This is a genomic window from Tersicoccus phoenicis, from assembly GCF_001968835.1.
In the GTDB taxonomy this organism is placed as follows: domain Bacteria; phylum Actinomycetota; class Actinomycetes; order Actinomycetales; family Micrococcaceae; genus Tersicoccus; species Tersicoccus phoenicis.
The window spans coordinates 56,178-168,583 of sequence record NZ_MRDE01000016.1 but is presented as its reverse complement, the minus strand read 5'-3'; the positions used below and the strand labels follow the sequence as shown (position 1 = coordinate 168,583).

Annotated in this window: 107 protein-coding genes, 1 tRNA gene, 2 pseudogenes and 1 riboswitch (2 of these 111 cut by a window edge); of the genes and pseudogenes, 71 read left to right on the top strand and 39 right to left on the bottom strand. The window is 71.3% G+C overall.

Annotated elements, in window-relative coordinates:
• The 5 genes from BKD30_RS03375 to BKD30_RS03355 form a co-directional block, all read left to right on the top strand.
• Positions 1-76 carry the 3' end of a dihydrolipoamide acetyltransferase family protein gene (locus BKD30_RS03375; RefSeq protein ID WP_076701932.1) on the top strand. The gene continues 1,469 nt to the left of window position 1, outside the view, so 76 of the gene's 1,545 nt are visible here — the last part of the coding sequence; its start codon lies off the left edge, out of view; the stop codon is at positions 74-76.
• A gap of 4 nt (positions 77-80) precedes the next feature.
• On the top strand, positions 81-1,040 hold the full coding sequence (locus BKD30_RS03370; protein ID WP_076701930.1) for an oxygenase MpaB family protein: 960 nt from the start codon (positions 81-83) through the stop codon (positions 1,038-1,040).
• A gap of 77 nt (positions 1,041-1,117) precedes the next feature.
• Positions 1,118-3,262, top strand: coding sequence for a 4-alpha-glucanotransferase (gene malQ / locus BKD30_RS03365; RefSeq protein ID WP_076701927.1), 2,145 nt, complete (start codon positions 1,118-1,120; stop codon positions 3,260-3,262).
• Between the two features lie 307 nt (positions 3,263-3,569).
• Positions 3,570-4,148: a sigma-70 family RNA polymerase sigma factor gene (locus BKD30_RS03360; RefSeq protein WP_235861373.1), complete on the top strand. Its 579-nt coding sequence runs from the start codon at positions 3,570-3,572 to the stop codon at positions 4,146-4,148.
• Entirely contained in the window at positions 4,145-5,044 is a 900-nt protein-coding gene (locus BKD30_RS03355; RefSeq protein ID WP_076701921.1) for an anti-sigma factor, read from the top strand. Before BKD30_RS03360 ends, BKD30_RS03355 begins: the two co-directional genes overlap by 4 nt.
• Before the next feature lie 167 nt (positions 5,045-5,211).
• Here the strand turns inward: BKD30_RS03355 and BKD30_RS03350 are convergent, their stop codons facing one another.
• Complete coding sequence (locus BKD30_RS03350) at positions 5,212-6,456, bottom strand: aminotransferase-like domain-containing protein (RefSeq protein WP_076701918.1); 1,245 nt, start codon at positions 6,454-6,456, stop codon at positions 5,212-5,214.
• Positions 6,457-6,552: 96 nt separating this feature from the next.
• Between BKD30_RS03350 and BKD30_RS03345 the strand changes: the two genes are divergently transcribed.
• On the top strand, positions 6,553-7,293 hold the full coding sequence (locus BKD30_RS03345) for a maleate cis-trans isomerase family protein (RefSeq protein ID WP_076701915.1): 741 nt from the start codon (positions 6,553-6,555) through the stop codon (positions 7,291-7,293).
• A gap of 27 nt (positions 7,294-7,320) precedes the next feature.
• On the opposite strand, the gene BKD30_RS03340 is transcribed toward BKD30_RS03345, so the two are convergent.
• Positions 7,321-8,034, bottom strand: coding sequence for a maleate cis-trans isomerase family protein (locus BKD30_RS03340; RefSeq protein WP_076701912.1), 714 nt, complete (start codon positions 8,032-8,034; stop codon positions 7,321-7,323).
• Between the two features lie 112 nt (positions 8,035-8,146).
• Here BKD30_RS03340 and BKD30_RS03335 point away from each other — a divergent pair, with 112 nt between their 5' ends.
• Positions 8,147-8,650 (top strand): DUF3830 family protein, encoded by a 504-nt coding sequence (locus tag BKD30_RS03335; protein ID WP_076701909.1) that lies wholly within the window; start codon positions 8,147-8,149, stop codon positions 8,648-8,650.
• A gap of 44 nt (positions 8,651-8,694) precedes the next feature.
• Here the strand turns inward: BKD30_RS03335 and BKD30_RS03330 are convergent, their stop codons facing one another.
• Positions 8,695-9,711 (bottom strand): D-2-hydroxyacid dehydrogenase, encoded by a 1,017-nt coding sequence (locus tag BKD30_RS03330; protein WP_076701907.1) that lies wholly within the window; start codon positions 9,709-9,711, stop codon positions 8,695-8,697.
• A gap of 57 nt (positions 9,712-9,768) precedes the next feature.
• On the opposite strand from BKD30_RS03330, the gene BKD30_RS03325 reads away from it, so the two are divergent.
• From BKD30_RS03325 to BKD30_RS03315, 3 genes are read left to right on the top strand one after another with little or no spacing between them, the layout of a single operon-like run.
• Positions 9,769-11,049: an aspartate aminotransferase family protein gene (locus BKD30_RS03325; RefSeq protein ID WP_076701904.1), complete on the top strand. Its 1,281-nt coding sequence runs from the start codon at positions 9,769-9,771 to the stop codon at positions 11,047-11,049.
• A gap of 8 nt (positions 11,050-11,057) precedes the next feature.
• On the top strand, positions 11,058-14,084 hold the full coding sequence (locus tag BKD30_RS03320; protein WP_076701901.1) for an FAD-binding and (Fe-S)-binding domain-containing protein: 3,027 nt from the start codon (positions 11,058-11,060) through the stop codon (positions 14,082-14,084).
• The gene (locus tag BKD30_RS03315; RefSeq protein ID WP_076701898.1) at positions 14,081-15,571 is read left to right on the top strand and encodes an NAD-dependent succinate-semialdehyde dehydrogenase; all 1,491 of its coding nucleotides are present in this window, start codon (positions 14,081-14,083) and stop codon (positions 15,569-15,571) included. Before BKD30_RS03320 ends, BKD30_RS03315 begins: the two co-directional genes overlap by 4 nt.
• A gap of 64 nt (positions 15,572-15,635) precedes the next feature.
• Here BKD30_RS03315 and BKD30_RS03310 read toward each other — a convergent pair whose 3' ends face one another.
• Positions 15,636-16,316, bottom strand: coding sequence for a GntR family transcriptional regulator (locus BKD30_RS03310; RefSeq protein ID WP_235861371.1), 681 nt, complete (start codon positions 16,314-16,316; stop codon positions 15,636-15,638).
• Between the two features lie 205 nt (positions 16,317-16,521).
• Between BKD30_RS03310 and BKD30_RS03305 the strand changes: the two genes are divergently transcribed.
• Positions 16,522-17,979 carry an amidase gene (locus tag BKD30_RS03305; RefSeq protein WP_076701894.1) on the top strand — a complete coding sequence of 486 codons (1,458 nt, stop codon included), beginning with the start codon at positions 16,522-16,524 and terminating at the stop codon, positions 17,977-17,979.
• An 81-nt stretch (positions 17,980-18,060) separates the two neighbouring features.
• A complete protein-coding gene (locus tag BKD30_RS03300; protein ID WP_083955970.1) occupies positions 18,061-19,449 on the top strand; it encodes an MFS transporter in 1,389 nt (462 codons plus the stop codon).
• Positions 19,450-19,544: 95 nt separating this feature from the next.
• Here BKD30_RS03300 and BKD30_RS03295 read toward each other — a convergent pair whose 3' ends face one another.
• From BKD30_RS03295 to BKD30_RS03285, 3 genes are read right to left on the bottom strand one after another with little or no spacing between them, the layout of a single operon-like run.
• Positions 19,545-20,717 (bottom strand): M20 family metallopeptidase, encoded by a 1,173-nt coding sequence (locus BKD30_RS03295; RefSeq protein ID WP_235861358.1) that lies wholly within the window; start codon positions 20,715-20,717, stop codon positions 19,545-19,547.
• A 38-nt stretch (positions 20,718-20,755) separates the two neighbouring features.
• Complete coding sequence (locus BKD30_RS03290) at positions 20,756-22,048, bottom strand: aminotransferase-like domain-containing protein (RefSeq protein ID WP_083955969.1); 1,293 nt, start codon at positions 22,046-22,048, stop codon at positions 20,756-20,758.
• Between the two features lie 7 nt (positions 22,049-22,055).
• Positions 22,056-23,315 (bottom strand): M24 family metallopeptidase, encoded by a 1,260-nt coding sequence (locus BKD30_RS03285; RefSeq protein WP_076701887.1) that lies wholly within the window; start codon positions 23,313-23,315, stop codon positions 22,056-22,058.
• A 146-nt stretch (positions 23,316-23,461) separates the two neighbouring features.
• On the opposite strand from BKD30_RS03285, the gene ald reads away from it, so the two are divergent.
• The 5 genes from ald (at position 23,462) to BKD30_RS03260 (ending at position 28,286) form a co-directional block, all read left to right on the top strand.
• Positions 23,462-24,598 (top strand): alanine dehydrogenase, encoded by a 1,137-nt coding sequence (ald, locus tag BKD30_RS03280; protein WP_076701884.1) that lies wholly within the window; start codon positions 23,462-23,464, stop codon positions 24,596-24,598.
• A 4-nt stretch (positions 24,599-24,602) separates the two neighbouring features.
• A complete protein-coding gene (locus BKD30_RS03275) occupies positions 24,603-25,661 on the top strand; it encodes a glutathione S-transferase family protein (protein ID WP_076701881.1) in 1,059 nt (352 codons plus the stop codon).
• Positions 25,662-25,729: 68 nt separating this feature from the next.
• Positions 25,730-26,212 carry a MarR family winged helix-turn-helix transcriptional regulator gene (locus BKD30_RS03270; protein ID WP_076701879.1) on the top strand — a complete coding sequence of 161 codons (483 nt, stop codon included), beginning with the start codon at positions 25,730-25,732 and terminating at the stop codon, positions 26,210-26,212.
• 155 nt (positions 26,213-26,367) lie between these two features.
• Positions 26,368-27,276, top strand: coding sequence for an SDR family oxidoreductase (locus BKD30_RS03265; RefSeq protein WP_218189242.1), 909 nt, complete (start codon positions 26,368-26,370; stop codon positions 27,274-27,276).
• 185 nt (positions 27,277-27,461) lie between these two features.
• Entirely contained in the window at positions 27,462-28,286 is an 825-nt protein-coding gene (locus BKD30_RS03260; RefSeq protein ID WP_076701873.1) for an SGNH/GDSL hydrolase family protein, read from the top strand.
• On the opposite strand, the gene BKD30_RS03255 is transcribed toward BKD30_RS03260, so the two are convergent.
• The gene (locus BKD30_RS03255; protein WP_143588029.1) at positions 28,267-28,866 is read right to left on the bottom strand and encodes a hypothetical protein; all 600 of its coding nucleotides are present in this window, start codon (positions 28,864-28,866) and stop codon (positions 28,267-28,269) included. The two genes, BKD30_RS03260 and BKD30_RS03255, sit on opposite strands and share 20 nt — an antisense overlap.
• A 333-nt stretch (positions 28,867-29,199) precedes the next feature.
• Between BKD30_RS03255 and bcp the strand changes: the two genes are divergently transcribed.
• Positions 29,200-29,673 (top strand): thioredoxin-dependent thiol peroxidase, encoded by a 474-nt coding sequence (gene bcp / locus BKD30_RS03250; RefSeq protein ID WP_076701868.1) that lies wholly within the window; start codon positions 29,200-29,202, stop codon positions 29,671-29,673.
• 65 nt (positions 29,674-29,738) lie between these two features.
• Here the strand turns inward: bcp and BKD30_RS03245 are convergent, their stop codons facing one another.
• The 5 genes from BKD30_RS03245 to BKD30_RS03225 form a co-directional block, all read right to left on the bottom strand.
• A complete protein-coding gene (locus BKD30_RS03245) occupies positions 29,739-30,149 on the bottom strand; it encodes an MmcQ/YjbR family DNA-binding protein (RefSeq protein WP_076701865.1) in 411 nt (136 codons plus the stop codon).
• Positions 30,150-30,207: 58 nt separating this feature from the next.
• A complete protein-coding gene (locus BKD30_RS03240; RefSeq protein ID WP_076701863.1) occupies positions 30,208-31,029 on the bottom strand; it encodes a bifunctional allantoicase/(S)-ureidoglycine aminohydrolase in 822 nt (273 codons plus the stop codon).
• Positions 31,030-31,111: 82 nt separating this feature from the next.
• Positions 31,112-32,413, bottom strand: a complete 1,302-nt coding sequence (locus tag BKD30_RS03235) for a DUF6986 family protein (RefSeq protein WP_076701860.1) — start codon at positions 32,411-32,413, stop codon at positions 31,112-31,114.
• Positions 32,403-34,013 carry a malate synthase A gene (gene aceB / locus BKD30_RS03230; RefSeq protein ID WP_076701857.1) on the bottom strand — a complete coding sequence of 537 codons (1,611 nt, stop codon included), beginning with the start codon at positions 34,011-34,013 and terminating at the stop codon, positions 32,403-32,405. The genes BKD30_RS03235 and aceB overlap by 11 nt, the downstream gene beginning before the upstream one ends.
• A 49-nt stretch (positions 34,014-34,062) precedes the next feature.
• Positions 34,063-35,499: an NAD-dependent malic enzyme gene (locus tag BKD30_RS03225; protein WP_076701855.1), complete on the bottom strand. Its 1,437-nt coding sequence runs from the start codon at positions 35,497-35,499 to the stop codon at positions 34,063-34,065.
• A 143-nt stretch (positions 35,500-35,642) separates the two neighbouring features.
• Between BKD30_RS03225 and BKD30_RS03220 the strand changes: the two genes are divergently transcribed.
• A complete protein-coding gene (locus BKD30_RS03220) occupies positions 35,643-36,386 on the top strand; it encodes an SDR family oxidoreductase (protein WP_076701852.1) in 744 nt (247 codons plus the stop codon).
• A gap of 24 nt (positions 36,387-36,410) precedes the next feature.
• Here BKD30_RS03220 and BKD30_RS03215 read toward each other — a convergent pair whose 3' ends face one another.
• Positions 36,411-37,532, bottom strand: a complete 1,122-nt coding sequence (locus BKD30_RS03215; RefSeq protein ID WP_083955968.1) for a TDT family transporter — start codon at positions 37,530-37,532, stop codon at positions 36,411-36,413.
• 91 nt (positions 37,533-37,623) lie between these two features.
• On the opposite strand from BKD30_RS03215, the gene BKD30_RS03210 reads away from it, so the two are divergent.
• From BKD30_RS03210 to BKD30_RS03190, 5 genes are all read left to right on the top strand, one after another.
• Complete coding sequence (locus BKD30_RS03210) at positions 37,624-38,526, top strand: LysR family transcriptional regulator (RefSeq protein WP_076701849.1); 903 nt, start codon at positions 37,624-37,626, stop codon at positions 38,524-38,526.
• Positions 38,527-38,785: 259 nt separating this feature from the next.
• Positions 38,786-39,280 (top strand): 2-oxo-4-hydroxy-4-carboxy-5-ureidoimidazoline decarboxylase, encoded by a 495-nt coding sequence (gene uraD / locus BKD30_RS03205; protein WP_076701847.1) that lies wholly within the window; start codon positions 38,786-38,788, stop codon positions 39,278-39,280.
• On the top strand, positions 39,277-39,618 hold the full coding sequence (gene uraH, locus BKD30_RS03200; protein ID WP_076701844.1) for a hydroxyisourate hydrolase: 342 nt from the start codon (positions 39,277-39,279) through the stop codon (positions 39,616-39,618). Before uraD ends, uraH begins: the two co-directional genes overlap by 4 nt.
• 3 nt (positions 39,619-39,621) lie before the next feature.
• Entirely contained in the window at positions 39,622-40,527 is a 906-nt protein-coding gene (gene pucL, locus BKD30_RS03195; protein ID WP_076701841.1) for a factor-independent urate hydroxylase, read from the top strand.
• 64 nt (positions 40,528-40,591) lie between these two features.
• Positions 40,592-42,130 (top strand): nucleobase:cation symporter-2 family protein, encoded by a 1,539-nt coding sequence (locus tag BKD30_RS03190; RefSeq protein WP_076701838.1) that lies wholly within the window; start codon positions 40,592-40,594, stop codon positions 42,128-42,130.
• A 140-nt stretch (positions 42,131-42,270) separates the two neighbouring features.
• Here BKD30_RS03190 and BKD30_RS03185 read toward each other — a convergent pair whose 3' ends face one another.
• Entirely contained in the window at positions 42,271-43,359 is a 1,089-nt protein-coding gene (locus BKD30_RS03185; RefSeq protein WP_083955966.1) for a DUF2332 domain-containing protein, read from the bottom strand.
• Positions 43,360-43,548: 189 nt separating this feature from the next.
• Here BKD30_RS03185 and BKD30_RS03180 point away from each other — a divergent pair, with 189 nt between their 5' ends.
• Entirely contained in the window at positions 43,549-45,318 is a 1,770-nt protein-coding gene (locus tag BKD30_RS03180; RefSeq protein ID WP_076701836.1) for an L-lactate permease, read from the top strand.
• Positions 45,319-45,370: 52 nt separating this feature from the next.
• Positions 45,371-46,762, top strand: a complete 1,392-nt coding sequence (locus tag BKD30_RS03175) for an FAD-binding oxidoreductase (RefSeq protein WP_076701833.1) — start codon at positions 45,371-45,373, stop codon at positions 46,760-46,762.
• Positions 46,763-46,798: 36 nt separating this feature from the next.
• On the opposite strand, the gene BKD30_RS03170 is transcribed toward BKD30_RS03175, so the two are convergent.
• On the bottom strand, positions 46,799-47,566 hold the full coding sequence (locus BKD30_RS03170) for an IclR family transcriptional regulator (RefSeq protein WP_076701830.1): 768 nt from the start codon (positions 47,564-47,566) through the stop codon (positions 46,799-46,801).
• Between the two features lie 249 nt (positions 47,567-47,815).
• On the opposite strand from BKD30_RS03170, the gene BKD30_RS03165 reads away from it, so the two are divergent.
• The 9 genes and pseudogenes from BKD30_RS03165 (at position 47,816) to BKD30_RS03125 (ending at position 58,354) form a co-directional block, all read left to right on the top strand.
• Positions 47,816-48,619, top strand: coding sequence for a hydroxypyruvate isomerase family protein (locus BKD30_RS03165; protein ID WP_076701828.1), 804 nt, complete (start codon positions 47,816-47,818; stop codon positions 48,617-48,619).
• An 89-nt stretch (positions 48,620-48,708) separates the two neighbouring features.
• Positions 48,709-49,614, top strand: a complete 906-nt coding sequence (locus BKD30_RS03160) for a 2-hydroxy-3-oxopropionate reductase (RefSeq protein WP_076701825.1) — start codon at positions 48,709-48,711, stop codon at positions 49,612-49,614.
• Positions 49,615-49,625: 11 nt separating this feature from the next.
• Complete coding sequence (gcl, locus tag BKD30_RS03155) at positions 49,626-51,401, top strand: glyoxylate carboligase (RefSeq protein ID WP_076701823.1); 1,776 nt, start codon at positions 49,626-49,628, stop codon at positions 51,399-51,401.
• Between the two features lie 41 nt (positions 51,402-51,442).
• Positions 51,443-52,585: pseudogene (locus tag BKD30_RS16440) on the top strand (glycerate kinase); the annotation flags it as partial.
• Positions 52,586-52,945: 360 nt separating this feature from the next.
• Positions 52,946-54,268 (top strand): allantoinase AllB, encoded by a 1,323-nt coding sequence (gene allB / locus BKD30_RS16435; RefSeq protein ID WP_076702167.1) that lies wholly within the window; start codon positions 52,946-52,948, stop codon positions 54,266-54,268.
• Between the two features lie 108 nt (positions 54,269-54,376).
• Positions 54,377-55,966 carry an NCS1 family nucleobase:cation symporter-1 gene (locus tag BKD30_RS03140; protein ID WP_076701821.1) on the top strand — a complete coding sequence of 530 codons (1,590 nt, stop codon included), beginning with the start codon at positions 54,377-54,379 and terminating at the stop codon, positions 55,964-55,966.
• 51 nt (positions 55,967-56,017) lie between these two features.
• Positions 56,018-56,752, top strand: coding sequence for an aspartate/glutamate racemase family protein (locus tag BKD30_RS03135; RefSeq protein WP_076701818.1), 735 nt, complete (start codon positions 56,018-56,020; stop codon positions 56,750-56,752).
• Between the two features lie 121 nt (positions 56,753-56,873).
• The gene (locus BKD30_RS03130; RefSeq protein ID WP_076701815.1) at positions 56,874-57,233 is read left to right on the top strand and encodes a hypothetical protein; all 360 of its coding nucleotides are present in this window, start codon (positions 56,874-56,876) and stop codon (positions 57,231-57,233) included.
• Between the two features lie 110 nt (positions 57,234-57,343).
• A complete protein-coding gene (locus tag BKD30_RS03125) occupies positions 57,344-58,354 on the top strand; it encodes an LLM class flavin-dependent oxidoreductase (protein ID WP_076701813.1) in 1,011 nt (336 codons plus the stop codon).
• A 272-nt stretch (positions 58,355-58,626) separates the two neighbouring features.
• On the opposite strand, the gene BKD30_RS03120 is transcribed toward BKD30_RS03125, so the two are convergent.
• The gene (locus tag BKD30_RS03120; protein ID WP_159440533.1) at positions 58,627-59,394 is read right to left on the bottom strand and encodes a DUF2785 domain-containing protein; all 768 of its coding nucleotides are present in this window, start codon (positions 59,392-59,394) and stop codon (positions 58,627-58,629) included.
• Positions 59,395-59,449: 55 nt separating this feature from the next.
• Complete coding sequence (locus BKD30_RS03115) at positions 59,450-60,121, bottom strand: response regulator transcription factor (RefSeq protein WP_076701810.1); 672 nt, start codon at positions 60,119-60,121, stop codon at positions 59,450-59,452.
• Positions 60,122-60,243: 122 nt separating this feature from the next.
• On the opposite strand from BKD30_RS03115, the gene BKD30_RS03110 reads away from it, so the two are divergent.
• On the top strand, positions 60,244-60,993 hold the full coding sequence (locus BKD30_RS03110; RefSeq protein ID WP_076701807.1) for a phosphatase PAP2 family protein: 750 nt from the start codon (positions 60,244-60,246) through the stop codon (positions 60,991-60,993).
• Positions 60,994-61,021: 28 nt separating this feature from the next.
• Complete coding sequence (locus BKD30_RS03105) at positions 61,022-61,636, top strand: DedA family protein (RefSeq protein WP_076701805.1); 615 nt, start codon at positions 61,022-61,024, stop codon at positions 61,634-61,636.
• Between the two features lie 126 nt (positions 61,637-61,762).
• On the opposite strand, the gene BKD30_RS03100 is transcribed toward BKD30_RS03105, so the two are convergent.
• Positions 61,763-63,202, bottom strand: coding sequence for a sensor histidine kinase (locus tag BKD30_RS03100; protein ID WP_159440532.1), 1,440 nt, complete (start codon positions 63,200-63,202; stop codon positions 61,763-61,765).
• 146 nt (positions 63,203-63,348) lie between these two features.
• On the opposite strand from BKD30_RS03100, the gene BKD30_RS03095 reads away from it, so the two are divergent.
• Entirely contained in the window at positions 63,349-63,672 is a 324-nt protein-coding gene (locus BKD30_RS03095) for a hypothetical protein (RefSeq protein ID WP_076701800.1), read from the top strand.
• Positions 63,673-63,834: 162 nt separating this feature from the next.
• Here BKD30_RS03095 and BKD30_RS03090 read toward each other — a convergent pair whose 3' ends face one another.
• The 5 genes from BKD30_RS03090 to BKD30_RS03075 all read right to left on the bottom strand — a co-directional run bounded on the left by BKD30_RS03090 (position 63,835) and on the right by BKD30_RS03075 (position 66,249).
• Positions 63,835-64,482: an Asp23/Gls24 family envelope stress response protein gene (locus BKD30_RS03090; RefSeq protein ID WP_076701797.1), complete on the bottom strand. Its 648-nt coding sequence runs from the start codon at positions 64,480-64,482 to the stop codon at positions 63,835-63,837.
• Positions 64,479-65,042, bottom strand: coding sequence for a DUF6286 domain-containing protein (locus tag BKD30_RS03085; RefSeq protein WP_076701794.1), 564 nt, complete (start codon positions 65,040-65,042; stop codon positions 64,479-64,481). The genes BKD30_RS03090 and BKD30_RS03085 overlap by 4 nt, the downstream gene beginning before the upstream one ends.
• A complete protein-coding gene (locus BKD30_RS03080; protein WP_076701790.1) occupies positions 65,039-65,413 on the bottom strand; it encodes an Asp23/Gls24 family envelope stress response protein in 375 nt (124 codons plus the stop codon). The genes BKD30_RS03085 and BKD30_RS03080 overlap by 4 nt, the downstream gene beginning before the upstream one ends.
• A gap of 7 nt (positions 65,414-65,420) precedes the next feature.
• On the bottom strand, positions 65,421-65,597 hold the full coding sequence (locus BKD30_RS16230) for a hypothetical protein (protein WP_162841964.1): 177 nt from the start codon (positions 65,595-65,597) through the stop codon (positions 65,421-65,423).
• Positions 65,598-65,718: 121 nt separating this feature from the next.
• On the bottom strand, positions 65,719-66,249 hold the full coding sequence (locus BKD30_RS03075; RefSeq protein ID WP_076701787.1) for an Asp23/Gls24 family envelope stress response protein: 531 nt from the start codon (positions 66,247-66,249) through the stop codon (positions 65,719-65,721).
• Positions 66,250-66,380: 131 nt separating this feature from the next.
• On the opposite strand from BKD30_RS03075, the gene BKD30_RS03070 reads away from it, so the two are divergent.
• The 18 genes and pseudogenes from BKD30_RS03070 (at position 66,381) to BKD30_RS02985 (ending at position 83,523) form a co-directional block, all read left to right on the top strand.
• Positions 66,381-67,004, top strand: coding sequence for an RNA polymerase sigma factor (locus BKD30_RS03070; protein ID WP_159440531.1), 624 nt, complete (start codon positions 66,381-66,383; stop codon positions 67,002-67,004).
• Entirely contained in the window at positions 66,995-67,564 is a 570-nt protein-coding gene (locus tag BKD30_RS03065; protein WP_076701780.1) for a hypothetical protein, read from the top strand. Before BKD30_RS03070 ends, BKD30_RS03065 begins: the two co-directional genes overlap by 10 nt.
• On the top strand, positions 67,554-67,955 hold the full coding sequence (locus BKD30_RS03060; protein WP_076701778.1) for a hypothetical protein: 402 nt from the start codon (positions 67,554-67,556) through the stop codon (positions 67,953-67,955). Before BKD30_RS03065 ends, BKD30_RS03060 begins: the two co-directional genes overlap by 11 nt.
• A 76-nt stretch (positions 67,956-68,031) precedes the next feature.
• Positions 68,032-69,321 (top strand): MFS transporter, encoded by a 1,290-nt coding sequence (locus tag BKD30_RS03055; protein ID WP_076701775.1) that lies wholly within the window; start codon positions 68,032-68,034, stop codon positions 69,319-69,321.
• Between the two features lie 83 nt (positions 69,322-69,404).
• On the top strand, positions 69,405-70,250 hold the full coding sequence (locus BKD30_RS03050; RefSeq protein ID WP_076701772.1) for an HpcH/HpaI aldolase/citrate lyase family protein: 846 nt from the start codon (positions 69,405-69,407) through the stop codon (positions 70,248-70,250).
• A gap of 111 nt (positions 70,251-70,361) precedes the next feature.
• Positions 70,362-71,396 (top strand): iron-siderophore ABC transporter substrate-binding protein, encoded by a 1,035-nt coding sequence (locus BKD30_RS03045; RefSeq protein WP_076701770.1) that lies wholly within the window; start codon positions 70,362-70,364, stop codon positions 71,394-71,396.
• A 44-nt stretch (positions 71,397-71,440) separates the two neighbouring features.
• Positions 71,441-72,523 (top strand): FecCD family ABC transporter permease, encoded by a 1,083-nt coding sequence (locus BKD30_RS03040; protein WP_076702160.1) that lies wholly within the window; start codon positions 71,441-71,443, stop codon positions 72,521-72,523.
• On the top strand, positions 72,520-73,593 hold the full coding sequence (locus BKD30_RS03035) for a FecCD family ABC transporter permease (RefSeq protein WP_235861353.1): 1,074 nt from the start codon (positions 72,520-72,522) through the stop codon (positions 73,591-73,593). Before BKD30_RS03040 ends, BKD30_RS03035 begins: the two co-directional genes overlap by 4 nt.
• 45 nt (positions 73,594-73,638) lie before the next feature.
• Positions 73,639-74,466, top strand: a pseudogene (locus tag BKD30_RS03030) (ABC transporter ATP-binding protein); the annotation flags it as partial.
• Positions 74,467-74,690: 224 nt separating this feature from the next.
• Positions 74,691-75,770 carry a siderophore-interacting protein gene (locus BKD30_RS03025; protein WP_076701767.1) on the top strand — a complete coding sequence of 360 codons (1,080 nt, stop codon included), beginning with the start codon at positions 74,691-74,693 and terminating at the stop codon, positions 75,768-75,770.
• A gap of 32 nt (positions 75,771-75,802) precedes the next feature.
• Complete coding sequence (locus BKD30_RS03020; RefSeq protein WP_083955959.1) at positions 75,803-76,459, top strand: nucleoside/nucleotide kinase family protein; 657 nt, start codon at positions 75,803-75,805, stop codon at positions 76,457-76,459.
• Between the two features lie 64 nt (positions 76,460-76,523).
• Positions 76,524-77,354: an SGNH/GDSL hydrolase family protein gene (locus BKD30_RS03015; protein ID WP_076701764.1), complete on the top strand. Its 831-nt coding sequence runs from the start codon at positions 76,524-76,526 to the stop codon at positions 77,352-77,354.
• Positions 77,355-77,875: 521 nt separating this feature from the next.
• On the top strand, positions 77,876-78,112 hold the full coding sequence (gene rpmB / locus BKD30_RS03010) for a 50S ribosomal protein L28 (RefSeq protein ID WP_076701762.1): 237 nt from the start codon (positions 77,876-77,878) through the stop codon (positions 78,110-78,112).
• A gap of 2 nt (positions 78,113-78,114) precedes the next feature.
• Positions 78,115-78,282 (top strand): 50S ribosomal protein L33, encoded by a 168-nt coding sequence (rpmG, locus tag BKD30_RS03005; RefSeq protein ID WP_076694457.1) that lies wholly within the window; start codon positions 78,115-78,117, stop codon positions 78,280-78,282.
• Positions 78,283-78,285: 3 nt separating this feature from the next.
• Complete coding sequence (rpsN, locus tag BKD30_RS03000) at positions 78,286-78,591, top strand: 30S ribosomal protein S14 (RefSeq protein ID WP_076701746.1); 306 nt, start codon at positions 78,286-78,288, stop codon at positions 78,589-78,591.
• A 285-nt stretch (positions 78,592-78,876) separates the two neighbouring features.
• Positions 78,877-79,158 carry an HU family DNA-binding protein gene (locus BKD30_RS02995; RefSeq protein WP_076701743.1) on the top strand — a complete coding sequence of 94 codons (282 nt, stop codon included), beginning with the start codon at positions 78,877-78,879 and terminating at the stop codon, positions 79,156-79,158.
• 163 nt (positions 79,159-79,321) lie between these two features.
• The gene (locus BKD30_RS02990; RefSeq protein WP_083955982.1) at positions 79,322-81,568 is read left to right on the top strand and encodes a cytochrome c oxidase assembly protein; all 2,247 of its coding nucleotides are present in this window, start codon (positions 79,322-79,324) and stop codon (positions 81,566-81,568) included.
• Positions 81,565-83,523: an NHL domain-containing thioredoxin family protein gene (locus tag BKD30_RS02985; RefSeq protein ID WP_235861351.1), complete on the top strand. Its 1,959-nt coding sequence runs from the start codon at positions 81,565-81,567 to the stop codon at positions 83,521-83,523. Before BKD30_RS02990 ends, BKD30_RS02985 begins: the two co-directional genes overlap by 4 nt.
• 85 nt (positions 83,524-83,608) lie before the next feature.
• Here BKD30_RS02985 and BKD30_RS02980 read toward each other — a convergent pair whose 3' ends face one another.
• The 6 genes from BKD30_RS02980 to BKD30_RS02955 all read right to left on the bottom strand — a co-directional run bounded on the left by BKD30_RS02980 (position 83,609) and on the right by BKD30_RS02955 (position 88,899).
• Positions 83,609-84,604 (bottom strand): hypothetical protein, encoded by a 996-nt coding sequence (locus BKD30_RS02980; protein ID WP_076701738.1) that lies wholly within the window; start codon positions 84,602-84,604, stop codon positions 83,609-83,611.
• 163 nt (positions 84,605-84,767) lie between these two features.
• A complete protein-coding gene (locus BKD30_RS02975; protein ID WP_076701735.1) occupies positions 84,768-85,691 on the bottom strand; it encodes an AEC family transporter in 924 nt (307 codons plus the stop codon).
• The gene (locus BKD30_RS02970) at positions 85,688-85,966 is read right to left on the bottom strand and encodes a protealysin inhibitor emfourin (protein ID WP_076701733.1); all 279 of its coding nucleotides are present in this window, start codon (positions 85,964-85,966) and stop codon (positions 85,688-85,690) included. The genes BKD30_RS02975 and BKD30_RS02970 overlap by 4 nt, the downstream gene beginning before the upstream one ends.
• Positions 85,967-86,024: 58 nt before the next feature.
• The gene (locus BKD30_RS02965) at positions 86,025-87,143 is read right to left on the bottom strand and encodes a M4 family metallopeptidase (RefSeq protein ID WP_076701730.1); all 1,119 of its coding nucleotides are present in this window, start codon (positions 87,141-87,143) and stop codon (positions 86,025-86,027) included.
• Positions 87,144-87,311: 168 nt separating this feature from the next.
• Positions 87,312-87,382: transfer RNA gene (locus tag BKD30_RS02960), tRNA-Gly, on the bottom strand.
• Positions 87,383-87,507: 125 nt separating this feature from the next.
• A complete protein-coding gene (locus tag BKD30_RS02955) occupies positions 87,508-88,899 on the bottom strand; it encodes a CAP domain-containing protein (protein ID WP_076701728.1) in 1,392 nt (463 codons plus the stop codon).
• Positions 88,900-89,096: 197 nt separating this feature from the next.
• On the opposite strand from BKD30_RS02955, the gene dcd reads away from it, so the two are divergent.
• Positions 89,097-89,678, top strand: a complete 582-nt coding sequence (gene dcd / locus BKD30_RS02950) for a dCTP deaminase (RefSeq protein WP_076701725.1) — start codon at positions 89,097-89,099, stop codon at positions 89,676-89,678.
• Positions 89,679-89,708: 30 nt separating this feature from the next.
• Here dcd and BKD30_RS02945 read toward each other — a convergent pair whose 3' ends face one another.
• Positions 89,709-91,019 carry an MFS transporter gene (locus tag BKD30_RS02945; RefSeq protein WP_076702147.1) on the bottom strand — a complete coding sequence of 437 codons (1,311 nt, stop codon included), beginning with the start codon at positions 91,017-91,019 and terminating at the stop codon, positions 89,709-89,711.
• 159 nt (positions 91,020-91,178) lie between these two features.
• Here BKD30_RS02945 and BKD30_RS02940 point away from each other — a divergent pair, with 159 nt between their 5' ends.
• The 6 genes from BKD30_RS02940 to mnhG are packed head-to-tail and all read left to right on the top strand — an operon-like array spanning position 91,179 to position 97,556.
• A complete protein-coding gene (locus BKD30_RS02940; RefSeq protein ID WP_076701723.1) occupies positions 91,179-94,112 on the top strand; it encodes a Na+/H+ antiporter subunit A in 2,934 nt (977 codons plus the stop codon).
• Positions 94,109-94,636 (top strand): Na(+)/H(+) antiporter subunit C, encoded by a 528-nt coding sequence (locus BKD30_RS02935; RefSeq protein ID WP_076701720.1) that lies wholly within the window; start codon positions 94,109-94,111, stop codon positions 94,634-94,636. The genes BKD30_RS02940 and BKD30_RS02935 overlap by 4 nt, the downstream gene beginning before the upstream one ends.
• Positions 94,633-96,255, top strand: coding sequence for a Na+/H+ antiporter subunit D (locus BKD30_RS02930; RefSeq protein ID WP_076701718.1), 1,623 nt, complete (start codon positions 94,633-94,635; stop codon positions 96,253-96,255). Before BKD30_RS02935 ends, BKD30_RS02930 begins: the two co-directional genes overlap by 4 nt.
• Positions 96,252-96,815, top strand: coding sequence for a Na+/H+ antiporter subunit E (locus BKD30_RS02925; protein ID WP_076701716.1), 564 nt, complete (start codon positions 96,252-96,254; stop codon positions 96,813-96,815). The genes BKD30_RS02930 and BKD30_RS02925 overlap by 4 nt, the downstream gene beginning before the upstream one ends.
• Positions 96,812-97,072: a monovalent cation/H+ antiporter complex subunit F gene (locus BKD30_RS02920; RefSeq protein ID WP_076701713.1), complete on the top strand. Its 261-nt coding sequence runs from the start codon at positions 96,812-96,814 to the stop codon at positions 97,070-97,072. The genes BKD30_RS02925 and BKD30_RS02920 overlap by 4 nt, the downstream gene beginning before the upstream one ends.
• A gap of 49 nt (positions 97,073-97,121) precedes the next feature.
• Positions 97,122-97,556, top strand: coding sequence for a monovalent cation/H(+) antiporter subunit G (gene mnhG, locus BKD30_RS02915; protein ID WP_083955956.1), 435 nt, complete (start codon positions 97,122-97,124; stop codon positions 97,554-97,556).
• Between the two features lie 73 nt (positions 97,557-97,629).
• Here mnhG and BKD30_RS02910 read toward each other — a convergent pair whose 3' ends face one another.
• The gene (locus BKD30_RS02910) at positions 97,630-97,890 is read right to left on the bottom strand and encodes a DUF4235 domain-containing protein (protein ID WP_076701711.1); all 261 of its coding nucleotides are present in this window, start codon (positions 97,888-97,890) and stop codon (positions 97,630-97,632) included.
• Positions 97,891-97,987: 97 nt separating this feature from the next.
• Positions 97,988-98,120: riboswitch (TPP riboswitch) on the top strand.
• 37 nt (positions 98,121-98,157) lie between these two features.
• Between BKD30_RS02910 and BKD30_RS02905 the strand changes: the two genes are divergently transcribed.
• From BKD30_RS02905 to BKD30_RS02895, 3 genes are read left to right on the top strand one after another with little or no spacing between them, the layout of a single operon-like run.
• Positions 98,158-98,778 carry an ECF transporter S component gene (locus BKD30_RS02905; protein WP_076702141.1) on the top strand — a complete coding sequence of 207 codons (621 nt, stop codon included), beginning with the start codon at positions 98,158-98,160 and terminating at the stop codon, positions 98,776-98,778.
• A 5-nt stretch (positions 98,779-98,783) separates the two neighbouring features.
• Positions 98,784-100,415, top strand: coding sequence for an ABC transporter ATP-binding protein (locus BKD30_RS02900; RefSeq protein ID WP_083955955.1), 1,632 nt, complete (start codon positions 98,784-98,786; stop codon positions 100,413-100,415).
• Positions 100,412-101,236 (top strand): energy-coupling factor transporter transmembrane component T family protein, encoded by an 825-nt coding sequence (locus tag BKD30_RS02895; RefSeq protein ID WP_076701708.1) that lies wholly within the window; start codon positions 100,412-100,414, stop codon positions 101,234-101,236. The genes BKD30_RS02900 and BKD30_RS02895 overlap by 4 nt, the downstream gene beginning before the upstream one ends.
• A 15-nt stretch (positions 101,237-101,251) precedes the next feature.
• Here the strand turns inward: BKD30_RS02895 and BKD30_RS02890 are convergent, their stop codons facing one another.
• The 5 genes from BKD30_RS02890 to BKD30_RS02870 form a co-directional block, all read right to left on the bottom strand.
• Positions 101,252-102,460, bottom strand: a complete 1,209-nt coding sequence (locus BKD30_RS02890; RefSeq protein ID WP_076701705.1) for a cobalamin-independent methionine synthase II family protein — start codon at positions 102,458-102,460, stop codon at positions 101,252-101,254.
• An 84-nt stretch (positions 102,461-102,544) separates the two neighbouring features.
• Positions 102,545-103,426, bottom strand: a complete 882-nt coding sequence (locus BKD30_RS02885; RefSeq protein WP_076701704.1) for an aminodeoxychorismate lyase — start codon at positions 103,424-103,426, stop codon at positions 102,545-102,547.
• A 121-nt stretch (positions 103,427-103,547) separates the two neighbouring features.
• Positions 103,548-104,219 (bottom strand): nucleoside/nucleotide kinase family protein, encoded by a 672-nt coding sequence (locus tag BKD30_RS02880; protein WP_076701701.1) that lies wholly within the window; start codon positions 104,217-104,219, stop codon positions 103,548-103,550.
• Positions 104,216-104,725 carry a low molecular weight protein-tyrosine-phosphatase gene (locus BKD30_RS02875; RefSeq protein WP_076701698.1) on the bottom strand — a complete coding sequence of 170 codons (510 nt, stop codon included), beginning with the start codon at positions 104,723-104,725 and terminating at the stop codon, positions 104,216-104,218. The genes BKD30_RS02880 and BKD30_RS02875 overlap by 4 nt, the downstream gene beginning before the upstream one ends.
• A gap of 214 nt (positions 104,726-104,939) precedes the next feature.
• Positions 104,940-106,190 carry a helix-turn-helix domain-containing protein gene (locus tag BKD30_RS02870; RefSeq protein WP_076701696.1) on the bottom strand — a complete coding sequence of 417 codons (1,251 nt, stop codon included), beginning with the start codon at positions 106,188-106,190 and terminating at the stop codon, positions 104,940-104,942.
• Positions 106,191-106,382: 192 nt separating this feature from the next.
• Here BKD30_RS02870 and BKD30_RS02865 point away from each other — a divergent pair, with 192 nt between their 5' ends.
• On the top strand, positions 106,383-106,736 hold the full coding sequence (locus BKD30_RS02865) for a hypothetical protein (protein WP_076701693.1): 354 nt from the start codon (positions 106,383-106,385) through the stop codon (positions 106,734-106,736).
• Between the two features lie 369 nt (positions 106,737-107,105).
• Here the strand turns inward: BKD30_RS02865 and BKD30_RS02860 are convergent, their stop codons facing one another.
• Both BKD30_RS02860 and BKD30_RS02855 read right to left on the bottom strand, forming a co-directional pair.
• Positions 107,106-107,555, bottom strand: a complete 450-nt coding sequence (locus tag BKD30_RS02860) for a DUF1810 domain-containing protein (RefSeq protein WP_328586888.1) — start codon at positions 107,553-107,555, stop codon at positions 107,106-107,108.
• Positions 107,552-108,187, bottom strand: a complete 636-nt coding sequence (locus BKD30_RS02855) for a DinB family protein (RefSeq protein ID WP_235861349.1) — start codon at positions 108,185-108,187, stop codon at positions 107,552-107,554. The genes BKD30_RS02860 and BKD30_RS02855 overlap by 4 nt, the downstream gene beginning before the upstream one ends.
• Before the next feature lie 164 nt (positions 108,188-108,351).
• Here BKD30_RS02855 and dnaK point away from each other — a divergent pair, with 164 nt between their 5' ends.
• From dnaK to BKD30_RS02835, 4 genes are all read left to right on the top strand, one after another.
• Positions 108,352-110,217, top strand: a complete 1,866-nt coding sequence (gene dnaK / locus BKD30_RS02850; RefSeq protein WP_076701690.1) for a molecular chaperone DnaK — start codon at positions 108,352-108,354, stop codon at positions 110,215-110,217.
• 2 nt (positions 110,218-110,219) lie between these two features.
• Positions 110,220-110,915 carry a nucleotide exchange factor GrpE gene (locus tag BKD30_RS02845; RefSeq protein WP_076701688.1) on the top strand — a complete coding sequence of 232 codons (696 nt, stop codon included), beginning with the start codon at positions 110,220-110,222 and terminating at the stop codon, positions 110,913-110,915.
• 181 nt (positions 110,916-111,096) lie between these two features.
• Complete coding sequence (locus BKD30_RS02840; RefSeq protein ID WP_076701685.1) at positions 111,097-112,107, top strand: DnaJ C-terminal domain-containing protein; 1,011 nt, start codon at positions 111,097-111,099, stop codon at positions 112,105-112,107.
• Between the two features lie 23 nt (positions 112,108-112,130).
• Positions 112,131-112,406 carry the 5' portion of a heat shock protein transcriptional repressor HspR gene (locus tag BKD30_RS02835; protein ID WP_076701682.1) on the top strand. It continues 153 nt past the right edge of the window, so 276 of the gene's 429 nt are visible here — the first part of the coding sequence; its start codon is at positions 112,131-112,133; its stop codon lies off the right edge, out of view.

Below are 112,406 nucleotides of genomic sequence, written 5' to 3'. Positions count from 1 at the left end.
CGACGGCGACCTCTCCGCCCGGTTCATGGCCGACGTCGCCGCCATCATGGAAGAACCGGCCCTGCTGCTGGAGTGAACCGATGGCCCACGACCCGCTCGGCGTGATCCGCCGCGAGCTGCAACTGACGTTCACCGGTAGCCCCGGGCGGGAGCCGGACTGGTCGGCCGCGCTCGCCGACGGCGACGACGCCGGCTTCCTCGGCCCCGGCTCCGCCGCCTGGGCGGTGCACGGGTCGATGGCGCCCATCGTCGCCGGCGTGCGCGCCCTGATGATGCAGGCGCTGCACCCCGGTGCCCTGGCCGGCGTCTACGAGCACTCCCGGTTCCGGGAGGACCCGCTCGGCAGGCTCGCCGGCACCATCCGGTGGATCTTCACCGTCACCTACGGGGACACCCGCACCGCCCGCGCCGCGTCGTCGTATGTGCTCGGCCTGCACCGGGCCGTCACCGGCACCTATCTCGACGCGACCGGGAGGCAGCGGCCCTACGCCGCCAACGATCCGGACCTGCTGCGCTGGGTGCACCTGGCCTTCACGGACTCGTTCCTGACCGCGCACCAGATCTGGGGTTCCACCTGGGGTGGCCCGGGCGCGATCCCGGGCGGCGCGGACGCCTACGTCGCCGAGTGGGCCGTCGCCGGGGAGCTGATGGGCGTGGTCGACCCGCCGCGCACGGCCGCCGAGTTGCGCCGCCAGCTCGATACGTACCTGACCGACGGCAAGCTGGCACACAGCGACCGGCTCGACGAGGTGATGCGGTTCCTCCGCTCGCCGGGACTGAGCCCGGCGCTCCGGCCCGGGTACCGGGTGCTGTACGCCGGCGCGATCGCAAGCCTGCGGGAGCCGTACCGCCGGCTGCTCGGCCTACCGGTCCCGCGCCTCGGCCCGGTCCGGCTGCCCACGGTCGCCGCCACCCGCCTCGTCCTGGCCGGCGTCCGGCTGGTGCTCGGCCGCCGGGGGCCCACCGAGACGAGCGCCCGCCGGCGGCTGGCCCGGCTGACGGCCGGGACGGCCGGAGGCCCCGGCCCGGACCGGCCCTGACATAGGGTGAGTCGGGGCCACCGGGCCGTCCGATGCCGACAGCCGCCGGCGTCGTCACACGTCGACAGGGCAGGATCATGAGCGCTACTCCCGAGCATCCCGCGACCACCGACCTCTCCCTCGACCGGCTCCAGGCCCTCGCCCGGGCTTGGCGGGTGGACACCACGGTCACCGGGTTCGACGGCGTCACCCGGGACATCCCCGCCACCACCCTGGTCGCGGTGCTCGCCGCGCTCGGGGTGACCGTGGACACGGACGCCGAGGTGGACGCGGCCCTGATCGACCGCGAACTCGCCCCCTGGCGGCGGCTGCTGCCGCCCGTCCTCGTCGTCACCGAGGGCGAGGAGCGGACCTTCCCGGTGCACCTGCCACACGGTGAGGACGTCGCCGTGTGGGTGGAGACGGAGGACGGCCGCAACGTCCCGGTCCCCCAGCGCGACGAGTGGGCCGATCCCCGGGAGGTCGACGGTCAGCTCACCGGCCGGGCGACCTTCGCTGTCCCCGCGGGCCTGCCGCTCGGCTGGCACACCGTGGGCGCGAAGTCCGGCGCCCGGTTGGCCAGCTGCCGGTTGATCGTCACGCCCCGGCGCCTCGCGACGGCCGACGTCGTCGGCGCCACCCGGCAGTGGGGGCTGATGACCCAGCTGTACTCCGTGCGCTCCCGCCGGTCCTGGGGCGTCGGCGACCTGGCCGACCTGGCCGACCTGACCGCGATCAGCGGGCAGGAGGGCGCCGGTTGGCTGCTGATCAACCCGCTGCACGCCGCCGAGCCGGCTCCGCCGGTGGAGCCCTCGCCCTACCTGCCCACCAGCCGCCGGTTCTTCCACCCCCTGTACATCCGGGTCGAGAACGTGCCCGAGTTCGCCTACCTGCCGGCGGAGGACCGGACGCGCGTCGCCGAACTCGCCGCTCGGTGCTCCGCACAGAACACCAGCGTCGAGGCGATCGACCGGGACCCCGTGTACGCGGCCAAGCTCGAGGCGCTCCGGCTGGTCCACGCCGTCGAGCCCAGCCCGTGGCGGCAGGCGGCGTTCACCGCGTTCGTCCGTCGGGAGGGTGCCGGCCTGCGGGACTTCGCCCTGTGGTGCGCCCTGCGCGAGCGGCACGACCCGGACGCCGGGGAGTGGGTCAACCCCGACCTGACCGACGACGAGATCAGCCGGTACCGCGGCGAGCTGGCCGATGAGATCGACTTCTTCTGCTGGCTGCAGTTCGTCTGCGACGAGCAGCTCGCCGCCGCCCAGCGCGTCGCCGCGGACGCGGGGATGGGTGTCGGCATCCTGCACGACCTCGCCGTCGGGGTGCACCGGCAGGGGTCCGACGCGTGGACCCTGCGCGACGTGCTGGCCCCGGGGGTGACCGTGGGCGCTCCCGCCGACATGTACAGCGCCCTGGGGCAGAACTGGAACCAGCCGCCGTGGCATCCGGAGCGCCTGGCCGAGGCCGGGTACGTCCCGTTCCGCGACATGCTCCGCACGATCCTGCGGCACGCCGGTGGCATCCGGGTCGATCACATCCTCGGACTGTTCCGGCTGTGGTGGGTGCCGGACGGCACCGTGGCGGCCGACGGCACTTATGTCGGCTACGACCATGAGGCGCTGATCGGGGTGCTCGCGCTGGAGGCGCAGCGTGCCGGCGCCGTCGTCATCGGCGAGGACCTGGGCCTGTTCGAACCGTGGGTGCGTGAATACCTGGCCGACCGCGGCATCCTCGGCACGTCGATCCTCTGGTTCGAGTTCGACGAGCAGCACGACCCGCTGCCGGTCGAGCAGTACCGGCGGCTGTGCCTGGCCAGCGTCAACACCCACGACCTGCCGCCCACGGCCGGCTACCTCAGCGGCGAGCACATCCGGCTCCGGGAGCGGCTCGGCATGCTCGACGCGCCGCTGGAGGAGGAGCTGGCCGCGGACCGGCGGGAACAACGCGCGTTCCTGGCCCTGGCGGCCGAGCGCGGCCTGCTGCCCGAGCGCGCCGACGAGGAGCGCACCATCGCCGCCCTGTACGAGCTGCTCGCCGCCTCACCGGCCTGCCTGCTCGGCGTCTCCCTCGTCGACGCGGTGGGGGAGAAGCGCGTCCAGAACCAACCGGGCACCACCGACGAGTACCCCAACTGGCGGGTTCCGCTCGCCGACGCCGACGGCAACGCCGTGCTGGTGGAGGACCTGGCCGCCAGCCGTCGTGCCCGGGCCCTGTTCGCCGCCGTCGCCCACGCCCTGCGCTGACCCGTCCTCTCCTGAGGCGCGGTGTCGCCCCAATCCGCCCGGTGGCGCTGTTCCGAACACATCATGACGCCGACGTGCGCAGTGCAGTGCGCAGTCGGCGCGGAGCGTGAACCGGTGCCGAGACGTGGAGGTGGGGACATGGGCGCCCAGCGGATCCGAGGACGTCCCGCGGGGGTCGAGCGGGACTGCGCGGGGGGCGCGCGTTGCGTCGGGCGGAGTGTGGGGCCGCTCGGCGCATCGTGCCGACCCCGCAGGCGGAGGTGTGGTGGTGTTCGGTCGGCGCGCCGCCAGGTGACATGCTGGGATGATGACGACGTCGCCGGAACCTGCCCGCGGTTCCGACGCGCACCTCGAGACGCTGATGGACCGGGTCGCGAGCGGCGACCAGGACGCGTTCAGCGCCTTGTACGACGCCACCTCCGGCCACATGTTCGCCGTGATCGAGCGGGTGCTCCGGAATCGGGCCCTCAGCGAAGAGGTGCTCCAGGATGCGTACGTGCAGATCTGGCAGAATGCCGGTGCGTACGAGGCCGGCCGGGGGCGAGTCATCACGTGGTGCCTGACCCTGGCGCACCGGCGTGCCGTGGATCGGGTGCGGTCCGTCCGGGCCAGCCGGGAGCGTGAGCTCGCCCAGGGTGCGAAGGAGTACCAGGAGTCGTACGACGACGTCGAGGACACGGTGACCACCCGGCTGGAGTCCGAACGGGTCGACCGCGCGATGGAGGACCTGAACACCGGACAGGTGACCGTCATCAAGCTCGCCTACTACGGCGGGTACACGCAGCAGGAGATCGCCCGGATCACCGATCTGCCTCTGGGCACGGTCAAGACCAGGATCCGGGACGGCATGAAGAGACTACGAACGAGATTGGGGGTGAGGACATGAGCGACCACCACGACGACGAACGCGAACCGGACTTCTCCGACGTCGAGACCGAACTCGGCCTCGCCCTGCCTCCGGTTCAGCCGCGCTCGGAAGTCAAGGCGCGGGTCATGGCCGCGATCGCGGAACTGCCGCAGCGGCCCGCCGGCCCGGTTGCTGCGTCGGATGACGTCCCGGTCGCCGCGGCCGATGACGTCCCGGTCGCCGCGGCCGATGACGGCCAGGTGCCCGCGTCCGGCCGGACGGTGGTCGGCCAACGGGGCGCTTCCGCTCGGCACCGCGACGACCGCGAGCACCGCGACGACCGGCACCGCGACGACCGGCACCGCGACGACCGGCACCGCGACGACCGTGACGACCGCGAGCATCGCGACAATCCCGACGACCGCGACACCGTCGTCCAGCTCAGGCGCTGGCGGCGGACCGCGGCGTGGCTCGGCGCCGCCGCCGCCGTCCTGCTCGTCGCCGGCGTCGTGCTCGGCGGTTGGGCGGCCAACCTGAACCAGCAACGGATCGCGGCCGAGCAGCAGCTCACCACCCAGAACGCGCAGCGCGACGCGGCCCTGAGCGTGTTCACCGCGCCGGACGCCGTGATCCGCGCCGGGAAGGCCGGCAACGGGGGTTCGGTGAGCGTCGCGTCGTCGAAGTCACTGAACCGGTCTGCCGTGATCAGCCGCGACCTGCCCGCGCTGGCTCCGGACAAGACATACGAACTCTGGTACATCGCAGGTCAGCAGGCGCGGCCGGCCGGCACGTTCACGGCCTCCACCGGCGTGACCTACACCGCGCTGGAGGGCCGACTCGACGGCGCCACGCACATCGGCCTGACCGTCGAGCCGGCCGGAGGCTCGCCAGCGCCGACCACGAAGCCGATCGTGGTCCAGCCGACGACGGCCTGAACCGACTCAGGCCGGTCACACTCACACCCGGCACCGCCGACAGTCGCACCTCCTCAGTGGGACAGTTACTCCCGTTGGGGCGGTTTCCTTCCCGCCCAGATCGGTAGTTTCTGTCCCTTCTGCCGAAGCGCCCGGCATCGGAGTTCCCGGCCGAAGCCTGGTTCCGCCTACAGCGCGGCGCGGATCACTGCCGCTAAGCGCCGCACCCCCTCGGCGATCTCGTCCTCCTCGACAGCGCTGAAGGAGAGCCGCAGGTTCGGGCTGGGGCCGTCCGCTGCCGTGAAGGCGCTGCCGGGCACGAAGACGACGCCGGCTTCGATGGCCGGGCCGAGCAGGGCCTCCGCGTCCAGCTGCTCCGGCAGGGTCAACCAGACGAAGAAGCCGCCGGTGGGGGTCGTCCAGTGCACGCCCGACGGCATGGTGTCCGCCAGTGCGGCGACCATCGCCTCCGCGCGCTTCCGGTAGACCTCTCGGTAGGAATCGACCTGCGCCACCCAGTCGAACCGGTGCAGGTACTCGACGGCGAGCATCTGGTTGAACGCCGGCGGGCACAGCACCACGCACTCGTTCGCCAAGTACAGGCGTTGCTTCAGGTGTGCCGGTGCGAGCAACCAGCCCAGCCGGAGGCCCGGGGCAAAGATCTTCGAGAATGTGCCGAGGTAGACGACGTCGTCCGGGTTGTCCGCCCGCAGCGGACGGGCCGGGTCGCCGTCGAACGCGAGCATCCCGTAGGGGTTGTCCTCCACGACGAGCACGTTCGCCTCCCGGCACACGTCCACCACCCGCTGCCGCCGCTGCGGGGCCAGCACGGCGCCGGACGGGTTGGCGAACGACGGGATCGTGTAGAGGAACTTGACCCGCTTCCCCTCCGCTCGCACGGCGGTGATGGCCCGCTCCAGCTCGTCGGGCAGCAGACCCTGCTCATCGGACGGGACCGGGCGGACGTCCACCTCGTACGCCTCGAACGTGTTCAGGGCGCCGACGTAGGTCGGATCCTCGGTCAGCACGACGTCACCGGGGTCGCAGAAGATGCGCGTGCAGGCGTCGAGGGCGGACTGGGCGCCGGCGGTCACGATGACGTTCTCCGGCACGGCGTCCGTGATCGACTCCTCGGCCATCACGCCGCAGATCGCCCGGCGCAGCTCCTCGGTGCCCTGGCCGCTGCCGTACTGCAGGGCGACGGGTCCCTGGTGGGCGATCAGCTCACGGGCGATGTCCCCGAGCTCTGCCATGGGCAGGGTCTGCACGAACGGGTTGCCTCCGGCGAGCGAGATCAGTCCCGGCCGCATCGAGATGTCGAAGACGTTGCGCACCGCCGACTGCTTGATGTGCAGCGCACGCTCCGAGAGCAGTGCCTCGTGCCGGTGGGCATCGGCGAGTCGGGTGCGGGCGTCGGGAAGCGGGGAGTTCATGCCGCCCAGCCTAACGACGGGTTGCGTGGCATCGCGGACGCTGATGACCGCCGCCCTATCGATTGTCGACGATCAGACAGTATGCCAGAATGGACCATGCCCACGGTGCAGCGCTTCATCCCCGACGGCCCGAGCCCGGATCGGGTGATCGGGGTCGTCAACCCCTACGACATGGCGTTGGACCGGGAACTGTGGCGCTGGATGCCGGACGACGTGTCCCTCGTGGTCGCGCGGACGCCCCATCATCCGCTAGCGGTGGACGAGTTGATGGCCAGTGCTCTCGGTGACGATGCCGAGATTCGGGCCACCGCGCGTTCCTTGGCCGCCGTCGAACCCGAGGCCGTCGTCTTCGCCTGCACCTCGGGCAGTTTCGTCAACGGCGTCGCCGGGGCTCGGCGGATCGCGCAGGCCATCACCGAAGAGACGTCCGCCCCCGCGGTGACCACGTCGGAGGCTCTGCTCGAGGCGCTCGACGTGCTCGGCGTCCAACGCCTGGCCATCGCCACGCCGTACGTCGCCCGACTGACCGCCCTGCTCGAGGACTTCCTCCAGGTCGACGACCGTACCGTGGTCCGCACGGCCGGCCTCGGTCTCGACCGGTTGATCTGGCACGTGCCCTACTCGGTGACGGCCGATCTCGTGCGCGACGCCGACCATCCCGACGCCGAGGCCGTGTTCGTCTCCTGCACCAACCTGCCGACCTTCGCCATCATCACCGCGCTGGAGGACGAACTCGGCAAACCGGTGCTCACCGCCAACCAGGTGACCGCGTGGGCCGGGCTGCGCCGACTGGGACTGCGGCTGGCGGCACCGGACCAGCGCCTCGGCGCCGTCTGACCGACCCCGAGCCCGGTCGCCAGCACGTCAGGCGGCAGCGAAGAGGGCGCCGAGCCCGTCGGCCCGCGCCGGATGGCCGGCGAGCACGAGCCCCTGCCAGGCGGTGACCTGGTTCGCGGTCAGGACCGGCAGGCCGAGGGCGGCCTCGAGCTCGGGCAACACGGCGATGGTGTGCAGGGCGGTGTCGGGGATCAGCACGCACTGCGCGCCGGTGAGATCGGCGGTACGCGCCGTGTCCAACACCCACGCGGCATCGAGCCGTCCGGCGTCCTCCCCGCTGGGCACGTCGTAGGTGGACAGGGAGGTGACGGTGATCCCGTCCTGCTCGAGCAGCCCGGAGAAGTGGGCGGCAACCGCGGCGGGATACGTTGCGGCCACCGCGACGCGCTGAAGGCCGAGCCGGTGCACCGCCGCCACGAAGGCGAGGGACGTCGACGAGGACGGGACGCCCGCCGCCTGCTCGACCCAACTCGCCTGCTCCCGGGCGCCCTCGCTCCCGTACACGAAGCTCCCGGAGGTGCACGCCCACATCACCGCGTCGGGGGAGACGGCGCGGGCTTGCTCAGCGGCCGGCTCCAGCTGGTCCCGGGCGCCGAGATCGAGCAGGGCCTGAACGTCGTGGTCGGTGGCCCCCTCCCAGGTGTGGACGACGGGAAAGGCGCTGTCGGGGATGACGGATTCGAGGGCGGCGAACTCGTCCTCCGCGCTGTGGCCGGGGTAGAGGATGGCGATCGTGTGCATGGCGCGGGCACTCCTTCTCGACGGTTGCATCCCTCGATGGAAAGCTTACAGTTGGATTGTAGACAATCGTTCGAGAATGCTCGGAACGATCCGATGACGAGCGGAGACGCGCATGAGCCGATACATCACGATCACCCTTCAGCAGCGCGGCGTCTCGGCGCGGGCCCGACTGCTCGACGCGGAGGCGCCACGCACCGCCGAAGCGGTGTGGCAGGCCCTGCCGACCGCGGGCCAGGTGTTCCACGGCAAGTTCGCTCGGAACGAGATCTACACGTTGGTGCCGGCGTTCGCCGAGCAGGAACCGGGACCGGAGAACCAGACGGTGACGCCGATTCCCGGGGACCTCTGCTACTTCAGCTTCGAGGGCGTCCTCGACAATCCCGCCTACGGGTACGACGCCTCCGCGGGCACCGCGGAGAACCGGCTGCTCATCGATCTGGCCGTCTTCTACGGGCGGAACAACCTGCTCCTCAACGGCGATGTCGGCTGGGTGCCCGGCAACGTGTTCGCGACCATCGAGCAGGGGCTGGACGAGCTGGCCGCCGCCTGTCAGGACGTCTGGATGGGCGGCGCGCGAGGCGAGACGCTGGCCTTCGCCCGAGCGGCCGACGCCTGAGCATCGCCCCGGGGTCCCGCGCCGGGGTCCGGGGCCGGTGCGGATCAGCTGCTGCGTACGTAGCCGACCTGTTTGTCGACGACGTTGCGCAGGCCGGTGCCGGCGCACCACCGGAGGAGATTGTCCTCGAACTGCTGGGCGAGCGTGTCCCGCCACCCGACGACGTCCCCGCTCATGTGGGCCGAGACCTGCACGTTCTCGAGGCGCCAGAAGGGGTGGTCCGCCGGCAGCGGCTCCTCGGTGAAGACGTCCAGGGAGGCGGCGGCGATCGTACCGGTCCGCAGGGCCGTCACCAGGGCCGGTTCGTCCAGCAGGGCGCCACGCCCGACGTTGACCAGGTGGGCCGTCGGCTTCATCCGGGCCAACACCCGGGCGTCCACGAGCCCGCGGGTGGCCGCCGTCAGCGGCGCGATCAGCACCACGTGGTCGGCCCATCCGACGTGGTCGGCCAGTTCGGCGCTGGGCACCACGAGGCCGAGGTCGGGGTCGTCGTCGCGGCCGGTGCGGCCGGCGCCGCGGACCTCGATGCCGACCGCGCGCAGCAGTCGGGCGGTGGCTCGTCCGATTCCACCGGTCCCCACCACGAGGGCCCGTCGGCCCGCGCTGCGCTGCACCTCACGATGCCGCCAGACGGCTCGGTCCTGCAGCCGCCGGCTCTGGTGCAGCTGCTTGTCGTGAGCCAGGACCGAGGCCAGCACGAACTCGGCGATCGGCCCGTCGAACGCCCCCTGCGCGTTGGTCACCGTCACGCCCGAGTCCCGCAACCCGTCGAACAACAGCGAGTCGACGCCGGCCGCGGCCACGTGCACCCATTCCAGGGCGTCCGCGTGCACCCACGCGTCCCGCAGCGCGGTGGAGAAGAAGTCCCACACGAACAGGACGGAGGCGCCCGGCAGAGCGGCGGGAAGACCGGCGGCGTCGGTGAACACGAGCTCGGCGTGGCGTTCCAGCGCCGCGGTGTTGGTGGGCGGTGCCGTGCCCGGCGCGGTCAGGACGACCACCGTCGGCCGCCGGGCCGCGGAACCGTCGGGCGTGGTGGGGAACGGCGCGAACTCACTCACGTCATCACTGTACGCTTATTGTTGACAATCGGGCGATTCGACCGCAAGGATGACCGCATGACATCTCTGAGCCCCGTACTGAAGCAGGCGACCCCGGTGGTGGTGGACCACGCGCTCGGCAGCTGGATCCACGGCACCGACGGCCGGGCCTACCTCGACTTCACCACTGGCATCGGCGTCACCAGCACCGGCCACTGCCACCCCCGGGTCGTGGCGGCCGCTCGGGAGCAGATCGGAAAGGTCATCCACGCGCAGTTCACCACCGTCATGCACCCGCCCCTGCTGGAGTTGACGGAGAAACTCGGGGACGTGCTCCCCGCCGGACTCGACTCCGTCTTCTACGCCAACTCCGGCTCGGAGGCCGTCGAGGCCGCCATCCGCCTCGCCCGGATGGCCACGGCACGGCCCAACATCGTCGTCTTCCAGGGCGGTTTCCACGGCCGTACCGTGGCGGCCGCCTCCCTGACCACCGCCGGGACGAAGTTCTCCGCCGGCTTCGCACCGCTGATGGCCGGGGTGCACATGTCGGCGTTCCCCTACGCCTACCGGTACGGCTGGGACGAGGAGACGGCCGTCGCCTTCGCCCTGCAGGAACTCGACTACCTGCTCGAGACCCGCACGGCTCCCGCCGACACCGCGGCCTTCTTGATCGAGCCCGCGCTGGGCGACGGTGGCTACCTGCCCACGCCGCCGGCCTTCATGGAGGGGCTCCGCCAGCGGGCCGACCGGCACGGGATCGCGCTGATCTTCGACGAGGTGCAGGCCGGGGTGGGCCGCACCGGACGCTTCTGGGGCCACCAGCACTCCTCGGCCACGCCCGACATCCTCATCACCGCCAAGGGCATCGCCTCCGGGTTCCCGATCTCCGCGATCGCGGCGCCGACCGCAATGATGGCGAAGGCCTGGCCGGGGTCGCAGGGTGGCACCTATGGGGGCAACGCGGTCTCCGCCGCGGCCGCCGTCGCCACCCTCGACGTGATCGAGGAGGAGGACCTGGTGGAGAACTCCCGGGTCCGCGGCGATCAGCTCCAGGCGGGACTGAAAGAGATCCAGGCCCGCTTCCCGGCGATCGGCGACGTCCGCGGGCTCGGCCTGATGCAGGGCATCGAGTTCACCGCGGCCGACGGAACCCCGGACGCCGCGACTGCGACCGCCGTGCAGCAGGGCACGACCAGCCAGGGTCTGCTCACCCTGACCTGCGGTCCCGCGGGCAACGTGGTGCGGCTGATCCCCGCGCTCGTCGTCACCCAGGAGGAGATCGCCACGGGACTGGAGCGATTCGAGGCCGCGGTGGCCGCCGTCAGCGGTGCCGTCCCCGCGGGCACCACGGGCGCCTGAGCGCACCCGTGAGCCACGTCCAGACGCCACCCGGCAGGGCGGCCACCGAACGTGTCGACGGCGCACTGCTGGGCCGACTCCGCGAGTTGGGGGTCGACGCCGACGCGTCGTCCCGCCGGCTGGCCGAGTACGCCTATGACGCGTCCAACTATCGGGTGTCACCGGTGGCCGTCGTCTTCCCGCGCAACGTGGACGAGGTGGTGGCCACGGTGCGGGCGTGCCGGGAAACCGGCACGCCGCTGACCGCGCGCGGCGGGGGCACCTCCATGGCCGGCAACGCGATCGGCCCCGGCGTGGTACTGGACTTCTCCCGGCATCTGAACCGGATCCGCGGAGTCGACGAGGCCGCCGGCACGGTGGACGTCGACCCCGGCGTCGTGCTGGCGGACCTCACTCGGCGGGTGGAGGAGGTGACGGACGGCCGGGCGACGTTCGCCCCCGACCCCTCGTCGAAGACGCGCGCCACGGTGGGCGGGTCGATCGGCAACGACGCGTGCGGCAACCACTCTGTACGCTACGGGCGGACCTCGGACCACGTGCAGGAGATCGATGTCGTCACCGTGGACGGGGCGCGCCTCACCGCGCACCGCACCGGGCTGCGGGCGACCGACCCGGACGACCGTGTCTCCATCGCCCGCGCCGCGGAGCTGACCACATCGCTGCGCCGGCTCGCCCAGGACAATCTGGCCACCTTCCGCCTCGAGCTCGGTCGGATCCAGCGGCAGGTCTCCGGCTATCACCTGGAGCATCTGCTGCCGGAGCGGGAGTTCGACGTGGCACGCGCCCTGGTGGGTTCGGAGGGCACGTGCGCCGTCGTCGTGGGCGCGCGGATGACGCTCGTGCCCAAGCCGGCCACCGCCCTGCTGGTCTGCCTCGGCTACGACGACATCGTCGACGCCGCCCGGGATGTCACCACCATCCTCGAGTTCTCCCCGGCGGCCGTGGAGGGCACCGACGAGGCGATCGTCGAGACGATGCGGTTCCGGCGTGGGCCGGACTCGGTGCTGGGGCTGCCCGCCGGGCACGCGTGGCTGTTCGTCGACCTGGACGGGGACGACGCTGCCGCGGTCGCCGCGGAGGCGGACCGGCTGCTCGTCCGGCTGGCCACCGACGGTCGGCTGGTGGAGGGCCGCGCGGTGCCGGACCTCGGACACCGGGCCTCCCTGTGGCGCGTGCGGGAGGACGGCGCCGGGCTCTCCTCCCGGCTCGCGGGCGGTGGCGAGTCCTGGCCGGGCTGGGAGGACTCGGCGGTCAGCCCCAACCGACTTGCCGACTACCTCGGGGACCTGCGCCTGCTGCTGGCCGAGCACGGCCTGACCGGCGTGATGTACGGGCACTTCGGTGCCGGCTGCCTGCACATCCGGATCACCTACGACCTGCGTACCGAGCAGGGCCGCACCGTGTTCCGCGCGTTCACCCGGGCCGCGGCCCGCCTGGTGGTCCGCCACGGCGGCTCCCTGTCCGGCGAACACGGCGACGGGCGCGCCCGGTCCGAACTGCTCCCGCTGATGTACTCCGCCGATCTGCTCGCCGCCTTCCAGCACTACCGCCGGCTATGGGACCCGGTCGGCATCCTCAACCTGGGATCGATGACCGAGCCCGACGCGTTCGACGCGCACCTGGCGCTCGAGGGCGTCCCGGCGCGCGATTGGCGCACGAGCTTCGACCTGCGGGCGGTCGGTGCCGGAAGCGAGCCGACGGAAGCGACCGCCTCCGCGCCCGACCCGTGGGTGCACGCCGTCCAGGGGTGCATCGGTGTCGGCCGGTGCCGCGCCGACACCGGCGGCGTGATGTGCCCGAGCTACCGAGCGACCCGCGACGAGAAGGACTCCACCCGCGGCCGAGCCCGCGTGCTCCAGGACATGGTCCGCGGAGCTCGCACGACGGGTGACGGGTGGCGCTCCCCGGAGGTCCGCGAGGCGCTGGACCTGTGCCTGTCCTGCAAGGCATGCGCCACCGACTGTCCGGCCGGCGTCGACATGGCCACGTACAAGGCCGAGTTCTTCGACCACTACTACCGGCGCCGGCTCCGCCCGGCCTCGCACTTCTCCCTCGGCTGGTTGCCCCGTTGGCTGGTGCTCACCGGCCGGGTCGCCCCGCTCGTCAACGCGGTGCTGGCCACGCCGCTGGGGAAGCTGGCCGCCGTCGCCGGCGGGTTGACCACAAAACGCCGCCTGCCCCGGTTCGCCCCCGCGGACGCGTGGTGCCGGGAGGTGGCGGCGGCCGGGGTGTCGCCCGCGGGCGCGCACGGTGACCGGGACGCCGGCGCGGTCCTGTTCATCGACACCTTCACCCGCGGCTTCCGCCCGGAGGTGGCCGGTGCGGCCGCCCGCGTGCTCGCCGGAGCGGGCGAGCCCGTAACCTGCGCCGCCGACGCCTGCTGCGGGCTGACCTGGATCTCCACCGGGCAGCTGGACACCGCACGGAAGCGCCTGGCGAAGGCGGCCGCTGCTCTCGACGACGGCACGAACCGGCCGATCGTCGTCGTCGAGCCCAGTTGCGCGGCGGCCCTGCACACGGATCTGCCCGAGCTCGTGCCCACCGAACAGGCCCGTCGCGTTGCCGCCCGGGTCCGCAGCTTCGCCACCCACGTGGCCGAGCGCGCGGCGACCGGTTGGACCCCGGCACCGGGTCGACCCGTACCCGAGCGGGTGGTGCTGCAGACCCACTGCCACGAGTACTCGGCGTTCGGGGCCGGCCCGCAGCGCGCCGCCCTGACCGCCGCGGGCGTGCAGCAGATCCACGATGCCACTGGGTGCTGCGGAGTGGCCGGCAACTTCGGATTCGAGGCACAGCACCACGAGATCAGCATGCAGGTCGCGGAGAATGCTCTCGCTCCCGCCCTCCGGGAGTCCGGTCCCGGCGCGGTAGTGCTCACCGACGGCTTCTCCTGCGCCCGGCAGATCGAGCAGCTCGATTCCACGCGGTCCGGGCGGCACCTGGCGCAGATTCTCGATCCCGGTGCACCGGTGCACGCCGGTGCGGCCACCCCGATCAGCGATGACCCCACGAACGGAAACGAGGACACCCCATGACCGCTCCCACCGGCACCGCCCGCACGTCCGACCGCGCCCGCCAGGTGATCGATGGCGTCCACACCGGTGTCTTCATCGACGGCCAGTGGAGCGAGGCCGCCTCCGGCGCTCGCTTCGACGTGGTCAACCCCGCCACCGAAGAGGTCATCGCCACCGTCGCCGACGGCGGACCCGAGGACGCCAGGCGCGCCATCGAGACCGCCGGCCGCGTCCAGGCGCAGTGGGCCCGCACCGCGCCCCGGGAACGCAGCGAGATCCTGCGCCGCGCCTACGACGCGATCATGGAACGGCAGAACGACCTGGCCCTGATCATGACCACCGAGATGGGCAAGCCCCTCGCGGAGGCGAAGGGCGAGGTGGCCTACGCCGCGGAGTTCTTCCGGTGGTTCTCCGAGGAAGCCGTGCGGATCGGCGGCGACCAGACCAGCACCGGTGACGGGAAGACCCGCGTGCTTGTGTCCCGCGAACCGGTCGGGCCCTGCGTCCTGGTCACCCCGTGGAACTTCCCGCTGGCCATGGGCACCCGCAAGATCGGTCCCGCCCTCGCCGCCGGCTGCACCATCGTCTTCAAACCCTCCAACCTCACCCCGCTGTCCTCCCTCGCCCTGGTCGACATCCTGGTCGAGGCGGGGCTGCCGGACGGGGTGCTCAACGTCGTGACCACCACGGACCCCTCCGCCGTGGTCAGCCCCTGGATGTCCAGCGGCATCGCCCGCAAGATCAGCTTCACCGGCTCCACCGCCGTCGGCGTGCGTCTGCTCGAGCAGGCCGCCGAGCATGTGATGCGGTCCTCGATGGAGCTCGGCGGCAACGCTCCCTTCATCGTCTTCGAGGACGCCGACCTGGACCGGGCCGTCGACGGGGCGGTCGCGGCCAAGATGCGCAACATGGGGGAAGCCTGCACCGCCGCGAACCGGCTGTTCGTGCACCGGTCCATCGCCGACGACTTCGCCCAGCGGCTGGCGGCACGGCTGGGTGACCTGGCCGTGGGCGACGGGGCCGAGGACGGCACGGACGTGGGGCCGCTGGTCGAACCCAAGGCGCTGACCAAGGTTCAGGAACTCGTCGATGACGCCGTCTCCCGTGGTGCCACCGTCGTCTGCGGGGGATCGCGCCCGGACCGACCGGGGTACTTCTACAGGCCGACCGTGCTCTCCGGCGTCGACCCTGGGTCGGAGTTGATGGACCAGGAGATCTTCGGCCCCGTCGCCCCGGTGATCCCCTTCGACACGGAGGAGGACGTTCTCCGGATGGCCAACGACACGCCGTGGGGGCTGGTCGGCTACCTCTTCACGCAGGACGTGGACCGTAGCTTTCGCGTCGGGGAGCGCCTGGAAGTGGGGATGGTCGGCCTGAACACGGGCATCGTCTCCAACCCCGCCGCCCCGTTCGGCGGAGTCAAGGCGTCGGGCATCGGCCGGGAGGGCGGCCGCGTGGGCATCGACGAGTTCCTCGAGTACAAGTACCTGGCGGTGCCGCGGGTCTGACGCGCGGGTTCGTGCCCAGCTGCGGCAGCCGACGGTACGCCGTCGGCGCCCAGCCGCGGCCGGTCTACGCCTGGGCGGCCGAGCCGGCGAGGCGGTCGAGCGCGTCCTCCATGTGGGCCTTCAGCAGGCGGTCCGCGCGTTCGAGGTCCGCGTCGCTTATGGCCTCGGCGATGGCCCGGTGTTCCTCCGTGCGCACGGAATGGGAGCTGTAGCGGTCCTCCAGGGCCGTGATGCACATCCGCGTCTCCACCATCAGGGTGGCGTGCATACGCACGAGCCGGGGGCTGCCCGCGAGGGAGACCAGCAGGGCGTGGAAATCGATGTCCGCCTCGGTCAGGGCGTTCGCGTCGTCGCGGTCCGCCGCCGCGGCCATGCGCTGCACCACCGCGAGCAGCTGCGGCGCGGCTGCGGCCGGGTCCAGCTGGACCAGGCGGGTCGCGGCGGCCCGCTCCACAGCGGTCCGCGCGAGATACATGTCTCGCATGTCGTCGTCGGTGACCTCCGCGACGAAGACACCACGATTGCGGATGCTCACGAGCAGGGCTTCCTGCGTCAGCCGCTGCATCGCTTCCCGCAGCGGCCCTCGGCTCACGCCGAGGCTCCGGCTCAGCTCCGTCTCGTTCAGCTGTTGTCCCGGGGCCAGTTCCCCCCGGCCGATCGCCCGGCGCAACTGGCGGGCGATCAGTGCGGGCGTCGTCTCCTGGACGACGGGTTCCAGCAGCTTGGTCTGCGGATGGGATGGCACGGTTCCTCCAGCGGCGAGCCCATGACGGTGCGGTCATGCGATTGTTCACGATCATACCGGCGCGTCGGACCGGAGAATCGACCGCATCGCCGTACCCGCGAGCACCAGCGCCCGTTGTCTCGGGCGGGCATACGTCCTAGGCTGAATGTCGACAATCCTACAAGCGACGTCGCAGGGCGACCTCGCAGGCTGAGCGAGGAGAGCGATGTCGAGCGACCTGGTGGATCTGACGGCCGTGGAGCTGATCGAGGGTTATCGCCGGGGTGACTTCTCGCCGGTGGACGCTACCCGCGCCGCCCTGCAGGCGATCGAGGACCGGGACGGCCCGGTCAATGCCTTCGTCCGCGTCGAGGCCGATGCGGCGTTGACCGCCGCCCGGGCAGCCGAGACCCGGTGGTGCGCCGGGTCCCCCCTCGGGCCCGGCGACGGCATCCCCACCTCCGTCAAGGACATCTTCTACACCCGCGGCTGGCCGACCCTGCGCGGGACGCGCCTCATCGAGGAGAACCAGCCCTGGAACGAGGACGCGCCGTGCGTGGCCCGGCTTCGCGAGACCGGGGCCGTGCTCCTGGGCAAGACCACGACGCCGGAGTTCGCCTGGAAGGGCGTGACCGACTCACTGCGCCACGGCTCGACCGGCAACCCGTACGACCCCCGTCTGACCTCGGGCGGTTCCAGCGGCGGAAGCGCTACCGCCGTGGCGCTCGGCATGGGCCCGTGGTCGGTGGGCACTGACGGCGGCGGCTCGGTCCGGATCCCGGCCGCGTTCACCGGCACGGTGGCGATCAAACCGACCTTCGGGTTCGTCCCCATGTACCCGGCCAGCCCGTTCGGCACCCTGGCCCACGCCGGGCCGATGACCCGTACCGTGGCCGACGCGGCACTGCTGCTCGACGTCATCACGGGATTCGACTCCCGCGACTGGTCAGCTCTGCCCACGCCTCGCGAGTCCTTCCAGGACGGGCTCGACGACGGTGTCGCCGGCCTCCGGGTGGCCTATTCCCCGACCCTCGGCTTCGGCCACAACGACCCCGAGGTGGACGCGCTGGTCCGCGCCGCCGCAGCGACGCTCGAGGAGCTCGGCGCCGTCGTCGACGAGGTGGACCCAGGGTTCTCCGACCCGGTCGAGGCCTTCCACGTCCTGTGGTTCGCCGGCGCCGCCAAGGTCCTGGACAGCTACGCACCCGACGCCATCGAACGGGTGGACCCCGGTCTGCGCCGGTCGATCGAGAGTCTGGGCCCGATCAGCGCGTCCGACTTCCTCGATGCGACGGCGGTCCGGATGGACCTGGGCGTCACCATGGGTCGCTTCCATCAGACGTACGACGTGCTGGTCACCCCCACGCTGCCCATTCCTGCCTTCCAGCGTGGCGACGACGTCCCGGAGGGGTGGGGATCCCCCGACTGGACCAGCTGGACCCCCTACACCTACCCCTTCAACATGACGCAGCAGCCCGCGGTGAGCGTTCCGTGCGGCTTCACCGCTGCCGGACTACCGGCCGCTCTCCAGGTGGTCGGCCCCCGGCACGCGGACCGCACCGTGCTGCGGGCGGCCCGCGCGTACGAGCGGGCGGCGGCCTGGGGGACCGAGCGCCCGGCCCGGACCGACTCGGTTCCATCGCATGGCGGTTCCCTGGGACAAATCAAATCGTCAGATCGTTGACGATAGACGAACGACCCTCTACGTTGTAGTGCAGGTTGCGCGCCGCCGACCGGGCACCGCGCCCTTGTCCAGGGAGGACTCATGAATTCCGCGAACGACCCCGGCCCCCCGGCGGCCCACGCCCATCCCGACCAGGATCGAGCAACCACCCTCCCGGTGCCGGATGCGAGCACCGTGCGGCGTGCTGTGGCGGCCTCGGCCATCGGCAACGCGACGGAGTGGTTCGACTACGGCGTGTACGGCGTCTCCGTCGCCTACATCACGTACAACTTCTTTCCGGGAGAGGGCGGAACGCTGCTCGCCCTGAGCACCTTCGCGCTCTCCTTCCTGGTCCGGCCGCTCGGTGGACTGTTCTGGGGACCGCTCGGTGACCGTTTGGGGCGCAAACGGGTGCTTGCTCTGACGATCATTCTGATGGCGGCCGCGACATTCTGTCTCGGTCTCATTCCCAACGTCCAGACCATCGGGGTGGCGGCACCGATCCTGCTCGTGCTGCTACGTATGGTGCAGGGCTTCTCGACGGGCGGCGAGTACGGCGGTGCCGCGACGTTCATGGCCGAGTACGCGCCGGACAAGAAGCGCGGGTTCCTGGGCAGTTTCCTCGAGTTCGGCACACTCGCCGGGTTCGCCCTGGGCTCGCTGATCGTGCTGCTCGCCGGACTGGCGATCGGTGAAGCCGGCATGATGGAGTGGGGCTGGCGCATTCCATTCCTGTTGGCCGGGCCGCTCGGACTGATCGGACTGTACCTGCGGACCAGACTGGCGGATTCGCCGGTGTTCCGGGAGCTGGAGGAGATCGGTCACGCCGAGTCGTCGGCCGGCACGGCTTTGAAGGATCTGTTCCGGCTGTACTGGCGTCCCATGCTCACAATGGCCGGCTTGGTGATCGCCCTGAACGTGGTCAATTACACGTTGCTGAGCTACATGCCCACCTATCTCGAAGGCCAGACCGGCATGGACGCGCAGACCGTACTGACCATCATGTTCTTGGCGCAGTTCGCCATGATGCTCGTGATCCCCTTCGCGGGAGCACTCTCCGACCGGCTCGGCCGCAAGCCGATGTGGTATCTCTCGCTGATCGGTCTCATCGTCTTGGCCGTGCCGATGTACCTGCTGATGGCCAATGGCTTCTGGTGGGCGCTGCTCGGTTTCGCGGTGCTGGGTCTGCTGTACATCCCGCAGCTGGCCACCATCTCCGCGACCTTCCCCGCCATGTTCCCGACCCAGGTCCGCTTCGCCGGATTCGCCATCACCTATAACGTCGCGACGGCACTCTTCGGTGGCACCGCTCCCCTGGCCAACCAGGCGCTGATCGACGCCACCGCCAACCCGTTGATCCCGGCGTTCTACATGATGGGTGCCTGCGTGATCGGTCTGATCGCCGTGTCGACGATGCGTGAGACGGTCGGCGCGTCGCTGCGGGGCACCGCGATCCCGGAGACCGGCAAGATGCCGGTGATCAGCCGCTAGCTGAGTGGGAGCAGCGCGACGAAGGGCCGGCGAGAGCGAGTCACTTCTCGCCGGCCCTTCGCGCAGCCACGTCCCGAGAATTGGTGGTGTGGGCGTCAGACGGCGAGCAGACGCAAGGCGCTCAGGGCGTAGGCGCGCGCCGCAAGCATCAACTCGTCGATGCCGACGGACTCGTCGACCTGGTGTGCCTGGTCGTTGAGCCCACCCGGGCCCATCACGACCGTCGGGACGGCGTGATCGCGAGCGATGAAGCCGCCGTCGCATGCGGCGGTCCAGCCGCCGATGGAGGCGGGACCGTCGACGGCGTCGACGGCGTCGTGCACGGCGGCGGCGAGCGGGTGGGCCGGGTCCGTGCGGAAGCCGGGCATCGCCATGGTGACCTCGACCATCAGGTGAATGCCGTCTCCCGTGATGCCGGCCACCTCGGCGGCCTCGACCAGGTCGGCGGCGATCCGCTGCGGATCCTCGTCGGGCATCAGTCGCCGGTCGAGCCAGAGCCGACACGACGGGGCGACCACGGAGGTGCCGCGGCCGCCCTCGATCCGCCCGACATTCCACGTGCCGGCGCCGAGCAGGGGGTCCAGGTCGTGCTGCATCCGGTCGTGGTCGCCGCGGACCAGATCGAGCAGGCGCGCAGCCGCGTCGATCGCGTTGCGGCCGTCGGCCGGGCGGCCGGAATGGGCGGCCACCCCGCTGATCTCGACCTCGAGGTAGGCATCGCCGCGGCAGCCCACGACCGTCTGCAGGTCGGTGGGCTCGGCGACGATACAGCCCCGAAAGGGACGGCCGAGCCCGCGGGTGGTCAGGGCCCGGATGCCCAGGCCGAGGTCCTCCTCATCAACGGTGCAGGCGAGTCGGACGGGACCGGCCAGCGGCGCGTCGGCGCGCCGCAACGCCGCCATGGCCACCAGCACTGCGGCCAGGCCGCCCTTCATGTCGGTGGATCCCCGTCCGTACAGGCGGCCGTCCTCGACCGTCGATCGGAACGGTTCCCGGGTCCATCCGGGCCCGGCGGGTACGACGTCGGAGTGGCCGAGGAACAGCAGGCCGGGTCCGTGACCGATGGCGCCACCCGGCTCGAGGTCGACGTCCACGTTCGGACGGCCGGGCGCGACGTGCTCCAGACGTGCGGTCAGGCCCCGCTTCCGGGCGGCGGCGGCCAGCACCTCGGCGGTGTTCTGCTCGCTGCCGCCCGGGTTCTCACCGCCGGCGTCCACCAGGGCACGGGTCAGGGCCACGAGATCGTCCCGGTCCAGGAACTCGAGCACCGCCAGCTCGGCGGCTGTCGGAGGCGCGACCGCCCCGCTCAGCGGTCGACCTCCACGCGAGCGCGGTCCAGGGCGCGGGCCAGACGCTCGACGCCGACCTCCGTGCGCTCCGGGGACGTCGAGGCGAAACAGAGGCGGAAGGCGTCCTGGAACCGACCGGACGGGGAGAGGGCGGGCCCCGGGATGAAGGCCACACCCTCGGCGAGGGCGATCTCGAACAGTCGCGGCGTCGGGACCCGCGCGTCCTCACCCTGGAGGGTGACCCACAGGAAGAAGCCGCCGTCGGGGTCGGTCGTCGTCACGCGACCACCCAGGTGCCGGGCGATCGCGGCGTCCATCGCCTCCTTGCGCGTCCGGTACTCCTGCCGCAGGCCGGCCAGGTGCTGGTCGTAACCGCCCTGGCTGACGAAGCGCTCCACGAGATGCTGGTTCGGCACGTTGGTGCACGTGTCCATGGCCTGCTTCGCCGCGATCAGCAGCGGGCGCAGCCGGGCGTCCGCGTCGACCCAGCCGACGCGCAGTCCGGGGGCGAGCTCCTTGGAGAAGGTGCGCACCGAGAACACCAGCGGGTCGTCCGGACTGATCTCGCGGAAGCCGCGGACGTGCTCACCGGCGAAGCGCAACGCGCCGTACGGGTCGTCGTCGATGATCATGGCGCCCCAGCGGTGCGCCAGTTCCAGCAAGCGCGTACGGCGGCGCAGGCTCAGGGTGGTCCCCGAGGGGTTCTGGAAGTTCGGGATCGTGTAGATCACCTTCGGGGTCCGGCCGGTTTCCCCGACCAGCGTCTCGAGCGCGTCGACGTTCATGCCGTCCTCGTCGACCGGCACCTCGAGCAGGTCAGCGCCGTAGCTCAGCGCGGTGGCGGAGCCGTTCGTGTAGGTGGGGGACTCGACCACCACGAGATCACCCGGGTCGACGAAGAGCTTGAACGCCAGGTCCAGGCCCTGCATCCCGCCCGACGTGACGACCAGGCGCTCCGCCCGCGTGGGCTCGGGCGTGGTGGACCGGTGCGCGACGATCGCGTCGATCAGCGCCGGTTCGCCTTCGGTCGCTCCGTAGGTGAAGGAGGAGGCGTCGAGCACCTCGGCGGCGATGCGGCGAAGCTGAGCAGTCGGGATCGCCTCCGCCGCGGGGGCGCCCATCGCGAACCGGACGATGTCGTGCTGCTGCGCTGCGAGCAGGGACGTGGAGGAGTCGATGACGGATCCCACGAGCCCGTCGGCCCGGCCGGCGAGCGGTAGGCGCCCGTCGGCCGGATCGCCGGCGATTCCCCTGGTGGGTTTACGGGCGAGGCTCTCGAGGGTGGTCAGCGGACTGGTGGTCGTGGTCATGAATCGCTCACTTCCGGATGAGGGCGCGCGGGAACGACGTGAACGCCTCGGCCCCGTTCGCGCCGATGCGGATGGTCTCGGACAGCTCGTAGCCGTACCCCGTCATCCACATGCCGCAGATGACGTGGAAGGTCATGTTCTCCGCCAGCACGGTCTCGTCCTCGGATCGGATGCTGATGGTTCGCTCGCCCCAGTCCGGTGGGTAGCCGATGCCGACCGAGTAGCCGAGCCGGCTGTGCTTCTCCAGCCCGTACTCCGCGAGCCGCCAGTTCCAGGCGCGGGAGAGGTCGCGGACCAGCACGCCCGGCGCGGCGGTGTCGAGCACCGCCCGCAGACCCGCCGCCACCGCCTCCTCCAGCCGCAGCAGGTCATCGGACGGGGTGCCGAGCACGACGGTGCGGGCGAGTGGGACGTGATAGCGACGGTGCACGCCGGTCAGCTCGACGACGACGGCGTCACCCTCGCGCAGCACGCGGTCGGACCAGGTCAGGTGAGGGGTGTCGGCCGAAGCACCGGTCGGAAGCATGGGCACGATGGCGGGGAAGTCGCCCCACGCGCCGTCGACGCCTTCCACCTGGGCGGCGGCGATCCGTGCCGCCACCCGGTACTGCGGCACGCCGGGTTCGATGGCATCGATCGCCGCCTGCATGGCCGCGGTGGTGACGCGGGCGGCCGTGCGCAGGTACCGGATCTCGGCATCGGACTTGACCGCCCGGACCCAGTTGACCAGTTCGAAGCAGTCGACCAGCGTCCATTCCGGCAGGGCGTTGACCAGGGACCGGTAGCCCTTCGGCGAGAAGAAGTGCGCGTCCATCTCCAGGCCCACGCACGGCCCGGCGGAGGCGATCAGGCCGCGGCGGCGCAGGGCGAACGCGACCCAGTCGAACGGGTGCAGGTGCGGCCGGTGTACGTATCGTTCGGGATAGCCGATGATCTGTGCGGGCGGCAGCCAGGCGGTGCGAAAGGCCCCGTTCGCGTCCATCTCGCGCAGGAACAGCAGCAGGTCGCCCTCGGCGGGGACGAACAGCATCTGAGGCGTGTAGAAGGACCAGGCGTCGTAGCCGGTCAGGTAGAAGAGGTTGGCGGGGTCCGTCACGATCAGGGCACCGAGACCCTGGAACGCCATTCGCCGGCGAACCGCGGCCAGACGGCGGTCGTACTCGTCGCGGGAGAACAATGCCGGTCGGACGTCCTGATCCGGGGTGGACGAGCTGGGTCGGGCTGGGGCATCCGGGGCGGCCGAGGGTCCCAGGCGCGGGGTGGTCATGCTTCATCATCGAATCAGCCCTGCCTATTGTCAACAATAGACGCGTCGCGGTACGGTCGGCACGTCTCATCCCCGGGAGGCGCCGTCGTCGTCGCCTCCCGCAGCGAACCCGTGGTCACGTCCGCGGTGAGGAGGAATCGCAGGTCATGCGCGTTGGAGTGCCGGCAGAGATCAAATCGGCGGAGCGGCGGGTGGGCCTGACGCCGTCGGGTGCGGCCCGGCTCGTCCGGGAGGGACACCAGGTCGTCGTCGAATCGGGGGCCGGCCGGCATTCCGGGTTCGACGACGACGCCTACCGCACGGCGGGCGCCCGGCTCGCCGACCGCGACGCCGTCTGGGAACAGGCCGACCTCCTGGTGAAAGTGAAGGAGCCGGTTGCCGAGGAGTACAGATTCCTGCGCCGCGATCTCACGCTGTTCGCCTACCTCCACCTGGCCGCCGACCGGCCCCTCACGCAGGCCCTGCTGGACGCCGGTACGACGGCTATCGCCTTCGAGACCGTACGGGACGGTCGCACCCTGCCGTTGCTGCAGCCGATGTCCGAGATCGCAGGCCGGCTCGCGGCACAGGCCGGTGCCCATCACCTGCAGGCGAGCGCGGGCGGCCCAGGCATGCTGATCGGCGGGGTGCCCGGCGTCGCAGCAGCAAAGGTCGTCGTGATCGGCGGCGGGGCGGTCGGCACCCAGGCGGCTCTCGTCGCGTCCGGCATGATGGCCGACGTGACGGTGCTGGACGCCAGCGGCCCGCGAGTGCGCGAGCTGACCGACCTGCTCGGTCACCGCACACGGGTGCTGATGAGTGACGACGACGAAGTCGCGCGGCAGATCGCCGACGCGGACATCGTGATCGGCGCGGTCCTCGTCCCCGGTGCCGCAGCCCCGAAACTCGTGCGCCGCGAGCACCTGCGGACACTGCCGGCCCACGCACTGCTGGTCGACGTCGCCATCGACCAGGGCGGCTGCTTCGAGACGTCCCGCCCGACCACCTGGGACGACCCCACCTTCGACGTGGACGGGATCACTCACTACTGCGTGGCCAACATGCCCGGTACGGTGCCCCGAACGGCGACACGCGCCCTCGCCAACGCCACCACTGCCTACGTGGTTCGCTTGACGAACGGCGTGGACCGGGCGCTGGGCGACGATCCCGGGTTCGCTGCCGGCCTGAACGTGGCCGACGGTGCCATCGTCCATCCCGGCGTCGCCCGCGCCTTCCCCGATCTGCCGGCAGCGGGTGACGCGGCACCGGCGCGGATCGATCGGCCGGGCGTCCTCCTAGACTGACGGCATGAACACGCAGAGCGAGCAGCGGGCCCCCGAGTCGGCCGACGCGTACAGCACCGAGGGTTCCTACGTGCACGAGGGCGAGGAGTACACGCGGGACACCGCCTACATCGAGGACCGGATCACCCGGGACGGGCGGGACGGCTGGCCCGTCGAGGCCGGCCGGTACCGGTTGGTCGCCGCGCGGGCGTGCCCGTGGGCCAACCGGTCGATCATCGTCCGCCGGCTGCTGGGGCTGGAGGACGCCATCTCGCTCGGCCTGCCCGGTCCCACGCACGACGCGCGGTCGTGGACGTTCGACCTGGACCCGGGCGGGAAGGACCCCGTGCTGGGCATCGAGCGCCTGCAGCAGGCCTTCTTCGCGCGGTTCCCCGACTACCCGCGCGGCATCACCGTTCCCGCGATCGTCGACGTGCCCAGCGGCGGCGTCGTCACCAACGACTTCGCCCAGATCACCCTGGACTTCTCCACCGAATGGGTCGATCATCATCGCCCCGGCGCCCCCGCGCTGTACCCCGAGGATCTGCGGGAGGAGATCGACACCGTCAACCGGCGCGTGTACACCGAGGTGAACAACGGCGTCTACCGGTGCGGGTTCGCCGGCAGCCAGCAGGCCTACGAAGCGGCGTACGACCGGCTGTTCACCGCCGTGGACTGGCTCGAGGAGCGACTGCGGACGCAGCGCTACTTCGTCGGCGACACCATCACCGAGGCCGACGTGCGCCTGTTCACCACGTTGGTCCGCTTCGACGCCGTCTACCACGGCCACTTCAAGTGCAACCGGTCCAAACTCTCCGAGCTGCCCGTGCTCTCCGCCTACGCCCGCGACCTGTTCCAGACGCCCGGGTTCGGCGACACCGTCGACTTCGTCCAGATCAAGCGGCACTACTACATCGTGCACAAGGACCTGAACCCGACCCAGATCGTGCCCGTCGGTCCCGACACCGCCTTCTGGCGCACCGAGCACGGGCGCGAGCGGCTCGGCGGCTCCCCCTTCGGCGCGGGCACCGCCCCCGGTCCGGTGCGCCCGGGCGAGGAGGTCGCACCCGGGCACGGAGCCTGACGCGGCCGCAGCGGACCCGCCCGCTCACGTGGGCAGTTGAAGCTTGAACTTCGTGGCATCATCGGGGCATGTCCGTGACGTGGTTGACCCCCCGGGAACGGGACGCCTGGCTGTCCTACCTGTTCTCCTCGATGCTGGTGCCGGCCGCGCTGGACCAGCAGTTGCAGCGCGCGGCCCGGATCTCCTTCTTCGACTACTCCGTGCTGGCGCACCTCTCCGAGGCGCGGGACCGGACCCGCACGATGAGCGATCTGGCCGCCTGCACGTCCTCGTCCCTGTCCCGACTCTCCCACGTGGTGACCAAGCTGGAGAAGCGGGGCTGGGTGGAGCGCTCCGCCTCGTCCGACGACGGCCGGGTGACCGTGGCCAGGCTGACCGACGTCGGCTTCGACCTGCTCACCGGACTCGCCCCCCGGCACGTGGCGCGGGTGCGGGCGCTGGTGTTCGACGCGCTGGACGAGCAGGACGTGCGTGACCTCGACCGGGTCAGCCGGAAGATCCTGGCGAACATCGACGAGGACCACTGGTTCTTCCGCCGCGACGAGGACTGATCCGGCGCCCGCCGGACGGAGGCGGCTACCGGGACTGCACGCGCGGCCTTCTCCTCCGGTGGCGCCACGTCCGGGTCATCAGTAGGCTGATCACTTGTCCGCATGACCGTTCCGGGTGACCTTCTCCCCCACCCGGTGACCCCATGGGAGGTGCCATGTCCGAGAACACGAACCCCGACCAGACCACCGTGCAGAACCCGGTCGAGCAGCACGAGTCGATCAGCCCGCCGGAGCAGCATCAGGAGCCGCCGGGCCTCGACAGCGAGATGACGCCGCGGGCCGACCACGGGGAGTCGACCTACACCGGCGCAAATCGGCTCTCCGGCCGTCGGGCACTGATCACCGGCGCCGACTCGGGTATCGGTGCCGCCGTAGCGATCGCCTTCGCCCGGGAGGGTGCCGACGTCGCGCTCGCCTACCTGCCCGCCGAACAGAGCGACGCCGAGCGGATCGCCGGGCTCGTCGAGGACGCCGGTCGTAAGGCCGTCCTGCTGCCGGGTGACCTGCTGGACCGCTCCTACCGGGACGGCCTCGTCGACCAGGCCGCCGGAGAGCTGGGTGGCCTGGACATCCTGGTCAACAACGCCGGCAAGCAGGTGGCCGTCGCATCGCTCGAGGAACTGACCGACGAGCAGGTCGAGCAGACCTTCCACGTCAACATCATCGCCATGTACGCGCTCTCCCGGGCGGCGCTGAAGCACCTGCCCGCCGGTGGCTCGATCATCAACACCACGTCGATCCAGGCGTACGAGCCGTCCCCGACGCTGCTCGACTACGCCGCGACCAAGGCCGCGATCAACTCCTTCAGCAAGGGCCTCGGACAGCAGTTGGCCGAGCGCGGCATCCGCGTGAACGCCGTCGCACCCGGCCCGATCTGGACCCCGCTGCAGGTCTCCGGCGGCCAGCCGAAGGAGGCGCTGCCGCAGTTCGGCAAGAGCACGCCGCTCGGCCGTGCCGGTCAGCCCGCCGAACTCGCCCCCGCGTACGTGTTCCTCGCCTCCGCCGAGTCCAGCTACGTGATCGGGGAGACGCTGAACGTCAACGGCGGTATGCCCGCCCCGTGACCCGCGCCACGTTGACTATCGAATTTCGGGGCCTCGCACGGCGATTTGAGCCCCGAAATTCGATAGTCAACGTAGAGGCCGCCAGTCGTCGGGGTGCGTCCGCGAGTCTCGCGGACTCGCGCGACGGGCAGGGAGTTCACCCGGCGTTCGGGCGCCGGTCGCTCCGCGTCCCTAGGGTGCCCACCATGGCGAAGCGCTTCGTGGCCCTCGGTGACTCCTTCACCGAGGGCGTCGGGGACTGGAACCCGGCCCGACCCAACGGCGTCAAGGGCTGGGCGGACCGGGTGGCCCGGCAGTTGGCCCGGCAGGATCCGGCGTGGGAGTACGCGAACCTGGCGATCCGCAGCAAACGGCTGCGACAGATCGCCGCCGAGCAACTCGAGCCGGCGCTGGACCTGCGGCCGACCCTGGTCACGCTCTACGCCGGCGGCAACGACATCCTGGACCTGCGCACCGACGTCACGGCCCTGATGCAGCAGTACGAGCGGTTCGTCGCCGCCCTGGCCGCCACCGGCGCCCGCGTCGTCCTGTTCACGGGGTACGACCTGAAGATCAGCCCGCTGCTCGAGCCGTTCCGGCACCGGCATCGCGTCTACAACGACGAGGTCCGCCGGATCAGCGCGGCACACGGCGCGGACCTGCTCGACTTCTGGTCCTTCACCGCTTACCGGGACCCGCGGCTGTGGGAGCCGGACCGGATGCACATGTCCACCGCGGGCCACCGCTACATGACCGCCCGCGTGCTCGAGTTGCTCGACGTGACGTACGTGCCGGACCTGCCCGACGACGACCCGGCGCGTCGGGGTCTGCGGGAGGCCGTGCGCGCGGAGCGGCAGTGGCTGGCCGACTGGGTGCTGCCGATGGCCGGGCGGAAGCTGCGCGGCGTGACGCTCGGCGATCACCTCGAGCCGCGCTGGCCGGAGCCGGTGCGCCCGGCCGACGGGATGAAGCGGCTCGCACGAGCCCGCATGGCCCGGCCGGCCGGCGGCCTCAGCGGTGCGGACGGGTGATCCAGTCGGACCGGTAGCTCACCGGGCCGCGACCGCCGGCGTGGCCACGCTGCCGACCGCTGGCCGGCCCGCCGCCGGGCCCGTCGAATCCGTGTTCGTCGAACCCGTGACCCTCGAATTCATGCCCGTCCGGGTCGGGCTCGTCGTCCTGGCCCTCGGACAGGACGGCGATGGTCACCGCGATCGCCGCGGCGACGAACAGGGCGAGGGCGGACATCAGGCACGCCAGGACGAGAGAGGTCCCGTCCGGCTCCGCCGGGGAGCCCTCCACCAGGGGGACCACCACGATGCTGGCGCCGAGCAGGAGGAGCCCGACGACAGCGAGTCCGATCGCGATCCGGCCCGGTGTCGTGGCCGTCACCGTGCGGACCCGGGACGGCCCGCTCACCCCGGCGTGGCGGGGCAGCCGCCCGGAGTTGACCAGGACGTACCCGGTCACACCGGCCACCGCGAACCACCCGGCCAGCACGAGCAGCGCGATCCGCCCACCACCGGCCGCGGTCAGCCCGCCGGTGCCCAGCAGCAGGGCGAGCACCAGCGCGGAGAACGAGAGGCCCCGGGCCATCCGCCGGTACGCCATCAGCTCCCGGCCCACCAGTTCGCGCCCGGGTCCGGGCCGGTGCCGCGTCGACGCGTTGACCCCACCGCGGTGGTTCCTGCTCCGGCGACGTCGGCCGCGCGTGCTCGTCTCTCACGGCCCCCAGCCTATGCCGGTCCCGAGGCGCCACACCGGGCCACCGTCGATCCGGTGGACCGGACCGCGACCTTCCTCCACCAGTCGAGACGGGTTGGCCGCGCCGGCCGGATGCCTGCAAGGATGGGGGAGTCGTTCGCGCGGGCGCGACGACGGCGCCGAAAGGACGGCGCCGGACGCGCGGCCCGGCCGCGCGTCCGTGTCTACGGAAGGACCCCCATGACCGCTCAGCTCGCCCCCGGTGACGCCGCCCCCGATTTCTCCCTGCCCGATGCGACCGGGGCGACCGTCTCCCTGCAGGATCTGGCCGGGAAGCGGGTCGTCCTGTACTTCTACCCCGCCGCCTTCACCCCCGGTTGCACCGCGGAGGCCTGCGACTTCCGGGACAACCTGGCCTCCCTGTCCGGGGCGGGCTACACCGTGCTCGGCGTGTCCGGGGACCCGGTGGAGAAGCTGGCCGACTTCACCCGCGAGTACGCACTGAACTTCGGCCTGCTCTCCGACGAGGGCGGCGCCGTCGCCCAGCGGTACGGGGCGTGGGGCGAGAAGACGATCCAGGGGGAGACCCGGGTGGGCCCGCTCCGGTCGACGTTCGTGATCGGCGACGACGCCGCGATCGTGGTCGCCGACGTCAACGTGAACGCCGACGGGCACGTCGCCCAGCTGCGCCGGGACCTCGGCCTCGACACCTGAGCCGAACGGCGTCGTGCCGGCCCGGGCTCGAGGGTCCGGCGGGGCGCGTCAGCGCCGGCCCGACGTCAGCGGCGCCCGCGGGTGAGGATCGGTGGCGCCGTCACCCGCCAGGAGGCGTCGATCAGTTCGGCGACCTCGATCCAGTCGACCGCCTCGGCGCCGTCCCGGTGGGTCAGGTCGATGCCGACCCAGCCGGACGCGGCCAGGTACGCCGGCGCGTACGTCCGGGGTTGAGCCAGCAGGTAGGCCTGCTCGGACGGGTCCGGGTGCACGAGCACGGACTGCTGGTACCGGGTGATCACGCCGGTCTGCGGGTCCGCCCGCGTCGAACCCCCGTACATGGCGAACACCTTGACGGTGCGGAACACCGGCCGGCCGTGCGAGATCAGTTCGTTCGCGCCCGGCAGCGCCAGGGAGAGGCCGCGGACGCGCGCGAGGTACGGGTCGTGCTCGTCGAACATCCGCGGGTGGGCCATGCCAGCAGTCTTCACCCGCCCCGGCCGGGTGAACAAGGGCCGGGGCGAGCGGACCCGATCAGCGCGGCGGGGCCAGCGGGGCGTGCCGGTTGACGTCCTTGTACAGCAGGTACCGGAACGGTCCCGGACCGCCGGCATAACAGGCCTGGGGGCAGAAGGCGCGCAGCCACATGAAGTCCCCGGCCTCCACCTCGACCCAGTCCTGGTTGAGCCGGTACACGGCCTTGCCCTCGAGTACGTACAGGCCGTGCTCCATCACGTGCGTCTCCGCGAACGGGATCACCCCGCCCGGCTGGAACGTCACGATGGTCACGTGCATGTCGTGGGCCAGGTCGGCCGGGTCGACGAAGCGGGTGGTCGCCCAGGCGCCGTCGGTGTCCGGCATGGGCGTGGGCGCGATCTCGCGTTCGTTCGTGACGAGCGGCGCGGGTTCGGCCAGGCCGGGCGCCGGCTGGTAACGCTTGCGGACCCAGTGGAACGTGGCGGTCGCGTCGCTCGTGTTGTGCAGGGTCCACGCCGACGACGGCGGCAGGTACGCGTACCCGCCCTCGGTCAGGTGGTGGGGGGCGCCGTCGACGGTCAGGTCGACCTCCCCCTGGACGACGAACAGCACGGCCTCCGTGCCCGGCTCCGTCTCCGGGGCGTCACTGCCGCCACCGGGAGAGACCTCCACGATGTACTGGGAGAACGTCTCGGCGAAGCCGCTCAGCGGCCGGGCGATCACCCACAGCCGGGTGCCGTCCCAGCCCGGCAGGAAACTGGTGACGATGTCGCTGAAGACTCCGCGGGGGATGACCGCGTACGCCTCGGTGAACATCGACCGGTCGGTGGTCAGCTGGGTCTGGGGCGGCAGACCGCCCGCGGGAGTGTAGTAGGCCATGCGTCGTCTCCTCGTGTGTCGGATGCCGGGTACCGGCCTGGATGGGCGGCGGGGCCGGCGCGCGAGCACCGGCCCCTTCAGATCAGAGCGCCGGCCGGGTGTTCGAGTGCGGCCGCGAGATCGCCGCGACGGTGGCCGGATCGAGGCCGCAGGCCGCGCGGACCTCGTCCTCGGCCAGCGCGCCGCAGGCGTACCCCCGGTCGATGAACTTCGCCAGTGCCCTGGCTGTCGCCGGCTCGTCGAGGATCGCGCTCGCGGTGCCGGTGACGTAGTTGCGCAGCCGCGTCGCGGCCGCGTCGAAGCCGCGCCGGTAGAACGCGTAGGTGGCGATGTACCGGGTGGGCAGTTGCGCGGCGTGCAGGTCCCAGCCCTGGTAGTAGCCCCGTTGCAGGCTGCGGGTGACCAGTCGGGCGTGCAACTGCCAGGCGGCGTGCACCGCGTCGGGGGAGCCGACCGGCAGGACGTTGGTGGATCCGTCCGAGAGGGTCACCCCGGTGCCCGCGACGGCCACCTGCATCACCTCCTTGGCGTAGTCGGCCCCGGGGTGCTCCATCGACTGGTACTCGGCGGCGATCTGCAGGGACGCGCTGTAGTCGTACGTCCCGTAGTGCAGCGCGCTGATCCGCCGGCCGGCGCGATGCAGCATGGTGGCGACCGGGGCGGTGCCGTCGGCGGCCAGGATCAGCGGCGGCGTCTCGACCTGCACCTCGAACCGCAACCGGCCGGTGGGCAACCCGTGGGCGCGTTCCAGTTCTTCGCACACCGTCACCATGGCCTCGACCTGATCGACGGTGCTGACCTTCGGCAGGGTGATGACCAGGCGGCCCGCGTCGATCAGGCTCGAACCGCCCGCGTCGATCAGCCCACCGAGGAACAAGTCCAGCGTGCGCAGACCGCGACGCCGGGTGGACGCCTCCAGGCACTTGAACCGCAGGCCGGCGAAGGGCGGGGCGGTACCGTCGACGACCGTCCCGGCGAGCGTGCGTGCCGCCGCCACCGCGACCTCGTCCTCGACGTCGTCGGGGCGCGCACCGAGACCGTCCTCGAAGTCGATGCGCAGATCCTCGATCGGCTCGGCCCGCAGCTTGGTCTCCACCAGGGGTGCGATCCGGTCGGCGAGGTCGTCGTCGACGCCGACGAGCCGTGCCACCGCCGCGAGCCCGCCGTGCTCGGCCGCCAGCGCGAGCGCCTGCTCGCCCCAGGCGGCGGGCAGGCCGGCGTCGTACCGGTCGGCGGGGACGTACACGGTGTGCACCGGCTGACGCCGGCCGTCCTCGCCGGGGTAGTTCTCGGCCAGGGCGGTATCCGTGGCGGCCAGTGCCGCGTCCACCTCGTCGTACAGCGAGTCGGTGAGTGCGGCGCTGGTCGCCCCCTCAGCGGCCATCGGCGACGACCCACGCGTACGCCGGGACGGTGAGGAAGTCGGCGTAGTCCTCGGAGAGCACGAGGTCCGCCACGATGGACGCCGCCGGCTCGTAGTACCGGGTGAAGAGCTCGTCGCCCACCTCGCCGCGCAGCTTCTGCTTCTGGGTCTCGAGTGCCGCGGTGACCAGCTCGCGGGAGGCGGTGTTGCCGGTGTCCGTGTACACCACGCCGTTGGCGATCTGCTGCCACACCTGGGACCGGGAGATCTCGGCGGTCGCCGCGTCCTCCATCAGGTTGTGGATGGCGACGGCCCCGTTGCCGGAGAGCCAGACCGCCGTGTAGGCGACGGCCACGTACAGGTTGCCGTTCAGTTCCGCCTCGGTGCGCTCGGTGCCGGCCGAGGGGACGTCGAGCAGCTGCTCCGGTGTCACCTGCACCTCCTCGCGGAGGCGATCCACCTGGTTCGGCTTCTCGCCGAGGACGCCGTCGAACACGTCCTGGCAGACGGGGACGAGATCCGGATGCGCCACCCAGGACCCGTCGAAACCGTCCCGGGCCTCCCGGGTCTTGTCGTTGCGGACCTTCTCGAACGCGGCCCGGTTGATCTCCTCGTCCTTGCGGGACGGGATGAACGCGGCCATGCCGCCCATCGCGTGCGCGCCCCGCCGGTGGCAGGTCTTGACCAGCAGCTCCGTGTAGGCACGCATCAGGGGCGCGGTCATGGTGACCGCGGACCGGTCCGCGAGCACGAACCGGTCACCGGCGTCGCGGAAGTACTTGATGATGCTGAACAGGTAGTCCCAGCGCCCGGCGTTCAGGCCGGCGGCGTACTCGCGCAGTTCGTAGAGGAACTCCTCCATCTGGAACGCGGCCGGGATGGTCTCGATCAGCATGGTGGCGCGGATGGTGCCGTGCTCGATGCCCAGGGCCTCCTCGGCGGCGGAGAAGACCTCGGCCCACAACCGGGCTTCCAGGTAGCTCTCCATCTTCGGCAGGTAGTAGTACGGCCCCTCACCGTTGGCGATCAGCTGCTCGCCGAGGTGGAAGAGGTGCAGCCCGAAGTCGACCAGGGCGCCCACGGCGGGCCGGCCGTCGACGCGCACGTGCACCTCGTCGAGGTGCCAGCCGCGCGGCCGCATCACGACGGTGGCCAACGGGGCGTCGGTGCGCAGCGCGTAGGTCTTGCCCTCGGGGGAGGTGAAGGCCAGGGTGCCGCGTGCGGCGTCCCGCAGGTTCAGCACCGAGTCGATGACGTTGTGCCAGGTCGGGGCGCTCGCGTCCTCCATGTCGGCGAGCCAGACCTTCGCCCCGGAGTTCAGGGCGTTGATCGCCATCTTGGCCGGGGTGGCCGGGCCGGTCATCTCGACCCGGCGGTCGGCCAGCGCCGGCGGGACCGGGGCGACCGTCCAGTCGCCCTCCCGCACGTCGCGGGTCGCGGGGTCGAAGGCCAGGGTGCCGGCGGCGGCCACGGCCTGTTGCTGCTCGGCGCGCTTGCCGAGCAACTCGTCGCGGCGCGCGGCGAAGCGGGTGTGCAGCGCCTCGACGAAGGCGAGGGCCTCGTCGGTGAGGATCTCCTCGGCGCGCTCGACGGGGGTGCGGTCGGTGATCTCGATGGTCATGCGGCGCTCCTTGTGCAGTGACGATGGGGGTGACGATCGTGCCGGCGGGTCACGATGTGCTCGCGTGTTGCTCTCCTGATTCTGCCGAGACGACCACGGCGGCGGCAACGCGAGACGCCACCTCGGCGTTGAAGACGCTGGGCACGATGTAACTCGCGTTCAGTTCGTCGTCACCGACGGCGCCGGCGATCGCCTGCGCGGCCGCCACCAGCATCGACTCGGTGATGTCGCGGGCACCGGCGTCGAGCAGGCCCCGGAAGAGGCCCGGGAAGGCCAGGACGTTGTTGATCTGGTTCGGGAAGTCGCTGCGGCCGGTGGCCACGACCGCGGCGTGCCGGGCCGCGGCGGCGGGGGCGATCTCCGGGTCCGGATTCGCCATGGCGAAGACGATCGCGCCGTCGTTCATCGCCGCGATGTCGTCCTCGTCGAGCAGGTTCGGGGCGCTGACCCCGATGAACACGTCGGCGCCGCGTACCGCCTCCTTGAGGGTGCCGGAGAAACCGGCCGCGTTGGTGTTCCGGGCGATCCAGTCCCGGTGGGCGTCCCCGTACTGCTCGCCCCGGTGCAGTGCCCCGTTCCGGGCGCAGGCGATGATGTGGCGGGCGCCCTGCGCCTGCAGCAGCGTGATGATCGCGTGCCCGGCGGCGCCGACGCCGGAGACGACGATGCGGACCTGGTCGATGGACCGTCCGGTCAGCTTCAGGGCGTTGATCAGCGCGGCCAGGGCCACGATGGCGGTGCCGTGCTGGTCGTCGTGGAAGACGGGGATGTCCAGTTCCTCGCGCAGCCGGCGTTCGATCTCGAAGCAGCGCGGGGCGGCGATGTCCTCGAGGTTGACGCCGCCGTAGACCGGGGCGATGGCCTTGACGATGCGGATGATCTCCTCGGTGTCCTGGGTGTCCAGGCACACCGGCCAGGCGTCGACGTCGGCGAACTGCTTGAACAGGGCCGCCTTGCCCTCCATCACCGGCAGGGCGGCGGCCGGGCCGATGTTGCCGAGGCCGAGCACCGCGGACCCGTCGGTGACGACCGCGACGGTGTTCCGTTTGACCGTCAACCGGCGGGCCGCCTCGGGTTCCTGCGCGATCGCCAGGCACACGCGGGCGACGCCGGGGGTGTAGGCGCGGGACAGGTCGTCCCGGTTGCGCAACGGGACCTTGGGGGTGACGGAGAGCTTGCCGCCCAGGTGCATCAGGAAGGTGCGGTCACTGCTCTTGTGGACGTGCACGCCCTCGAGCGCGCCGATCTGCTCGGCGACCCGCTGCGCGTGAGCCTCGTCCGCGGTGTTGCAGCTGATGTCCACGACCATGGCGGAGTGGGTGGACTCGACGACGTCGAGCGCGGTCAGGTCGGCGCCGGCCGCACCGACGGCGGCGGCGAGTTCACGCGTGGAGCCGGCACTGGCCGGCGACTCGACGCGTACGGTGATCGCATAGCCGGGGCTGGTGGCCACCGGGCGGTCGGACGTCGGATTGCTCGTGGTCATGGCGTACCTCCAGAGTCGGGCGCGATGCTCGGAACGGCTGTCCGGGCCGATTGCTGCCGGACAGGTATTTCCACAATATGGACAATAGATTCTGAACAGCGAAACTTCAAGAGCTGCGGTGCAGGCCGCTGAACGGAGGAGTCATGGATCGTGTCGCCGTGGTCACCGGCGCCGGAAGCGGAATCGGCCGGGCGGTCGCCCGGGCGCTGCTGGGGGCGGGCTGGCAGGTCGCGCTCGCGGGCCGGCATGAGGACACGCTGGCGGAGAGCGCGGTCGGGGACCCGGCCGCGCTCGTGGTCCCCACCGACGTGACGGACGAGGCGGAGGTGGCGGCCCTGTTCGACGCCGTGGTCCAGCGGTGGGGTCGGGTGGACCTGCTCGTGAACAACGCCGGAGTCTTCGGTCCGGCCGTCCCTCCCGACCGTCTCGAGCTGGACGCGTGGCGCCAGGTGATCGACGTCAACCTGACCGGTGCCCTGCTGTGCGCTCGAGCCGCCTTCGCGCGCATGCGCGCCCAGACGCCCCGGGGGGGTCGCATCATCAACAACGGCTCGATCTCGGCGCATGCGCCGCGCCCGCTCAGCGCCGCCTACACCGCCACCAAGCACGCGATGACCGGGCTGACCAGGAGCCTGTCGCTGGACGGCCGGGACGCGGGCATCAGCGTCGGTCAGATCGACATCGGCAACACGGCCACGGGCCTGCTGGCCGGGATCGGCGCGGCGTCGGGGGCGCTGCAGGCGGACGGCAGCCGCCGTGCCGAACCGACGTTCCCGGTGGAGGAGGCGGCCCGGGCGGTGCTCTTCATGGCCTCACTCCCGCCCGAGTGCACCGTCGACTCCCTGGTGATTACGGCGACCGGGATGCCGTTCGTCGGCCGGGGCTGAACCGGGGCTCGCCCGACGCGGGCCTCAGGCCGCCGGCACCGCCCGTCGGTGCTCCCACACGGCACGCAGCGTCGCCGTCGCGCACAGCGTCCACGTGCAGGCCAGCCCGACGATGCTGACGGCGCCGACGATGCTGACGGCACCGATGCCGGTGGCCTGGCCGAGCATCCGGGTGCCCAGGGCGAGGGTGCCGAGGGGGAAGGTCAGGGCCCACCAGGCGGGGCTGAACGGCATCCGCGCCCGGAACCCGCGGATGGTCATGGCGAGCGCCCACGCCACCACGGGCACCGCGACCACCAGCATGACGAAGCCGTACACGTCCGCGAGGGTCTGCCCGGCGTCGGCCATGGCCGGGGTGAGCACGGACCGGGTCTGCGCGGCGATGGACTGGGCGGCCGCCATCGACTGGCCGACGACACCCAGCGGGATCCAGGCCGACGCCGACGCCGGGATCGGCAGCGTCCCGACGGTCCAGTGGTGGTGATACGCCAGCGCGAACACCAGCCCGCCGAGGAACAGCGAGAGCCAGAAGCACGCGATGGTCACGGCCAGCAGGGCCAGGTGCCCGAGCGGGGCGGCGACGTGCGGGACCAGCGCCGCGCCGGTGGTGGCGGAGACCATCGGCGGCACGATGGGCAGGCCCCAGGCGGGGATCGGGTGCCCGACGTCCCGTCTGATCAGCACGGCACCGAACCCGAAGGCGGTCACCACGCCGAGCGCGGTGCCCGCGGTCCACAGCACCACGTCCACCGGCACCGCCCAGTGCGTGGCCTCCGGGGTGCCCAGCTGCGGCACCACGGTCAGCACCGCCGAGCCGATGGAGAGCACCCCCATGGACACCGTGCCCCACGCCGTCACCACCGACGCGTCGGTGATGGTGGACGTGAGGGCGGACCGGTCGCGGGCGATCCGCACCATGAACGCGGACGTCAGGCCGACCAGCAGGCCGACGCCGACGACCAGCAGGGCGACCGCGGGCACGATCAGGAACGGGAGCCGGCCGGTCTCCCGCCCGAGGAGGGTGGCGAGGATGCCCGTGCCCATCACCGACGAGTACCAGCCCGGGCCGGCCGGGGGCACCGTCGGACGGGGCCGGGCGTGAGGGGCGGACGAGGGCCGGTGGACGGCGGCGGGCACGGTGGTCATGAGTCCAGCGTGGCGCGGCCGGGCGCCGTCCGGTAGGCGGGCCGTCGTTGTCCGCTCACAAACGGGCGTTGTGTCCGCCTATCATGCGGGGATGACCTCGCTGAGCCGCGTGCCGACCCTGGACCACTTGCAGGCCCTGACGACGACGGCGGCCTACGGCAGCATGGGGGAGGCCGCGCGTCGGCTGGGCATCAGCCAGCAGGCCGTCAGCGCCCGGGTCGGTGCCGCGGAGAAGGTGATGGGGGTGGCGGTCTTCGAGCGTTCGTCCACCGGGGTCCGACCGACCGGTGACGGTCAGCTGGTGCTGTCCTGGGCGCAGGAGGTGATGCAGGCGGCAGGGGCCCTGGCCGACGGCGTGGTCGGCGTCCGGTCCGCGCAGCACCGGATCACCGTCGCCGCCAGCAGCACCATCTCGGAGATGCTGCTTCCCACGTGGGCCGTCAGGCTCCGCAGTCAACACCCCGACGTGGCCCTGCAGGTGCTCCCGGGCAACTCGCAGGCGGCGATCGCGGCGGTCACCCAGGGACGCGCGCAACTCGGCTACGTAGAGGGCCCCTCGGTGCCTCGGACGGTCCGCTCCCACGTCGTCGCCCACGACGAGCTGGTCGTCGCCGTCTCGCCTGATCATCCCTGGGCGCGACGCCGGAACGGCATCAGCCGCGAGGAGCTCGCGAGCACCCCGCTCATCCTGCGCGAGATCGGCTCGGGCACACGCGGGCACCTGGACGACGTCCTGACGGATCACGTCGCGCCGGTGCAGACTCTGGACAGCAATGCGGCCGTCCGGGACACGGTGCGGGCGACCGGCGGCGCGACGGTGCTCTCGGTGCTGGCGGTCGCCCAGGACATGGACCTGGGCCGCCTCGTGCGCGTCCCGGTCGTCGGCTTGACCATGCCCCGCACCCTTCGGGCCATCTGGCATCCCAGCCAGCGCCCGTCCGGTGCCGTCGCGGACCTGCTGCGGCTCTCGGTGCCGCCGGCGCCCCCGAGCTGACGCCGGGACCCCGGACTGACGCCGGCGACGGTCGCGCCCGCCGTCGCAGCCGCGCCCGTCCGGTCCGGCCCGGTCCGGCCCGGTCTCATCCGGCCGCGCGACGGTCCACCCGGGTGCATTGCGCCCGTGCTCTTGACAACGAACGTGTGAGCTGCGCTACTATCTCAGCGGAAACATAATTCCACGATGTAGAAACGATGAGGGCGGGCGACCGCATCGATCGAGAGGCCGGCGGAGTCCGGCCGAGGAGGCTCTCCCCATGCAGCTCGCCGAGTTCAACGGACTCGACCACACCGCCGCCGTGGCCGCCGTGCGGCCGTGCATCGACATCGACCGCTGGGTCGACGCGGTGGTGGACCACCGGCCGTACGCCTCCGTCGAGGAGCTGCTGACGCAGGCGCGCCGGGCCGCCGACCCCTTCACCGACGCGGAGCTCGAGAGCGCGCTGGCGCACCACCCGCGCATCGGCCAGCGGGCGGAGGGCGGCAGCGCCGAGGCGAACCTGTCCCGGTCCGAGCAGGCCGGCCTGGTGGTCGACGCCGACGTGACCGAGCGCCTGCGGGCGGGCAACGTCGCCTACGAGGAGAAGTTCGGTCGGGTCTTCCTGATCCGGGCGGCCGGCCGCAGCGCCGAGGAGATCCTCGCCGTCCTGCAGGAGCGCCTGGACCACACCCCCGAAGAAGAACTGCCGGTGATCGCGGACCAGCTCCGCCAGATCGCCGTGCTGCGCCTGGAAGGAATCGTGACGCCATGACGGTCAGCCACGTCACCACCCATATTCTCGACACCGCCTCCGGCAAGCCGGCGGCCGGTGTGAGCGTCCAGCTCGAGGCCCGGCGGGCCGACGGCTGGACGGAAATCGGCAGAGGAATGACGGATGCGGACGGCCGGGTCAAGGACCTCGGCCCCGAAAAGCTCGATGCGGGGGACTACCGCATCGAATTCGCCACCGGCGAGTACTTCGAGCGGAACGGAACGGAGTCGTTCTTCCCGTTCGTCTCGCTCGCCTTTTCCCTGCGGAATCCTGAGCAGCACTATCACGTCCCGCTGCTCATCAGTCCGTTCGCATATTCCACCTACCGAGGGAGCTAGACCATGACCACGCAGAACACCAACGCGACCGGCAGGATCGTGCTGGGCCAGAACCAGTACGGCAAGGCCGAGGTGCGCGTCGTCCGTGTGACCCGCGACACCGAGCGCCACGCGATCGAGGACCTGAACGTCACCTCGCAGCTGCACGGTGACTTCCTCTCGGCGCACACCGAGGGCAACAACGAGCACGTCGTGCCCACCGACACGCAGAAGAACACCGTCTACGCGTTCGCGCGGGAAGGTGTCGGCTCTCCCGAGCAGTTGTTGCTGCGGCTGGCCGACCACTTCATCGGCGACTTCGACTGGGTCACCGGCGGTCGCTGGGCGGCCGAGCAGTACGCCTGGGACCGGATCAACGATCACGATCACGCGTTCGTGCGCAACAACCGCGAGGTACGCACCGCCGTCGTGCACGCCGACGGGCAGCAGCGCACCGTGATCGCGGGCGTCGAAGACCTGACCGTGCTCAAGTCCACGGGGTCCGGCTTCGCGGGGTACCCGAAGGACACGTACACCACGCTGGCCGAGACCGACGACCGGATCATGTCCACCGACGTGAAGGCCCGGTGGCGGTACACCACCACGGACGTGGACTTCAACGCGGTGTACACGGACGTGACGTCCATCCTGCTGGCGAAGTTCGGCGAGAAGTACTCGACCGCCCTGCAGCAGACGATGTTCGACATGGGCAGTGCGGTGCTCGAGGCGCACCCCGAGATCGCCGAGATCAAGCTCTCCCTGCCGAACAACCACCACTTCGTCGTCGACCTCTCCTTCGCCGGCCTGGACAACCCCAACGTGGTCTTCTACGCCGCCGACCGTCCGTACGGCGTCATCGAGGCCACCATCCGCCGGGAGGACGCCGACGACGCCAGCGCCGTCTGGGCGACCGTTCCCGGCTTCTGCTGATCCCGTTCACCGGTCGGTGGGTGGCCACGTCCACCCACCGACCACCGCCAGGAGGTTCACTCACATGAGTTCTGCCCGCACCACCCGCGCGTCGGCCCCGGCGCGCCCGGAGGACGAGCGGCTGCCGGTCGGCAAGTCGTTCGGCTACGGCCTGCAGCACGTCCTGACCATGTACGGCGGCATCATCGCCCCGCCGATCATCATCGGCAACGCGGCCGGCGTCACGCCGGATCAGATCGCGCTGCTGATCGCCAGCTGCCTCTTCGTCGGTGGTCTGGCCACCATCCTGCAGACCGTCGGCATCCCGTTCTTCGGCTCCCAGCTGCCGCTCGTCCAGGGCACCTCGTTCGCGTCGGTAGCCACCCTGACCGCCATCGTCACCGGCGGTGGCGGACTGCCGGCGGCCTTCGGCGCGGTGTTGATCGCCTCGCTGATCGGCCTGCTCATCACCCCGTTCTTCTCCATGGTCGTCCACCTCTTCCCGCCCGTGGTCAACGGCGTCGTGATCACCGCGATCGGCCTGTCCCTGCTGCCGGTCGCGGGCAACTGGATCATGGGCAACAACGCGAAGGCACCCGACTACGGCAGCGTGGCCAACCTCGGGATGGCCGGGCTGACGCTGCTGATCATCATGCTGCTCTCCAAGGTCGGCAGCGCCGCCATCTCCCGGCTCTCGATCCTGCTCGGCCTGATCATCGGCACGGTCATCGCCGCGGTCACCGGCATGGCCGACTTCTCCAAGGTCGGGACGGGCGCCGTCGTTGCCTTCCCGCAGCCCTTCGCGTTCGGGCTGCCGACCGTCCCGGTCGCCGGCACCATCTCGATGGTGATCGTGGTGCTGGTGATCATGACCGAGACGACGGCGGACATTCTGGCCGTGGGGGAGATCGCCGGCTCCCGGGTGGATGCCCGCCGGGTCGGCAACGGTCTGCGCGCCGACATGCTGGCCTCCACGGTCGCGCCGGTGTTCAACGGGTTCACGCAGAGCGCCTTCGCCCAGAACGTGGGCCTGGTGGCCATCACCGGGGTCAAGAGCCGTTTCGTCGTGACCGCCGGCGGCGTCATCCTGGTGGTGCTGGGGCTGGTGCCCGTGGTCGGCCGGATCGTCGCCGCCATCCCGTACCCGGTGCTCGGCGGTGCGGGCGTCGTCCTGTTCGGCACCGTCGCCGCCAGCGGGATCCGCACGCTGGCGAAGGTCGAGTACCGGAACAACCTCAACCTGGTGATCGTGGCGGTGTCCCTGGGCTTCGGCATGCTGCCGATCGTCAGGCCCACCATCTACGACAAGTTCCCGGACTGGTTCGCCACCATCTTCGACTCGGGCATCAGCTCGGCCGCGATCATGGCTATCCTGCTCAACATCCTGTTCAACGTGATCACTGCGGGGAACACGCCGGACGCCTCGGTGTTCGCCGCGGGACCGGTGCGGATGGTCCGTGACGACGAGCTCGAGGCGCTGGAGGAGGGCGACTACTTCCAGGGCGGGAAGCTGATGGACAAGGACGGCAACGTGGTCGAGGTGGTCACGCCGGCGGTGTTCGACGAGGCGGTGAAGACGGGAGCGATCCAGCGCGTGCCCCGCAACGGGAACACCGCGCACTGAGGAACACCGCGCGCTGAGGAACACCGCGCGCTGAGAAGACCCAGCCTCCTGACCGGCCGTCGCTCCCATCGCGGCGGCCGGTCAGTGCTGTGCCGGTAGGGCTGTGCTGATCAGTGCTGTGCTGATCAGTGCTGGACTGATCAGCGTTGTGCCGTTTCCCACCGGGTCGGGATGCCGTGCGCCGGCGCGGTGCCGAGGACCCGGACGGCGTCATCGTCGCCGGCGCCGTGCCACAGCCGGCCGGTCACCGGGAAGCCGTGCCGGAACCGGTCGCCCGGTTCCATCGCCAGGTGCAGGAACGGCGCCGCCGCGGTGGCCCGGGCACCGATCCGGTCGATCGCCGCCGCGCTGTTGGCGGCCTCCTGCGGTTCGATGTACTGCCACATCACGGAGTGCCAGAGCACGGTCAAGGACCCGGCCCGGGGTTCGATGCCCTCGATGAACGGCAGGGCGCTGACCCGCTCGAGCCGGGCCGGCACCCGGTGGGCGACGTCGATCGCCCCGCGCAGCCGCCCCATCCGGGCGCTCTGGTCCGGCCACACGAACGACATCAGCCGCAGTGCACCCTCGTCCGTGGCGGCATCGATCGGGTTCAGGTCGCCGCCGACGCGTTCGACGACGTGGACGCGGTCCGGCGCGCCCGCGGGGACCGACGTCCAGGCCCCGGAGAGACGGACGGGGGAGTCGACCGGGCCCCAACCGGCGCCGTCGTCATCCGTGTACCGGTAGTGATCGGCCCGCAGGTTCAGGCCCCCGGAGGTGCCCAGCTCGTACAGCCGGACCGGCGTGCGCGGGTCGACGTCGCCCCGTCCGAGCACGGTGAGCAGCCCGCCGAGCAGGGCGGCGGAACGGCCCACCTCGTTCGTCTGGGGAGCCAGGTCCAGGCCCTGGCGCAGGGCGTCCCGCTGGGTTTCCAGCAGTTCGCGCAGCGCGACCCAGGCGGCTTCGACGTCGTCGCCGCCGCCGCAGCTGGGCAGATGCGCCGCCAGGGCGGGGGCCCGCCCGGCCAGGGCCAGCCGATGCGCCGTGCCCAGGAGCCGGAGGGAGAGCGCATCGGACTCGGGTCGTGTCTCGTGACCGGCGATCACCGCCGCGGTCGGGCCGCCGTCGAGCAGATCATCGGCGAGCCGGGGCAGCAGCGTGGCGTAGAGCGGGGAGCCGAGCCGACCGCACGCCGTCCCCTGGTTCCGGAAGTGGGTGGCGACGTCGGTCAACAGCGTGCTCGTCATGGGTCGATTCTCCGCCTGCGGAGGCGAGTTGGCCGCGGCACGGGTAACAGCGCGTAGTCCGCCTTGTGGTCCGACCATTGACTATGATCTGCGTTACATCTAGCGTTCGACTGACTCGGAATGGTGACTCCACCATCCGAGAAGCCGCGCTCGCGGCCCGTCCCGGCGAACATCGGCAAAGGAGCCCGTGTGACCACCTTCCAGCAGCTCGTGGACCCGCTCGGGTCGCTGCCCCTGTCCGCCCTCGTTGCGGCCCTGCCCCTGCTCCTGCTGTTCGTGATGCTCGGGGTGTTCCGGACCAAGGCGTGGAAAGCGGCGGTGGCCAGCCTCGTCCTGTCCATCCTCCTCGCCGTGGTGCTGTGGCGGATGCCGGTCGGGCAGACGCTCTCGGCCACGGCGGAGGGCGCCTTCTACGGGATCTTCCCGATCCTGTGGATCCTGATCAATGCGCTCTGGGTCTACCAACTCACGGTCGCCTCGCGCTGGTTCGACGTGCTCGGCGCCACCATCCGGTCCATCTCGAGCGATCTGCGCATCCTGGCCGTCCTGATCGCCTTCTGCTTCGGCGCGCTGCTCGAGGCGCTCGCCGGATTCGGTGCGCCGGTGGCGATCACCGCGGCGATGCTGATGGCGGCCGGGATGAAGCCGCTCAAGTCGGCCATGGTCTCGCTGCTGGCCAACACCGCCCCGGTGGCCTTCGGGGCCATGGCGTCCCCGGTGATCGCGCTCAGCGGCGTCACCGGGATCCCGCTCGGCACGGTCTCCGCCATGGCCGGCCGGCAGACCCCGTTCCTCGCCCTCCTCGTCCCGCTCCTGCTGGTGCTGCTCGTCGACGGGCGCCGCGGTGTGCGGCAGACCTGGCCGGCCGCCGTCGTCGGTGGCGTGACCTTCGCCGTGGTCCAGTTCCTGACGTCCAACTTCTTCGTGGTCGAGCTGACCGACGTCCTCGCCAGCCTGGTCTCCATCGTGGCGGTCCTGCTGCTGCTGCGGGTGTGGACGCCCGCCACGGCCGGGGCGGACGCCGTCGAGTCGGGTGCGGATGCGCGGGCCGAGGTGGAGGCCGAGGTCGCCGGTTCGGCGCGTTCGGCCCGCTCGGCCGGCGGTGCTTCGACGGCGACCGTGTCCCGCTCGACCGGGGACGCGACCGGGGACGCGGACACCGGTCCGGTCCCCGGTGCCGCCGGTGCCGCCGGTTCGGCCGAGGGCCACTCCCGGCCCACGGGGCGGGAGATCTGGATGGCGGTCGCTCCGTACCTGGTCATCATCGTGGTCTTCTCCCTCTCCCAGCTGCCCGCGGTGAAGACCTGGCTCACCGCCGTCGGCGGCTTCTCCTTCCGCTGGCCCGGACTGGACGTCGTGGACCCGACCGGCAAGCAGGTCGCCTCCCAGGTGATCCGTTTCGACCACCTCAAAGCCACCGGCACGCTGCTGCTCATCTCCGGGTTGATCACGCTCGTGCTCTACCGGATCCCCTTCCTGCGGGGCGTGCGCATCTACGGGGAGACCCTCAAGATGCTGCGCTGGACCATCCTCACGGTCAGCTCGGTTCTCGCCCTCTCGTTCGTCATGAACCTCTCCGGGCAGACCGGCACCCTGGGCATGGCGCTGGCCTCCACCGGCGGATTCTTCGCGGTCCTGTCGCCGCTGCTCGGCTGGATCGGGGTGGCCCTGACGGGCTCGGACACGTCCGCCAACGCGCTCTTCGGGCAGCTCCAGGTCACCGCCGCCAACCAGACCGGCCTCTCGCCCGTGCTGATGGCCGCGACCAACTCCTCCGCGGGTGTGCTCGGCAAGATGCTCTCCCTGCAGAACCTTGCCGTCGCGGCCGCGGCCGTCGGCCTCGACGGTGCGGAGAGCACGCTGTTCCGGCGACTGATCGGCTGGAGCCTGGGCCTGCTCGTCCTGCTCACCGGCCTGGTGGTGCTGCAGACCGGCGTCCTCGCCTGGATGGTGCCGTGACCCCGACCCGTCCGATCCCCGCCACCCGCCCGTCCGATCGAAAGGGCTGATCATGACCGTCCATGCGGGGCCGAGTGCCCCTGCCGCAACCACCGAGACCGTCACCACCGCGTTCGCCGCCCATCCGCGCGCGACGACGGATCCGGCCGCCCGGGCCGCCGCCGCCACGGACCGGTCCGGGTACGAGCCGCCGACACCGCCGGACGCCGTCGTGCACGCCGAATCCGTCGACGACGTCGTCCAGGCCGTCCGCCTCGCGCACGAGCACGGCATCCCGCTCGTTCCGCGCGGCGCCGGCACCGGGCTCGCCGCGGGGTCCAGTGCCCACCGCGGCCAGGTGGTCGTCGACGTCTCCCGGATGAACCGCATCCTGCAGATCGATCCCGTCGAGATGATCGCCGTCGTCGAACCGGGGGTGCTCAACGCCGAGGTCAACGCGGCGGTCAGGGAGCACGGCCTGTTCTACGCCCCCGATCCGGCCAGCACGGCGATCTGTTCGATCGGCGGCAACATCGCCACCAACGCCGGGGGCATGTGGTGCGCGAAGTACGGGGTCACGCGCGAGTCCGTCCTCGGGCTGCGGGTGGTGCTCGCCGACGGCACCGTTCTGACGACCGGGCGCCGCACCATCAAGGGCGTGACGGGATACGACCTCAACGCGCTGTTCATCGGCAGCGAGGGCACGCTCGGCATCGTGGTCGAGGCGACCCTGCGGCTGCGTCCGCGGCCGGTGCGGACGGAGACCCTCGCGGCGTACTTCGACGACGTCGAGACGGCCGGCCGCGCGGCCAGCGCCATCACGGCGGCCCGGATCCAGCCCTCCATCCTCGAACTCATGGACGGGCCGACCCTGGAAGCCGTGGACCGGGCCGGCGGCACGCGCCACCGGGAACTCGGCGGCGCGTTCCTGCTGGCCCAGACCGACGGCTACGGCGCCCACCTCGAACTCGACGCGATCACGACGGCGATCACCCCGTTCGCCTCGCACGTGCACCGAGCCGCGGACGACGCCGAGGCCGCCGCCCTGGTCACCGCGCGCCGGGACGCCATCCCGGCCCTGGAGCAGCTCGGCCGGGTCTCGATCGGCGACATCGCGGTGCCACGGAACCGCCTCGCCGACGCGTTCGCTGGCCTGGAGGAGATCGCGGCGCGGACGGGTGTGCGGATCTTCAGCGTGGCGCACGCCGCGGACGGCAACCTGCACCCGATGATCGTCGTCGAACCGGACGAATCGATCACGGAGGGACCGGCGAAGGCCGCCCTGGGGGAGATGTTCCACCTCGCCCAGCGCCTCGGCGGGACCCTCACCGGCGAGCACGGCGTCGGGCTGCTCAAGCGGCAGTGGGTGGGCGAGGAGCTCGGCGAGACGTCACTGGCACTGCAGCGGGCGATCAAGTCGGCCTTCGACCCGGCCGACATCCTCAACCCCGGCAAGGCGATCTGACACCCGCCGCCCCCGCCGGTGGCGGCCCCGCAGCCGCTACCGGCGGTTGAGTTCTTCGCCGATCCGGGCCGCGGAGGCGCGCAGCAGCGGGACGGCGCGGGTCGCGAAGTCCTCACCGACCCGGGTGGTGGGGCCGGAGACCGAGATGGCGAGCGGGGTCGGCGCATCCGGCACGGTGACGGCGAAGCAGCGGACCCCGAGTTCCTGCTCGCCGTCGTCAACGGAGTAACCGCGCTGGCGGATCTGCTGCAGATCCGCCAGCAGGGAGGACACGGTGCCATGGGTGTACCGCGTCGGGGTGGGCATCCCGGCACTGGCGACGATCCGCTCGACCCGCTCGTCGGGCAACTGGGCCAGGATCGCCTTGCCGACGCCGGTGGCGTGCGTGTGCGCCCGCCGGCCGACCTCGGTGAACATCCGCATCGCGTGCGGGGAGGGCTTCTGGGCGACGTAGACGATCATGTCGCCGTCCAGCATGGCCATGTTGGCGGTCTCACCCAGGTTGTGCACCAGCGCCGACAGCTCCGGAGCAGCGAGCGACCCCAACTGCCGGCCGGCCTTCTCGCCCAGCTGGATCAGCCGGGCGCCCAGCCCGTACTCGCGGGACGGCAGTTGCCGGACATACCCCAGGGCCACCATGGTGCGCAGCAACCGGTGGATCGTCGGCAACGGGAGCTTGGACGCCACGGCCAGGCCACTGAGCGAGATCTCGCCGTCGGCGTCGGCGATGGCCTCGAGCAACTCGAAACCCCGCTCGACGGACTGCACGCCCGATGAGCGGGCCGGAGCTGGATTCTCTGTCATCGACGCACCTCGATCGGGAAAAGGCCAGGGCAGCTGTCGGTCCCGTGGACGAGCCGGAGCTGGACGAGCCGGAGCTGGACGAGCCGGAGCCGTGTGTTTCCACCATACAGAAACGGATGATCAGAAATGTACGGCCCGGCGGGTTGACCTGGCTCACATCCGGGACCTAATCTTTTCGCAAGACAGTATCGCGCTTCCACGATATGAAATCGTCGTGATAGCGCGACCGCCAAGGGTGAGGAGCCAGCCATGACCCGATACACCGTGAACAGCTCGATCCTGCTGACCGACCTGCCGCTGCTCGAACGGCCGGCGGCGGTCAGGAAGGCCGGCTTCGACGCGGTGGAGTTCTGGTGGCCGTTCCCCGTCGCTGTGCCCGGTGACGCCGACATCAGCGCCTTCGAGTCCGCCATCACGGACGCGGGCGTCAGCCTGACCGGGCTGAACTTCTTCGCCGGTGACATGCCCGCCGGCGAGCGGGGGCTGGTGTCCTCGGTCGCCCGGCGCCGGGAGTTCGCGGACAACATCGACGTCGCGATCGGCATCGGCGAGCGGCTCGGCACCACCGCGTTCAACGCGCTCTACGGCAACCGCTCCGACGACGCGTCCGCCGAGCAGCAGGACGAGGTGGCCCTGGAGAACCTGGCGGCCGCCGCGACCGCGGCCGCCCGGATCGGTGCGGTCGTCCTGCTCGAACCGGTCAGCGGCACCGAGACCTACCCGATCAAGACCGCGGCACACGCGCTGGCCGTCATCGCCGCGCTGCGGGAGCAGGGCGTCACCAACGTCAAGCTGCTGGCCGACTTCTACCACCTGTCCGTCAACGGGGACGACGTGGACGCGGTGATCGCCGCGTACGCCGCGGACTTCGGTCACGTCCAGATCGCGGACGCACCCGGTCGGGGCGAGCCCGGCAGCGGGGACCTGCCCCTGGCCCGGTGGATCGACACCGCCGCCGCCGGTGGCTACACCGGGCCGGTCGGCCTCGAGTACAAGGCCACCGGGGACGACCCGTTCGCGTGGCTGCCGGCCGAGCACCGCAGCGGCGCCTGAGCCAGCCGGCCGGCCCTTCCCTTCAGCTCTGCACCCACCCCTGATGTCCACATCAGGACCACGACGACGATCGAGGAAGTGACGAACCAATGAGCAGCATCGCAGTGATCGGGCTGGGCATCATGGGCCTGCCCATGGCCAGGAACCTGGTGACCGCCGGCCACCAGGTCGTCGGCTACAACCGCAGCCAGGACAAGATCGACGCCCTCGTCGAGGCGGGCGGCACCGGCGCCGGCAGCGTCGCCGAAGCGGTCGCCGACGTCGACATCGTCATCACCATGGTCCCGGACTCGCCCGACGTCGAGGACGTCGTCTCCGGCGATGACGGTGTCTTCGCCCACGCGAAGCAGGGCACCCTCTGGATCGACGCGAGCTCCATCCGCCCCGACGTCACCCGCCGGCTGGCCGACGCCGCCCGGGACGCCGGCGTGCGCCCCCTGGACGCCCCGGTCTCCGGCGGGGAGCAGGGCGCCATCGACGGCGTGCTCTCCATCATGGTCGGCGGCGACGCCGACGACTTCGCCGACGCCCAGGATGTGCTGAACGTGGTCGGCAGGACCGTGGTGCACGTGGGCCCCTCCGGCTCGGGCCAGACGGTCAAGGCCGCCAACCAGCTGATCGTGGCCGTCAACATCGAGGTCCTGGGCGAGGCGATCGCCTTCCTGGAGGCCTACGGGGTCGACACCGACGCCGCCCTGAAGGTGCTCGGCGGCGGCCTGGCCGGCTCGAAGGTGCTGGACCAGAAGGGGCAGAAGATGCTGGACCGCGAGTTCGCGCCCGGCTTCCGCCTCGCCCTGCACCACAAGGACATGGGCATCGTCACCTCGGCTGCCCGCGAGGCGAACGTCGCCATTCCGCTCGGCGCGCTCGTCGCCCAGCTGGTGGCCGCGACCGTCAACCAGGGCGACGGCGGGCTGGACCACTCCGGCCTGTTCAAGCAGGTGCTGCAGCTCTCCGGCCGGGATGCCGGGACCAGCGCCGAGACCACCGCGTAGGGAGACCGACCATGGCGAGAATGCGAACCGTCGACGCCGTCGTCGCGATCCTCCAGAAGGAGGGCGCCACCGAGGCCTTCGGCCTGCCCGGCGCCGCCATCAACCCGTTCTACTCCGCGATGCGCGCCCACGGCGGGATCCGGCACACCCTGGCCCGGCACGTCGAGGGCGCCGCCCACATGGCCGAGGGGTACACCCGCTCGGCTCCCGGGAACATCGGCATCTGCGTCGGCACCTCGGGCCCGGCCGGCACCGACATGATCACCGGGCTGTACTCGGCGTCCGCCGACTCCATCCCGATCCTGTGCATCACGGGCCAGGCGCCGGTGGCGAAATTGCACAAGGAGGACTTCCAGGCCGTCGACATCGCCGCGATCGCCGGCTCCGTCACCAAGATGGCGATGACGGTGCTCGAGCCCGGCCAGGTCCCCGGCGCCTTCCAGAAGGCGTTCCACCTGATGCGCTCGGGCCGGCCCGGTCCCGTGCTGCTGGACCTGCCCATGGACGTCCAGCTCGCCCAGATCGAGTTCGACATCGACGCGTACGAGCCGCTGGCCGTGCACCGCCCGGCGGCCACCCGGATCCAGGCGGAGAAGGCCCTGGACCTCATGGTCGCCGCGGAGCGACCCTTGATCGTCGCCGGCGGCGGCATCATCAACGCCGACGCGTCCGACCGGCTGGTAAAGCTCGCGGAACTGCTGAACGTGCCCGTGATCCCGACCCTGATGGGCTGGGGCGCCATCCCGGACGACCACCCGCTGATGGCCGGGATGGTGGGCCTGCAGACCTCCCACCGGTACGGGAACGCGACGTTCCTCGAGTCCGACTTCGTGCTCGGCATCGGCAACCGGTGGGCCAACCGGCACACCGGTGGCCTGGAGAAGTACACGGACGGGCGCACCTTCGTGCACGTGGACATCGAACCGACGCAGATCGGCCGGGTGTTCTCGCCGCACCTGGGCATCGTCTCCGACGCCGGTGCCGCCCTGGACGTGCTGCTCGAGGTGGCACGGGAGCGCAAGGAGCAGTTCGCCATCCCGGACTGGGACGTGTGGGCGAAGGACTGCGCCCTGCGCAAGAGCACCCTGCAGCGCAAGACGCACTTCGACGCGGTCCCGATCAAGCCGCAACGCGTGTACGAGGAGATGAACCGGGCGTTCGGCAAGGACGTCACCTACGTCTCCACCATCGGTCTGTCCCAGATCGCCGGCGGCCAGTTCCTGCACGTGTACGGCCCCCGGCAGTGGATCAACGCCGGGCAGGCCGGCCCGCTGGGGTGGACCGGGCCGGCGGCGCTCGGCGTCGTGCGGGGCAAGCCGGGCGAGACGGTGGTCGCCCTGTCCGGGGACTACGACTTCCAGTTCATGATCGAAGAACTCGCGGTCGGGGCGCAGTTCAACCTGCCCTACCTGCACGTCGTGGTCAACAACTCCTACCTCGGGCTGATCCGGCAGTCCCAGCGCGGTTTCGACATGGAGCAGAACGTCTCCCTCGCGTTCGAGAACATCAACGCGCCGCAGACCCAGGGCTACGGTGTGGACCATGTCACCGTCGTCGAGGGCCTGGGCTGCAAGGCGATCCGGGTCACCGACCCGTCCGCCCTGCAGGACGCCCTCACGCAGGCTAAGTCCCTGCTGGACCAACACCGGGTGCCGGTCGTGGTCGAGGTGATCCTGGAGAAGATCACGAACATCTCCATGGGCACGGAGCTGGACAACGTGACCGAGTTCGAGGCCCTGGCCGAACGCGGCGAGGACGCCCCCACCGCGGTCGCGCTGCTCGACTGAGCGCACCGGAAGCACCCGCCGAACGGATCGGAACGAGAGCCATGCACCACGCGGCCAGTGACCACCGGCGCATCGTCGTTGCCTCCGACAAGTTCAAGGGTTCGGTGACGGCGGCGCAGGTCGGAGCGGCCCTGACGGCCGGGATCGGCGCCGTGCGGGACGACGTCGTGGTCGACGTCGTCCCCGTGGCGGACGGCGGGGAGGGGACGCTGGAGGCGGCGATCGCGGCCGGCTTCGACCGCCGCGTCGCCGTCGTCCACGGGCCCACCCTGGAACCGGTCCAGGCGCCCTGGGCGCTGCGGGGCACCGAGGCCTTCGTCGAAATGGCCACGGCCTCCGGCCTGGACCTGCTGCCCGGCGGCGAGCCGGCGGCGCTGACGGCGACCAGCCACGGCACCGGGGAGCTGATCCGCGCGGCCCTCGATGCCGGTGCGCGGCGGATCGTCCTCGGCGTCGGTGGCAGCGCGAGCACCGACGGCGGCAGCGGGTTGCTGGTCGCCCTCGGGCTCCGGCTGCTCGACGCCGACGGCGCGGAGCTGCCGGCCGGCGGCGGGGCGCTGGAGTCGCTGGACCGGGTCGACGCGTCGGGGCTGGAGCCCCGGTTGGGGCAGGTCGAGGTCGTCCTCGCCAGTGACGTGGACAATCCGCTGCTCGGCGAACGCGGGGCCGCCGCCGTCTTCGGGCCCCAGAAGGGCGCCACCGCCGACGACGTCCGCCGCCTGGACGCCGGTCTCACCCGGTTCGCGCGGCTGCTCGGCGACGCCCTCGGCATCGAGGACGAGCGGTTCGAGGACCGGCCCGGCGCGGGCGCCGCCGGCGGCGTCGGCTACGCGGCGCTCGCCGCGCTGCACGCCCATCGCGAGGCCGGCATCGACGTCGTCCTCGACCTCGTCGGACTGGCCGACAAACTTGAGGGCGCCGAGCTGGTGATCACGGGCGAGGGCAGTCTGGACCAGCAGTCCCTGCACGGCAAGACCCCGATAGGCGTGCTGCAGGCCGCTCGGCGGGTGGGCCTGCCCGTGCTCGCGGTGTGCGGGCGCAGCCTGCTCACCGCCGAGCAGGTCGAGGCCGCCGGCTTCGCCGGCCTGTACCCGCTCAGCGAGCTGGAGCCGGATCCGGCCCGCAGCATGGCCCACGCGGCCGAGCTGCTCGAGCAGGTGGGCCGAAGGATCGCGGCCGAGCTCCCCACGGCAGACGGCACCTATGATGCACCTCACACTGAACGCACGGAACGACGACGAGGACATGTCATGACGGAGAAGGACGAACAAGCTGCCGGCCGTGAACGGGAGAACCCGGACACCGTCGCCCAGGAGGACTCGGCGCGTTCGGCGACGAAGCCGGCGCCGCTGGAGCAGGCCTACCAGGCGGAGCAGCACCGGAAGCTCTCGGTGAGCGAGAACGTCAACGACCCGGACCGGATCCGGGGCCTGATCGCCGACTTCAAACGGGAGCACGGTCTGCCCGACGACCCGGCCGAGGAGAACCCCCACCCGGGCGCCACCGACCGTGGCACCGACGCCCGCGACGACCAGCGGTTCGACCTGGTGATCCGGGGCGAGCGGATCCTGACGACCGCCGGCATCGTGGCCCGTGAGGTCGGGGTGCGCGACGGGCGGATCGTGGCGATCGAACCGCTCGGCGCCCGACTGTCCGGCGCCGAGGAACTCGACCTCGCCCCCGACGAGACCCTGATCCCGGGCCTGGTCGACACCCACGTGCACATCAACGAACCCGGCCGCACCGACTGGGAAGGGTTCGCCACCGCCACCCGGGCCGCGGCCGCCGGCGGCGTCACCACGGTGCTGGACATGCCCTTGAACTCGATCCCGGCGACGGTGAACGCGCCGGCCCTGGAGTACAAGCGGCTGTTCGCCCGGGACCAGTCGTTCGTCGACGTCGGCTTCTGGGGCGGGGCGATCCCCGGTAACAAGCCGCACCTGCGCGAACTGCACGACGACGGCGTGTTCGGGTTCAAGTGCTTCCTGCTGCACTCGGGGGTCGACGAGTTCCCGCACCTGGAAGCGGACGAGCTCGAGGAGGATCTGGCGGAGCTGAAGACGTTCGACTCCCTGATGATCGTGCACGCCGAGGACTCCCGGGCGATCGACCGGGCCCCGCACCCGGAGGGCGACGTCTACGACAACTTCCTCCGGTCCCGGCCCCGGGGCGCCGAGAACCTGGCCATCGCCGAGGTGATCGAACGCACCCGGTGGACCGGTGCCCGCGCCCACATCCTGCACCTCTCCTCCTCTGACGCGCTGCCGATGATCGCCACCGCCAAGGCGGACGGACTCGATCTGACGGTGGAGACCTGCCCGCACTACCTGACGCTGCTGTCCGAGGAGATCCCCAACGGCGCGACCGCGTTCAAGTGCTGCCCGCCGGTGCGTGAGGTCGGCAACCGGGAACTGCTGTGGGAGGGCCTGATCGACGGGACGATCGACTTCATCGTCTCGGACCACTCGCCGTCGACCCTGGACCTGAAGGACCTGGAGAACGGCGACTTCGGCGTCGCCTGGGGCGGTGTGTCCTCGCTGCAGCTGGGGCTCGCGCTGATCTGGACCGAGGCACGGCGCCGCGGCGTCGACCTGCCCCGGGTTATCGAGTGGATGGCCACCCGCCCCGCCCAGCGGGCCGGGCTGCGGTCCAAGGGCAAGCTGGCGCTGGGCTATGACGCCGACCTGGCCGTGTTCGCGCCCGACGAGGCGTTCGTCGTCGACGCCGGGAAGCTGCACCACAAGAACCCGATCACCCCCTACCAGGGCAAGGCCCTCTCCGGCCGGGTCCGCCGCACGTTCGTGCGCGGGCAGGCCGTCGACTTCCAGCAGCCGCACGGGCGACTGCTCCGCCGCGGCGAGGCCTGAGGCCCCGCCCGTCCGGGGTCCACGACCCCCCCCGACCACCGCGGTGGTCCCTCGATATGTCCGGCCGGACGGCGCCGACGTCGCCCGCCCCAGTGGAAGGTCCGACCCATGTCCGAGAAATCACCGGCCCAGCAATCACGCGATGCCGCCGACGCCCGCTACCGGGCGCCGCGCACCGACCCCGAACCGTGGGGCACGGGTGACCCCGGGGTGGACGCCATCACCCACGTGCCCGGCACCACCGCCCCGATCCCGCTCGGCGTCAGCCCCCGGCTCTACAACGGCGACCTGGCCCCGACCACCCGGAGGGGTCGCACCTGGCACGCCTACAGCATCTTCACGCTCTGGGCCAACGACGTGCACTCCCTGGGCAACTACGCCTTCGCGATCGGGCTGTTCGCCCTCGGGCTCGGGGGCTGGCAGATCATGCTGGTGTTCCTGCTCGGCTCCGCCCTGCTCTTCGCCCTGCTCAACCTCTCCGGCTTCATGGGGGAGCGGCTGGGCGTCCCGTTCCCGGTGTTGAGCCGGATCGCCTTCGGGGTCCACGGCTCTCAGATCCCCGCCGTGGTCCGCGGTGGCGTGGCCGTGATCTGGTTCGGCATCCAGACCTACCTCGCCTCCGTGGTGCTGCGGGTACTCATCGTCGCGCTCGCCCCCGGCCTGAAGTCCCTGGACACCGACTCCGTCCTCGGCCTGTCCACCCTGGGCTGGATCTCCTTCCTGATCCTGTGGGTGGTGCAGGTGATCATCGTCAGCTTCGGGATGGAGATGATCCGCAAGTACGAGGCGTTCGCCGGCCCGATCATCCTGGTCACCATGCTGGCCCTGGCCATCTGGGTGTTCACCCAGGCCGGAGGGATCGCCTGGTCCACGCCGGGCGCCCTGACCGGGGGCGAGATGTGGGTGCGGATCCTGCAGTCCGCCGCCCTGTGGGTCGTGGTCTACGGCACCTTCGTGCTCAACTTCTGCGATTTCACCCGGGGTGCGCCGTCCGAGAAGTCCGTCGTCCGCGGCAACTTCTTCGGCATCCCGATCAACATGTTGTTCTTCGCGGCGATCGTCGTCGTCCTCTCCGGTGGCTCCTACCGGCTGAACGGCAACGTCATCGAGTCCCCGACGGACGTCGTCAACGCGATCCCCAACACGTTCCTGCTCGTGCTGGCCTGCCTGGCGCTGATCGTGCTCACCATCGCGGTGAACCTGATGGCGAACTTCGTCGCCCCCGTCTACACGTTGGCCAACCTGTTCCCCCGCAAACTGAACTTCCGCCGCGCGGCGATAGTCTCCGCCGTCATCGGCCTGGTGATCCTGCCCTGGAACCTGTACAACACGCCGGCGATCATCGTCTACTTCCTGGGCGGGCTCGGCGCCCTGCTCGGGCCCCTGTTCGGCGTCATCATGGCCGACTACTGGCTGGTGCGGAAGGGCCGGGTGAACGTACCCGACCTGTACTCGGACGAGCCGGACGGCGACTACGCCTACACCCGGGGGGTCAACCGGAAGGCCGTCATCGCCGGCACCCCGGCCGCCCTGGTGGCGCTGGTCCTCGCCCTGGTGCCCGCCTTCACCTTCATCTCCGGCTTCTCCTGGTTCGTCGGTGCCATCCTGTCGGCCGTGATCTACCTGGCCATCGTCGACCGGCACGCGGACTTCCGTTCCGTCGACGGCGAGAGCATCGCGGTCCGGCCCCGGCACTGACCACCACATCCCGATCCATCGCCACTGACCACCCCCGCGAAAGGCAGTCCCGTGCGCATCCTCGTCGCCAACGTCAACACCACCGGGTCGATGACCGACGCCATCGCGGCCGCCGCCCGCGCGGTGGCCGGCCCGGACACCGAGATCGTGCCGATCACGCCCGCGTTCGGCGCCGAGTCCGTCGAGGGCAACCACGAGTCCTACCTGGCGGCGGTCGCGGTGCAGGAGGCGGTGCGCTCGTACGCCGCGACCGCCGAGGAGCCGTTCGACGCCGTCATCCAGGCCGGGTACGGCGAGCACGGCCGGGAGGGACTGCAGGAACTGCTGGACGTGCCGGTCGTGGACATCACCGAGGCCGCCGCCTCCACCGCGCAGTACCTCGGGCACCGCTACTCGGTGGTGACGACGCTGGACCGCACCGTACCGCTGATCGAGGACCGGTTGCTGCTGGCGGGGCTGTCCGCCCGCTGCGCGTCGGTCCGCGCGTCGGGCCTGTCCGTGCTCGAACTCGAGCAGGACCGCGACCGCACCGTCGCGGCCCTGGTGCGGGAATCCACCCTGGCGGTGGAGCACGACCGGGCTGAGGTGATCTGTCTGGGCTGCGGCGGGATGGCCGGGCTCGCCGAGGCCGTGCGCGAGGCCACCGGGGTGCCCGTCGTCGACGGCGTGACCGCGGCGGTCACGGTCGCGGAGTCCCTCGTCCGGCTCGGCCTGTCCACGTCCAAGATCCGCACCTACGCACCCCCGCGTCCCAAGCGGATCGTCCGGCCGGTCGCGGAGCGGTGAGACCTCGTCCGACGCGGGGCCGGGTCCGCTGCGCGGCCGACGTCGAACGCTTGTACCGCCGGTCGCCAGCCCGTAGCATGAACTGACCTGTACGCAGCCAAGTTTCCGTGGGGGGAACACTGTGAATGCATCGTACTCCGTCGTGCTGGACCGTGGTCTCAATGCACCGGACGCCCTGGAACGCGTCGTCGTGCCCGCCGCCTCCCTCGAGGAGGCTCGGCAACTGCTCGGCACCGTCATCTCCGGGGGCAGCCCACTGTTCGTCTCGCACGGGCGGCGCACCGACATCGTCGGGGTGAAGGAGGACCACTTCATCCTCGTCACCAAGGGCCGGTTCGGCACGATCAAGGACATGACGCGGGCGCAGATCGTGGTCTCCCTCAGCCCGGCGATCGACCGGGCCGCGAAGACGAACGTGCGGCCGGGGGCCGTGCTGTTCTCCGGCGTCGAGCAGAACGCGCCGGACCTGCTCGTCTCCTGACTCACCCGGAATAACTCCTCCTACCCGCGGTTGTACCCGGGGAGACGGCGTGTGCCCCGGATTTCCGTCGCGGGTCGCGCCATGCGGACGAGAAGGGGAAGGGGTGAACCGTGGTCGCGCTCTCCATCCTCGACCTGGTTCCACGCAGCGAGGGGCAGGACGCGACCGACGCCCTGCAGGCCAGCGCCGATCTGGCGGTGGTCGCCGACGCCACCGGGTACCGGCGGCTCTGGTACGCCGAGCACCACAACACCGGGGTGTTCCTCAGTTCCGCCACGGCGCTGCTGGTCGGCCGCGCCGCGCAGCTGACCGAGCGGATCCGGGTGGGCTCCGGCGGAGTGATGCTCCCCAACCACCCGCCCCTGACCGTCGCCGAGCAGTTCGGCACCCTGGCCGCCATCTACGGCGACCGGATCGACCTGGGACTCGGCCGCGCGCCCGGAACGGACCCGCGCACCGCCGCCCTGTTGCGCCGCGGGGACTCCTCGGAACCGGCCTTCGCTGCCGAGATCGCGCAGTTGCAGGCCTGGTTCGGCGATCAGCGGCAACTGCCGGTCAAGGCCGGTCCCGCCCTGAACCGGCACGTCCCGCTGTGGGTACTCGGCTCCTCGACGGCCGGCGCCATGGTGGCCGGCCAGCTGGGCCTGCCGTACGCGGCCGCCTCGCACTTCGCCCCGCAGAGCCTGATGGACGCCCTCGCGGTCTACCGGCAGTACTTCGACCCGCAGGCCCCCACCGCGCAGCTCGACCGGCCGTACGCGATGGCCGGCGTCAACGTCGTCGTCGCCGACACCGACGACGAGGCCGAGCGCCAGTTCACCACCCACCTGCAGATGGCCCGCGGCATCGTGCGCAACGACCGGCGCGCCCTGCTGCCCCCCGACCCGGCCGCCGTGGACAGCTGGGACCCGTACGAACTGGCGATGGTCCGCTCCCGGCTCACCGCCAGCGCCGTCGGCAGCCCGGCGACCGTGGGCGAGCAGCTCGACCGGTTCGTGGCGACGACCGGGGTCGACGAACTGATGACGGTGACCTACACGCACGACCCGGCGGTGCGGCTGCGGTCGGTCCAGTTGCTCGCGGAAGCCGTCCGACCGGAGGTCGACGCGGTCCACGGCTGACGCCGACGATTTGCTCATGCTCGAGGCCCTGCCACCCCGGGTGCGGACAAAAGTAGAGCAACTTGCACTGGAACGGCGAGAGCGAGCGACGTCTCGGGAGACGCACCACAGGCTCGCTCCGCCCCATGCAAAGCGAAAGGCCCAAGATCCAGTCGTCCGGCTGGGGTTCTCAGGCCTTCTTCCCGACCCGTCGTAACGGGAGGCAAGGATTACTCTACCGATCTGACCGTGAAGAGGCACCACGACCGATCGAGGATTTTCCCCGCGTCTGGTCAGTTGCGCGTGGCTCTCCACATCCAGGGTGTGACCACATGGAGGACATCCGCCAGTGCTTCCCGCACGGCCTCGGCGTTCGACACGCTCAGTTCGGTGTCGGCGTAGAGCAGACGCGTGGCGATCAGGAGGTGGACCATGCGCAGCGTACGCATGGTGTTGGTGGCGAACGGTGGAACCGGACCGGGCTCACCCGCGGCGAAGGCATGCCGCACCGGGTCCAGCCACGCAACAGCGTCCTCAGCACTCAGCTGGGAATTGGCCAGGGTCACCGCGATCGCGTAGCCGAGCCGGTCATCCTCCTGCTCGCGCCACACCGACGGTTCGGGGTTCAGCATTCGCTCCACCGCTGCATCGAGGACATGGCGGGGACGGCGAGCGGTGTGCCCGAAGGCAGCCAAGGCATCGGCTCCGTGTGCGACGACGTGAACCCACCCCCGCTGCGGATCGTAGCCGGTGACTTCTCGCTCGGTGACGTACCACCGGGCGAAGCGGGAGAACCACCCCGGTTCCTCGACCCCGGCGCGCACAACGTAGGCCAGCACGAGAGCGGCGAAGCTACGAGCCTCCACCCGGGGATGCTCCAGTCGTTTGACGAGTGACTCACCCAAGGTGCGGAGCCGTTGGTCGTCGAGAGTGCCACTGGTGACAAGGTCGATGAGCGGCCACGTCGAACCTTCGTCGCGCACTGCAGGATCCGGTGCTTCCAGGCCGTCGAGCAAGGTGAGAACTGTCGCATCGAGGTCCACCGCGGGGTCGTTGGTCACCCGGGTCATGCTAGGCGAGGCCGACCAGCCCGAGGTCAGCAGGACCCACACCCCGTCAGTCGGCGTTGATCCGGTATCCCATCCCGCGGACCGTGGACAGCGTGGACACCCCGAAGGGGGCGTCGATCTTCTTGCGCAGGTAGGCGATGTACACCTCGACCACGTTGTCGCCGCCCTCGAACATGGGGTCCCACACGTTGTCGAGGATCTCGGCCTTCGACAGCACGTCCCCGGGATGGCGCATCAGAAAGGTCAGCAGTCCGAACTCCCGGGGGGTCAGTTCGATCGTGGTTCCGTGCCGGCTGACCGCCCGGCGGGCCGGGTCGAGCACCAGGGAGCCGACGGTCAACTGCACCGGCCGCTCCGGGGCACCGCGTCGGATCAGGGCCCGCAACCGGGCGACCAGGACCAGGAAGCTGAACGGTTTGGTCAGGTAGTCATCGGCCCCGAGGTCGAACGCGTCGGTCTGGTCGTACTCCCCGTCCTTGGCGGTCAGCATCATCACCGGCGTCCAGATCTGCCGTTCGCGGATCTCCTTGAGCACCGCGTAACCGTGCTTGCCCGGCAGCATCAGGTCGAGCACGATGACGTCGTACGGATTCTCGGTCGCCGCCCAGAGGCCGCTGATGCCGTCGTGGACGACGTCGACGACGAAGCCCTCCCCGGTCAGCCCGCGGCGGACCGTCTCGGCGAGTGCCTTCTCGTCCTCGACCAGCAACACGCGCATCCCTGACACTCCTTCCGTGGACTCGCTCTCGGTAGCCAGTATCGACCGATGTTCCTGAGCGTATTCTGAGGAACCCTGCTTCTCTCAGCCTTTCCTCAACACGGTTCGCGGACGCTGGTCCCATGACGAACGATCGCCCCGTGCCCGAACCCCGACCCGTTCGGCCGGTCCCGGCCCGACCCGCCGAACCGCTCTACCGGCGGTGGCGGTCGTGGTGGCTGCCCGTCCCGGGCGTGGTCCTGCTCGTGCTGACCCTGATGGTGGGCCTGGCCATCCGCGCCTACAGCGTCACCAGCCCCGACATGACCGTCGACCTGGAGATCAGTGAGGGGCGCAATCCGCTGCTGAACGCGGTCGCTCTCGGCGTCCACTACGGCATCGGACCCCTGGGCGCGGTCATCCTGCTGGCCGCCATCTGCCTGTGGCTCGCCGTCGTGCGCAAGGATCTGCTGCAGGCGCTCACCTTCGGGTCCATCACCTCGATCGGCTGGCTCAGCTCCGAGATCGGCAAGGTCGTCGTCGCCCGGGTGCGGCCCCCGCACGAGACCCTGCACGCCCTGGTGCTGGAGACGGGGAGCGCCAGTTTCCCCAGCGGGCACACCGCCTTCGCCGCGGCCCTGTCCTGGGCGGTGGTCCTGGTGCTGACCCGGCCCGGCGTGCAGCGTCGGTGGCTGGTCGCCGCGGCCATCGTCTTCACCGTCGGTGTCGGCCTGTCCCGGCTCTATCTCGGGGTGCACTACCCCACCGACGTGACCGCTTCCGTGGTCATCGCCACGGCCGCGCTCCTGATCTGGTTGCCGATCTGGAACCGGCTCATCGAGCCGGCGCTGCGCGGTTCCCGGTTGCGGCCCCGGTTCATCACCGGCGCGTGACGCCGGCCGGATCGGAGGGCGGACCGCCATGGGATCGGTGATCGACGGCATCGTGGGGATGAACACGGTCCTGGCGGCCGTCATCATCGCCGGGCTCGTGCTGGCCGAGGACGCCCTGTTCATCGGCTTCGTGATCCCGGGCGAGACGGCGGCCATCATCGGGGGCGTGATCGCCAGCCGCGGGCACGTCGGCCTGCCGGTGATGATCGCCGTGGTGGTCTTCGCCGCCGTGCTCGGTGACACCATCGGCTACGAAGTGGGCCGCCTGCTCGGCGCCCGCGCCCTGGCCCACCGGTCCCTGCGCCGGCACCGGCCGAAGCTGGACCGGGCTCAGGACCTGCTGCGGCGCCGCGGCGGGGGCGCGGTCTTCCTCGGCCGGTTCACCGCGTTCTTCCGGGCCGTGATGCCCGCACTGGCCGGGACCGCGCGGATGCCCTACCGCCGGTTCCTGCTCTTCAACGCGGCCGGGGGAATCATCTGGGGCACGGCCGCCGTCACCCTCGGCTTCCTGGCCGGGAACTCCTACCGGGCGGTCGCTCACACGGCCGGGACGGCGACCGCCGTCGTCGTCGCCCTCGTCGTCGTGGTCGCGGTGATCATCTGGCGGGTCCGCGTCCGACATGTGCAGCGCGCCCGGCACTGAGATCGATCCCAGCAGCACCGATCACAGCAGCACCGATCACAGCAGCACCGATCCGAGCAGCACCGATCACAGCAGGATCGATCACAGCAGTGCCGATCAGAGCAGCGCCGATCAGAGCAGTGCCGATCAGAGCAGGGGGATCCGGATCTCGAAGCGGCAGAACCCGTCGGGTGCCTCGCCGGTCGTGATCGTCCCGTCATGGGCGCGCACGAGGCTACGGGCCACCGTCAGGCCGAGGCCGCTGCCGCCGGTGTCTCGATCCCGGCTCTCGTCGAGGCGGACGAACCGGTCGAACACGCGCTCGCGCTCGCCGGGCGGCACCGGGTCGCCGTCGTTGTCGATCTGCAGGACCGCCTCACCGCCCGTGGTGGCCAACTCGACCCGGATGGCGGAGCGCGCATGCCGGTCGGCGTTGTCCAGCACGTTGCGCAGCACCTGGGCCAGCCGGCCGGCATCGCCGCGCACGCGGGCAGGAACGATCCGGGCGGTGATCCGCTGCGCGCCTGCCGCCTGCAGCCGGGCCAGTTCGCCGGTGAGGACGTCGTCGAGGTCGAGTTCCTCCCGGTCGACGGCGAACCCGCTGTCATCGGTCTTGGACAGGGTCAGCAGGTCCTCGACCAGTCGGCCCATGCGCACCGTCTCGGCCTGCAGCAGCGGAGCCATGGATCGCCAGGACTGTCCGGTGTCGTCGCGGACGCTGACCTCCAGTCCGGTGCGCAGGGTCGACAGGGGGCTGCGCAGCTCATGGCTGGCGTGGCTGACGAACCGGCGCTGCGCGGTGTCGGCCGACTCGATCCGGGCGAGCATCGCGTTCATCGTCGTCGCCAGGGCGGCCAGTTCGTCCCGGGTCCCGGGTACGTCGACGCGGGTGCCGAGCCGGTGGGCGTCGATGCCCGCCACCTGCGACCGGATCCGCTCGACCTGCCGCAGCGACCGGCCGACCAGCACCCCCACGGCCACGCCGACGATCACCAGCAGCAGCGGGGTCGCCGCGACCAGGAACAGGGCCACCGTGCGCACGGTGCTGGACGTGACACCGGCGCTGCGGGCCGCCAGCACCGTGTAGTTCGCACCCGATCCGGCGGTCGCCCCGGTCGCGGCCACCTCGTAGTCCTCGTCGCCGTCGGTCCGCACACCGGGCGGTGAGGACACCCGCACCAGCGTGGTCTGACCGGGAGCGACCGTCGTGCTGGTCAACGGAGCCGACCGCAGGGACGGGTCGGAGGCCGCGACCACCCGCCCCGAGGAGTCCACGATCTGGACGAGCAGATCGGCCGCGCCGGCGGTGGCGATGCTCCGGCCCGCCTCCTCGACGTCCTGCGTATGGATCTGCGCGGCGACGTCGCTGACCTTCGTCCGCAGCACGGTCTCGGTCGATGCCGTCAGGGCGTTCTGCAGCAGCACCAGGAGCAGCACGCCCCCGGCGAGCAGGGCGCATGCCACCGCGACCACCGCCGCCGCCACGGACTGCCCGCGAATGCCCCGACCGCGTCGTGCCCAGTTCCACACCGCTCGTCCACGTCCCTTCTCGCCCGCGTTGCCCGTCCCGCCCGGCGGGACGGGCACGACCCGTCGCCGTCGATCCTGACACACGGAGGGGACGGCGGGGCTCAGCCTCCGCTCAACCGGTCTGGGGCCCCTCTCAGTGGCCCCCTGCCACCGTGGAATGAGCGGTCGCACCCGCGGCCGCACCGGAAGAAAGGATCAACCGCATGAAGCTGTCCGCCAAGATCGCCGCCGCCTCCCTCGGGCTCGTGGCGCTGACCGGTATCGGCGTGGGCGCGGCCAACGCGGCGACCACCACACCGGCCCCGGCCCCGTCCGTGTCCAGCTCCGCCTCGACCAACGGCGGAGCGGTCGACACCCCCGAGAAGGGCGACACCGCCGACACCCCGGAGAAGGGCCAGGCCGCCGAGGCCCCCGAGAAGGGCGACACCGCCGACACCCCGGAGACGGGCAACGCCGTCGACAGCGGCCCGAACGTCCAGCAGACCGGTGAGCACACCGATCCCGGGGACGCGCCCACCAGCAAGTGACGCTGCGGTGAGCCATCGCGGCCGCTGCTGAACGGGGCGCGAGAAGAGGGGCACCACCTGCTGGTGGTGCCCCTCTTCTGCGTCTGCTCGTTCCGTCGGCCGGTTCGTCCGAACGGTCCGGTCCGGAGGCCTATCCCGAGGTTCCGGTCGGCGTCCGGGAGGTCACGCCAGGCTGGTCTGCGCCGTCTCCTCGGACCGAGGGCTCTGGCCGCGCGTGGAGGACCGGTTCGAGGTGCCGGTCTGCCGGGCGGCGTCCAGCTGCAGGGCGACATGGGTCAGTGGTGTCTCCAGTGCGGTTCGCAGGTCCCGCAGGGCTTCGCCGTAGACGCGCTCGAGTGCCCAGTCGACCGGCACGGTCGGGCCGATGGTCACGTTCACGACCGCCTCCGGCTGCCGGGCGGAGCCGAGCAGGGACACGCTGGCCTTCTCGATACCCGGGACGGCGTCGAGCTGGTCCTGCACCGCCCGGGCCAGGACGCCCGGATCCACCTCGACGGACCCGTTCTCCGGGTCCCCGGCGAGCCGGTACGTGGTCGTCCGCGGCTTGCCCGGGATCTGGTGCAGCAGCCACCAGAGTCCGAACAGGACGGCCAGCACGGTCACGGCGACGCCGATCGCGAAGAGGTACTGCCCGGCCGGTCCGAGCAGCGAGCCCACGGTCGCCGTCGGCCCCGGCAACCCGGAGGCGCCACCGCCGAGTGCCGCGGCGGCCCCGGTGGCGAGCAGGGTCAGGCCGATGCCCTCGGCCAGCAGGAGCAGCCCCAGGATGAGCAGCAGGGTGCGGTTGCGTGCGGCGGACACGGTTCTCATCGACGGTTCCTTCCCGGCCGGACGGTGACGGCGGGTGTGCGGGTGAAGGGGATGGACTGCACCGCCGACTCGGCGGCGGTGCGAGCCTGGTCGGCGACCTCGCTGGTGTCCGTCAGCGGAGAATCGACGGTCAGGCGCACCCGCCGGTCGGTGGCGGCCGCGTTCGCGGAGTCCACGCCGTCGAGCCGCGAGGTGCGGGCGCTGACGATGTGGGCGAGGCCGCGGTGGGTCAGCACGGTCTCGTTCTCGCCGTCATAGACATCGATCGGCACCTGGAGCGCGCTGACGCGGTGACGGCCGGGAACGACCGCGCACAGCACCAGCACGATCCCGACGACGATCGACACGACCGCGACGGTCAGCACCGCCGGGTCGGACAACGGTGCCCCCAGCACGGCGGGGGCGCCGTCGGCGATCAGCGCCGGCCACCGGCCCTGACCGAGTCGGACCACGATGGCCCACACCAGGTACCCGGCCGGGGCCAGGATGGCCAGGCAGACCAGGACGGAGGGGATGACGCGAGCGGGGCGGCGCCGCAGGGCGGGGGTTCGGGAACTCACTGGAGCGCTCCTCGGGTGCTGGAGGTGGCGTGCAGCCAGGAGACCGTGACGTCGACCTGCCCGACGGTGAAGCCGGTGAGGTCCCGGACCCGGTCCCGGACATGGCTGCGGATGGCGTCGGCGGCGGCGCGCAGAGGCGTGGGATACGTGAGCCCCAGGTCCAGGGAGATCACCGCCGTGTTGCCGTAGAGCTCGGCGTGCGACGTCGGCCGGTCGTCGAAATCGCGGCGCGCCCCGATCCCCAGCACGCCGCCGGCGGCGGCCCCGGTCTGGGGCAGCTCGGACGCGGCCTGGGCGGCGATCTTCGCCACCACGGCGGCGGGAACGGTGAGAGTGCCCGGGCCGGACGGGCGTGATGCGGTGTCGGTCACGGCAGGCTCAGCCGCGCGGGCGGCCGAAGAGCTGACCGACGTCGAGTTTGCCCTCGAGGATGCGGCCGACGACCAGGCCGATCACGCCGAAGAGCACCACGAGGAGGAACTGGCCGATCGAGCCGAAGGCGGCGACCAGGCCCAGCAGCAGGCCCACGAACAGGGCGGTACGGGACAGGGACATCGGAGGGTCCTTTCACGATCGAGACGGTCTCGATCAGGAAGTGGGGGTCGGACGCGCCGAACGGCACGCCCGGGCGTGTGGATCGCGGCACATCGGCGCCGCGATCCGCACGCGGGGTGGATCAGGCCAGGTCGGTGTTCTCGCCGCTGCCGGAGGAACGGCGCTGGTTGTCGTCCTCCTCGGGCAGGTGCACGTCGGCGACCGTGATGTTGACCTCGACGACCTCCAGGCCGGTGGACTGCTCCACGGAGCGGATCACGTTGCGGCGGATGTCGTCGGCGACGTCGACCACGGAGGCGCCGTACTCGATGATGATGGTGACCTCGATCGCGGCCTGCCGCTCGCCCTTCTCGACGCTCACGCCGCCGGAGACGTTGGTCTGTCCGCCGGGGAAGCGCTCGGTCAGGGAGTTGAAGGCGCGGCGTGCGGCCGAGCCCATCGCGAAGACACCGGGCACCTCGCGGGTGGCGATGCCGGCGATCTTCGAGACGACGGTCTCCTCAATGGTGGTGTTGCCCTTGTCGGTCTGCAGGGGGCCCACCGGTGCCGCCTTGGTCTGCTCCCGGCTCTCCCGCTGGCGGCGCTCCTGCTCCCGCTCCTGGTCGCGCTGGCGCTCTTCACCGGTCTTGGGAAGGTTGGTGCTCTGGCTCATGGAACTGTGCTCCTTCGGGTCACATAGGGTGAATGTTTACGATGTAAGGACACGTCCACCGGACCGATCGTCACGCCCAGTCCGGTGTGATCTGCGTTACATTGCAGAAGAGCCCGCACGGAGGAGGTGGAGTGAGCGCGTCAGAAGTGGGTCACGGCACCGCGTCCACGGCGACGGCTACGTCGTCCCTGGATCAGGGCAGTCTCGTGGCCCGCGCCCAGGACGGGGACCTCGCCGCGTTCGACGAACTGGTGCAGCGCTACAGTTCGCGCCTGTACCGGTACGCGTACAGCATGCTCGGCAACCGGCAGGACGCCGAGGACGCCCTCCAGGACACCCTCGTCCGCGTCTGGCGTTTCCTGCCCGAGCTGACGTCGGTCGACGCCTTCGGCGCGTGGACCTACCGCGCGCTCACCCGCCAGTGCTTCACCCTGTTGGCGCGCCGCCGGGCGCAGCGGACCGAGGCGTACGCCGCCGACTCCCTGGCGGTGCTCGCGGACGGCCAGCGGCCCGGGCCCGGGCCCACCGAGGAGGACCCGGCCGATCACGTCGTCTCCCGGCAGCGGCTGGAGGAGTTGACCCGGCTGGTGCACCTGCTGCCTCCGGAGCAGCGCGCCTGCTGGTTGCTCCGCGAAGTGCAGGGGCACTCCTACGGGCAGATCGCCGCGGTCCTGGGCGTACCCGAGTCGACCGTCCGGGGCCGGCTGGCCCGGGCCCGCGAACGACTGGCGGAAGGGATGACGTCATGGCGCTGAACGACGACTCCGTTCTCGGCTGCGGGCGCACGGTGGATGACGTGTGGGCCGATCTGGAGCGACCCGCCGACGCCCACGAGCAGACCTGCCCGCACTGCACGGCGGCCCGGCACGCCCTGCGTGAGCTGCACCGGCTGACCGCGACCTACCGGGATACCGAACGGCAGGCCGACACCGACCCCGACGAGGCGATGCACCCCAGTTCCCGGGTCCGCGCCAACGTGATGGCGATCGCCCGCGCGGAGGTCCGCCGCTCCCGGCAGATCCCGGTCGCGGTCACCGAGCACGGGCCCATCCGGGTCGGCGAGCAGACCCTGCTCGCGCTGGTCCGGCACGCCATCGACTCCACCGAGGGGGTCCGGGCCCGCCGACTGCACGTGACGACCGGCTCCACCGGTGAGGTCGAACGGTTGGTCTGCCATCTCGCGGTCACCGCCGATGTCGTCATCCCCGACACCGCGGCCACCGTGCGTGACCACATCGTGACGGTCCTCGGGGAGCACCTGCGCGCCGACCCCGACGCCGTCGATCTCGTCGTGGAGGACCTCTATGACCGCTGACCAGCACCCGGTACTCCTCAGCCCGGCCCCGAGCCCGGCCGAGCTCAGCCAGGCGATCGCCGACGCGGTCCTGAGCGTGCCGGGGGTGGCCCACCTCGCCCCGACGCTGACCGATCACGCCCGCCGGCTCCGGACCGCCCTGTTCCACGGCGCAGCACCGACGTTCGCACCCGGCATTACCGTCGAACTCGGCGACGCCGGTGCCCTCGTGGGCGTCGACCTCGCCGTCGTCATCGACCACCCGTCGGTCGACACCGCCGAGCGCGTCCAGCTCGCCGTCGTCGACGCGCTGGCGCACAGAAAGCTCACGTGCGCCTCCATCACCGTGGCGATCCTCGGGATGTACGAGGAGCAGCCCGCCCCGGCGGCCGCGGAGGGCGGCACGGACTGACAGCGGCCCGGGCGAACAGCGAGAACGTAGGCTGGGCCATGTCCCGGGTGCCCGGGGTCGAGGAGGGTGGCCCGCCGTGTCCAGCAGCACCAGCAGCACCCCGCACCGGAGCCCCTCCGGCGCCGGCGAGTCCGGGACGCCCGCCGCCCTCGCCGAGCCGGTCGAGGGTGTGCGGCCGCGCTGGGTGCTCGCGGTCACGCTCGCCACGCTCGGGGTCAACGCGGTGCTGTTCGCGTGCATCAAGATCTACCTGGCCCTGCAGGCCGAGCGGTTCGACGCCGGCGACAAGGAGGCGGTGCTCGCGCTGGTCACCGGGGTCGGGGCCGCCGTCTCGTTGGTGGCCAACCCGGTGTTCGGGATGCTCTCGGACCGCACCGTCTCGCGCTTCGGGCGCCGGGTGCCCTGGGTCGTCATCGGTGCGGCCATCTCCGTCGTCGGCCTGCTCGTGCTGGCGATCAGCCCCGGCATCGGCGTCATGGTGCTCGGCTGGTCCCTCGTGCAGGCCGGCGCCAACGCGATGACGGCCGCCCTGACCGCCGCGGTGCCGGACCGGGTGCCCCGGCGGCAGCGCGGCCGGGTCGGCGGGTGGATCGCCCTGGGCACCACCACCGGCATCCTGGCCGGCATGGTGATCGCGAACGTCGCGCGGGAGCTGCTGCCCGGGTACCTGCTGTGCGCCGCCGTCCTCCTCGCTCTGGCGGTGCCCTATCTTCGCTCCGCCCGGGACGTGCCGCTGCAGCGGCACGAGCGCCCGGTGCTGCGCGCCCGGGACCTGCTCGCCGGCTTCTGGATCTCGCCCCGCCGATACCCCGACTTCGGCTGGGCGTGGCTCACCCGGTTCCTCGTCTTCCTCGGCAACTCCCTGTTCACCCTGTACCTGCTCTACTTCCTGCAGGACGCGGTGGGGTACCCCGACCCGACCTTCGGCGTGCTGGTGCTCACCGGGTGCTACGCCGCCGCGGTCCTGGTGACCGCGGTGATCGCCGGGCCCGTGTCGGATCGGGTCGGCCGGCGCAAGCCGTTCGTCATCGGATCCTCCCTGGTGATCGCGGTCGCCTCGCTCGTCGCCGCGTTCTCGCCGACGTTTCCCGGCGCGCTGATCGCCGCCGTCGTCCTCGGTATCGGCTTCGGCGCCTACCTGGCCGTGGACTTCGCCCTGCTCACCGAGGTGCTGCCCGCCGCCGCCGACCGCGGCAAGGACATGGGCGTGATCAACATCGCCGCGTCGCTGCCGCAGGTGCTCGCCCCGGTGATCGCCTGGCCGCTGGTCACCTCCGGAGGCGGATTCGTCGCCCTGTTCGGCTGCGCCGCCCTGGCCGGTCTGCTCGGCGGCATCTTCATCGTCCCCATTCGCAGTGTCCGCTGACCGGCGCAGCCCCGCGTGTCAGCACGAATCGGAACGAGAATTCCGTGTGCCGGAAAAATCCGCCGGTGTTCTAGGCTTGAACCATGCCCGTTCTCCGTAATCAGCGTGCCGCCGCGTTGCCCGCCACCCTGTCCCGTTCCTGGCTGCTCGCGTCCGCCGGTGAGGCGGCCGACTTCCCCGCCGCGCTGGCCTCCGAGGCCGACTCCGTGGTCTTCGACATCGAGGACGCCGTTCCCGCCGACGGCAAGGCCGCGGCCCGCGAACGGGTCGTCTCGGCACTGAACGACGGGCTGACCGGGTGGGTCCGGATCAACGACATCAACACGGAGTTCTGGCAGGACGACCTGGAGGCGCTCGCCAACGCGCCGGGGTTGCGCGGGGTGATGCTGGCCAAGACCGAGAAGCCCGAACACGTCACGCTCACGGCGATGCGGCTGCGTCCCGGCACGCCGGTGCTCGCCCTGGTCGAGTCCGCACTCGGCGTCGAGAACGCCACCGAGATCGCCAAGGCGCCCGGTACCTTCCGCCTCGCCTTCGGCATCGGCGACTTCCGCCGTGACACCGGTGCGGGCGACGACCCGATGGCGCTCGCCTACGCGCGTGGCCGACTCGTCATCGCCTCCCGCGTCGGTCAACTGCCCGGGCCGATCGACGGGCCGAGCGTCGGCGCGACCGGTGAAGACCTGATGGCCGCCTGCGGAGTCTCCGCGACGATGGGGATGACCGGCAAGCTCACCCTCAAGGTCGAGCAGACCGAGACGATCAATGCCGGCCTCAGCCCGAGTGCCAGTGAGATCCTCTGGGCCCATGAGCTGCTGGAAGCCCATGAGCACGGTGCCGCGGGCGGCGACGGCAGCTACCTGCCCCGGCTGGCCCGCGCCCAGAAGATCCGCAACCTCGGCGAGTCCTACGGCCTGTGGAACGAGTGATGGTGACACGGATTACATAAGCAAAGCGGTTTCTAATTCGGGGTGCCGGGGGTTAGGGTTGCCTCACCCGCTCGTCGCGGCCCGCGGGCCGCCCTGCCCCCGAGGATCCCCATGACCCGCGTGTTCCGCTTGCTGGCCGTTCTGGTCAGCGGTCTGCTCGTGCTCAGTGCCTGCTCCACCGGCCCGGCGTCCGACGCCGGCAGTCCGGCCACCGGCGCCTCCTCCTCGGGCGGGGCCGAAGCCGGCGCCTTTCCCGTGACCATCAAACACGCGTTCGGTGAGACGACGATCGAGACGGAGCCCAGGCGGGTCGCGACGCTGGGTTGGAGCGATCAGGACATGGCCCTGAGCCTCGGCGTCGTGCCGGTCGGTGCCACGAAGATCAACTACGGCGGCAACGGCGCCGGATCCACGGACTGGTTCGACGCGAAGCTGAAGGAGATCGGCGGCACGCAGCCCACCCGGTGGGACGAGAACGACGGGGTACCGTTCGACGCGGTCGCCAGGGCCAACCCCGACGTCATCCTCGCCACCAACTCGGGGCTGACGAAGGCCGACTACGACAAGCTGTCCAAGATCGCCCCGGTGATCGCGTATCCGGGCAAGCCGTGGACGACGCCGTGGCAGACCTCCCTGAACCTCGTCGGACAGGCGTTGGGCCGTCCGGCCGCGGCGAAGAAGACCGAGCAGGACACCCTGGCGCGCATCCGCAGCGCGGTCGACGAGTACCCCGCCGTGAAGGACCGGACGTTCCTCTTCGTTTCCGCCATGTCGACGGACCCGTCGAAGATCTCGGTCTACACCCCGGTCGACAACCGGGTGCGCGTGCTCTCCCAGCTGGGTCTGACGCTCGCGCCGGTGGCCGAGCAACTCGACACCAGCAAGGGTGGCTTCTACTACGACGTCTCCGCCGAGCGGGCCCCGAAACTCGAGTCCGACATCGCGATGGTCTACTCGGACCAGGCCGACACGGTGACGAAGGACAAGTTGCTCAGCCAGATGCCCGCGGTCAAGCGGGGTGCTTCGGTCGTGGTGACCGACGAGCCGGAAGCGACCACGCTGACCACCCCGTCGCCGCTGTCCATCCCGGTCCTGCTCGACACCTACCTGCCGAAGCTCGACGCCGCGGCGCAGAAGGCCGGCTGAGGGCCCGCCGGACCGGGGAGCCCGCACGCAGACATGACGGAGCGATCACCACGTTGAGCACGACCAGTCCGACGAGCCGGGTCACCCGCCCGCGCGGGTCCAGCGCCCCGCGTCCCGGGGGCGCCGGATCGCGGCCGCGCCGCGCGGTGGCGACGGCCGCCGGTACGGCCGTCGCGTTGACGGTGCTGTGCATCCTGTCCCTGGCGGTGGGCTCCCAGCCGTTCGACCTGCCCACCGTGATCACGGCGCTCACCGCCCCGGACCCGGCCAGCACGGCGCACACCATCATCGGCGGCCGGGTGCCGCGCACCGTCGCCGGACTTCTGGTGGGTGCGGCGCTCGGCCTGTCCGGAGCGGTGCTGCAGGGTGTGACCCGAAACCCGCTCGGTGACGCCGGCCTCCTCGGCATCAACGCCGGCGCCTCCGTGGCCGTCGTGATCGCGATCTTCGCCGCCGGGGTCGGCTCCCTCACCGGGTACGTGTGGTTCGCGCTGGCCGGTGCCGCCGTGGCCACCGTGGTGGTCTTCGGCCTCGCCAGCATCGGGCCGGGCGGGGCGACCCCGCTCAAGCTGGCCATCACCGGGGCCACCGTGAACGCGGGCCTCGCCTCGATCATCTCCGGCGTCCTCGTCACCAGCCAGGAGAGCTTCGACGCCTACCGGCAGTGGCAGATCGGCCTGATCGCCGGACGGACCTGGGAGCAGGTCGCCATCGTCGCCCCGGTCCTGGCGGTCGGAGCGGTCCTCGCCCTGCTCAGCGCGCCAGCGCTGAACGGCCTGGCCCTGGGTGACGACGTCGCCCGCGGGCTCGGTCAGCGGATCGGGGTGACCCGTGCACTGGTCTGCGCGGGCGTCGTCCTGCTGGTCGGCGGTGCCACCGCCCTCGCCGGTCCCGTCGCGTTCGTCGGGCTGGTCGTCCCGCACGTCGTGCGGGTGCTCACCGGGCCGGACTACCGGCGGATGCTGCCGCTGTGCGTCCTGCTGGCCCCGACCCTGCTGCTCGCCGCCGACATCGTGGGCCGGGTGATCGCCCCGCCCGGCGAGGTCGCGGTCGGTGTCATGACCGCGGTCCTCGGTGCTCCCGTGTTCATCGCGCTGGTGCGCCGCCGGAAGCTCGGTGCGCTGTGACGGCGCCGCTGCTCACCTCGACCGCCTCACCGCCGGACCCGGCCGACGTCCACGCCCGGATCGCCGCCGTCCGGCGCGCCGGACGGCGGCGCTGGGCGCTCGTGACCGGCGGCCTGACTGTGCTCGTCGTGGGCCTGTTCCTCTGCCGGGTGCTGCTCGGGGACTACACCGTCACCGTGCCGGACTTCCTCCGCCTGCTGGCCGGCGAGAACATCCCCGGCGCCCGGTTCATCGTGATGGAGTCCAAGCTGCCGCGCGCCCTGATGGGGCTGCTCACCGGGCTGTCCTTCGGCGCGGCCGGTGCCGTCTTCCAGACCATGCTGCGCAACCCGCTGGCCAGCCCGGACATCATCGGGATCAGCCTCGGCTCGAGCGCCGGTGCGGTGATCGCCATCGTGACCTTCAGCGCCGCCGGCGCCCTCGTGCCGGTCGCGGCCCTGACCGGTGCCCTCGTCGTCGCCTTGACCATCTTCGCGCTCTCCCGCCGGCAGTCCACCGCCGGGATCCGGATGGTGCTGGTCGGCATCGGCGTCGCCGCGCTCCTGCAGGCGGTGATCGTGTACCTGCTGTCCCGGACCGACGTCTACCGCGCCAACGACGCCCTGCAGTGGATCATCGGCAGTCTGAACGGGGCCACGTGGGAGCGGCTGACCCTGCTGGGGCTCGGGCTGGTGCTCGCGACCCCCGGCCTGATCGCGTTCGGCCGGCGCCTGCAGATCCTCCCGCTCGGCGACGACCTGGCCGCCGGGCTCGGCCTGAACGTGGCGCGCACGCGGCTCGGCCTGCTCGTCGTCGGGGTCGCCCTGACTGCCTTCCCGACGGCGGCCGCCGGCCCGATCGCGTTCATCGCCCTGCTCTCCGGGCCCATCGCCCGACGCCTCAACGCCGGCCGCGCCACCATCGTCGTCGCGGCCCTCGTCGGTGCGGCCATCGTGCTCGCCGCCGACTACGCCGCCGCCTACCTGATCCCGGGCTCGGTGGTTCCGGTCGGGGTGCTGACCGGTGGGCTCGGCGCCCCCTTCATGCTGTGGCTGCTGCTCACCCGCCGCACCGGCGAGAGCGAGGGCTGACCCATGACCACCACGTTCTCACCGTTCCCGGTCCGGGAGGATCCGATGACCCCACCAGGCGTTTCGCCGCCACCCTCGTCCGCCGGTCCGGAGCCGACCCTCCGCGCCGAGGCCGTCACGCTCGGGTACGACGGTCGCACCGTCGTCGAGGAGTTGACGGTCGGCCTGCCCCCCGGGAGGATCACCGTCATCGTCGGAGCCAACGCGTGCGGCAAGTCCACCCTGCTGCGGGGCATGTCCCGGCTGCTGACCCCGCGCGGGGGTGCCGTCCTGCTGGACGGCACCTCGATCCACCGCTACCCGGCGAAGGAGCTGGCCCGGCGGGTGGGGTTGCTGCCGCAGTCGCCGGTCGCCCCCGACGCCGTCACGGCGGTCGACCTGGTCACCCGCGGCCGCTACCCCCATCAGGGATTCTTCCAGCAGACCACCCAGCAGGACCGGGATGCGGTGGCGGAGGCGATGGTCGTCACCGGCACCCTCGACCTCGCGGGCCGACCCGTCGACGAGCTCTCCGGCGGTCAGCGGCAGCGTGTCTGGATCGCCATGGCACTGGCTCAGCAGACCGACATCCTGCTGCTCGACGAACCCACCACCTACCTCGACATCGCCCATCAGATCGAGGTGCTCGACCTGATCACCGATCTGAACCGGAACCGGGGGACCACCATCGTGCTCGTCCTGCACGACGTGAACCTGGCCAGCCGGTACGCCGACCACCTCATCGCGATGAAGGACGGCGCGGTCGTCGCCGAGGGGGCACCCGACGCCATCCTGACCGCCGAGCGAGTCCGGGAGGTGTTCGGGCTGGAGGCCCGCGTACTGACCGACCCGGTCAGCGGCACTCCGATGGTCGTTCCCGTCGGACGACACCACCGGCCGGTCAGCCCGATCGGCGAGACCACCGACGGCACGGCACCAGAGCAACCCGTCCCGCCCGGGGGGCCCGACGCCGCCGTCCCCGGCGTCCCCTGGGCGATGCGCCGGCTCGGCGACGACCGCCTTGCATCCACCGGCACACCCACCCGCACACCCACCGGCTCCGACGCGGAGCCACCCACCGGCGCCGCGCCGGCGCGATCCCACGAGGAGGCGCGCCCATGACCGCCGTGACCACGTCCGCGTCCCCGGTCGTCTCCGTCGACGCCGAGGTCGTCGCCGTCCACCAGCTCAGCCCGCACTACCGGCGAATCGTCTTCGGCGGCCCCGGACTGGAGCGGCTCGGACCCGACCGCGACCCCCTGGATCTGCGAATCAAGCTGCTCCTCCCGCTCCCGGGCCGGCCCACCCCGATGCTCGAGGTCGGCGACGACGGCTGGTACCAGCGGTGGCTGGCGGCGGACCCGGACACGCGCGGTCGGATGCGTACCTACACGGTCCGATCCCTGGCCGACGACGAGGCGGGGCGTCGCACGGTCACCGTCGATTTCGTCCTGCACGGGGCCGTCCGGGGGGCCGACGACGTCGCTGCGGACGCGGCCCACGGCGAGCCGGCGGGGCCGGCCGCGCAGTGGGCCGCCGCCGCCCGTCCGGGCGATCGTCTGTGCCTGCTCGGCCCGAACCGCGCGGTCGGCGGCCGTTCCGGGATCGAGTTCGCCCCAGGACCAGCCCGCCGCCTCCTGCTCGTCGCGGACGAGACCGCCGTGCCCGCGGTCGCGTCCATCCTCGCCAGCCGGCCCGACCGGACCGGTGAGGTGTACCTCGAGGTGCCTACCGCGGACGACATCCTCGACCTGCCGCCGGTGCCCGGCATCACCGTGACCTGGTTGGCCCGTGACGGCGCCCCGCACGGGGACCTGCTGATCGGCGCCGTCCGTCGTGCACTCGGCCTGACCTGCGCCCACCGCGACTGCGGCGCGGACTGCGTGCTGCTCGGTTACGCCGCCGAGCGGATGACCGTGCTGTCCGTCCCGCCCGACGGCGGGGCTGGGCCCGGCCCCGACACCGCGGAGAGCCTGCTCTGGGAGACACCGGAGTACTCCTCCGGCGCAGACCGCCTCGAGCCGGTGCCCGGCCTCACGACGCCGGCCGGGGACGACGAGGCGGACCTCTACGCCTGGATCGCGGGGGAGGCGGGCATGGTCAAGCACCTGCGGCGGTGCCTGGTCCGTGACCGCGGCCTGTCGCGGCGACGGGTGGCGTTCATGGGCTACTGGCGGCAGGGCGCCACCCAGCTCTGAGCAGGGCCGGGGGACCCGGGTAGGGTGAGCGGATGCCCGTGCCCCTCACCCTGGCTGCGGCGCTGCGCCGGTTCGACGACGCCGTCGGCACCGCGGTCGCCGCCGACCGGCGATTGCTGCTCGGACTGACCGGCGCGCCCGGGGCCGGCAAGTCCACCCTGGCCGAGCGCCTGGTGGCCCGCGCCCGGACGGCGCACGGACCGGCGTCCGCCGTCGTGCTCGCCATGGACGGCTTCCACCTGGCCAACGCCCTGCTGACCGCGATTGGCCGCCGCGACCGCAAGGGCGCGCCCGACACCTTCGACGACGCCGGGTTCGCGGCCCTGCTGGCGCGGGTGCGCCACCCTGTCGCCGGGCGGACCGTCTACGCGCCCCGGTTCGACCGCGAGCTCGACGAGCCGATCGGTTCGGCCGTGCCCATTCCCGCGGCCTGCCCCGTCGTCGTGGTGGAGGGGAACTACCTGCTGGCCGCCGACGGAGCGTGGCCCGACGCTGCTACCTGCCTCGACGAGGTGTGGCACCTGGCGCTGCCGACGGCGGACCGGCAGGAACGGCTGGTGGCCCGGCACGTGCGGCACGGCATGACGCCCGCCGCCGCCCGGAACTGGGTGCTCGGTCCGGACGAGGCCAACGCGGTGCTGATCGACGCGTCCGCCGCCCGCGCCGACGCCGTCGTGACCGTCGACTGAGCCGGACCGAGCGGCACGGAGGGGGACCGGACCGGTGCCCCGAACCGCGTGGCAGACTGGGCCGGTGGTTGAACACGTGGCTGCACACACCCGATTCGTCGCCCTGGGCGACTCCTTCACCGAGGGGGTCGGGGACCCGGACCCCTCCCTGCCCAACGGCGTCCGCGGCTGGGCCGACCGGGTGGCCGAGCAACTCGCCCTGACCGATCCCCGCACCGAGTACGCGAACCTCGCGATCCGCGGCCGTAAGCTCGTGCAGGTGATCGACGAGCAGGTCGAGCCCGCCGTCGCGATGGCCCCGACCCTGGTCAGCCTCTACGCCGGCGGCAACGACATCCTGCGCCCGCGCGTCGACATCGACGCCCTGATCGCCGGGTACGACGACGCCGTCGCTCGGCTGCGCGCCACCGGGGCCGACGTGCTGCTGTTCACCGGCTTCGACTCGGTCGCGTCCCGGGTGTTCTCCCGCACGCGCGGCCGGACCGCGATCTACAACGAGCTGGTGCGGGAGGTCGCCGACCGACACGGGGCCACCGTCGTGGACTACTGGCGCTTCGACGAGTACGACGATCCGCGGATGTGGGACGTCGACCGGCTGCACATGTCCACCCGCGGGCACATCACCATGGCCGGCCGAGTGCTCGCCACCCTCCGGCACGAGCACACGTTGGAGCAGGACCCGCTGCCCGCTCTGGTCCCGGTGCGCCGGCTCGACGCCGTCCGCGCCAACGCGCGGTGGACCCGTCAGCACGTGGGGCCCTGGATCGTCCGCCGGGTCCGACGCACCTCATCCGGCCGGCATCTGGCACCCCGACGGCCGGTGCCGACGCCGGTGGCGGTCACGACGATCGCGCATGGACCGGATCGGGCGCCGTCAACCGGCATCGGCGTGTGAGCACGGAGGAGCGTCGACACGTGAAAAGCCCCGACCGGGCACCATCGGGGGAAACGATGCCCGGCCGGGGCCGAACGGGGTCCATCGGCCGAGGCGGCCATGCGGCGGTAACTGGCCCTCACGATGACGTGGTTCCCGACCCGGCGGATGGAGATCGTGAGACCGACCGTCTCACCATCGAGGGAGATACTACCGATCATCGAGCGGCGCACCAACCGGCTCGCCGCGGCACTCCGGTCGAGGATTTGCGCCCGACCCCGCCCGGCCATAGACTTTATCGCTGTCGTAGGTGGTCATTACTGCTCGACACCTGATCTTCACCGTCTTCCCCGCGGCGACGGGTCGGGGCGGCGTTCCGACGCCGTCAATACCGGCCGCTCCGAGCGCCGCAGTCGTCACGGTGTCCACGGTGGCGGGACGCAGCACAACCGCGCATGATCCGCCGACTCCGCGCACGCACCACGTGCCGGTCGACGTGATTCCACACCACTGCGTACCGTCCGAGCAATTTGGAGGAGAACATGGCAGCGCACTGCCAGGTGACCGGGGCCCAACCGGGTTTCGGGCACAGCATTTCGCACTCGCACCGGCGCACCAAGCGCCGGTTCGACCCGAACATCCAGAAGAAGCGTTACTGGGTCCCGTCACTGCGCCGGACGGTGGTGCTCAACGTCAGCGCCCGCGGCATGAAGGTGATCGACGTCCGCGGTATCGACGCTGTCGTGGCGCAGATCCAGGCACGCGGGGAGAAGGTCTGAGCATGGCCAAGGACAAGGACGTTCGTCCGATCATCAAGCTGAAGTCCACCGCCGGCACCGGATTCACGTACGTGACCCGCAAGAACCGGCGCAACGACCCGGATCGGATCACGCTGAAGAAGTACGACCCGGTCGTGCGCAAGCACGTCGAATTCCGCGAGGAGCGCTGACCCATGGCCAAGAAGTCCAAGATCGCCCGGAACGAGCAGCGCAGGCTCGTCGTCGACCGCTTCGCGCAGAAGCGCCTCGAACTGAAGAAGACCCTGGTGGACGAGAACGCGACGGCTGAGCAGCGCGAGGAGGCCCGGCTGGGCCTGCAGAAGCTGCCCCGCAACGCGTCGCCCGTGCGGCTGCGCAACCGCGACCAGATCGACGGTCGCCCCCGTGGCACCCTGCAGAAGTTCGGCATCTCCCGGGTGCGGTTCCGGGAGATGGCCCACCGCGGTGAGCTCCCCGGTGTCGCCAAGTCCTCCTGGTGAGGCCCGGCGGCGCATCGCCGCGGTGACGACACGTCACCTCGTGCTCCGACGAAGGCCCGTCAGCATCGTGCTGGCGGGCCTTCGCCGTGCCCGGACCCGCCCGGCGCGGTACGAGCCGGCGCCAACCCACCGCGGAGAGACAATCGGCGAAAATCAGGGCAGATCAGGGGCCGAAACCAGCGGAACCGCGCGGGTCGGCTGGTAGGTTGGCCGTTGAGTGGCGACCGGACGGGCGCCGCGAGCAACCGAACGAAGACCCGATCGAGCAAGAGGGAGACCCGACGTATGGCTAAGAATCGCAGTGAACTGGTGGCCGAGGTCGCCGACAAGGCCGGCACCACGCAGACCGCGGTGAACGGCGTCCTCGACGCGTTGTTCGACGTGTTCTCCTCGTCGGTGCGCAGCGGCGAGAAGATCACCATCCCGGGCTGGCTGGCGGTCGAGCGCACGGACCGCGCCGCACGGACCGGTCGTAACCCGCAGACCGGTGAGACCATCCAGATCGCCGCCGGGCACAGCGTGAAGCTGACCGCGGGCAGCAAGCTGAAGGCCGCTGCCTCGAAGTGATCGTCCGGGTCGCGGCCCTGCGCTGCGACCGGACCGGCGAGGCGGGTGTGACCGATGACGGTGGCACCCGCCTCGTGCGCGTCCGACCGTCGGACCGGTCCGGCCGCGCCCCGAACGGTCCGGAGGGGTGACGCGGGTCACCCGTTTTCTGGCAGTGCCCTCCATGACGGACAATGGGCTCGTGGTGAGCACGCAACATGACCAAGGGAGACGCGGGGCAGCTGCCTCGTCTCCGGACCCCGACGACATTCCGGTCCTGCCGTCCAACGCCGCGTTCTGGCTCGCACCGGCCGCGGTCGCCGCCGTCGTCGGGGTCGTTGCCGGGCTGCAACTGACGGGCGCCGCCGCCAGGAGTGGGATCTCCGACCCGGGTGCTCTGGTCCGGTGGGGTCTGCCCGCGGCTCAGATGGCCAGTTACCTCAGCATGGCCGTGGTGATCGGGTGTCTGCTGTTCGCCTGTTCCTTGGTGCCCGGTTTCGCGGATGCACGCCGGCCGCGGCCCGGAGCCGCGCCGGACCGGGACACCGAGCATCCCGCCTTCCGGCGACTGATGACGGCCGCCGCCGCGGCTGGCGTCGTCTGGACCCTCGCTGCCGTCGTCGTCACGGTGCTGACCTATTCCGACGTGTCCGGCACCCCATTGTCGGCCGAGCCGACGTTCACCGCCCAACTGGCCTACTTCGTCACCGCCCTTGGCGCCGGTCGGGCCTGGCTGGCCATCACCGTCATCGCCGCGGTCGTCACCACCCTCGCCCTCGGGGTGCGCCGGCTCACCGGGCTTGCCCTCACCGCCCTGCTCGCGCTCGGCGCCACCATCCCGCTGTCCCTGATCGGGCACTCCGCGTCGGCCGGCGACCATACGGGCGCGGCCAGTTCCCTCGGTCTGCACCTGGTGGGGATCTCCCTGTGGGTCGGGGGCATCGGGGCGCTCGCCGTCGCGGCTCCCGCCCTCGGGTCGCTCACCGGCGTGACCCTGCGGCGTTTCTCTGCCGTCGCCGGCATCGCCTTCGTCCTGGTGGCTGCGTCCGGCGTCATCAACGCCGCGATCCGGCTCGGCGATTGGTCGGCCCTGGCGTCTCCGTACGGCACCCTGGTGATCGCGAAGACGGTCGCCACACTTGTGCTCGGCGGCTTCGGATTCGCCCACCGGCGTTGGGTGATCCCGTGGTTCACCGCGGGCCGCTTGAGCGCCCGCCGGGCCCTCGGCCAGCTGATTGTCGGCGAGGTCGTCGTGATGGCGGCGACCATGGGCCTGGGGGTGGCCCTCAGCCGGTCGGCCACGCCCGCGCCGGAGGAACTCGTCCCGGCCCCGGACGCGTCGCCCGCGTTACTCCTCTCCGGCTACGAGTTGCCGCCCGAGCTGACACCCGCCCGGTTGCTCAGTGAGTGGCGTTGGGACTGGCTCTGGGTCGCGGTCGCCCTGCTCGCCGCCGTCGGGTACCTGCGCGGTGTCTGGGTGCTGCACCGTCGTGGTGACGCCGTGCCCGTGCTCCGCACCCTCAGCTGGCTGGCTGGCTGTGCCGCCCTGGTGTACGTCACCTCCGGTGGGCTGTCCGTCTACGGCCGGGTGATGTTCAGCGTGCACATGGTCGACCACATGGCCCTGACCATGGTGGTGCCCCTGTTCCTCGTCGTCGGCGCCCCGGTCACGCTGGCGCTGCGCGCGTTGCGCCCCCGCCGCGACGGGACGCGGGGCCCGCGGGAATGGATCCTGCGCGTCCTGCACTCCCGGTTCTCCGCGCTGATCACCCATCCGGTGGTCGCGGCGGCCCTGTTCGTCGGTTCGCTCGTGGTCTTCTACTACACGCCGCTCTTCGGGTTCGCCATGACCGAGTACGTGGGCCACGAACTGATGAACCTGCACTTCCTGCTCACCGGGTACCTGTTCCTGCTCGTGCTGATCGGCACGGATCCGCTGCCGCGTCGGCCCGTCTACCCCCTGCGGCTCGTCCTACTGCTGGCCACCATGGCGTTCCACGCGTTCTTCGGGGTGACGCTGATGAGCTCGACGACACTGCTGCAGCCCGACTACTTCGGCAACCTCGGACGCCCCTGGGGCCTCTCGCCGATCGCCGACCAGCAGCTCGGTGGTGCGTTCGCGTGGGGCATCGGGGAGATCCCCACCGTGCTGGTGGCGATCGGCGTGGCGGTGATGTGGTCGCGCGCCGACAGCCGGGAGTCCCGGCGCCGTGACCGCGCCGCGGACCGGAATAACGAGGCGGAGCTGTCCGCTTACAACGACATGTTCGCCCGGCTGGCGCGGCACGATCCGGGCACGGGCCAGCCCGCCGACGGCGGCGGGGCCGAAGGCGCCGACCGGCGACCCGGTCAGGTGGCCCAGCCCACGCGCGGATCCACGCGAACCGTCCCCCACGACACCCCGCCTCACACCCCGGAGGAGACCCTGTGAGCAGCAGCACCACGTCCGACCGCACCAGCACGGCGGCCCTGCGCACCGACTACCGGGTGCGCGCGTCCGAGTTGGTCGGCCGCGGTTGGCTGAACACCGGGGGCGCCGACGTCGACCTCGCGTCGCTGCGCGGCAAGATCGTCGTCCTGGACTTCTGGACCTTCTGCTGCATCAACTGCCTCCACGTCCTGGACGAATTGCGTCCGCTCGAGCAGGAGTACGGGGACGTGCTCGTCACGATCGGAGTGCATTCGCCGAAATTCGAGCACGAGGCCGACCCCGACGCCCTCGCCGCCGCCGTCGACCGGTACGAGATCGCCCGGCCGGTCCTGGACGATCCCGAACTGACCACCTGGCAGGCGTACGCCGCGCGCGCGTGGCCGACGCTGGTGGTGATCGATCCCGAGGGCTACATCGTGGCCCACCTGACCGGTGAGGGCCACGGCCACGGACTCGCGTCGCTGATCACCGAACTCGTCGAGGAACACGACGCCAAGGGCACCCTGCACCGCGGTCAGGGCCCCTACGTACCGCCACCCGCCGCGGAGTCGGCACTGCGCTTCCCCGGCAAGGTGCTGCCGCTGGGGGACCGTGGCGACGGACACTACCTGGTCAGCGACACGGGACATCACCGGATCGTCGAACTCGACACCGACCTCACCACCGTCGTCCGGGCGTACGGCGACGGACAACGCGGCGCCGTCGACGGTGAACCCACGACGGCGCGGTTCAACGAGCCGCAGGGCCTGACGCTGCTCCCGCGCGACGTCGCCGCGCGGGTCGGCTACGACATCGTCGTGGCCGATACCGTCAACCACCTGCTGCGCGGCCTGAACCTGGCCGACGGCACCGTGCGCACCGTCGCGGGCAACGGCGTGCAGCGGCTGATCCAGGACCCCGGGGCAGCCGCCCGCGAACCGGAGCGGATGACCGGCGCGGACCCGACGGAGGTGGCCATCTCCTCCCCGTGGGACGTCGTCTGGTCCCCGGAGCTGGCGCGCGTGGTGGTCGCGATGGCCGGTACCCACCAGATCTTCGACTTCGACCCGGTCGCACCCGCGATGCGGATCCTCGCCGGCAGCGGCAACGAGGGCCTGCTGGACGGCCCCGGTGCCGGGGCGTGGTTCGCCCAGACATCCGGCCTGGCGACCGGGCCCGAAGGGGCGATCTGGGCCGCGGACTCCGAGACGTCGTCCCTGCGCCGACTGCTGGTCACGGGCGACGGAGAGGACGACGACGTGGTGACCGTGCAGACGGCGATCGGCACCGGCCTCTTCCACTTCGGCTTCCGTGACGGAGACGCCGCCCGGGCACGACTGCAGCACCCGCTCGGAGTCACCGTGCTGCCGGACGGCTCCGTGGCGATCGCCGACACCTACAACGGCGCGGTCCGCCGGTACGAGCCGGCCACCGGGCAGGTGAGCACGTTGGCCCGGGATCTCGCCGAGCCCTCGGACGTGCTGCTGGACACCAGCGGCCCGGAGCCGCTGCTGCTCGTCGTCGAGACCAACGCCCACCAGCTGGTGCGTTTGCCCGTGCCGGCGCAGGCCCTGACCGTGGACGAGGGCGCCGCCCGGACGCAACGGCCCCGCAGCACGGTGGCCGCGGGGGCCTTCGACGTGAGCGTCCGGTTCACGGCGCCCACCGGACAGAAGCTGGACGACCGCTGGGGTGACCCCACCCAGTTGAAGGTCTCGGCCACCCCGGCGGAACTGCTGCTGGACGGCGCCGGTTCCTCCACCGGCCTGAGCCGGACACTGCGGATCAATCCGGACGTGACCGAGGGCGTGCTGCATTTGACCGCCCGTGCCGCGGCCTGCGACGGGGAGAAGGACGGGCCGATCCCCGACCACGCCGCCTGCCACCTGTACCAGCAGGACTGGGGTATCCCGGTCGCGGTGGCCGCGAACGGCGAGCGCGACCTGGTGCTGGACCTGCGCGGCGTCAACGCCTGAGCGATCTGCACCGACCTGCACCGATCTGCACCGAGTCGCCGGATCCGCCCACGTGGGCACTCGAGCCGGGCCGGGATCTCCGGGCTCAGCCGGTGGTCTCGGGCCCGGCGACCCGAGGCCGCACCGTCACGACGTCGCCGGTGACCTCCAGCTCCGCGGTGAAGCTGAAATCCTGGGCGGCGCGCAGCTCGGTCTCCACCCCGCTGAACAGGTCCGTCTCCCGGGTGGTCAGTTCGGCCCGGCCGGTCAACGGCTGGACCCTCCACGCACCGGCACGGAACGCGATCGTCGGTTCCGGGTAGCGGGTGATCCGCCAGGTGACGGGTCCGGTGATCGCCTTGTCGGAGAAGTGGTAGAACGGGCAACCGGCGGGGGCGAGCACGCGTTGACCGGCGCACCGGTCCAGCACCCGACGCAGCTGGTCCCGGACCGCTGTCACCATCGCCGTCGTCGGGCGGGCCTGCAGCGCCACGCTCCGGTTGTCGTCGAGCCCGGTCACCGAGGTGCCGCGTTCCGGGGCCTGCATCAGCTTCCCGGACCAGCCGGCCGTCACCCGGGCCGGCGCGAAGCTGAGCAGAGTCGCGCGGCCACCCGGTGCGGCCACGATCGCACCGTTCACCCGAGCCCGGTCCTGGCCGGGGAAGCTGACGGTGGTGCGTGGCAGGGTCGAGCCGGCCAGTTCCCACCGATCGAAGAAGATCCAGCTGCTGCCGGTCCGGCGTACCGGGAACGCGGTCGAGTCGGTCCGCCCGTCGAGCCGGTACCGGGCGGTCACGGTGGCGTCGTCCCCCGTCCTACTCGTCACCGACAGCTCGACGTCGCTGAGCGACTCGACCGACCGCCGCAGCGGGTCACCGGTCAGCAGCGTGGGATCACCCGGTGGCACCGCGGCGCCGAGCATCCCGAGAGCCCCGGCGCCGTCCCCGTCCCGCAACGCCGACAGGTACGCCCGCACGGCCTGCTCCGGGCCGTAGCCGCGGGCGTTGACGGTCGTGACCACCGCCACCGCGATGACGAGCACCCCGAGGAAGGCCAGTACCCAGAGCAGGGCGGCTCGTCGGTAGCGTCGCGTGGCTCGCACGTCAGCGACGACGACGGGAGGTGCCGACCAACCCGCGGACGAACTCCAACCCGCGGACGAACTCCTGCCCGCGGTGGCCGGGGTTGGCGCGCACCCGGTCCGGGCGGGTGTTCTCGCTCATGCGCCCAAGGCTAGTCGACAGCGCCGGCCGCCCGTGCGACGCTCACGCGAGCGCGGCGGCGACCAGGATGAGCACCGGTACGGAGAGCACGGTCGTCACCAGCACCGTGTCCTTGGTCTGGCCGACGGCCGCGCCGTAGCGGGAGGCGACGACGTAGGCGTTCTGCGCGGTCGGCAGGGCGGCCATCACGACGACGGCGAACAGCGCGGGGCCGGTCAGGCCGAACGGCAGGGCGCCCAGGGCGAGGGCGAGCAGCGGCTGAACCACGATCTTCGCGGTCGTCGCGGATGCGACGTCCATCCACTGCGCCCGGTCCCGCAGCGGCCGGGTGCCGTGCAGACCGATCCCGAACGCGAGCAGCATGCCGGGCACGGCGATACCGCTGATCAGTCGGAAGGGCTCGAGGACGAGGTCGGGCAGCGCCAGCCCGGTGACCGAGATCAGAACGCCCGCGAGGGAGGCGATCAGCACCGGGTTCGCGGCGACCTGTCCGATCCGGCGCAGCGCGCTCGTGCCACGCCGGGCCGACACCACGTCCAGGGCCGCCGTCACCAGCGGTGTCAGCAGTGTCATCTGGAACACGATGATCGGCGCGGCCACCGCGGCGTCGCCGAGCACGTAGACGGCGATCGGGATGCCGAGGTTCGCGGCGTTGACCAGGGAACCGGTGGCGCCCATCATGATGGCCGTCGGCCACGACCGCCGGAGCAGCAGGCGGGACCAGAGCAGATACAGCCCCAGCACGATGCCCGCGCTGGCGGCCGCCACGAGCAGCTGCGTGGAGAAGACCTGCCGCAGGTCCGTGCGGGCGAAGGTCACCAGCATCAGGGCGGGCGTACCCACGAAGAACACGGTGCGGCTGAGCACCTGCTGGGCGTTCGGCCCGAGCGCCCCGGAGCGGCCGATCAGGTAGCCGATTCCGATCACGACCCAGACCACCGAGAACCCGGCGAGAACCCCGCTCACGCGGGTGTAGCCGGCCCGGCACCCTCCCGGGCGCGGTTCACCAGGTCCCGCCAGAGGCCGTCCAGGCGGGACTCGGCGACGGTCATGCGGTGCTGGCCCGCGACGAAGACGTAGCTGAACCGGTCCCGTTCCGCGGGGCCCCCGTCGAGGACCACGTCGTGACCGCCGTCGCCCATCTCCCGCACCAGCCGTTCAGCCGTCGGCTCGTCGACGGTCACCACCCACTGCCGGCGCAGCCCGGCGAAACCACCGGTGCGCGTGATCGTGATCTCCATGGCTGCCTCCCGGATCCATTCTGGCCCGTGGCTGCGCCGAACGGGAACCGGCGCCGGCTCAGCCGGGAACCGGTCCTTCCGCGGTGCGCGCGGACTTGCCGGGCGTCACGCCCACGCCCTGCCACGCGTCGGTCACGGCACTGACCTCCGCACCGTCGGCGCCGAACCGGGCGGCGGCGACGTCGAGCGTCTCCTGTGCGAACCGGGCGAAATCGGCGCTGGCGGGCAACCGATCAGAGGTGATGGTGTCGTACCAGATCCGCCCCGCCCGATCCCACGCGTTGCCGCCGAGCGCGGTGGCGGTCAGATAGAACGCGTGGTTCGGGATTCCCGAGTTCAGGTGTACCCCGCCGCTGTCCTCGGTGGTGTCGACGTACCCGTCCATGTGCGCAGGCTGGGGGTCCTTGCCGAGCGTGGGGTCGTCGAAAGCCGTGCCGGGGGCCTTCAACGATCGCAGGGCCACGCCCCGGACCCGTGGGCCGAAGACGCCGGCGCCGACCAGCCAGTCCGCGGACGCGGCGTCCTGCCGGCGGATCCACTGTTCCGTGAGGACGCCGAAGACGTCGGACACCGATTCGTTCAGGGCGCCCGACTGGTCCTGGTAGACGAGGTTGGCGCTGTACTGCATGACACCGTGGGTCAGCTCGTGTGCGATGACGGTCAGGGCGGACGTGAACGAGACGAACACCTCGCCGTCGCCGTCGCCGAACACCATTCGTTCGCCGTTCCAGAAGGCGTTGTCGTAGCCCTGACCGAAGTGGACCGTCGCGTCCAGCGGGAGGTCGTCGCCGTCCAGGGATCGCCGTCCGTACGCCGCGGCGTAGAAGTCGTACGTGGTGCCGAGCCCGTCGTACGCCTGATCGACGGCCGCGTCGGCGACCGGCGGCTGACCCTCGGTGCGGACGGTGGCACCCGGGAGGGTCTCGCTGTTCCCGGCGTCACTGATCGTGCGGGTCAGGCCGGTCCGGGTCACCGGCGGGGGGACCGAGCCGCGCAGACCGCGCCGCTGGGCGTGGATACGTTCGAGCTGGTCCAGTGCGTGCCGGGCGGCACCGGCCGCGTCGAGCAGCGGCGGTTCCTGCATCCCGGCGAGCCGCTGGAGCAGATACGGCGGCACGATGGTGCAGAAGGGTCCCCGGTGCTGCTCCGCTGTGGGGCAGTGGGTGGGTGTGGTCATGTCGATGCCTCCCGGTCGCGTGTGCCGCCAGCTTAGCGACGGCCACGGACAACGCGGCGGCGACCCCGGGCGTACCGGTCGACGCGGGACGTACCGTGACGGGGAAGCAGCCCCGGACCCGGTCGCCAACGACGTCGGGCCCGTCGCGATGACGGGCCCGACGTGCTGAGCGGCTGACGGGAATCGAACCCGCGTATCAGGCTTGGGAAGCGTGCGCTCTACCATTGAGCTACAGCCGCGTCGACGTGCGTTCCTCGGCTGGGCGCCGGAATCGGCAACGTCACCGGTCAGCCTATCGCACGCCGACCCCGCGGCTCGCACCCGGGGATGGGGGTCGTCGACCGGGCCGGCCGGCGGGCCGCCCTCACTTGAGCAGCAGGTACGGGTTCCAGCCCTGGCCCTCGGTGGTCCGCGCACCCACCCCACCACCGGCGATCCGGTAGTAGGTCAGCACGCCGTTGTACCACTTCGCGACCAGGCCCGTGCTGCCGGCACCCTCGTAGCCGTACAGGGTGCGGGTGGATTTGACCGCGTTCCAGCCCCAACCCAGCTGTCGGCGGGGCTCGGACAGGAACCGGCCCCGGCCGTCGGACCGGTAGAGCAGCATGGTGCCGTCCGGGCGGCGGACCGCCAGGTCGGCGGCTCCGTTGCCGTCGATGTCGGCCATGCTGAACTTGAGGCCCTGCCAACCGCTGCCGATCGGGATCCCGTTGTTCGCGGTACTGCCGACGGGGTTGCGGTAGTAGAGCATCTGCCCGTTCGGTCGGTAGGCCACGATGCCCGGGAAGCGTTCACCGGAGCACCAGTTCCCCACGGTGGCGGTCATGCTCTGCCAGCCGGCGCCGATGCGGACGGCGCCACCGAATCCACCGGTCGGCAGACCCCGGTTCAACGTCAGCAGCCCGGACTTCCAGATGGTGACGACGTCGACCACCCCGTCCTGGTTCCAGTCGGCAGCGAACGCCTCCTTCGCACCGCCGAAGCCGGTCAGCAGGGAGCGGCGCGGCGCCAGCTCGCCTCTGCCCGTGGCGGGGTAGTCCCACAGGGTGCCCGCCGAGTCGACGGCCAGCACGTCCGCTGCGCTGCCGATCGACGCGGCGGCCGGTGGCGTCGTGGTGGCACGACCGGCGACGCCGGCGGGGCAGATCCCGGCCGGCGCCGGCGTCGGTGCGGGTCTGCTGCTCGGGGTCGAGATGACGGTCGACGTCGCGTTGGCCGGCACCGGATCGTACTTGAACAGGTTGACGACGCCGAACATGCTGAACCGGTTCGGTGTGGTCTGCCAGTTGCCGTCGGTGAAGGTGACGCCGACGCCGATCACGTTGAACTCCGGTCGGAGCAGGGCGGCGTTGTGGGCCGGTGAGGTCTTCCACCAGGCGATCAGGTTCGCGACGTTCCGGCTCCAGTCCACGGCGATGATCTCGTTCGCGGCCTGCGGCGAGCCGACCCGTGGGTCGAGCCAGAAGTTGGGCCGGTGGTTGAAGGGCGTCTCGTTCGCGGCGATACGATCTGACCACTCCTGGCTCATCGCCGAGACGGTGGGGCTGTACTTGACCGGTCGGAGACCCTTCTGTGCGCGATACGCGTTGATCCCGTTGAGCAGCTCACGCACCTGGGTCAGGTTGGAGTCACGGACGATGTTGCTCACGGTCGTGGGTACGCTGCCGGGTGCGGCCGTCGCGGTCGGTGCGGCGACGGTCACGGCGGTGATGGAGAACAGGCAGGCCAGCAGGCAGGCCAGGAATCGTCTGGGCATGGGCTTCCTCGGGGCGATGCGGTCGGGCGGCAGAGACGGCTCCCGCTGCCGACCCGAGATCACATCTCCGGCGGCGTTATCGAACAGCAACAGTGAACACGGCGTGTCGTCGGCACGGGAGCTTCCCTTCGTGTGCTATCGACACCGGATCGTGATCGGTAAGCCTCCGTCGGGCACGGTCCGATATCCTGCAGGACGTGCTGCTCTCCGACCGCGACATCCGCCGCCAGCTCGACGCCGGCCGCATCGTGCTCGACCCGCTCGAGGAGGGGATGATCCAACCTTCCAGCGTCGACGTGCGGATCGACCGCTTCTTCCGGTTGTTCGACAACCACAAGTACGCGCACATCGACCCCTCCGAGGACCAGAGCGAGTTGACCCGCCTGGTGGAGGTCGACCCGGAGGAGCCGTTCATCCTGCACCCGGGCGAGTTCGTCCTCGGCTCCACGTACGAGGCGGTGAGCCTGGGCGACGACATCGCGGCGCGGCTGGAGGGCAAGTCCTCCCTCGGCCGGCTCGGTCTGCTGACCCACTCCACTGCAGGCTTCATCGACCCCGGCTTCTCGGGGCACGTGACGCTCGAGCTGTCGAACGTGGCGACGTTGCCGATCAAGCTCTGGCCGGGCTCGAAGATCGGCCAGCTGTGCTTCTTCCGGCTCACCTCCGCCGCCGAGCACCCGTACGGCAGCGGTCCCTACGGCAACCGCTACCAGGGCCAGCGCGGTCCGACGGCCTCCCGCTCGCACCTGAACTTCCACCGCACGCGGCTGCCCCGCTGACGAGGTCCCCGGATCAGGGTGCCGGCCGGCTCAGACGGGCCCGGCGTCGATCGGGTCCGGCTGGGGAGCGTGCTCCGGGGGACGGACGGGCAGCAGGACCAGCAGCCCGGCCAGCAGCACCACCAGGATGCCGAGGATGCCCCACCGTTGCGCCCCGAAGATGGTCACCGCGGCGGCGAACAGGGTGGGGGCGAGGAAGCTGACCGCACGGCCCGTGGTGGCGTACAGCCCGTACAGTTCGCCCTCCTGCCCGGCGGGGGCGAGCCGGCCGAGGAACGAACGTGCCGACGCCTGAGCGGGTCCGACGAACAGGCAGAGGATCAGCCCGCACACCCAGAAGCCGGCCTGGCTCGTCACGAACAGCATTGCGGTGCCCGAGGCGAGCAACCCGGTCAGGGAGAGCAGGATCACCCGGCGGGGGCCGAGCCGGTCGTCCAGGACGCCACCCACCGCCGCGCCGAGGGCGGCGACGACGTTGCCGGCGATCGCGAACACGATCACCTGCTGCAGGCTGAAACCGAAGGTGCCGGACGCGATCACCCCGCCGAAGGTGAAGATCGCCGCCAGACCGTCCCGGAACACGGCGCTGGCGGCGAGGAAGTAGACGGTGTGCGGGCTGCGCCGGTAGAGGGCACGGACCCGGCGCGCCAGCAGCCGGTACGAGGCGAGGAACCCGGTGCGGGTGCCGGCGACGTCCGGGCGGATCTCGGGCACCCGGATCAGCACCGGCAACGCGAACACGGCGAACCACCCCGCCGAGAACAGGGCCACGGCGCGGATGTTGAGGGCGTCCGCGGTGGGGATGCCCAGCAGGTTGGGGGAGACGAAACCGAACAGCACGACCGCCAGGGCGAGGATGCCCCCGAGGTAGCCCATCGACCAGCCCAGGCCGGAGATCCGGCCGATCGTGGCCGGGGTGGAGATCTGCGGCAGCATCGCGTTGTAGTTCACGCCCGCGAACTCGTTGAAAACGTTGGCCACCGCGATCAGGGCCGCGCCGAGCAGCAGGAATTCGGGGGCCGGGCGGACCAGGAAGCACGCGGCCGTGGCGACGACGACGATGCCGGTGTGCAAGCCGAGCCAGAACCGACGCCGACCCGCGAGGTCGGCCCGCTGCCCGGTGACCGGGGCCAGCACGGCCACGGCGAGGCCCGAGGCGCCCAGTGCCCAGCCGAGGACGGACGAGGCGCGCGCCGGGTCGCCGAACGCGGCCGAGGTCAGATAGACGGTGAAGACGAACGTCGTCATCACCGCGTTGATCGCGGAATCACCCCAGTCCCACCACGCCCACGCCAACACGCGACGACGGTCGGGGCGCCCGGGAGCATCAGCGGTGCGCATGGCTGCAGGATAACCCGGTGCCGAGGCGGTGACGGCGGCCTTGATAAGGTGGAGCGACCGCCGCGGCGTCGTCATCCGCCTCGGGCGGGATCGGTCCGCAGCCGGAGCAGGGGCCGGACGTCGCGCGGGCCGCCGTCGAGCGAATCCGAGGAGTGCGCCGTGATCATCGTCCTCGTGATCCACGGTGTGGTCGCTCTCGCCGCCCCCCTTCTCTTCCGTGCCGGCCGCACCGTCGGCTTCGGGGTGCTCGCGGCCGTGCCCGCCGGCAGCCTGGTCTGGTTGGCCACCCAGTACGGTCCCACGCACGCCGGCCCGGGTGCGGCGATCGACGAGGGAGTGCCGTGGATACCGCAGCTGGGCCTCTCGCTCCAGTTCCGGATGGACGCCCTGAGTTGGCTGTTCAGCCTGTTGATCCTCGGCGTCGGTGCCCTGGTCCTGCTCTACTGCACCCGGTACTTCCACCGCGACGACGCGTCCCTGCCGGCTTTCGGTGCCCAGCTGCTCGCCTTCTCGGGCGCCATGGTGGGACTCGTCGTCGCGGACGACCTGATCCTGTTGTTCGTGTTCTGGGAAGTGACGACGATCCTGTCGTACCTGTTGATCGGGTACAACCGGAACAAGCTGGCCGCGCGTCGCTCCGCCCTGCAGGCGCTCGTCGTCACCACCGCCGGTGGCCTGGCGATGCTGGTCGGGTTGGTCCTGCTCGGCTCCGCTGCCGGCACCTACCGGATCTCCCGGATCGTGGCGCTCGGTCCCGACCTGCTGGACCGTGGCCCGGTGATCGGGGTCGTGGTGGTGCTGCTGCTGGCCGGTGCCGTCACCAAGTCGGCACTGCTGCCGTTCCACTTCTGGCTCCCGGGAGCGATGGCGGCGCCGACCCCGGTGAGCGCCTACCTGCACGCCGCGGCGATGGTCAAGGCCGGTGTCTATCTGGTCGCCCTGTTCGCGCCCGTGTTCGGCGAGAGCCCCCTCTGGCGCTGGACACTGCTGGTCGTCGGTGCCGGGACCATGCTGCTGGGCGGCTGGGCCGCCCTACGGCAGACCGACATTAAGCTGCTGCTCGCGTACGGGACGGTCAGCCAGCTCGGTTTCCTCGTGCTCAATGCGGGCGGCGGTACCCGGGAGACCGCCCTGGCCGGGCTGGGTCTCGTGCTCGCCCACGGCCTGTTCAAGGCGACCCTGTTCCTCGTGGTGGGCATCATCGACCATCAGGCGGGCACCCGCGACACCCGCCGCCTGAGTGGGGTCGGGGCGCAGGCCCCCCTGCTCACCGTGGTCGCCGTCATCGGTGCCGCCTCGATGGCCGGCATTCCCCTCCTGGGCGGCTTCGTCGCGAAGGAGTCCGCCTACACGGCGTTCGTGGCCGCGGCGCAGGCCGGTGGCTGGTGGGGTGTTCTCGGCCTGATCGGCATCGTCACCGGCTCGGTGCTGACCGTCGCGTACAGCGGCAGATTCGTGTGGGGCGCGTTCGCGCGCAAACGCGGCGTCGAACCGATTGCCTTCCCCTCGCCGTCCGGACTGTTCCTCGTCTCCCCGGTGCTGCTGACCGTCCTGACCGTCCTCTACGGGGTGCGGCCGGCGCCGGTCAACGACTGGATCCGCCCGTATCTCGCGGGCTTCCCGGCCGAGGGAGCGGATCCCTATCTCGCCGTGTGGCACGGGCTGACCCCGGCACTAGGACTGACCGTGATCACCTTCGCGCTGGGGATCACCCTCATCCTGTTCCGGGAACGGGTCGAACGGATACAGGGGGCGCTGCCCCGGGTGCGGGCGGCCGACATCGTGTACCGCGACGTGATCAACGGTCTGGACGTCGTGGCGGTGTGGGTCACCGGACGCACCCAGCGCGGCTCCCTGGTGTTCTACCTGTTCATCATCCTCGGCGTGTTCGTCGTCGCAGCGGTCGGGGCGGCCGCCCTGGCCGGTGGCCCCGCCGGCAGTGCCGCCGGTCAGCCGCGGTGGCTGCTGGCCGACTCCCCGGTGCAGATCGCCGTCGGCGCCTGTATCGTCTTCGGCGCGGTGTCGGCGGCCCGGGCCAGCAAGAGGTTCCTCGCCGTGCTCATGGTCTCCGTCACGGGGTACGGGCTGGTGGTCGTCTTCGCACTGCAGGGTGCCCCGGACCTGGCGCTGACCCAGCTGCTGGTCGAGACGATCGTGCTCGTCGCTCTGGTGCTCGCGCTTCGCGTGCTGCCCGCCCGGCTGTGGCAGCGCACCCCGTCGGGTTTCCGCGTGGGTCGGCTGGTACTGGCCCTCGCCGTGGGCGCCGGCATGGTGTTCGTCGCGGCGACGGCGATGGCCGCCCGTACCGCCGCGCCGATCTCCCTGGCGTTCCCGGACCTCGCCTACAACGATGGCGGCGGGTCCAACATCGTCAACGTGGCCCTGGTGGACCTCCGCGCGTGGGACACGTTCGGGGAGATCACGGTGCTCGCCGCGGCGGCCACCGGTGTCGCCTCCCTGGTGTTCGTGCACGGTCGCGGTCGGCGGCTGCAGCGTGCGACCGACGAGCACGTCGGGTCGGTCGGCCGCACCCTGGACGTCGGTTCGCGGCGGCTGCAGGTCGCCCGCCGGTTCGCCGACACGGACCGCGAGCCGTGGCTGGTGGCCGGTCGTACCCTGGCACCGGAACGCCGGTCGATCATCTTCGAGGTGATCGCTCGGCTGGTCTTCCACACCATGGTGGTGTTCTCCGTGTTCCTGCTGCTCAGCGGGCACAATGCGCCCGGCGGTGGGTTCGCCGGTGGCCTGGTCGCCGGGCTCGCCCTGACCGTGCGGTACCTGGCCGGTGGGCGGTACGAGCTGGCGGAGGCGACCCTGATGACGGCGGGTCAGCTGCTCGGTGTCGGTCTGCTCATCGCCTGCATCGCCGGGGTGCTCCCCCTGTTCTTCGGCGGTGAGGTGTTCCAGACCGCCATCCTGCAGATGGACTGGATCGTCTTCGGTCGCGTGAAGATCGTCACGTCCACGCTGTTCGACAGCGGCGTCTATCTGGTCGTCGTCGGGCTGGTGCTGGACGTGCTCCGCAGTCTCGGTGCCGAGGTGGACCGGCGCGGTGAGAGTTCGCCCGCCCTGGCGGGGGTGGGGCACCGGTGAGCATCAACCTGACCCTGCTGATCGTCATGGGCGCGCTGTACACGTGCGGGGTCTACCTGCTGCTCGAGCGGTCCCTCACCCGGGTGATGCTCGGGTTGATCCTGATCACCAACGCCACCAACCTGCTGCTGGTCGCCACGGCGGGACGGGTCGGGCTGGCCCCGCTCGTCATCTCCGGCACGCCACCGGACGCGTACACGGATCCCCTGCCGCAGGCGCTGACGCTGACGTCCATCGTGATCAGCTTCGCCGTCACGGCCTTTCTGCTCGGCGTGATCTACCGGTCCTGGATGCTGGCACGCCAGGACGAGGTTCAGGACGACATCGAGGACCGACGCGTGGCCCACCAGGACAGTTATCAGCGCGAGGAGGACTCCGTCATCCCACACGACACCTCCGAGTTCACCGGTGCGGCGGAGACCGCTTCCGCCGAGCAGGAAGAGCGGCCCGGGTCGGTCGGGCACGCCGACGCTCAGCGGGCCGCCGGGAACGCGCACGAGCACCGACGGGGGGTGGACGCATGACCGGTTTCGACCCGTACTCCCTGGCGCCCCTGGCCGTGATCCTGCCCTTCCTCGGCGCCGCCCTCGCGTTCCTGCTGATCCGCCGGCGACGGGCCCAGGCCATCATGTCCAACAGCGTGATGGCGCTCACGCTCGGCCTGGAGAGCTATCTGCTCGCCATCTCGTGGACCAGCGGTCCCCGGTCCATCGAACTCGGGGGCTGGCCGGCCCCGTACGGGATCGTGATGGTGGTCGACCAGTTCTCGGCCCTGATGCTCGTCGTCTCCAGCGTCGTCAGCCTCGCCGTGCTGATCTATGCGACCGCGCAAGGGGCCGCGGACGGGGAGGGCGAAGAACCCATCTCGGTGTTCCACCCGGCGTTCCTGATCCTCGTCGCCGGGGTGTCCAACGCGTTCCTCGCCGGGGACCTGTTCAACCTCTACGTCGGGTTCGAGATCCTGCTCACCGCGAGTTACGTGCTGATCACCCTCGGCGGCACGTCCCCGCGGATCCGCGCGGGCGTCACCTACGTCGTCGTCAGCGTGATCTCCTCGGTGCTGTTCCTGATCGCCATCGCGCTGGTCTACGCGGCCACCGGCACGGTCAACCTGGCCGACGTGGCCGTCCGCCTCGGGTCCCTGGACGGACCCACCCGGACCATGCTGCACCTGATGCTGCTGGTCGCTTTCGGCATCAAGGCCGCCGTGTTCCCGCTGTCCTTCTGGCTGCCGGACTCGTACCCCACCGCGCCCGCGCCAGTGACCGCAGTGTTCGCCGGGCTGCTGACCAAGGTCGGCGTGTACGCCATCGTCCGGCTCGAGACGCTCCTCTTCCCCGGCGACGAACTGAACAACCTCCTGCTGGTGGTGGCCCTGTTCACCCTCGTGGTGGGCATCCTCGGCGCGCTCGCCCAGACGGACATCAAACGGCTGCTCTCGTTCACACTGGTCAGTCACATCGGCTACATGGTCTTCGGTCTCGCCCTCTCCACCGTGGTCGGACTGGCCGCGACCGTCTACTACGTGGTCCACCACATCGTGGTCCAGACCGCGCTGTTCCTGGTCGTCGGGCTGATCGAGCGCCGCGGGGGCACGACGGCGATCGACCGGCTCGGCGGGATGGCGAAGATCGCACCGGTGCTCGCGATCCTGTACTTCATCCCCGCCATGAACCTGGGCGGGATTCCCCCGTTCTCCGGCTTCCTCGGCAAGCTGGGGCTGCTGCAGGCGGGCGTCCAGGACGGTAGCCCCCTGGCGTTGGCGCTGGTGGTGGCGAGTGTGGTGGTCTCGCTGCTGACCCTGCTGGCGCTGGCCCGCGTGTGGAACCGGGTGTTCTGGCGCAGCCCGAAGGACGCCGAGTACCCGGACCCGGTGCTGCTCGCCAGCCGGGACGACGGCGGGTCGGTGCGGACCAGTGCCGTCGTGACGGACGCCGCCCAGGGGCGTTACGCCGGCGCGCGGTCCGTCCGACTGTTGCCGACAGGCATGGTGGGGGCGACCATCGGCATGGTCGCCGTCAGCGTGGCCCTGACCGTTGCCGCCGGTCCGCTGTTCGCGCTGGCCGACTCCGCGGCGTCGTCCATGCTTGCTCGCACCCCGTACATCGAGTCGGTGCTCGGTCCTGGGGCGGTGGGTCGATGACCCGGCAGCGGATCTCCCTGCGCACCGAGGCGCCGCTGCTCGTGTGGCTGGTGCTCGTCTGGGGCGCGCTGTGGCGTGACTTCAGTCCCGGCACCCTGGTGTTCGGGGCGATCCTGGCCCTGGTCGTGGTGCACACGTTCTATCTGCCGCCCGTCCAGCTGGGCGGCCGGTTCAACGTCTGGCAGCTGATCGTCGCCACCGCCGAGTTCGTGCTCAGTCTCACCGTCGCCAGCTTCCACGTGCTCCGGCTCGCACTGTTCCGGGGCGGCTCGGTGCGCAGCTCGATCGTGGCGGTCCCCCTGCGCACCCGGTCGGACCTGATCCTGACCGCGACGGCCAGCATCACGGGCCTGGTGCCGGGATCGGTCGTGATCGAGGTGGACCGGGCCGGGTCGACGCTCTACGTGCACTGTTTGGACGTCGCCACACCGGAGGCCGCCGACGCGGTGCGCGTGTCGGTGCGGGCGACCGAGGCGCGGCTACTGAAGATGATGGGCTCCCGCGAGGAACTGGACCGGCTCGCGTCCACCGAGCGCGCCCGGATCGGCGGCCGTACATGATGCAGGTCGCCGTCGTCGTCAGCGCCGTGCTGCTGGTGGCCGCCGCGGCGGGCGCCATCTACCGACTCGGCCGCGGCCCGTCCCTGCTGGACCGGGTACTCGCGGCGGACGTGCTGCTGGTGATCATCGTCTCGGCGCTGGCCGTGGACGCGATCTACCGGCGCAGCACCGACTCGCTGCCGCTGATGGTCACGATCACCCTCGTCGGGTTCATCGGTTCGGTGGCCGTGGCCCGGTTCGTGGCATCGCGGCGATGACCGGCACGAGAACAGGCGTGAGCGCAGCGGCGGAGCGAAGGAGGAGACGATGAACGAGATTCTCGACGGCGTCGCCGCCGTGTTGATGGTGTTGGGCGCCGCCATGTCACTGGCCGCCGCGATCGGCTTGTTCACGTTCCCGGACCTGATCACCCGGATGCACGCGGCTACCAAACCGCAGGTCTTCGGGCTGCTGCTCCTCCTGCTCGCCGTCGCCCTCGCCCTGCGGGCGTGGACGCTGCTGCCGCTGCTGGTGCTGATGTGGATCTTCCAACTGCTGACCATCCCGGTCGGCGGCCACATGGTGGCGCGGGCCGGCTACCGCACCCGCCACGTGGACCGGCGCGGTGTGGCCATCGACGAGCTGGCGCAGGTGGTGGAGCGGGCCGGGTCGCCCGCACCCGGATCCGCGGCCGGGTCCGGCAGCGCCCCGCCCGCTGCCGGCCGGGTCGACCCCGACCGCGCGTCCCGCGACACGCCCTGACGGTCCGAGGGGACCCGGCGCTCGGCCTCACCCGCATCCGGCCTGCCGGGGGTCCGGAACGGCGGCGGGCGGGTCAGACCTCGCGCGGGTCCCGCATCGAGCGGGAGGCGCGCTGGGTGGTCTTCGCCACCCCGAACTTGATCGCGGTGCTCACCACGGTGGTCAGCACCGCCCAGATCAGGATCTCCTTGATCGTGTCGTCGTCGTTGTCGCCGGGCTTCGTCGGTGCGTCCTTGCCGGTGGCCTTGTGCCAGCCCGCCTGCAGCACCTTGTTCGCCGCCATCACGGCGCCGACCGAGATCCCCGTGCCGGCCAGCTTGATCAGTGTGTCCATCGTGCGCTTTCCCCGTTCCGTCGGCGTCGTGTCGATTCGTGCACAGCTCACCGAATCCTGCTCAGCCTACTGTGAACGTGCGCGTACACTGGTGTCCACCGAACGACAGGGGAGCGCCTCCTGCTCGCGGGCTCCGGCCGGCGGGTGGCCGGCGCTGAGAGTGCGGACCGCCGCAGACCCTCGAACCTGATCCGGCTAGTACCGGCGAAGGGAGTCGAGCTTCTCGAAGCACCTTGCTTCCCCCTCCTGAGATCAGGAGGATCAATGATGAGCACATCCCGCGGATTCACTCCCGCCACCCCCGTCACCGCGAGACGCGGCTGGCGGGTCGTCGACATCATCGTCGCGTCTGTCGTCGGCGTCGCGTGCGGTGTCGTGTTCTGGGCGTGGAGCCAAGGATACGCCGCCGTCGCCGTGGTGACCGCCGCTTTCCCCCCGCTCGGCGGTCTGTACGGCGGCGGCTGGCTGATCGCCGGGGTCGTCGGCGGCCTCATCATCCGCAAACCCGGTGCCGCCCTGTACTGCGAGGTGATCGCGGCGAGCGTCGAAGGCGTGCTGGGCACCTACTTCGGGCTCACCGTCCTCCTCTCCGGGCTGATCCAGGGGGCGGGCGCCGAGCTGGTGTTCGCCCTCGCCCGGTACCGCCGGTTCGGTCTCGGTGTCGCCCTGTTCGCGGGCGCACTGTCGGGGCTGGCCATGGGCATCAGCGAGAACCTGCTCTACAACGTCGAGTGGGCCGTCGGCTGGCAGGTGCTGTACGCCGTTCTCGCGGTCGCCTCCGGCATGGTGGTCGCGGGGCTGCTCGGCTGGCTGGCGGTGCGGGCGCTGGCCGGTACGGGGGTGCTCACCGGGCTCGCCTCCGGCCGGGCCGCGCGGGAGCGGGTCTGAGCGCTGTGCCCGGGCCGGCGCGCGCGGGCAGCCCCATCGACGGCCGGACCGGTCCGCACCCGGCCGCGGTCGAGGCCCGCGGCTGGGGCTGGCGTCACGGCGGACGTCGCGCTGCCGCCGTCGACGGGCTCGACCTGCGGATCGAGCCGGGGGAACGGGTCCTGCTGCTCGGGCCGTCCGGGGCGGGCAAGTCCACGGTCCTGCACGGGCTGGCCGGACTGCTCGACCCCCAGGACGCCGAGTCGCGGGGGCAGTTGCTCATCGACGGGGTGCCCGCGACGGCGGCCCGCGGCCGCACCGGGCTGTTGCAGCAGGACCCGGAGGCGCAGATCGTCCTCTCCCGCATCGGCGACGACGTCGCCTTCGGGCCCGAGAACCTCGCCGTCCCGCGCGAGCTGATCTGGCCCCGGGTCCGGGACGCGCTCGACGCCGTCGGGCTGGCCTTACCGCTGGACCATCCCACCGGCGCGCTCTCCGGCGGCCAGCAGCAACGGCTGGGCCTGGCCGGGTTGCTCGCCATGGCGCCTGGCCTGCTGCTGCTGGACGAGCCGACGGCCAACCTGGACCCGGCCGGCGTGCTGCAGGTCCGGGACGCCGTGGCCGCGGCCCTGGACGCGACCGGTGCCACCCTCGTCGTCGTCGAGCATCGCGTCACCGTGTGGGCGCCGGTGGTGGACCGGGTCGTCGTGCTCGCCGGGGGTGCTGAGCGCAGCGGCGGGATCCTGTACGACGGGCCGATCGAGCAGGTGCTCGGCGCGCATGGTACCGAGCTGGCCGCGGCGGGCATCTGGGTGCCCGGCCACGAACCGGAACTACCCGTCCGCCTCCCCAGCGGCGGGCAGCCACTGCTGACCGCCCGGGATCTCGCCGTCAGCCGGCACGCGCGGGGGTCACGAGCCCGACGCGGCCGGGATCGCGCCGGGCGGAACGACCGGTGTCCGGACCGCGTGGCGGTCGTCGCGACCGGCGTCGATGCGACGCTGGCCGCCGGGCGGGCGCTGAGCATCACCGGGCCGAACGGGGTCGGCAAGTCCACCCTCGCCCTCACCCTCGCCGGGCTGCTGCCGCCCGCCGACGGAACGCTGACGGCGGCGCCCGCGCTCGCCGGGGCCGCGGGCCCGGAGCCGCACCGGTGGCGTCCCGGCGAGTTGATCACGCGCATCGGCACGGTCTTCCAGGAGCCTGAGCACCAGTTCGTGACCGGGACCGTGCGGGACGAACTCGCCTTGGGTCCGCGTCGCGTGGCCCACCGTGCCGGCCGGCAGTCCGCCGGGTGGGAGGCGGCGCTCGACGCGCGGGTGGACGAGTTGCTCGACCGGCTGCGGCTCGGCCACCTCGCCGCGGCCAACCCGTTCACCCTCTCCGGTGGCGAGAAGCGGCGGCTCTCCGTCGCCACCGTGCTCGCGGCCAGTCCGCGCATCGTCGTGCTCGACGAACCGACGTTCGGGCAGGACGCCGTCACCTGGCACCGGCTCGCCGAACTCCTTTCCGGGCTGCTCGACGAGGGCCGGGCCGTCGTCTCCGTCACCCACGATGCCGCGTTCACGGCCGTCCTGGGTGGAGACCGACTGCACCTGCCGGGCCGGTCCTCCGCCGATCCCGCCGGCGCCGCGTCGGCCCGGACGGGGGCCCGATGACGGCGACGGCCGCGCCACGACCGGGCCAGGGGCGCGACGCCCGGGCACGGTCGGTCCTCGCCCGGGCCCACCCGCTGGCCAAGCTCGCCGCCGCCCTGGTACTGACCGTCGCGCTGCTGGCCACGACCGACCCGGTGTGCGCCGGGGTCGCCCTCGTCGGCGAACTGGTCCTGGTGCCGTTGGCCGGGCTGACGCTGCGGACCCTGCTCGTCCGGGGTTGGCCGATCCTGGTCGCCGCGCTGGTCTCCGGATACGGGACGACGGTCCTCGCCCCGCCCTCCGGAGCCGTGCTGCTGCAAGCCGGACCCTTCGACCTGACCAGCGGGGCGCTGACCGCGGGGGTCGGAATCGCGCTGCGCGGTCTGGCCCTCGCGGTGCCCGGCATCCTGCTCCTGGCGACCACCGACCCGACGGACCTGGCGGACGCCCTCGCACAGCGCCTGCACCTGCCGCACCGGTTCGTTCTCGGGGCACTCGCGGCGATGCGTCTGGTCGGGTTGCTGGTGGCCGAGTGGTCGACCCTCAGCATGGCGCGGCGGGCGCGGGGCGTCGGTGCCGGTGCCCGGGGGATCGGCGGAGTGCTCGGCCGGCTCCGGGCCGGTGCGGGTCAGACGGTGGCGCTGCTCGTCCAGGCGATCCGCCGGGCCGGTCGACTGGCCATCACGATGGAGGCCCGCGGATTCGGGTCGGGCCGGCGCACCTGGGCGCGGCCGTCGACGTTCCACCCCCGGGACGCGGTCGTCGTCGCCGGCGGGGTGCTGCTCGCCGTCGTCGCCGTCACCGCGGCCGTGCTCGCGGGCACCTGGAATCCCATCCTCTGACGGGTGCGGCGCGGATCAGTAGAGTTCGGCCGACGCCAGGGCGGCCCCCGCGGTGAGCGCGGCCAGCTTGGCCCACGCGATCTGCGGGTGCACCCGCCCGCCCAGCCCGCAGTCCGTCGACGCGACGACGTTCTCCTTGCCGACCAGGCCGGCGAACCGGACGATGCGGTCGGCCACCAGGCGCGGGTGCTCGACGACGTTCGTGGCGTGGGAGACGACCCCCGGCAGGATCACCGCGCCGTCGGGCAGAACCCGGTCCTGCCACACCCGCCACTCGTGTTCGTGCCGGACGTTGCCGGCCTCGAACGAGTAGCCGCCGACCTCGACGGAGAGCATCAGGTCCACCAGGTGCTCGAAGCCGATGTCGGTGGTGTGCGGACCGTGCCAGGACCCCCAGCACACGTGGAACCGGACGCGGGACGTGTCCAGACCCCGGAGCGCGGACTGCAACGCCTCGATCCTGACCCGGGTGAACGCCTGGTAGTCCGCGACCGTGGGCTCCGGGTTGATCATGTCCCAGTTCTCGGCGATCGACGGATCATCGATCTGCAGCACCAGGCCGGCGTCGAGGATCGCCCGGTACTCCTCCCGCATGGCGTCCGCGCACGCGTAGACGAACTCCTCCTCGGTCGCGTAGTACTCGTTGGCGATGCGGGAGCAGGACCCGGGGGAGAGCGACGGGATGAAACCCTCGTCGGCGCCCGCGGCAGCCATCGCCGCCTGGAGGTTCGCGATGTCCGCGGCGACGGCCTGCTGCCCGGTGTAGGTCAGGGGGCCGGTCACCTTCGGCTGGAGCGCCCTCCGCCGGCCGGTGAGGATCCCTGAGTCGGGGTCGCTGTACGCCTCGGCGAAGGCCCGCCGATCGCGCCGGTCGGGGAAGGTGGTCAGCACGACGTTGCCCGGGCCGGAGCGGCGGACCGACGTGTCCGCCCAGCGGTCCAGGCCGCTCGGCTCCAGGCCGCCGAGCCGGGCGAACGAGTAGTTCCACCAGGCCCCGTAGTCCACCGAGTGGCTCATCGCGTGCCCGTACTCGCCGTCGCCGACCTGGGAGATGCCCGTCTCGACCTGACGGCGGACGAGGTCGGTGACCGAGTCAGCGAGCAGTCGGTCGAACGCGGGGGTGCGGCCCTGCTCGGTCAGCTCCGCGTTGGCGGCGAGGAGGGCGTCGGTGCGGGGCAGTGAACCCACGTGGGTGGTCCGGATGGCGTCGGTGCTGTGCAGCATCTGACCAGTGTCATCCATCTACCCGCCGCTGCGGCGCCGGTCTCCCCGATGTGACGTCATCACCGGTGAGGGGAGAGGACCAGTTCAGTGCCGGGTGGCCGTGAGCAGCAGCTCGGTGAGCTCGCTCGTGAGCTCGGCGCTGACCGGGATCGCACGGCCGTCGACGCTGCGGACGGGGGCGAGCAGTCGCACGCTCGAGGCCAACCAGACGCCGTTGTTGCCGAACAGATCGTCCGGGGTCAGCGGACCGTACCCCAGTGACCACCCGGCTGTCTGCGCGGTGGCGAACAGGGCGCCCTGCGTGGTGCCGGCCAGGATGCCGCTGCGCAGCAACGGTGTCACCAGTTCGCGGACCCCGTCGCGGGTCCGGGCGATGAGCACGGTCGACGTCGGCCCCTCGAGGACCTGCCGGTCGGAACTGACGAAGATGGCGTCGTCGGCGCCTTGCCGGTGCGCGTGCCGCAGTGCCGCCATGTTCACCGCGTAGGAGATGGTCTTCGACCCGAGGAGCAGCCACGGCGCCTCCGATGCCGCCTCGCTGGAGTAGCCGCGGTCCAGCAGCAGGACGTCGATCCCGCGGTCGCGCTGTTCGCGGCTGCTCGCCGGTACCGGTTGCAGGTACGCCCAGCAGGTCGGCGGGCCCGCCGGGTCGACGCCGCGCGTACCCACGAGTCGGATCACCGCATCGACGTTCCCGTGGCGACGCGCGAACTCCGCCAGCCCCGTGTCGATGGCGGCGCGCCAGTGGGCACCGTCGGGCAGGCTCAGGTCGAGGGCGGTGGCCGACGACGCCAGCCGGTCCAGGTGGGCGTCCAGTTGCAGGGCGCGGCCGTCGACGGCCAGCAGCGTCTCGAACACGCCGTCGCCGCGGACGACACCGAGGTCGGTGACGAGCAGCTGTGGGGCGTGGGGGTCGACGACGCGGCCGTCCGGATCCGTCGGGGTCAGCAGGACGAGGGCGCTCATGGACCCACAGTAGCGAGGCGGTCACGCGGAGATGGCGGTTCCTCGCATCGGTGCCGGGGGACGGCCGAGTACGCTAACTGCCGGTTCCGTCTCCGCCGTGCTTGCCTGGTCCGGCTGCGCGTCAGCGGCGGCCCGGCTTCCCGATGAGCCGGCACAGCACGTGGCGGGCAATCACGTCCGTGTCCGGCTCGTGATGGGGGTCGTCGCTGCCGTCGACGACGACGTCGGCGGCCGCCGCGACGTCATCGCCCTCCAGCCACCTCTTCTCCTGCCTCGCCCACCGGGACCAGTGCGGCCGGAACAGGTCGCCGTCGCGCGCCAGCGCACGCTGCCGCCGCTGGTCCGCCGGCACCTGCACCCACACCAGCACGTCCAGCAGGGGACGGGCCGCCGCGTGCCCGGCGCCCACACCCTCGGCGATCACCAGGCCGCCGGGTGCTATCAGATGGGTGCGGCCCGGTCGGTGGCTCGCCCAGTCCCAGTCGGTCCACCGGGCGGACCGACCGGCCACCAGCGGCTCCAGTACCTCTGCCCGGTATCGGTCCATCCCGGCGGACAGCCCGTCCCAGCCGGGGTAGACATCTTCCAGATGGAAGACGTCGATCGGTACGCGGTCGAGCCGGGGACGCCATTCCCGATCCGGTTCCCGCTGCCGGTCCGGTTCCCGCTGCCGGTCCGATTCCCCGGCGAGGGCCGCGGCAAGCGCAGCGGCGAGCGCAGCGGCCAGCGTGGTCTTGCCGGCACCGGATCTGCCGTCGATGCCGATCAGCCAGGTCCGATCGGCCGCGCTCACCGGTGCGCGATACCGGCGTCACGGTGGTCGCGGATCCACCCGACGAGCGAGGGCAACGCCTCGGCGATCAATCGGTGCGTGGTCGCGAAGTCGGCGTCCGTGCCGTACCAGGGGTCGCTGATTCCTGCGTCCTGGGGGTCGAGGTCGCCGGTGCCGTCGACGAACCCACGGAACATGTGCACCTTCTCCGCGGCCCGCCGGTCGGGGGCCAGCTCGCGCAGTTCGTCGTAGTGGTCCACATCCATCGCGAGGATCAGGTCCAGGTCGGTGAACCACGCGGGGTCGAACTCGCGTGCGCGGTGGCTGGCGGAGTCGATCTCGTCCGCTTCCAGTACCGCACGCGCTCGCGGGTCGATCGGCTTGCCCAACTCCCACCGAGACGTACCCGACGAACCGACCTCGACATCGTCCTCGAGCCCCGCGTCCCGGAGGGCGCGGCGAAGCATGCGGGCGGCCATGGGGGAGCGGCAGATGTTGCCCGTGCAGACGGTCATCACGCGGAACATGAGACCACCGTACCGATCCCGGTCGGGGCCGAGGAGTACGCCCGTTGATCACGACGACGTCGACGCGCCGTGCGCGCCTCGCGTGGAGTCCCGGTGCCGTTGACCCGAGCGATCAGCCTGCCCGGCGTCACCTGACAGAATCTGTCATTTGGATGTTGGTATCTCGTCACATGTCCCGATATCCGGGCGCGATCCGCTGGTTTCCGCCCGTGGGTCAGGCCGATGCCGGCGCGGTGAGGGCGACGTACTGCTTGAAGGCGCCGGTCGCACGTTCGTAGGCGCCGGCGGCTTCGAACGCGTGCGCCGCTCGCAGGAGAGCGTGCGCCGAGTCCCCGATCCGTCCCGTCAACTCCAGGATCCGCGCGTGGATCATCTCCGCTTCACCAGCGGTCTGCGGGGCGAGCGTCTCCAGCTCGGCCAGCACGGGAGTGAGATGCGTCAATGCCTCGGCGGGCCGTGCGGACTCGAGGGCCCATCGGGCACTCACCATGGCCAGTTCGAGCTTGTCACTGCGGTTGCCGACGACGTCGATCGCGAACTGTGCGCGGTCGAGGTACTCGGTGATCTGGCCGCTGACCGCGCCTTTGGTGATTCTCATGTCGGCAGTGGCCTTGTTCAAGCGCCCCCACTGCCGCAAGCCCATGGCGGGCGAGAGCAGGTCGATCGCCTGGCTGTGCAATCGTGCGCCCTCCTGTGGGTCGCCCCGAAGGAAGGCCAGGTTGCCGACCGCCCATGCTCCGCGACCGCGCATCTGAGCGGATACGCCCGGAGTGGGCTGCAGGTCGACCTGGCACGCCACCTCCGTGGCTTCCGTCAGCTGGTCGCTCTCCGCCAGGGTAGCGATCAGCGCACACTGAGCTTCGAGCAGCGTCGAGGGATTTCGGGATGGATGCTCAACGAGCAGTTCGACTGCCGCCCGCGCGTGGTGTACCGCGTCAGGGAGCCGACCCATGCCCTGCTTGCTCGAGGCCGCGATGATCTCCGCCTCGGCCGCGAGGTTGATCGATTCGCGGGCGATCGGATGGTTGCGGAGAGCTTGGGAGACCTCCCAGCAGGGCTCGTATTTCTCGCTGACCATGAGGCATTCGGCGTACAGCATGCTCAGCGACCACCACGCCGACGCGTTCTGCTCCACGTTGATGCCTGCGAGTGCCTGAGCGGCATAATCTGCCGCTAGTGGGTAGTCATAGTTCTTCCAGGCTTGCCGTGCCTGCATCTCGAGTTCGATCGAGGTGATCGAGGTTCCGGAGCCGATTTCCTCCCGGAAGCTGCGCAGATCGTCCAGGCCGACACCGAGGCGTGTCGCCAGTTCGCTCAAGATGGCGTCCGTCGGGCGTCGTCGTCCGCTCTCCAGCAGGGAGATGTAACTGGCCGTGTAGGAATCGCCGGCGAGTTGGGCCTGCGTGAGTCCGCGAGCCAGCCGGGCTTCCTTCAGTTTCTTGCTGAAACTCGTGCTGATCCGCATGGTGTCATGCTACCAGCCCGCCCATGACTGCGACTATGACATGTGGTGTCAGGCCATTCTGAGTTGACGCTTGTCATAGTGCGGGTTGTCCCGTACGCTGATGCCAACGTCGCACACCAACGTGCGGGCACCTCGGAGGTCTCACCGAGGGACGATCGCCGCTTGTCTCGGGCGGAAAGGTATAGGGGAACCATGAAGGTGAAGACTCGCGCCGTGAAGGCTCTACCGCTCCTGCTGAGTGCGGCTCTGGCGTTGCCGATGGTGGCTGTGGGGGCCACCGCGGCACAGGCGGCCACATCGGTCACGGCGTCGTCGAGCACGGTGACCCCCGCCGTGGGCAACTGGCCGGACCGCTTCTACTCGGTGACCCCCGCCGTGGGCAACTGGCCGGACCGCTTCTACTCGGTGACCCCTGCCGTGGGCAACTGGCCGGACCGCTTCTACTCGGTGACCCCTGCCGTGGGCAACTGGCCGGACCGCTTCTACTCGGTGACCCCTGCCGTGGGCAACTGGCCGGACCGCACGAACTCCACCATCACTGCCTGAACGAACACTTCTAGACCGGTTCTTGCGGTCGGTAACTGGCCCGACAGAACCAATGGGGGCTCGCTGCCCCTGATCCATGGCCGGCGCTTCGCCGCCGAGGATCGAAGCTGGCGACGTGTCACCCGTTGTGCACTCATCGACCCAAACCCGGTGCACCTCGGGAGCATCTCGCCGACAGGCTTTCGATCCTGACCAAGTCCATCGCCCCCCCAATTGGATGGCATGTCATCGATCGTCAGCGAGTCCTGCAGGTGCCCCGAGAGAACGGCTCGGGGCACCTGCCTTCTTAACACGCGTGTTGGCCACCAGCCTGGTCAACCAGCGGGTCGTCAACGTATCAGCGCCTTCGGGCGGTATCCGGGAGACCGGTCAGAGCCGCGCCAGGGTGGCGGCATCCGGTTCGCCGTCGAAGCACCGCTCGAGCACCCGGGAGAACGCCTCGTGGTCGGGATCGGCCCGCGCGAACAGGGTCATCGACGAGCGGAGCTTGATCGCGTCGATGTTCCCGAAGATCCCCTCGGCGGTGCCCTCGGCCGCCGCCACGGTCTCGGCGCCCTGCACCAGCCGGCGGCCGAGTACCGGGTGACGCAGGTAGGCCCGCGCCTCCTCGAGCGAGCCGATGGCATACCGCTGCGCCATCGGACTGCGCCCCAGCCCGGCGATCTGGGGGAAGACGAACCACATCCAGTGGGTCGTCTTCCGCCCGCGCTCGAGTTCGGCCAGGGCACTCTCCCACATCCCGTCGGCCTGCGCCTGCACGAAGCGGTCGAGGCCGAAGGGATCAGAGATCGGGAGGACGGCGTCGCCCGAGCTCGTCACCGTCCACCGCCCGCGCTGCCGGCTCCCCGGTCCCGGAAACACTCGGCGATACCCGTCAGCCGGTTCCGGTAGTCCGCCCACCACTGCTCGTCGTCGGTGAGCAGGTTGTCGTTGCCCTCCGAGAGGCCGACGCGGCCGTCGATGGCCTCGCGGACCACGTCCGCGTGTCCGGCGTGACGGGCGAGATCGGTGATGACGTGGACGAGGATCTGGTGCAGGGTCACCCGCTGCCGTTCGGCGGACCACCACGGCACCAACCCGGGTTCGTCCAGCGGCAGGTCTGCGATGGTCGCATCGGCGTGCTTCTGCACGCGATGGTAGAGGGCCAGCACCTCGTGGGCGGGTACATCGGCGGGAGTCCAGAAGTCGTCGTTGTCGGCGTACTCGGGATCCCACGGCATCGGCTCGGAGTAGGGCCGGTCGAACACCTCCCCGAAGTAGCCCGCCTCGACGCCGCTGGCGTGCCGGACCAGCCCGAGCAGGTTGGTGCCCGTCCGGGTCATCGGCATTCGCAGGTGCATCTCGTCCAGGCCTTCCAGCTTCCACTCCAGGTCCTGCCGGACACCGCGGAGGTGCCGGTGCAGCGTGGTCTTGGCCGAGGCCACTGGTGGCGGCGTCACGGAAGTGGTCACGAAGGGCACGTTACCGACTTCCCACCGCCGAGAGTAGAGGGAATACCACGGCGCCCCGGCAAGTTGAGCCAGGTGAACTCAATCCCGCTTGACACGACCCCGAACTGCAGGCAGGCTTGAGTCAGGAACGCTCAAGACCCGTTGTCCGTCGAAAGGAATCCCCCATGTCCCGTGCAGTAGGCATCGACCTCGGCACCACCAACTCGGTCGTCTCCGTCCTGGAAGGCGGCGAGCCGACCGTCATCGCGAACGCTGAGGGCTCGCGCACCACGCCGTCCGTGGTCGCGTTCTCCAAGGCCGGTGAGGTCCTCGTCGGCGAGATCGCCAAGCGGCAGTCCGTGAACAACATCGATCGGACCATCGCTTCGGTCAAGCGCCACATGGGCACCGACTGGACGATCGCCATTGATGACAAGAAGTACACGCCGCAGGAGATCTCGGCACGCATCCTGATGAAGCTCAAGCACGACGCCGAGAGCTATCTCGGGGAGAAGGTCACCGACGCCGTCATCACCGTCCCGGCCTACTTCAACGACGCCGAGCGCCAGGCCACCAAGGAGGCCGGTGAGATCGCCGGCCTGAACGTCTCCCGCATCGTCAACGAGCCCACGGCGGCCGCCCTGGCCTACGGTCTGGACAAGGGCAAGGAGGACGAACTCATCCTCGTCTTCGACCTCGGTGGCGGCACCTTCGACGTCTCCCTCCTGGAGGTCGGCAAGGACGAGGACGGCTTCTCCACCATCCAGGTCCGCGCCACCGCCGGTGACAACCGCCTCGGTGGCGACGACTGGGACCAGCGCGTCGTCGACTTCCTGCTCGAGCGAGCGAAGTCCGGCACCGGAGTGGACCTGTCCAAGGACAAGATCGCGCTGCAGCGGCTGCGCGAGGCGGCGGAACAGGCCAAGAAGGAACTCTCCAGCGCCACCAGCACCAACGTGTCGCTGCAGTACCTCTCCGTCACCCCCGACGGGCCGGTACACCTGGACGAGCGGCTCACCCGCGCCAAGTTCCAGGAGCTGACCTCGGACCTGCTGGACCGGACCAAGAAGCCGTTCCACGACGTCATCTCCGAGGCGGGCGTCAAGGTCTCCGACATCGACCATGTCATCCTGGTCGGCGGCTCCACCCGCATGCCCGCCGTCTCCGATCTGGTCAAGGAGCTCGCCGGCGGCCAGGAGCCCAACAAGGGCGTCAACCCGGACGAGGTCGTCGCCGTCGGCGCCGCGCTGCAGGCCGGTGTCCTCAAGGGCGAGCGCAAGGACGTGCTGCTCATCGACGTCACCCCGCTCTCGCTCGGTATCGAGACCAAGGGCGGCGTGATGACCAAGCTGATCGAGCGCAACACCGCGATCCCGACGAAGCGGAGCGAGACCTTCACGACCGCCGACGACAATCAGCCGTCGGTGTCCATCCAGGTCTTCCAGGGTGAGCGCGAGTTCACCCGTGACAACAAGCCGCTGGGCACGTTCGAGTTGACCGGCATCGCCCCGGCTCCCCGCGGGGTGCCGCAGGTCGAGGTCACCTTCGACCTGGACGCCAACGGCATCGTGCACGTCTCCGCGAAGGACAAGGGCACCGGCACCGAGCAGTCGATGACCATCACCGGGGGGACGTCGCTGCCGAAGGATGACATCGACCGGATGGTCCGCGAAGCGGAGGAGCACGCCGCGGAGGACAAGAAGCGCCGTGAGGCCGCGGATGCACGCAACAACGCGGAGCAGCTCGCGTACTCGACGGACAAGCTGATCAAGGACAATGCGGACAAGCTGCCCGAGGACGTCAAGACCGAGGTCCAGGGTGACGTGGACGCGCTGAAGACGGCGCTCGAGGGCACCGACGACGATGCGGTCAAGTCGGCGTTGGAGAAGTTGCAGGCGTCCCAGTCCAAGCTCGGTGAGGCCATCTACGCCCAGTCCCAGACGGCCGGCGCCCCGAACGACGCCAGCGGGCCCGACGCCGCTGGTGGAACCGCCTCCGACGAGGACATCGTCGACGCGGAGGTCATCGACGACGAGGGAGACAAGAAGTAGGCATGGGGCAGCACGAATCAGCACAGGAACCGCAGGAGCCGGAACGCGAACCGGAGAATGGCGAGCGGCCCGTGTTCCGGGACAATCGCCGGATCGACCCGGTGACCGGCGAGGTCCGTGACCAGGCCGGTGCCGGTGGCGCGTCGGTCCCTGACGACGGGAGCGACGCACCGGCGGGCGGAGATCAGGACGTCGTGGCGGAGGCCGAGGCGATCCTGGACGGCACGGCCGGGGACTCAGGCGAGCGCACCGGAGGGTCTTCCGGGACCGGACCGGTATCGGAGGCCGAGCAACTCGCGGCGGACCGTCTGGTCGATCTGCAGCGCTTGCAGGCCGAGTACGTCAACTACCGGCGCCGCGTCGAACGCGACCGGGACGTGGCCCGTACCAACGCGGTGATCTCCACGCTGACGGCGCTGCTGCCGGTCCTCGACGATCTGGACGCGGCGCGGCAGCACGGTGATCTGGCGGAGGGCCCGTTCGCGGCGATCGCGGCCAAGCTCGACACGCTGCTCGGCCAGCAGGGCCTGCAACGCTACGGGGAGGTCGGCACGCCGTTCGACCCGTCCCTCCACGAAGCGCTGCTCCAGCAGCCCAGCGACGACGTCGAAGCCGGACACATCAGTCAGGTGCTGCGTGCCGGCTACCGGGTCGGGGACCGGGTCATCCGGGCCGCTCAGGTGGGCGTCGCCGCGTGAGCACCTCCTCGCCGGGGCGGCGCCCACCGCCCCGGCGAGGAACCCGACGGACCACCGCCGTCGCGCGCTGACCGCAGCGGGCGACGGCGGTTCGTCCATCCGGGCCGACGCGGAGGCCGACCCGCAACGAGAATCACCGGCCGCACCGGCCGGACACCACACGCACAGGAATCGAGACGCCATGGCCAGTCAGGACTGGATCGAGAAAGACTTCTACCAGGTCCTCGGTGTCTCCAAGGACGCCACGGACGCGGACATCAAGAAGGCGTACCGCAAGCTCGCCCGGAAGTACCACCCGGACCAGAATCCCGGCGACACCGCCGCGGAGGAGCGGTTCAAGGACATCGCCGAGGCCAACTCGGTGCTCTCCGACCCGGAGGAACGACGTCAGTACGACGCGATCCGGGCCATGGGCTCCGGGGCCCGGTTCAGCGCCGGCGGCGCCGGTGCGGGTTCCGCCGGTGGCTTCGAGGACATCTTCGGGGGCCTCTTCAACACCGGCGGCGGCCGCACCCGTACCCGCTACACCACCGGCGGCGGAGGCGGATTCGACGCCTCGGACCTGCCCCCCGAGTTCCGCGACCTGTTCGGTGGTGGGGGCTTCGGCGGTGGCACCTTCGGCGGTGGCGGCTACGGCCAGACCCCGCAGAAGGGGGCGGACCGCCAGGCCACCACCTCGATCTCGTTCGCGGGATCCATCCGCGGCACCACCATCGGGCTGCGCGAGGGTGCCGGAGACGTGATCGAGGTCCGGGTCCCGGCCGGGGTGCGGGACGGTCAGAAGATCCGGGTCCGCGGCAAGGGCCACCCCGGGGCTGCCGGCGCCGGCGACCTCATCGTCACGGTGCAGGTCAAACCGCACGACCTGTTCACCCGCGACGGCGACGACATCCGCATCACGGTACCGGTCACGTTCCCCGAGGCGGCGCTGGGCACGTCCCTCCAGGTGCCCACCACCGACGGGGACACCGTCACGGTTCGGGTTCCTGCGGGCACGCCGTCCGGCCGCACGCTGCGGGTCAAGGGCCGCGGGGTGACGACCGCCAAACGCTCCGGTGACCTGCTCGTCAAGATCGAGGTGGCCGTTCCGCAGAAGCTCAGCGGCGCGGCCGAGGACGCCGTGCGGGCGTTCGCCGAGGCGACCGGTGACGCGGACCCTCGCCGGGATCTCGTGACCCGCGCGCGGCTGTGACCGTTGCCCGAAAGGAGTGAGGGATGAACTTCGACGCCGATGCCCCGATCTTCGTGATCTCGGTCGCCGCCGAGCTGGCCGAGATGCACCCGCAGACCCTGCGTCAGTACGACCGGATGGGGATCGTCACGCCCCAGCGCTCGCCGGGCCGCTCCCGCCGCTACTCCCGGCGTGACGTCGACGCGCTACGCACCGTCCAGCGCCTCTCCCAGGAAGGAGTCTCGCTGGAAGGGATCCGCCGGGTGATGCTGCTGGAGAACCAGGTGCGGGCGCTGCAGAGCCGAGTCACCGAGCTCAGC

What these genes read in the sequence shown, in the direction of transcription:
- BKD30_RS02905 (WP_076702141.1), top strand. Translation starts at nt 98,158, where the DNA reads ATGAGCACATCCCGCGGATTCACTCCCGCCACCCCCGTCACCGCGAGA.
- BKD30_RS03305 (WP_076701894.1), top strand. Translation starts at nt 16,522, where the DNA reads ATGTCGAGCGACCTGGTGGATCTGACGGCCGTGGAGCTGATCGAGGGT.
- rpmB (WP_076701762.1), top strand. Translation starts at nt 77,876, where the DNA reads ATGGCAGCGCACTGCCAGGTGACCGGGGCCCAACCGGGTTTCGGGCAC.
- ald (WP_076701884.1), top strand. Translation starts at nt 23,462, where the DNA reads ATGCGCGTTGGAGTGCCGGCAGAGATCAAATCGGCGGAGCGGCGGGTG.
- BKD30_RS03340 (WP_076701912.1), bottom strand. Translation starts at nt 8,034, where the DNA reads ATGCACACGATCGCCATCCTCTACCCCGGCCACAGCGCGGAGGACGAG.
- BKD30_RS03335 (WP_076701909.1), top strand. Translation starts at nt 8,147, where the DNA reads ATGAGCCGATACATCACGATCACCCTTCAGCAGCGCGGCGTCTCGGCG.
- BKD30_RS03360 (WP_235861373.1), top strand. Translation starts at nt 3,570, where the DNA reads ATGACGACGTCGCCGGAACCTGCCCGCGGTTCCGACGCGCACCTCGAG.
- BKD30_RS03020 (WP_083955959.1), top strand. Translation starts at nt 75,803, where the DNA reads ATGCCCGTGCCCCTCACCCTGGCTGCGGCGCTGCGCCGGTTCGACGAC.
- BKD30_RS03090 (WP_076701797.1), bottom strand. Translation starts at nt 64,482, where the DNA reads ATGAGAACCGTGTCCGCCGCACGCAACCGCACCCTGCTGCTCATCCTG.
- BKD30_RS03160 (WP_076701825.1), top strand. Translation starts at nt 48,709, where the DNA reads ATGAGCAGCATCGCAGTGATCGGGCTGGGCATCATGGGCCTGCCCATG.
- BKD30_RS02920 (WP_076701713.1), top strand. Translation starts at nt 96,812, where the DNA reads ATGATGCAGGTCGCCGTCGTCGTCAGCGCCGTGCTGCTGGTGGCCGCC.
- BKD30_RS03315 (WP_076701898.1), top strand. Translation starts at nt 14,081, where the DNA reads ATGACCGCTCCCACCGGCACCGCCCGCACGTCCGACCGCGCCCGCCAG.
- BKD30_RS03065 (WP_076701780.1), top strand. Translation starts at nt 66,995, where the DNA reads ATGGCGCTGAACGACGACTCCGTTCTCGGCTGCGGGCGCACGGTGGAT.
- BKD30_RS03345 (WP_076701915.1), top strand. Translation starts at nt 6,553, where the DNA reads ATGCCCACGGTGCAGCGCTTCATCCCCGACGGCCCGAGCCCGGATCGG.
- BKD30_RS03325 (WP_076701904.1), top strand. Translation starts at nt 9,769, where the DNA reads ATGACATCTCTGAGCCCCGTACTGAAGCAGGCGACCCCGGTGGTGGTG.
- BKD30_RS02870 (WP_076701696.1), bottom strand. Translation starts at nt 106,190, where the DNA reads ATGCGGATCAGCACGAGTTTCAGCAAGAAACTGAAGGAAGCCCGGCTG.
- gcl (WP_076701823.1), top strand. Translation starts at nt 49,626, where the DNA reads ATGGCGAGAATGCGAACCGTCGACGCCGTCGTCGCGATCCTCCAGAAG.
- BKD30_RS02995 (WP_076701743.1), top strand. Translation starts at nt 78,877, where the DNA reads ATGGCTAAGAATCGCAGTGAACTGGTGGCCGAGGTCGCCGACAAGGCC.
- BKD30_RS16230 (WP_162841964.1), bottom strand. Translation starts at nt 65,597, where the DNA reads ATGTCCCTGTCCCGTACCGCCCTGTTCGTGGGCCTGCTGCTGGGCCTG.
- BKD30_RS03210 (WP_076701849.1), top strand. Translation starts at nt 37,624, where the DNA reads ATGACCTCGCTGAGCCGCGTGCCGACCCTGGACCACTTGCAGGCCCTG.
- BKD30_RS03115 (WP_076701810.1), bottom strand. Translation starts at nt 60,121, where the DNA reads ATGCGCGTGTTGCTGGTCGAGGACGAGAAGGCACTCGCCGAGACGGTC.
- BKD30_RS03240 (WP_076701863.1), bottom strand. Translation starts at nt 31,029, where the DNA reads ATGGCCTACTACACTCCCGCGGGCGGTCTGCCGCCCCAGACCCAGCTG.
- BKD30_RS02965 (WP_076701730.1), bottom strand. Translation starts at nt 87,143, where the DNA reads ATGACCACACCCACCCACTGCCCCACAGCGGAGCAGCACCGGGGACCC.
- dnaK (WP_076701690.1), top strand. Translation starts at nt 108,352, where the DNA reads ATGTCCCGTGCAGTAGGCATCGACCTCGGCACCACCAACTCGGTCGTC.
- BKD30_RS03255 (WP_143588029.1), bottom strand. Translation starts at nt 28,866, where the DNA reads ATGGCGTACCGGCGGATGGCCCGGGGCCTCTCGTTCTCCGCGCTGGTG.
- BKD30_RS02925 (WP_076701716.1), top strand. Translation starts at nt 96,252, where the DNA reads ATGACCCGGCAGCGGATCTCCCTGCGCACCGAGGCGCCGCTGCTCGTG.
- BKD30_RS02910 (WP_076701711.1), bottom strand. Translation starts at nt 97,890, where the DNA reads ATGGACACACTGATCAAGCTGGCCGGCACGGGGATCTCGGTCGGCGCC.
- BKD30_RS03165 (WP_076701828.1), top strand. Translation starts at nt 47,816, where the DNA reads ATGACCCGATACACCGTGAACAGCTCGATCCTGCTGACCGACCTGCCG.
- BKD30_RS03050 (WP_076701772.1), top strand. Translation starts at nt 69,405, where the DNA reads ATGCCCGTTCTCCGTAATCAGCGTGCCGCCGCGTTGCCCGCCACCCTG.
- BKD30_RS03095 (WP_076701800.1), top strand. Translation starts at nt 63,349, where the DNA reads ATGAAGCTGTCCGCCAAGATCGCCGCCGCCTCCCTCGGGCTCGTGGCG.
- uraH (WP_076701844.1), top strand. Translation starts at nt 39,277, where the DNA reads ATGACGGTCAGCCACGTCACCACCCATATTCTCGACACCGCCTCCGGC.
- BKD30_RS03105 (WP_076701805.1), top strand. Translation starts at nt 61,022, where the DNA reads ATGGGATCGGTGATCGACGGCATCGTGGGGATGAACACGGTCCTGGCG.
- mnhG (WP_083955956.1), top strand. Translation starts at nt 97,122, where the DNA reads ATGAACGAGATTCTCGACGGCGTCGCCGCCGTGTTGATGGTGTTGGGC.
- BKD30_RS02875 (WP_076701698.1), bottom strand. Translation starts at nt 104,725, where the DNA reads ATGTTCCGCGTGATGACCGTCTGCACGGGCAACATCTGCCGCTCCCCC.
- BKD30_RS03370 (WP_076701930.1), top strand. Translation starts at nt 81, where the DNA reads ATGGCCCACGACCCGCTCGGCGTGATCCGCCGCGAGCTGCAACTGACG.
- BKD30_RS03045 (WP_076701770.1), top strand. Translation starts at nt 70,362, where the DNA reads ATGACCCGCGTGTTCCGCTTGCTGGCCGTTCTGGTCAGCGGTCTGCTC.
- BKD30_RS02840 (WP_076701685.1), top strand. Translation starts at nt 111,097, where the DNA reads ATGGCCAGTCAGGACTGGATCGAGAAAGACTTCTACCAGGTCCTCGGT.
- malQ (WP_076701927.1), top strand. Translation starts at nt 1,118, where the DNA reads ATGAGCGCTACTCCCGAGCATCCCGCGACCACCGACCTCTCCCTCGAC.
- BKD30_RS03350 (WP_076701918.1), bottom strand. Translation starts at nt 6,456, where the DNA reads ATGAACTCCCCGCTTCCCGACGCCCGCACCCGACTCGCCGATGCCCAC.
- BKD30_RS03225 (WP_076701855.1), bottom strand. Translation starts at nt 35,499, where the DNA reads ATGACCACGAGCAATCCGACGTCCGACCGCCCGGTGGCCACCAGCCCC.
- pucL (WP_076701841.1), top strand. Translation starts at nt 39,622, where the DNA reads ATGACCACGCAGAACACCAACGCGACCGGCAGGATCGTGCTGGGCCAG.
- BKD30_RS03275 (WP_076701881.1), top strand. Translation starts at nt 24,603, where the DNA reads ATGAACACGCAGAGCGAGCAGCGGGCCCCCGAGTCGGCCGACGCGTAC.
- BKD30_RS03265 (WP_218189242.1), top strand. Translation starts at nt 26,368, where the DNA reads ATGTCCGAGAACACGAACCCCGACCAGACCACCGTGCAGAACCCGGTC.
- BKD30_RS03175 (WP_076701833.1), top strand. Translation starts at nt 45,371, where the DNA reads ATGACCGTCCATGCGGGGCCGAGTGCCCCTGCCGCAACCACCGAGACC.
- uraD (WP_076701847.1), top strand. Translation starts at nt 38,786, where the DNA reads ATGCAGCTCGCCGAGTTCAACGGACTCGACCACACCGCCGCCGTGGCC.
- BKD30_RS03025 (WP_076701767.1), top strand. Translation starts at nt 74,691, where the DNA reads ATGACCGCCGTGACCACGTCCGCGTCCCCGGTCGTCTCCGTCGACGCC.
- BKD30_RS02895 (WP_076701708.1), top strand. Translation starts at nt 100,412, where the DNA reads ATGACGGCGACGGCCGCGCCACGACCGGGCCAGGGGCGCGACGCCCGG.
- BKD30_RS03190 (WP_076701838.1), top strand. Translation starts at nt 40,592, where the DNA reads ATGAGTTCTGCCCGCACCACCCGCGCGTCGGCCCCGGCGCGCCCGGAG.
- aceB (WP_076701857.1), bottom strand. Translation starts at nt 34,013, where the DNA reads ATGACCATCGAGATCACCGACCGCACCCCCGTCGAGCGCGCCGAGGAG.
- BKD30_RS02930 (WP_076701718.1), top strand. Translation starts at nt 94,633, where the DNA reads ATGACCGGTTTCGACCCGTACTCCCTGGCGCCCCTGGCCGTGATCCTG.
- BKD30_RS02885 (WP_076701704.1), bottom strand. Translation starts at nt 103,426, where the DNA reads ATGAGCGCCCTCGTCCTGCTGACCCCGACGGATCCGGACGGCCGCGTC.
- BKD30_RS03300 (WP_083955970.1), top strand. Translation starts at nt 18,061, where the DNA reads ATGAATTCCGCGAACGACCCCGGCCCCCCGGCGGCCCACGCCCATCCC.
- BKD30_RS03235 (WP_076701860.1), bottom strand. Translation starts at nt 32,413, where the DNA reads ATGGCCGCTGAGGGGGCGACCAGCGCCGCACTCACCGACTCGCTGTAC.
- rpmG (WP_076694457.1), top strand. Translation starts at nt 78,115, where the DNA reads ATGGCCAAGGACAAGGACGTTCGTCCGATCATCAAGCTGAAGTCCACC.
- BKD30_RS02845 (WP_076701688.1), top strand. Translation starts at nt 110,220, where the DNA reads ATGGGGCAGCACGAATCAGCACAGGAACCGCAGGAGCCGGAACGCGAA.
- BKD30_RS03185 (WP_083955966.1), bottom strand. Translation starts at nt 43,359, where the DNA reads ATGACGAGCACGCTGTTGACCGACGTCGCCACCCACTTCCGGAACCAG.
- BKD30_RS02865 (WP_076701693.1), top strand. Translation starts at nt 106,383, where the DNA reads ATGAAGGTGAAGACTCGCGCCGTGAAGGCTCTACCGCTCCTGCTGAGT.
- BKD30_RS03075 (WP_076701787.1), bottom strand. Translation starts at nt 66,249, where the DNA reads ATGAGCCAGAGCACCAACCTTCCCAAGACCGGTGAAGAGCGCCAGCGC.
- BKD30_RS03355 (WP_076701921.1), top strand. Translation starts at nt 4,145, where the DNA reads ATGAGCGACCACCACGACGACGAACGCGAACCGGACTTCTCCGACGTC.
- BKD30_RS02890 (WP_076701705.1), bottom strand. Translation starts at nt 102,460, where the DNA reads ATGCTGCACAGCACCGACGCCATCCGGACCACCCACGTGGGTTCACTG.
- BKD30_RS02955 (WP_076701728.1), bottom strand. Translation starts at nt 88,899, where the DNA reads ATGCCCAGACGATTCCTGGCCTGCCTGCTGGCCTGCCTGTTCTCCATC.
- BKD30_RS03220 (WP_076701852.1), top strand. Translation starts at nt 35,643, where the DNA reads ATGGATCGTGTCGCCGTGGTCACCGGCGCCGGAAGCGGAATCGGCCGG.
- BKD30_RS02970 (WP_076701733.1), bottom strand. Translation starts at nt 85,966, where the DNA reads ATGGAGATCACGATCACGCGCACCGGTGGTTTCGCCGGGCTGCGCCGG.
- BKD30_RS03290 (WP_083955969.1), bottom strand. Translation starts at nt 22,048, where the DNA reads ATGACCACGACCACCAGTCCGCTGACCACCCTCGAGAGCCTCGCCCGT.
- rpsN (WP_076701746.1), top strand. Translation starts at nt 78,286, where the DNA reads ATGGCCAAGAAGTCCAAGATCGCCCGGAACGAGCAGCGCAGGCTCGTC.
- BKD30_RS03060 (WP_076701778.1), top strand. Translation starts at nt 67,554, where the DNA reads ATGACCGCTGACCAGCACCCGGTACTCCTCAGCCCGGCCCCGAGCCCG.
- BKD30_RS02945 (WP_076702147.1), bottom strand. Translation starts at nt 91,019, where the DNA reads ATGCGCACCGCTGATGCTCCCGGGCGCCCCGACCGTCGTCGCGTGTTG.
- BKD30_RS02990 (WP_083955982.1), top strand. Translation starts at nt 79,322, where the DNA reads ATGACGGACAATGGGCTCGTGGTGAGCACGCAACATGACCAAGGGAGA.
- bcp (WP_076701868.1), top strand. Translation starts at nt 29,200, where the DNA reads ATGACCGCTCAGCTCGCCCCCGGTGACGCCGCCCCCGATTTCTCCCTG.
- BKD30_RS03170 (WP_076701830.1), bottom strand. Translation starts at nt 47,566, where the DNA reads ATGACAGAGAATCCAGCTCCGGCCCGCTCATCGGGCGTGCAGTCCGTC.
- BKD30_RS03260 (WP_076701873.1), top strand. Translation starts at nt 27,462, where the DNA reads ATGGCGAAGCGCTTCGTGGCCCTCGGTGACTCCTTCACCGAGGGCGTC.
- BKD30_RS03270 (WP_076701879.1), top strand. Translation starts at nt 25,730, where the DNA reads ATGTCCGTGACGTGGTTGACCCCCCGGGAACGGGACGCCTGGCTGTCC.
- BKD30_RS03285 (WP_076701887.1), bottom strand. Translation starts at nt 23,315, where the DNA reads ATGACCACCCCGCGCCTGGGACCCTCGGCCGCCCCGGATGCCCCAGCC.
- BKD30_RS03245 (WP_076701865.1), bottom strand. Translation starts at nt 30,149, where the DNA reads ATGGCCCACCCGCGGATGTTCGACGAGCACGACCCGTACCTCGCGCGC.
- BKD30_RS03110 (WP_076701807.1), top strand. Translation starts at nt 60,244, where the DNA reads ATGACGAACGATCGCCCCGTGCCCGAACCCCGACCCGTTCGGCCGGTC.
- BKD30_RS03215 (WP_083955968.1), bottom strand. Translation starts at nt 37,532, where the DNA reads ATGACCACCGTGCCCGCCGCCGTCCACCGGCCCTCGTCCGCCCCTCAC.
- BKD30_RS03140 (WP_076701821.1), top strand. Translation starts at nt 54,377, where the DNA reads ATGTCCGAGAAATCACCGGCCCAGCAATCACGCGATGCCGCCGACGCC.